119 protein-coding genes, 1 tRNA gene and 1 pseudogene are annotated in these 110,313 nt (G+C 67.5%); 73 read left to right on the forward strand and 48 right to left on the reverse strand.

Going from position 1 to position 110,313, the window contains the following annotated elements:
* Positions 1 to 88: 88 nt before the first annotated feature.
* Together HJ588_RS15475 and HJ588_RS15480 are read right to left on the reverse strand one after the other, a co-directional pair.
* Positions 89 to 547: a site-specific integrase gene (locus HJ588_RS15475; RefSeq protein ID WP_171157320.1), complete on the reverse strand. Its 459-nt coding sequence runs from the start codon at positions 545 to 547 to the stop codon at positions 89 to 91.
* A 586-nt stretch (positions 548 to 1,133) separates the two neighbouring features.
* On the reverse strand, positions 1,134 to 1,433 hold the full coding sequence (locus HJ588_RS15480) for a hypothetical protein (protein WP_171157322.1): 300 nt from the start codon (positions 1,431 to 1,433) through the stop codon (positions 1,134 to 1,136).
* Between the two features lie 410 nt (positions 1,434 to 1,843).
* Between HJ588_RS15480 and HJ588_RS15485 the strand changes: the two genes are divergently transcribed.
* The 14 genes from HJ588_RS15485 to HJ588_RS15550 all read left to right on the forward strand — a co-directional run bounded on the left by HJ588_RS15485 (position 1,844) and on the right by HJ588_RS15550 (position 15,171).
* On the forward strand, positions 1,844 to 2,644 hold the full coding sequence (locus tag HJ588_RS15485; RefSeq protein WP_171157324.1) for a hypothetical protein: 801 nt from the start codon (positions 1,844 to 1,846) through the stop codon (positions 2,642 to 2,644).
* Complete coding sequence (locus tag HJ588_RS15490; RefSeq protein ID WP_171157325.1) at positions 2,641 to 2,940, forward strand: hypothetical protein; 300 nt, start codon at positions 2,641 to 2,643, stop codon at positions 2,938 to 2,940. Before HJ588_RS15485 ends, HJ588_RS15490 begins: the two co-directional genes overlap by 4 nt.
* Positions 2,937 to 3,785, forward strand: a complete 849-nt coding sequence (locus HJ588_RS15495; RefSeq protein WP_171157328.1) for a hypothetical protein — start codon at positions 2,937 to 2,939, stop codon at positions 3,783 to 3,785. The genes HJ588_RS15490 and HJ588_RS15495 overlap by 4 nt, the downstream gene beginning before the upstream one ends.
* On the forward strand, positions 3,785 to 4,081 hold the full coding sequence (locus HJ588_RS15500) for a hypothetical protein (protein ID WP_171158494.1): 297 nt from the start codon (positions 3,785 to 3,787) through the stop codon (positions 4,079 to 4,081). Before HJ588_RS15495 ends, HJ588_RS15500 begins: the two co-directional genes overlap by 1 nt.
* A gap of 1 nt (position 4,082) precedes the next feature.
* The gene (locus tag HJ588_RS15505) at positions 4,083 to 4,916 is read left to right on the forward strand and encodes a hypothetical protein (protein WP_171157329.1); all 834 of its coding nucleotides are present in this window, start codon (positions 4,083 to 4,085) and stop codon (positions 4,914 to 4,916) included.
* A gap of 86 nt (positions 4,917 to 5,002) precedes the next feature.
* Entirely contained in the window at positions 5,003 to 6,556 is a 1,554-nt protein-coding gene (locus tag HJ588_RS15510) for a TrbL/VirB6 family protein (protein ID WP_171157331.1), read from the forward strand.
* A gap of 21 nt (positions 6,557 to 6,577) precedes the next feature.
* Positions 6,578 to 8,083, forward strand: coding sequence for an SCO6880 family protein (locus HJ588_RS15515; RefSeq protein WP_171157333.1), 1,506 nt, complete (start codon positions 6,578 to 6,580; stop codon positions 8,081 to 8,083).
* A gap of 136 nt (positions 8,084 to 8,219) precedes the next feature.
* On the forward strand, positions 8,220 to 9,734 hold the full coding sequence (locus HJ588_RS15520; protein ID WP_171157335.1) for an ATP-binding protein: 1,515 nt from the start codon (positions 8,220 to 8,222) through the stop codon (positions 9,732 to 9,734).
* A 4-nt stretch (positions 9,735 to 9,738) separates the two neighbouring features.
* The gene (locus HJ588_RS19820) at positions 9,739 to 11,316 is read left to right on the forward strand and encodes a peptidoglycan DD-metalloendopeptidase family protein (protein ID WP_171157337.1); all 1,578 of its coding nucleotides are present in this window, start codon (positions 9,739 to 9,741) and stop codon (positions 11,314 to 11,316) included.
* A gap of 159 nt (positions 11,317 to 11,475) precedes the next feature.
* Positions 11,476 to 11,802 carry a histone-like nucleoid-structuring protein Lsr2 gene (locus tag HJ588_RS15530; RefSeq protein ID WP_171157339.1) on the forward strand — a complete coding sequence of 109 codons (327 nt, stop codon included), beginning with the start codon at positions 11,476 to 11,478 and terminating at the stop codon, positions 11,800 to 11,802.
* A gap of 213 nt (positions 11,803 to 12,015) precedes the next feature.
* Entirely contained in the window at positions 12,016 to 12,504 is a 489-nt protein-coding gene (locus HJ588_RS15535; protein ID WP_171157342.1) for a MucR family transcriptional regulator, read from the forward strand.
* Between the two features lie 95 nt (positions 12,505 to 12,599).
* Entirely contained in the window at positions 12,600 to 13,052 is a 453-nt protein-coding gene (locus HJ588_RS15540) for a hypothetical protein (protein ID WP_171157345.1), read from the forward strand.
* Positions 13,049 to 14,503 carry a type IV secretory system conjugative DNA transfer family protein gene (locus HJ588_RS15545; RefSeq protein WP_171157347.1) on the forward strand — a complete coding sequence of 485 codons (1,455 nt, stop codon included), beginning with the start codon at positions 13,049 to 13,051 and terminating at the stop codon, positions 14,501 to 14,503. Before HJ588_RS15540 ends, HJ588_RS15545 begins: the two co-directional genes overlap by 4 nt.
* Positions 14,500 to 15,171 (forward strand): hypothetical protein, encoded by a 672-nt coding sequence (locus HJ588_RS15550; RefSeq protein WP_212756093.1) that lies wholly within the window; start codon positions 14,500 to 14,502, stop codon positions 15,169 to 15,171. Before HJ588_RS15545 ends, HJ588_RS15550 begins: the two co-directional genes overlap by 4 nt.
* Before the next feature lie 7 nt (positions 15,172 to 15,178).
* Here the strand turns inward: HJ588_RS15550 and HJ588_RS15555 are convergent, their stop codons facing one another.
* From HJ588_RS15555 to mobF, 4 genes are all read right to left on the reverse strand, one after another.
* Positions 15,179 to 15,832, reverse strand: coding sequence for a prepilin peptidase (locus HJ588_RS15555; RefSeq protein WP_171157349.1), 654 nt, complete (start codon positions 15,830 to 15,832; stop codon positions 15,179 to 15,181).
* 75 nt (positions 15,833 to 15,907) lie between these two features.
* Positions 15,908 to 16,405 (reverse strand): hypothetical protein, encoded by a 498-nt coding sequence (locus HJ588_RS15560; RefSeq protein WP_171157351.1) that lies wholly within the window; start codon positions 16,403 to 16,405, stop codon positions 15,908 to 15,910.
* Positions 16,402 to 21,042, reverse strand: a complete 4,641-nt coding sequence (locus tag HJ588_RS15565) for an AAA family ATPase (RefSeq protein WP_212756094.1) — start codon at positions 21,040 to 21,042, stop codon at positions 16,402 to 16,404. The genes HJ588_RS15560 and HJ588_RS15565 overlap by 4 nt, the downstream gene beginning before the upstream one ends.
* A 53-nt stretch (positions 21,043 to 21,095) precedes the next feature.
* On the reverse strand, positions 21,096 to 22,403 hold the full coding sequence (gene mobF, locus HJ588_RS19050; RefSeq protein ID WP_212756095.1) for a MobF family relaxase: 1,308 nt from the start codon (positions 22,401 to 22,403) through the stop codon (positions 21,096 to 21,098).
* A 237-nt stretch (positions 22,404 to 22,640) separates the two neighbouring features.
* Here mobF and HJ588_RS15570 point away from each other — a divergent pair, with 237 nt between their 5' ends.
* On the forward strand, positions 22,641 to 23,000 hold the full coding sequence (locus HJ588_RS15570; protein ID WP_171157353.1) for a hypothetical protein: 360 nt from the start codon (positions 22,641 to 22,643) through the stop codon (positions 22,998 to 23,000).
* A 4-nt stretch (positions 23,001 to 23,004) separates the two neighbouring features.
* Entirely contained in the window at positions 23,005 to 23,505 is a 501-nt protein-coding gene (locus HJ588_RS15575) for a hypothetical protein (RefSeq protein ID WP_171157355.1), read from the forward strand.
* Positions 23,506 to 23,563: 58 nt separating this feature from the next.
* Here HJ588_RS15575 and HJ588_RS15580 read toward each other — a convergent pair whose 3' ends face one another.
* The 6 genes from HJ588_RS15580 to HJ588_RS15605 all read right to left on the reverse strand — a co-directional run bounded on the left by HJ588_RS15580 (position 23,564) and on the right by HJ588_RS15605 (position 27,487).
* Complete coding sequence (locus tag HJ588_RS15580; protein WP_171157358.1) at positions 23,564 to 23,824, reverse strand: hypothetical protein; 261 nt, start codon at positions 23,822 to 23,824, stop codon at positions 23,564 to 23,566.
* Positions 23,825 to 23,915: 91 nt separating this feature from the next.
* Complete coding sequence (locus HJ588_RS15585; RefSeq protein WP_171157360.1) at positions 23,916 to 24,920, reverse strand: DUF932 domain-containing protein; 1,005 nt, start codon at positions 24,918 to 24,920, stop codon at positions 23,916 to 23,918.
* Between the two features lie 58 nt (positions 24,921 to 24,978).
* Positions 24,979 to 25,272: a hypothetical protein gene (locus tag HJ588_RS15590; protein WP_171157362.1), complete on the reverse strand. Its 294-nt coding sequence runs from the start codon at positions 25,270 to 25,272 to the stop codon at positions 24,979 to 24,981.
* Entirely contained in the window at positions 25,269 to 25,484 is a 216-nt protein-coding gene (locus HJ588_RS15595; RefSeq protein ID WP_171157364.1) for a hypothetical protein, read from the reverse strand. The genes HJ588_RS15590 and HJ588_RS15595 overlap by 4 nt, the downstream gene beginning before the upstream one ends.
* Positions 25,481 to 25,771 (reverse strand): hypothetical protein, encoded by a 291-nt coding sequence (locus tag HJ588_RS15600; protein WP_171157366.1) that lies wholly within the window; start codon positions 25,769 to 25,771, stop codon positions 25,481 to 25,483. Before HJ588_RS15600 ends, HJ588_RS15595 begins: the two co-directional genes overlap by 4 nt.
* Before the next feature lie 75 nt (positions 25,772 to 25,846).
* On the reverse strand, positions 25,847 to 27,487 hold the full coding sequence (locus HJ588_RS15605) for a ParB N-terminal domain-containing protein (protein WP_171157368.1): 1,641 nt from the start codon (positions 27,485 to 27,487) through the stop codon (positions 25,847 to 25,849).
* Positions 27,488 to 27,706: 219 nt separating this feature from the next.
* Between HJ588_RS15605 and HJ588_RS15610 the strand changes: the two genes are divergently transcribed.
* The 3 genes from HJ588_RS15610 (at position 27,707) to HJ588_RS15620 (ending at position 29,153) form a co-directional block, all read left to right on the forward strand.
* Positions 27,707 to 28,201, forward strand: coding sequence for a ribbon-helix-helix domain-containing protein (locus tag HJ588_RS15610; protein ID WP_171157370.1), 495 nt, complete (start codon positions 27,707 to 27,709; stop codon positions 28,199 to 28,201).
* A 111-nt stretch (positions 28,202 to 28,312) separates the two neighbouring features.
* Positions 28,313 to 28,747 (forward strand): M48 family metalloprotease, encoded by a 435-nt coding sequence (locus tag HJ588_RS15615; protein WP_171157372.1) that lies wholly within the window; start codon positions 28,313 to 28,315, stop codon positions 28,745 to 28,747.
* 46 nt (positions 28,748 to 28,793) lie between these two features.
* Positions 28,794 to 29,153, forward strand: coding sequence for a hypothetical protein (locus tag HJ588_RS15620; protein WP_171157374.1), 360 nt, complete (start codon positions 28,794 to 28,796; stop codon positions 29,151 to 29,153).
* A 92-nt stretch (positions 29,154 to 29,245) separates the two neighbouring features.
* On the opposite strand, the gene HJ588_RS15625 is transcribed toward HJ588_RS15620, so the two are convergent.
* Entirely contained in the window at positions 29,246 to 29,587 is a 342-nt protein-coding gene (locus HJ588_RS15625; protein ID WP_171157376.1) for a hypothetical protein, read from the reverse strand.
* 428 nt (positions 29,588 to 30,015) lie between these two features.
* Here HJ588_RS15625 and HJ588_RS15630 point away from each other — a divergent pair, with 428 nt between their 5' ends.
* From HJ588_RS15630 to HJ588_RS15660, 7 genes are all read left to right on the forward strand, one after another.
* Positions 30,016 to 30,402: a hypothetical protein gene (locus HJ588_RS15630; protein ID WP_171157378.1), complete on the forward strand. Its 387-nt coding sequence runs from the start codon at positions 30,016 to 30,018 to the stop codon at positions 30,400 to 30,402.
* A 40-nt stretch (positions 30,403 to 30,442) separates the two neighbouring features.
* Entirely contained in the window at positions 30,443 to 31,018 is a 576-nt protein-coding gene (locus tag HJ588_RS15635; RefSeq protein ID WP_171157380.1) for a hypothetical protein, read from the forward strand.
* A gap of 77 nt (positions 31,019 to 31,095) precedes the next feature.
* Positions 31,096 to 31,824, forward strand: a complete 729-nt coding sequence (locus HJ588_RS15640) for a helix-turn-helix domain-containing protein (protein ID WP_171157382.1) — start codon at positions 31,096 to 31,098, stop codon at positions 31,822 to 31,824.
* Between the two features lie 104 nt (positions 31,825 to 31,928).
* A complete protein-coding gene (locus tag HJ588_RS15645) occupies positions 31,929 to 32,258 on the forward strand; it encodes a WhiB family transcriptional regulator (protein WP_171158498.1) in 330 nt (109 codons plus the stop codon).
* A 171-nt stretch (positions 32,259 to 32,429) separates the two neighbouring features.
* The gene (locus HJ588_RS15650) at positions 32,430 to 32,975 is read left to right on the forward strand and encodes an Lsr2 family DNA-binding protein (protein ID WP_171157384.1); all 546 of its coding nucleotides are present in this window, start codon (positions 32,430 to 32,432) and stop codon (positions 32,973 to 32,975) included.
* 83 nt (positions 32,976 to 33,058) lie between these two features.
* Positions 33,059 to 33,319 (forward strand): hypothetical protein, encoded by a 261-nt coding sequence (locus tag HJ588_RS15655; RefSeq protein WP_171157386.1) that lies wholly within the window; start codon positions 33,059 to 33,061, stop codon positions 33,317 to 33,319.
* A gap of 365 nt (positions 33,320 to 33,684) precedes the next feature.
* Positions 33,685 to 35,322 carry a hypothetical protein gene (locus HJ588_RS15660; RefSeq protein ID WP_171157388.1) on the forward strand — a complete coding sequence of 546 codons (1,638 nt, stop codon included), beginning with the start codon at positions 33,685 to 33,687 and terminating at the stop codon, positions 35,320 to 35,322.
* Between the two features lie 420 nt (positions 35,323 to 35,742).
* On the opposite strand, the gene HJ588_RS19575 is transcribed toward HJ588_RS15660, so the two are convergent.
* A complete protein-coding gene (locus HJ588_RS19575; protein ID WP_246242943.1) occupies positions 35,743 to 35,943 on the reverse strand; it encodes a hypothetical protein in 201 nt (66 codons plus the stop codon).
* On the opposite strand from HJ588_RS19575, the gene HJ588_RS15665 reads away from it, so the two are divergent.
* The 7 genes from HJ588_RS15665 to HJ588_RS15690 all read left to right on the forward strand — a co-directional run bounded on the left by HJ588_RS15665 (position 35,858) and on the right by HJ588_RS15690 (position 40,059).
* Positions 35,858 to 36,238 carry a class F sortase gene (locus HJ588_RS15665; RefSeq protein WP_246242773.1) on the forward strand — a complete coding sequence of 127 codons (381 nt, stop codon included), beginning with the start codon at positions 35,858 to 35,860 and terminating at the stop codon, positions 36,236 to 36,238. The genes HJ588_RS19575 and HJ588_RS15665 overlap by 86 nt on opposite strands.
* A gap of 407 nt (positions 36,239 to 36,645) precedes the next feature.
* Positions 36,646 to 37,692, forward strand: a complete 1,047-nt coding sequence (locus HJ588_RS15670) for a DUF4192 domain-containing protein (RefSeq protein ID WP_171157391.1) — start codon at positions 36,646 to 36,648, stop codon at positions 37,690 to 37,692.
* A gap of 74 nt (positions 37,693 to 37,766) precedes the next feature.
* Positions 37,767 to 38,075 (forward strand): hypothetical protein, encoded by a 309-nt coding sequence (locus tag HJ588_RS15675; protein WP_171157393.1) that lies wholly within the window; start codon positions 37,767 to 37,769, stop codon positions 38,073 to 38,075.
* A gap of 13 nt (positions 38,076 to 38,088) precedes the next feature.
* Positions 38,089 to 38,250, forward strand: a complete 162-nt coding sequence (locus HJ588_RS15680) for a hypothetical protein (RefSeq protein WP_171157395.1) — start codon at positions 38,089 to 38,091, stop codon at positions 38,248 to 38,250.
* A 90-nt stretch (positions 38,251 to 38,340) separates the two neighbouring features.
* Positions 38,341 to 38,463: a hypothetical protein gene (locus tag HJ588_RS19825; RefSeq protein ID WP_281358927.1), complete on the forward strand. Its 123-nt coding sequence runs from the start codon at positions 38,341 to 38,343 to the stop codon at positions 38,461 to 38,463.
* 43 nt (positions 38,464 to 38,506) lie between these two features.
* A complete protein-coding gene (locus HJ588_RS15685; protein ID WP_171157397.1) occupies positions 38,507 to 38,890 on the forward strand; it encodes a hypothetical protein in 384 nt (127 codons plus the stop codon).
* 488 nt (positions 38,891 to 39,378) lie between these two features.
* Positions 39,379 to 40,059, forward strand: a complete 681-nt coding sequence (locus HJ588_RS15690) for a hypothetical protein (RefSeq protein ID WP_171157400.1) — start codon at positions 39,379 to 39,381, stop codon at positions 40,057 to 40,059.
* A gap of 391 nt (positions 40,060 to 40,450) precedes the next feature.
* Here HJ588_RS15690 and HJ588_RS15695 read toward each other — a convergent pair whose 3' ends face one another.
* Complete coding sequence (locus HJ588_RS15695; protein WP_171157402.1) at positions 40,451 to 40,639, reverse strand: hypothetical protein; 189 nt, start codon at positions 40,637 to 40,639, stop codon at positions 40,451 to 40,453.
* A complete protein-coding gene (locus tag HJ588_RS15700; protein ID WP_171157404.1) occupies positions 40,636 to 41,454 on the reverse strand; it encodes a hypothetical protein in 819 nt (272 codons plus the stop codon). Before HJ588_RS15700 ends, HJ588_RS15695 begins: the two co-directional genes overlap by 4 nt.
* Before the next feature lie 269 nt (positions 41,455 to 41,723).
* Here HJ588_RS15700 and HJ588_RS15705 point away from each other — a divergent pair, with 269 nt between their 5' ends.
* The 4 genes from HJ588_RS15705 (at position 41,724) to HJ588_RS15720 (ending at position 46,860) form a co-directional block, all read left to right on the forward strand.
* Positions 41,724 to 42,071, forward strand: a complete 348-nt coding sequence (locus tag HJ588_RS15705; RefSeq protein ID WP_171157406.1) for a hypothetical protein — start codon at positions 41,724 to 41,726, stop codon at positions 42,069 to 42,071.
* A complete protein-coding gene (locus HJ588_RS15710) occupies positions 42,068 to 43,504 on the forward strand; it encodes a hypothetical protein (protein ID WP_171157409.1) in 1,437 nt (478 codons plus the stop codon). Before HJ588_RS15705 ends, HJ588_RS15710 begins: the two co-directional genes overlap by 4 nt.
* 1,025 nt (positions 43,505 to 44,529) lie before the next feature.
* On the forward strand, positions 44,530 to 45,312 hold the full coding sequence (locus HJ588_RS15715; protein ID WP_171157410.1) for a C40 family peptidase: 783 nt from the start codon (positions 44,530 to 44,532) through the stop codon (positions 45,310 to 45,312).
* A 474-nt stretch (positions 45,313 to 45,786) separates the two neighbouring features.
* Positions 45,787 to 46,860 (forward strand): C40 family peptidase, encoded by a 1,074-nt coding sequence (locus HJ588_RS15720; protein WP_171157412.1) that lies wholly within the window; start codon positions 45,787 to 45,789, stop codon positions 46,858 to 46,860.
* A gap of 347 nt (positions 46,861 to 47,207) precedes the next feature.
* Here the strand turns inward: HJ588_RS15720 and HJ588_RS15725 are convergent, their stop codons facing one another.
* The 3 genes from HJ588_RS15725 to HJ588_RS15735 form a co-directional block, all read right to left on the reverse strand.
* Positions 47,208 to 49,520 (reverse strand): heavy metal translocating P-type ATPase, encoded by a 2,313-nt coding sequence (locus HJ588_RS15725; RefSeq protein ID WP_171157415.1) that lies wholly within the window; start codon positions 49,518 to 49,520, stop codon positions 47,208 to 47,210.
* A 78-nt stretch (positions 49,521 to 49,598) separates the two neighbouring features.
* Positions 49,599 to 49,874 (reverse strand): heavy-metal-associated domain-containing protein, encoded by a 276-nt coding sequence (locus HJ588_RS15730; protein WP_171157417.1) that lies wholly within the window; start codon positions 49,872 to 49,874, stop codon positions 49,599 to 49,601.
* 113 nt (positions 49,875 to 49,987) lie between these two features.
* A complete protein-coding gene (locus HJ588_RS15735; RefSeq protein ID WP_171157418.1) occupies positions 49,988 to 50,326 on the reverse strand; it encodes a metal-sensitive transcriptional regulator in 339 nt (112 codons plus the stop codon).
* 264 nt (positions 50,327 to 50,590) lie between these two features.
* On the opposite strand from HJ588_RS15735, the gene HJ588_RS15740 reads away from it, so the two are divergent.
* The gene (locus HJ588_RS15740) at positions 50,591 to 50,941 is read left to right on the forward strand and encodes an NADH-quinone oxidoreductase subunit A (RefSeq protein ID WP_171157420.1); all 351 of its coding nucleotides are present in this window, start codon (positions 50,591 to 50,593) and stop codon (positions 50,939 to 50,941) included.
* A 17-nt stretch (positions 50,942 to 50,958) separates the two neighbouring features.
* On the opposite strand, the gene HJ588_RS19055 is transcribed toward HJ588_RS15740, so the two are convergent.
* Positions 50,959 to 51,402 carry a hypothetical protein gene (locus tag HJ588_RS19055; RefSeq protein WP_212756096.1) on the reverse strand — a complete coding sequence of 148 codons (444 nt, stop codon included), beginning with the start codon at positions 51,400 to 51,402 and terminating at the stop codon, positions 50,959 to 50,961.
* Between the two features lie 21 nt (positions 51,403 to 51,423).
* On the opposite strand from HJ588_RS19055, the gene HJ588_RS19060 reads away from it, so the two are divergent.
* The 7 genes from HJ588_RS19060 to HJ588_RS15775 are packed head-to-tail and all read left to right on the forward strand — an operon-like array spanning position 51,424 to position 58,863.
* A complete protein-coding gene (locus HJ588_RS19060; protein ID WP_212756097.1) occupies positions 51,424 to 52,269 on the forward strand; it encodes a hypothetical protein in 846 nt (281 codons plus the stop codon).
* Positions 52,266 to 53,207 (forward strand): complex I subunit 1 family protein, encoded by a 942-nt coding sequence (locus HJ588_RS15750; protein WP_171157422.1) that lies wholly within the window; start codon positions 52,266 to 52,268, stop codon positions 53,205 to 53,207. The genes HJ588_RS19060 and HJ588_RS15750 overlap by 4 nt, the downstream gene beginning before the upstream one ends.
* Positions 53,204 to 53,734, forward strand: a complete 531-nt coding sequence (locus tag HJ588_RS15755) for an NADH-quinone oxidoreductase subunit J (protein ID WP_343036757.1) — start codon at positions 53,204 to 53,206, stop codon at positions 53,732 to 53,734. Before HJ588_RS15750 ends, HJ588_RS15755 begins: the two co-directional genes overlap by 4 nt.
* Positions 53,731 to 54,036 (forward strand): NADH-quinone oxidoreductase subunit K, encoded by a 306-nt coding sequence (locus HJ588_RS15760; RefSeq protein WP_171157424.1) that lies wholly within the window; start codon positions 53,731 to 53,733, stop codon positions 54,034 to 54,036. The genes HJ588_RS15755 and HJ588_RS15760 overlap by 4 nt, the downstream gene beginning before the upstream one ends.
* Complete coding sequence (locus HJ588_RS15765) at positions 54,033 to 55,910, forward strand: proton-conducting transporter transmembrane domain-containing protein (RefSeq protein WP_171157427.1); 1,878 nt, start codon at positions 54,033 to 54,035, stop codon at positions 55,908 to 55,910. Before HJ588_RS15760 ends, HJ588_RS15765 begins: the two co-directional genes overlap by 4 nt.
* Before the next feature lie 5 nt (positions 55,911 to 55,915).
* Positions 55,916 to 57,406, forward strand: a complete 1,491-nt coding sequence (locus HJ588_RS15770) for a complex I subunit 4 family protein (protein ID WP_171157434.1) — start codon at positions 55,916 to 55,918, stop codon at positions 57,404 to 57,406.
* Positions 57,403 to 58,863 carry a proton-conducting transporter transmembrane domain-containing protein gene (locus HJ588_RS15775; protein ID WP_171157436.1) on the forward strand — a complete coding sequence of 487 codons (1,461 nt, stop codon included), beginning with the start codon at positions 57,403 to 57,405 and terminating at the stop codon, positions 58,861 to 58,863. The genes HJ588_RS15770 and HJ588_RS15775 overlap by 4 nt, the downstream gene beginning before the upstream one ends.
* A 46-nt stretch (positions 58,864 to 58,909) precedes the next feature.
* Here HJ588_RS15775 and HJ588_RS15780 read toward each other — a convergent pair whose 3' ends face one another.
* The 3 genes from HJ588_RS15780 to HJ588_RS15790 form a co-directional block, all read right to left on the reverse strand.
* The gene (locus HJ588_RS15780; RefSeq protein WP_171157438.1) at positions 58,910 to 59,593 is read right to left on the reverse strand and encodes a Cif family virulence factor; all 684 of its coding nucleotides are present in this window, start codon (positions 59,591 to 59,593) and stop codon (positions 58,910 to 58,912) included.
* 30 nt (positions 59,594 to 59,623) lie between these two features.
* A complete protein-coding gene (locus HJ588_RS15785) occupies positions 59,624 to 61,207 on the reverse strand; it encodes a multicopper oxidase family protein (protein WP_171157440.1) in 1,584 nt (527 codons plus the stop codon).
* Positions 61,208 to 61,362: 155 nt separating this feature from the next.
* Positions 61,363 to 61,983 carry a YdhK family protein gene (locus HJ588_RS15790; protein ID WP_425270241.1) on the reverse strand — a complete coding sequence of 207 codons (621 nt, stop codon included), beginning with the start codon at positions 61,981 to 61,983 and terminating at the stop codon, positions 61,363 to 61,365.
* Positions 61,984 to 62,489: 506 nt separating this feature from the next.
* Between HJ588_RS15790 and HJ588_RS15795 the strand changes: the two genes are divergently transcribed.
* Both HJ588_RS15795 and HJ588_RS15800 read left to right on the forward strand, forming a co-directional pair.
* Positions 62,490 to 63,185, forward strand: a complete 696-nt coding sequence (locus tag HJ588_RS15795) for a response regulator transcription factor (protein WP_171157441.1) — start codon at positions 62,490 to 62,492, stop codon at positions 63,183 to 63,185.
* Entirely contained in the window at positions 63,182 to 64,309 is a 1,128-nt protein-coding gene (locus HJ588_RS15800) for a sensor histidine kinase (protein ID WP_171157443.1), read from the forward strand. Before HJ588_RS15795 ends, HJ588_RS15800 begins: the two co-directional genes overlap by 4 nt.
* A 62-nt stretch (positions 64,310 to 64,371) precedes the next feature.
* On the opposite strand, the gene HJ588_RS15805 is transcribed toward HJ588_RS15800, so the two are convergent.
* On the reverse strand, positions 64,372 to 65,094 hold the full coding sequence (locus HJ588_RS15805; RefSeq protein ID WP_171157445.1) for a methyltransferase domain-containing protein: 723 nt from the start codon (positions 65,092 to 65,094) through the stop codon (positions 64,372 to 64,374).
* On the opposite strand from HJ588_RS15805, the gene HJ588_RS15810 reads away from it, so the two are divergent.
* Positions 65,084 to 65,584 carry a helix-turn-helix domain-containing protein gene (locus HJ588_RS15810; RefSeq protein WP_212756099.1) on the forward strand — a complete coding sequence of 167 codons (501 nt, stop codon included), beginning with the start codon at positions 65,084 to 65,086 and terminating at the stop codon, positions 65,582 to 65,584. The two genes, HJ588_RS15805 and HJ588_RS15810, sit on opposite strands and share 11 nt — an antisense overlap.
* Positions 65,585 to 65,681: 97 nt before the next feature.
* On the opposite strand, the gene HJ588_RS15815 is transcribed toward HJ588_RS15810, so the two are convergent.
* A complete protein-coding gene (locus HJ588_RS15815; protein WP_171157447.1) occupies positions 65,682 to 66,080 on the reverse strand; it encodes a M23 family metallopeptidase in 399 nt (132 codons plus the stop codon).
* A 712-nt stretch (positions 66,081 to 66,792) separates the two neighbouring features.
* Here HJ588_RS15815 and HJ588_RS20065 point away from each other — a divergent pair.
* Positions 66,793 to 67,254 carry a DUF2752 domain-containing protein gene (locus HJ588_RS20065; RefSeq protein WP_171157448.1) on the forward strand — a complete coding sequence of 154 codons (462 nt, stop codon included), beginning with the start codon at positions 66,793 to 66,795 and terminating at the stop codon, positions 67,252 to 67,254.
* A gap of 75 nt (positions 67,255 to 67,329) precedes the next feature.
* On the opposite strand, the gene ccsB is transcribed toward HJ588_RS20065, so the two are convergent.
* The 8 genes from ccsB to HJ588_RS15860 all read right to left on the reverse strand — a co-directional run bounded on the left by ccsB (position 67,330) and on the right by HJ588_RS15860 (position 74,310).
* Positions 67,330 to 68,343: a c-type cytochrome biogenesis protein CcsB gene (gene ccsB / locus HJ588_RS15825; protein ID WP_171157450.1), complete on the reverse strand. Its 1,014-nt coding sequence runs from the start codon at positions 68,341 to 68,343 to the stop codon at positions 67,330 to 67,332.
* On the reverse strand, positions 68,340 to 69,977 hold the full coding sequence (gene resB, locus HJ588_RS15830; RefSeq protein WP_171157452.1) for a cytochrome c biogenesis protein ResB: 1,638 nt from the start codon (positions 69,975 to 69,977) through the stop codon (positions 68,340 to 68,342). Before resB ends, ccsB begins: the two co-directional genes overlap by 4 nt.
* 3 nt (positions 69,978 to 69,980) lie before the next feature.
* Positions 69,981 to 70,724, reverse strand: coding sequence for a cytochrome c biogenesis CcdA family protein (locus HJ588_RS15835; protein ID WP_171157454.1), 744 nt, complete (start codon positions 70,722 to 70,724; stop codon positions 69,981 to 69,983).
* The gene (locus tag HJ588_RS15840) at positions 70,721 to 71,347 is read right to left on the reverse strand and encodes a TlpA family protein disulfide reductase (protein WP_265446234.1); all 627 of its coding nucleotides are present in this window, start codon (positions 71,345 to 71,347) and stop codon (positions 70,721 to 70,723) included. The genes HJ588_RS15835 and HJ588_RS15840 overlap by 4 nt, the downstream gene beginning before the upstream one ends.
* Positions 71,344 to 72,234, reverse strand: a complete 891-nt coding sequence (locus tag HJ588_RS15845) for a prolipoprotein diacylglyceryl transferase (protein ID WP_171157456.1) — start codon at positions 72,232 to 72,234, stop codon at positions 71,344 to 71,346. Before HJ588_RS15845 ends, HJ588_RS15840 begins: the two co-directional genes overlap by 4 nt.
* Positions 72,235 to 72,238: 4 nt before the next feature.
* Positions 72,239 to 72,415, reverse strand: coding sequence for a hypothetical protein (locus HJ588_RS15850; RefSeq protein WP_246242711.1), 177 nt, complete (start codon positions 72,413 to 72,415; stop codon positions 72,239 to 72,241).
* A gap of 519 nt (positions 72,416 to 72,934) precedes the next feature.
* Positions 72,935 to 73,786 carry a M56 family metallopeptidase gene (locus HJ588_RS15855; RefSeq protein WP_171157462.1) on the reverse strand — a complete coding sequence of 284 codons (852 nt, stop codon included), beginning with the start codon at positions 73,784 to 73,786 and terminating at the stop codon, positions 72,935 to 72,937.
* Positions 73,787 to 73,920: 134 nt separating this feature from the next.
* Complete coding sequence (locus HJ588_RS15860; protein ID WP_171157464.1) at positions 73,921 to 74,310, reverse strand: BlaI/MecI/CopY family transcriptional regulator; 390 nt, start codon at positions 74,308 to 74,310, stop codon at positions 73,921 to 73,923.
* Positions 74,311 to 74,419: 109 nt separating this feature from the next.
* Here HJ588_RS15860 and HJ588_RS15865 point away from each other — a divergent pair, with 109 nt between their 5' ends.
* The gene (locus HJ588_RS15865) at positions 74,420 to 75,346 is read left to right on the forward strand and encodes a beta propeller repeat protein (RefSeq protein WP_171157467.1); all 927 of its coding nucleotides are present in this window, start codon (positions 74,420 to 74,422) and stop codon (positions 75,344 to 75,346) included.
* Between the two features lie 193 nt (positions 75,347 to 75,539).
* Positions 75,540 to 76,067 carry a thioredoxin-like domain-containing protein gene (locus HJ588_RS15870; protein ID WP_246242782.1) on the forward strand — a complete coding sequence of 176 codons (528 nt, stop codon included), beginning with the start codon at positions 75,540 to 75,542 and terminating at the stop codon, positions 76,065 to 76,067.
* Positions 76,068 to 76,162: 95 nt separating this feature from the next.
* On the opposite strand, the pseudogene HJ588_RS15880 reads toward HJ588_RS15870, so the two are convergent.
* The 7 genes and pseudogenes from HJ588_RS15880 to HJ588_RS15910 form a co-directional block, all read right to left on the reverse strand.
* Positions 76,163 to 76,911, reverse strand: a pseudogene (locus HJ588_RS15880) (DUF305 domain-containing protein).
* Complete coding sequence (locus tag HJ588_RS15885; RefSeq protein WP_425483559.1) at positions 76,883 to 77,989, reverse strand: cation diffusion facilitator family transporter; 1,107 nt, start codon at positions 77,987 to 77,989, stop codon at positions 76,883 to 76,885. Before HJ588_RS15885 ends, HJ588_RS15880 begins: the two are co-directional and overlap by 29 nt.
* Complete coding sequence (locus HJ588_RS15890; protein WP_171157479.1) at positions 77,902 to 78,651, reverse strand: cation efflux transmembrane domain-containing protein; 750 nt, start codon at positions 78,649 to 78,651, stop codon at positions 77,902 to 77,904. The genes HJ588_RS15885 and HJ588_RS15890 overlap by 88 nt, the downstream gene beginning before the upstream one ends.
* Entirely contained in the window at positions 78,648 to 79,031 is a 384-nt protein-coding gene (locus HJ588_RS15895; RefSeq protein WP_171157481.1) for an ArsR/SmtB family transcription factor, read from the reverse strand. The genes HJ588_RS15890 and HJ588_RS15895 overlap by 4 nt, the downstream gene beginning before the upstream one ends.
* 31 nt (positions 79,032 to 79,062) lie before the next feature.
* Positions 79,063 to 80,100 carry a cation diffusion facilitator family transporter gene (locus tag HJ588_RS15900; protein ID WP_171157485.1) on the reverse strand — a complete coding sequence of 346 codons (1,038 nt, stop codon included), beginning with the start codon at positions 80,098 to 80,100 and terminating at the stop codon, positions 79,063 to 79,065.
* Positions 80,097 to 80,429 (reverse strand): ArsR/SmtB family transcription factor, encoded by a 333-nt coding sequence (locus HJ588_RS15905; protein ID WP_343036758.1) that lies wholly within the window; start codon positions 80,427 to 80,429, stop codon positions 80,097 to 80,099. The genes HJ588_RS15900 and HJ588_RS15905 overlap by 4 nt, the downstream gene beginning before the upstream one ends.
* A 178-nt stretch (positions 80,430 to 80,607) precedes the next feature.
* Positions 80,608 to 80,964 (reverse strand): ArsR/SmtB family transcription factor, encoded by a 357-nt coding sequence (locus HJ588_RS15910; RefSeq protein ID WP_341870601.1) that lies wholly within the window; start codon positions 80,962 to 80,964, stop codon positions 80,608 to 80,610.
* A 92-nt stretch (positions 80,965 to 81,056) separates the two neighbouring features.
* Between HJ588_RS15910 and HJ588_RS15915 the strand changes: the two genes are divergently transcribed.
* The 8 genes from HJ588_RS15915 (at position 81,057) to HJ588_RS15950 (ending at position 86,633) form a co-directional block, all read left to right on the forward strand.
* The gene (locus HJ588_RS15915; protein WP_171157489.1) at positions 81,057 to 82,481 is read left to right on the forward strand and encodes an FAD-dependent oxidoreductase; all 1,425 of its coding nucleotides are present in this window, start codon (positions 81,057 to 81,059) and stop codon (positions 82,479 to 82,481) included.
* Positions 82,481 to 83,572 carry an ACR3 family arsenite efflux transporter gene (gene arsB, locus HJ588_RS15920; protein ID WP_171157491.1) on the forward strand — a complete coding sequence of 364 codons (1,092 nt, stop codon included), beginning with the start codon at positions 82,481 to 82,483 and terminating at the stop codon, positions 83,570 to 83,572. The genes HJ588_RS15915 and arsB overlap by 1 nt, the downstream gene beginning before the upstream one ends.
* Entirely contained in the window at positions 83,565 to 83,993 is a 429-nt protein-coding gene (locus tag HJ588_RS15925) for an arsenate-mycothiol transferase ArsC (RefSeq protein ID WP_171157493.1), read from the forward strand. Before arsB ends, HJ588_RS15925 begins: the two co-directional genes overlap by 8 nt.
* Before the next feature lie 23 nt (positions 83,994 to 84,016).
* Complete coding sequence (locus tag HJ588_RS15930) at positions 84,017 to 84,703, forward strand: cutinase family protein (protein WP_171157495.1); 687 nt, start codon at positions 84,017 to 84,019, stop codon at positions 84,701 to 84,703.
* 87 nt (positions 84,704 to 84,790) lie between these two features.
* Positions 84,791 to 85,108: a thioredoxin domain-containing protein gene (locus HJ588_RS15935; RefSeq protein WP_265446243.1), complete on the forward strand. Its 318-nt coding sequence runs from the start codon at positions 84,791 to 84,793 to the stop codon at positions 85,106 to 85,108.
* A 103-nt stretch (positions 85,109 to 85,211) separates the two neighbouring features.
* Positions 85,212 to 85,493: a hypothetical protein gene (locus HJ588_RS15940; protein ID WP_212756100.1), complete on the forward strand. Its 282-nt coding sequence runs from the start codon at positions 85,212 to 85,214 to the stop codon at positions 85,491 to 85,493.
* 172 nt (positions 85,494 to 85,665) lie between these two features.
* Positions 85,666 to 86,052 (forward strand): MerR family DNA-binding protein, encoded by a 387-nt coding sequence (locus tag HJ588_RS20220; protein WP_425270250.1) that lies wholly within the window; start codon positions 85,666 to 85,668, stop codon positions 86,050 to 86,052.
* A 245-nt stretch (positions 86,053 to 86,297) separates the two neighbouring features.
* Entirely contained in the window at positions 86,298 to 86,633 is a 336-nt protein-coding gene (locus HJ588_RS15950) for a YnfA family protein (RefSeq protein WP_171157497.1), read from the forward strand.
* A gap of 365 nt (positions 86,634 to 86,998) precedes the next feature.
* On the opposite strand, the gene HJ588_RS15955 is transcribed toward HJ588_RS15950, so the two are convergent.
* A complete protein-coding gene (locus HJ588_RS15955; protein ID WP_171157499.1) occupies positions 86,999 to 88,288 on the reverse strand; it encodes a tyrosine-type recombinase/integrase in 1,290 nt (429 codons plus the stop codon).
* A 597-nt stretch (positions 88,289 to 88,885) separates the two neighbouring features.
* Entirely contained in the window at positions 88,886 to 90,370 is a 1,485-nt protein-coding gene (locus HJ588_RS15960) for a hypothetical protein (RefSeq protein WP_171157501.1), read from the reverse strand.
* Between the two features lie 243 nt (positions 90,371 to 90,613).
* Between HJ588_RS15960 and HJ588_RS15965 the strand changes: the two genes are divergently transcribed.
* Complete coding sequence (locus tag HJ588_RS15965; RefSeq protein WP_171157504.1) at positions 90,614 to 91,255, forward strand: TetR/AcrR family transcriptional regulator; 642 nt, start codon at positions 90,614 to 90,616, stop codon at positions 91,253 to 91,255.
* Here HJ588_RS15965 and HJ588_RS15970 read toward each other — a convergent pair.
* The gene (locus HJ588_RS15970) at positions 91,237 to 92,517 is read right to left on the reverse strand and encodes a hypothetical protein (RefSeq protein WP_171157506.1); all 1,281 of its coding nucleotides are present in this window, start codon (positions 92,515 to 92,517) and stop codon (positions 91,237 to 91,239) included. The two genes, HJ588_RS15965 and HJ588_RS15970, sit on opposite strands and share 19 nt — an antisense overlap.
* Positions 92,518 to 92,757: 240 nt before the next feature.
* Between HJ588_RS15970 and HJ588_RS15975 the strand changes: the two genes are divergently transcribed.
* The 6 genes from HJ588_RS15975 to HJ588_RS16000 all read left to right on the forward strand — a co-directional run bounded on the left by HJ588_RS15975 (position 92,758) and on the right by HJ588_RS16000 (position 99,947).
* Positions 92,758 to 93,195, forward strand: coding sequence for an OsmC family protein (locus HJ588_RS15975; protein ID WP_212756101.1), 438 nt, complete (start codon positions 92,758 to 92,760; stop codon positions 93,193 to 93,195).
* Positions 93,192 to 95,153, forward strand: coding sequence for an FAD/NAD(P)-binding protein (locus HJ588_RS15980; RefSeq protein ID WP_171157507.1), 1,962 nt, complete (start codon positions 93,192 to 93,194; stop codon positions 95,151 to 95,153). Before HJ588_RS15975 ends, HJ588_RS15980 begins: the two co-directional genes overlap by 4 nt.
* Positions 95,150 to 96,790: a histidine phosphatase family protein gene (locus HJ588_RS15985; RefSeq protein WP_171157509.1), complete on the forward strand. Its 1,641-nt coding sequence runs from the start codon at positions 95,150 to 95,152 to the stop codon at positions 96,788 to 96,790. Before HJ588_RS15980 ends, HJ588_RS15985 begins: the two co-directional genes overlap by 4 nt.
* On the forward strand, positions 96,787 to 98,100 hold the full coding sequence (locus HJ588_RS15990; protein ID WP_171157512.1) for a cation:proton antiporter: 1,314 nt from the start codon (positions 96,787 to 96,789) through the stop codon (positions 98,098 to 98,100). The genes HJ588_RS15985 and HJ588_RS15990 overlap by 4 nt, the downstream gene beginning before the upstream one ends.
* Positions 98,101 to 98,620: 520 nt before the next feature.
* Positions 98,621 to 99,295, forward strand: a complete 675-nt coding sequence (locus HJ588_RS15995; RefSeq protein WP_171157514.1) for a DUF1345 domain-containing protein — start codon at positions 98,621 to 98,623, stop codon at positions 99,293 to 99,295.
* A gap of 61 nt (positions 99,296 to 99,356) precedes the next feature.
* A complete protein-coding gene (locus tag HJ588_RS16000; RefSeq protein WP_171157517.1) occupies positions 99,357 to 99,947 on the forward strand; it encodes a hemerythrin domain-containing protein in 591 nt (196 codons plus the stop codon).
* Here HJ588_RS16000 and HJ588_RS19065 read toward each other — a convergent pair.
* Together HJ588_RS19065 and HJ588_RS19070 are read right to left on the reverse strand one after the other, a co-directional pair.
* On the reverse strand, positions 99,930 to 100,598 hold the full coding sequence (locus tag HJ588_RS19065) for an NAD(P)/FAD-dependent oxidoreductase (protein WP_212756102.1): 669 nt from the start codon (positions 100,596 to 100,598) through the stop codon (positions 99,930 to 99,932). The genes HJ588_RS16000 and HJ588_RS19065 overlap by 18 nt on opposite strands.
* Positions 100,544 to 101,242 carry a flavin-containing monooxygenase gene (locus HJ588_RS19070; protein WP_212756103.1) on the reverse strand — a complete coding sequence of 233 codons (699 nt, stop codon included), beginning with the start codon at positions 101,240 to 101,242 and terminating at the stop codon, positions 100,544 to 100,546. The genes HJ588_RS19065 and HJ588_RS19070 overlap by 55 nt, the downstream gene beginning before the upstream one ends.
* Positions 101,243 to 101,298: 56 nt before the next feature.
* On the opposite strand from HJ588_RS19070, the gene HJ588_RS16010 reads away from it, so the two are divergent.
* The 5 genes from HJ588_RS16010 to HJ588_RS16030 all read left to right on the forward strand — a co-directional run bounded on the left by HJ588_RS16010 (position 101,299) and on the right by HJ588_RS16030 (position 104,494).
* Positions 101,299 to 101,937: a TetR/AcrR family transcriptional regulator gene (locus HJ588_RS16010; protein WP_171157519.1), complete on the forward strand. Its 639-nt coding sequence runs from the start codon at positions 101,299 to 101,301 to the stop codon at positions 101,935 to 101,937.
* Between the two features lie 21 nt (positions 101,938 to 101,958).
* Positions 101,959 to 103,032, forward strand: coding sequence for a chorismate-binding protein (locus HJ588_RS16015; RefSeq protein WP_343036759.1), 1,074 nt, complete (start codon positions 101,959 to 101,961; stop codon positions 103,030 to 103,032).
* 34 nt (positions 103,033 to 103,066) lie between these two features.
* Positions 103,067 to 103,906: an aminotransferase class IV gene (locus HJ588_RS16020; protein WP_171157521.1), complete on the forward strand. Its 840-nt coding sequence runs from the start codon at positions 103,067 to 103,069 to the stop codon at positions 103,904 to 103,906.
* 31 nt (positions 103,907 to 103,937) lie between these two features.
* A complete protein-coding gene (locus HJ588_RS16025; RefSeq protein ID WP_171157523.1) occupies positions 103,938 to 104,375 on the forward strand; it encodes a TIGR02611 family protein in 438 nt (145 codons plus the stop codon).
* 42 nt (positions 104,376 to 104,417) lie between these two features.
* Positions 104,418 to 104,494: transfer RNA gene (locus HJ588_RS16030), tRNA-Val, on the forward strand.
* A gap of 122 nt (positions 104,495 to 104,616) precedes the next feature.
* Here the strand turns inward: HJ588_RS16030 and HJ588_RS16035 are convergent.
* A complete protein-coding gene (locus HJ588_RS16035) occupies positions 104,617 to 105,270 on the reverse strand; it encodes a TetR/AcrR family transcriptional regulator (RefSeq protein WP_171157525.1) in 654 nt (217 codons plus the stop codon).
* 66 nt (positions 105,271 to 105,336) lie between these two features.
* Here HJ588_RS16035 and HJ588_RS16040 point away from each other — a divergent pair, with 66 nt between their 5' ends.
* Both HJ588_RS16040 and HJ588_RS16045 read left to right on the forward strand, forming a co-directional pair.
* Positions 105,337 to 106,839 (forward strand): flavin-containing monooxygenase, encoded by a 1,503-nt coding sequence (locus HJ588_RS16040; protein ID WP_171157527.1) that lies wholly within the window; start codon positions 105,337 to 105,339, stop codon positions 106,837 to 106,839.
* Positions 106,836 to 107,666 carry an SDR family NAD(P)-dependent oxidoreductase gene (locus tag HJ588_RS16045; protein ID WP_171157529.1) on the forward strand — a complete coding sequence of 277 codons (831 nt, stop codon included), beginning with the start codon at positions 106,836 to 106,838 and terminating at the stop codon, positions 107,664 to 107,666. The genes HJ588_RS16040 and HJ588_RS16045 overlap by 4 nt, the downstream gene beginning before the upstream one ends.
* 8 nt (positions 107,667 to 107,674) lie before the next feature.
* Here HJ588_RS16045 and HJ588_RS16050 read toward each other — a convergent pair whose 3' ends face one another.
* A complete protein-coding gene (locus HJ588_RS16050; protein ID WP_171157531.1) occupies positions 107,675 to 108,802 on the reverse strand; it encodes a glycosyltransferase family 4 protein in 1,128 nt (375 codons plus the stop codon).
* Entirely contained in the window at positions 108,799 to 110,076 is a 1,278-nt protein-coding gene (locus tag HJ588_RS16055) for a cytochrome P450 (protein ID WP_171157533.1), read from the reverse strand. Before HJ588_RS16055 ends, HJ588_RS16050 begins: the two co-directional genes overlap by 4 nt.
* Between the last annotated feature and the right edge of the window lie 237 nt (positions 110,077 to 110,313).

Raw genomic sequence — 110,313 nt, forward strand, 5'->3', positions numbered from 1 at the left:
CGCGTCCCTGCCGGCTCCTCGTTGCTGTTGTTCACGTCCTGCAGTGTCATGCGTTACTACTCCGGTCCCGCCCCAACCATGGGGCGTGTCACGGACCAGAAACACCGAAATTGCGATAGTCCCCCTGAAGGGGAGTCACGATGGGAACCTCACGCTTCGCCACCCGGACACGAACGATGCTTCGACGGCGACCATCACGGCGCGCGATATGTTCCAGGAACGGCAGGTACCCGCGCTGACGAGTCCGGGTGTTCTCGTAGAGGCCGTCCGCGACCGTGACGCCGTCGTGGGCGTGAAACCGGTAGAAACTCAGCACTGACCGCACCCGCAGCGCGACGGTCGATTCGCCCACCGGGGCACGGCCGCGCCCTTGGCGGACCTCTTGAGCGAAGGAACCGACATCGGCCACGCCAACGGTCTCCCAGCTCTGTGCACGGTCTTCGAGGAACGTCCACCACAACGCCAGGCCACGCGCATACGCCTTGATCGTGTTCGGTGAACACCCTGTCGCGCGCAGGAACTCCAGATATCGCTCAACAGGCCTCACCAAGTAATGATCAGAACCGACCACCGTCCACGTCGTGCTGTCCCCAGTCAATATCCTCTGGCTTGTCGCCACGGTGTCTCCCGATCTCAGGCGGCGCTGACACACTCGATGCCAGATAACTCGCCGCTCACAACCCTCGACCCGACCACAGAGCCCTGTCGCGTATGTCACCGACGCGACGCGACAAGTACAGACAACGGATGATGGCATTTGCAGCCTGGACCCAGGATCTGCGGATCCAGGTCGTCGACGACCAGGAGCTTGAGGAACCGGTCACGTGGTCGAGCGTTCGGGGCGAGTACGTGCCCCTCGCCGATTGCCGGCAACTGGGGGAGCGATGGACGCCGGACTTGCTGCGCGTGACGCGGCAGTATCGAGTGCTGTCCGGCCCGCGAGGCGACTGCCCACTGCCGGACCAGTTGCCGCCGCGGACGACGTAAGCGTGAGCGTCCTCAGGTCCAGTTGACGAGAACCATCGGAGGGAAGCCCATCGCGATGGTGTCCTTAGGGTCGCGGCAGCCATGATCGCCTGAGCCGTTGTCCTGATCGGACCGGGTAACCCCAGATGGGGGAGCTCGAGAGTGGATCAGTCCGAGACGCAGTCCTCCTCGCGAAGCTCTCCCGGTGTCCTGGCGTCAGAGAACGCGCGGCTGGCCAGACCGCGTGCGATGTTCGCAGCGCCGTACCCCGGCGCGGGGTCCAGACGGATGCTGAAGCGCACCATGCTGTCGATCAGCTGCACGTCTTCGTAGAGCCTGCCGGAGCCGGTCATGCGCCGCAGATCCCGTGCCGTGGTGACGAGATGCTCCAGTTCCTCGCTACTGGGCACCGCCCCAGCAACGTCGGGTGCGAAGGAATAGGTCAGCCTCACGGCGCAGGAGCTCATGCCGTGGATTGTGTCGCGACGACCTGACACCGGGTCGCGAGCGGTGCAGGCGCGCCTGGCGGGCGCCTTGTTTGACGACCGCCAGTAATCCCGGGACGGCACCCAATGTCATCGGATTCCTTCCGTGCGCTCCGCCGGATGAAGGGGTAGATCCCCGCCGCGGGATCGCTGGCGAAGGGTGCGGGGTCGGGCGACAGCGCCCGCCGGTGCGCGTCCAACCTCTGGCGCAGCCCCTGTCCGGAAAGAAGTTCTGAGAAGAGGGGGAACGCGGTGTTTGTGCAGGTCAACGTGCTGTAGCGGGCAACGTTCCTCCGGCGTTCCCCCTCGCTCGGCCCTCTTGGAGGCACGTAACCGGATACGTCCGCTGGGGACCTTCTGTCTGTCCGATTCGACAGACAGGAACTCAGGCGATGAGCGTTGAAGACTGCCTCGGTCTCTCCTCGAACAGCGAGCTGCTGGCGCAGGCAGACCAGGCGTGGCCGACATGGTGCGAACAACATCCCAGGCTGAGTGCCGCCACCGACACCACGACCATGCGGTCCTGGCTGCGGCAGCACACGACCGAAGAGTGTGACCAGCTACTCCTGTGCCTGGCGGAACTGGCCGCCACCGACGGCGGCAACGACGTCGCGGCGGCCGCCGCCCTCGCCTGGGCGCTGATGCCTGGGGTGTGCTCACTGGCGAACAGGCTGGGCACGCTCGCCCCGGAGATCGATCAAGTCGTCGCCGGACAGCTGTGGCTGGAAGTGCGCACCTTCCCGTGGCGCCGGCTGACCAAGGTCTCCGCCAACATCCTGCTGAACACCCGCGCCGGGGTACTTCGCGAATGCGGCGCCCACTCCCAGCTCGAACGGAGCGACCCGACATGGTCGCGCACCAGCCCGGTCGACCCGTCCCATTGGTTCTGGATGGAGGGACCGGCCGAGCCGAACGACGCGGCCGCCGAGGAACTCCTCCAACTTTTGGAGTGGGCATGCGACCACGACGTCATCACCCCCGCTGACCGGTCGCTGCTGCTGTGCCTGGTCGAGGCGGCCGACCGCACTGCGATCAACCGCACCGGCCGCAGCGGCGCCGGGCTGATGGCCAACGGCCTGAACCAAGAGGTTGCCACCCAGCTGGGGATCTCGGTGCGGACACTGCGCCGCCGCACCCGCCGCAGCATCGACGCCCTGACCGATGCATGCGGACACGGGAAGGCGACGGCATGAGTGACCGCCAGCACCACCATCGGCACCTTAGGTCGGTCGAGGTGATCACAGTGACCGAGACGACGGAAACCCCGGCAGAAGAACCCCAGCACGAGGCTGGACGCAGCACCGCAGACATCGCGGCCTTGTTCGATGTGGCCGGCCGCGAAGAAGAAGCCATCCGCCAGCTCGACGGCTGCATGGCACGCCTGCACGAGGTGCAGCACGCCAAGGCCGCGCTCAAGACCCTGTCGGCGCCGGAACTGCGGGCGGCACTGGAGTTTCGCCGGGCAGCCCTCGGTGGTGAGCCCGCATGACACAGGTACTCACCGAACGGCCCGCCGTCTCCGTCGACGAGCTCAAACGCGCATGGTCGGCGGTGCAGGCCGGAGAATTCCGGGCTAACACCACACGGCCCGCACCGCAGCCCGCCGGCGACCCGCAGCGGGCCCGCACGACCAGCCCGTGGCAGCCCGACCCCACCGAGGTCGTCCTGCCGGTCCTCGGGTGCGGAGGATCCTCCGGGGCCACCACGCTGGCCGTCGCGATCGCCACCGCCGCCGGGGCCGGCTCCCGGGTCGTGGAGTGCGCGTCAGTCACCTCCTCCGGTCTGGCTGCCGCCAGCACCGCGGAACTGGGCGCGTACGAAAGCGCCTGGTGTCGCGGTAGCCGTGACCATGTGCTGCTCGAACGGGTCATCGACGTCCTGACGACCGCCGAAGAGATCCCGCACCCGTCGACCCCCGACCGGCCCGTGACGCTCACCGTGCTGGACATCGGGTGGGAGCTCGGCCAGGTCCTGACCACTCCGGGCTGGATCGGCGACTTCGTCCGTGATGCCAAGCACGTGGTGTTGACCACCACCGCCACTGTGCCCGGCATACGCCGCCTCGAGGGGGCACTCGACCTGCTCGGCAACGACCACTCGTGCGCCGCGGTCCTCGGACCGCGGCGCAAGAAGTGGCCCAAGAGCGTCGAGCACACGGCCGGGCGCGTGACCCGTGACCTGGAACGGCAGGGGCTGCTGTTCGAGATCCCCGAAGAGGCCGCCTTGGCGGTCGACGGGCTCACCGGGGGCCCGCTTCCCAAGCCGCTGCTGTCGGCAGCTGACCAACTCGCCCAGCGCCTGCTGGACGACTCCACGAAAGGAACACCGCAATGATGAGTCAGACGAGTGTGCGCGCGGTCGCTCTGGCGGCCAAGGTCTGCCCGAAGGCGCCGAAAGGCGCCAGTACGGCGATGAACGACATCACCGGCTACGTGATGTGGGGCGTCATCGCTCTCATGGGCTTGGGGATGCTCGTCGGCGTCGGCGGCATCGTCGCCGGTCGCGTCTTCTCGATGCCGCACGCGAGCAAGATGTCGATCATCGGCATCTGTGTCGTGTTCGGCGCGGCGATCGCCTACCTGGTGCTGCCCGGAATGCTGAACGCGGTCATCGGTAAGGGCTGCGTGTGACATGAGTGCACAGCTCGATGGAACCGTTGGCTGGGACCGTCGTCGCCTGGTGTTCGTGCTCGGGGTCGTTGTCGCAGCCGGGGTTGCTCTGATCCTCGGTCTGGGATTTGCGATCTACTTCGCGATCTCCACCGCGATGTCGGGCGGGCAAGGCGACTCCGGGTCGGCCGGGAAACAGTCGCATACCAGCACGCACGCCACCGGCAAGGCTCACCGCGACGCGATCGCGGCCGAGCCGATGCTGACGGTCGACGAGGACGCAGCGCAACCAGCGCCGCCGGCCGCCGTGGCAGCAAAGACGGTCAACATCCCGCAGAGCGCCATACAGGGGCCGGCGGGAGTGCCATCGGGGTTTCCGCACTCTCCGGAGGGTGCGGTCGGCCAGTTGGCCGCCATTGAGCAAGTCGTACTGCAAAGCATGAGCATCCCGCAGGTCGACAGCATCCACGCCAGTTGGGCGATGCCCGGTGCGCCGAGCGTCGCCAAATGGCCACTGACACAGGACGTTCAAACGTTCCTCGGCGACGCTCAAATGGGCGGCACTCTCGACCCCACGAGCACGGTGGTGGTCACTCCTGTCGGTGCCCAAGTCAAGGGCAGCGACGGGCCGGACTGGGTCTTGGCGTGTGTGCTGGTGAAGGTGCACGCCACCATCACTCAGGACGCCCAGATGGGGTACGGCTACTGCGAACGCATGCAGTGGCATAACGGCCGCTGGATGATCGCACCCGGCGCCACGCCTTACCCGGCACCGTCGACCTGGCCAGGTAGTGATGTCAGCAACAAGGCTGGCTGGAAGACCTGGTCTGGCGCAGACGAGGGGTTCGACCAGTGATCCCCGCAATCGGCTGGCCCCATGTCCCCAACCCGTTCAGCTGGCTCGCCGGAGAAGCCGGCAAGGTCGTGACGGGCGGCTGGACGATGGCGATGCTCGGCCTCTGGAACGCCGGACTGTGGATGCTGCGGCTTGTCCTGAACATCATGGACGCGTTCCTGACCCCCGACCTGAGTGAGAACGGAGCCGGATCGCAGGTCTATCAGTACACATTCTGGATCGCCGGATCACTGGTTGTGCTGATGCTGATGATCCAGCTCGGTGTGGCCGCGATCCGTCGCGATGGCAAGAGCATCGCCACCGCCCTCATGGGAACCGGCCAGTTTTCGCTCGTATGGTCCTGCTGGGTCGGCGGCGCCGTCATGGTGCTCGCTGCGGCTGGCGGGCTGGAACGCGCCTTGATGTCAGCACTGCTGAAGGTCAGCTCGTGGTCCGACTGGAGCCCCTTTCAGGACATCAGCACCAAGAGCATCACTGACGGCACGGTCGCCACCGTCCTTGGCGGTATGGGCTGCCTACTCTGGCTGGCCGCGATCGGGCACCTGCTGGTGATGCTGACCCGCGCCGGCGCGCTGCTCGTCCTGTCGACGACCACGCCGATCTCGGCGGCCGGACTGGTCTCTGACGTCGGGCGGCCGTGGTTCTGGAAGTCGTTGCGGTGGTTCATCGCCGCTGCCTTCTCGCCCGTCATCATGGTGCTTGTCCTGGGCCTTGGGGTGCAGTTGACCACCGGCGTAGCTACCGGGTTTACCGACTCCACCCAGAAAGCGATCGGCACCGCCGTGCCCGGGGTGGTCTTGATCCTCATCTCCGCGTTTTGCCCGCTCGCTCTCTTCAAGCTGCTCGCGTTCGTCGACCCGGGCACCACCTCGGGAGCCGCGCTCCGCGCCGGCCTCGACGCCCAGGGCGGACTGCAAGGTCTCCTCAGCGGCGGCGGGGGAGCCGAGGATGCGGGGTCCAGTGCTGCGTCGAGCTCGGACGAGAACGGCACCTCCCAGGGAGAAGCATCCGGCGAAGACGCGACCTCGTCCCGCTTCAACAAGGCCGAGGGCGGCATGCTCCAGTCCGCGGGCGGCATGCTCGGCAGTGTCGGTGGAGCCATCGGCGGAGCAGCGTCCAAGGGCCTTGGCGCGATGCAGACCGTCGGCACCCGGGGCGCCGCGATCGGCGCCGATCTGACGAACCAAATGGGTGTCGGGCACAACAACTACTACCCGGACTTCAGTGGCGGGAAGCAGCAAAAGGGCAGCGGCAACAGCAACGGCGGCAAGGACGAGAACCCGGACCGTCACAAGGACGGCGACGGCGGCGGCGACAACGGGCAGGGTGCGGGTCCCAACGACCCCTCGAGTTCGACCCAGAACGACCCGACCACCGGGCAAGGCGCCGACGGCGAACAGGGCCCGACCAACCCCGGGCAGGCCACGCAGGGACCCGAGATGCCGACACCACCCATGCCACCCAATACGTCCCCGGCGGGCGGCGAAGGCGGCGGCCAACAAGGCGGCCAAGGCGGCGGGTCGAAGGGCGGCGGCCAAGGCGGCGGTGGTCCGAAGGGCGGCGCGCCTGGCGGATCCGGCGGCGCCGGCGGTGGAGCAGCAGGAGGCGGCGCCAGCGAAGCGGCCGTCGTTGCGGTGTGAGCGAAGAAGGAGCGAACTGAAATGGCATCGATCTACAACGACTACTCACGCGATCGGATCGGCTGGTTCTTCGGGCTGTCCGGATGGCAGGCCGGGACTCTCGCCGTCGCGGTGCTGCCACCGTGCTGGGCCCTGTCCAAGGGCGCGTGGGCCTCGCTCGGCCTGTTCACGCTGCTGTGGGTGGTGCTGTTCGTCGTCACCGTGACGCCGGTGCGCGGCCGCTCGGCAGTCGGATGGTTCGGGGCGCTGACGCGGTCGGCGGTCGGCGGGCTCTTGGGCTGGACACGGTTCCGGAGCAAGGCGGTCACCGGAGAGATCGACAACCTCGACGACGCCGACTTGCCCGGAGTCATCCAGGCCGTGCAGATCCACGACGGCCCGCCTTCGGGTCCATCGCTGGCTCGGATCGCCGTGATCCAGGACCACGCCACCAAGACATGGGCAGTCACCGCTTCGGTCGTGCATCCCGGGATCGGCCTGAAAGAGGCGGCCGCACGGCTCCAGCAGGGGACGGGGCTCAGTGACCTGCTGGACACCGCGATGCGGACCGAACTCGTCGAAGAGATCATCTTCCTCATTCGCACGGTGCCCGACGATGGTGCCGAGCGAGACCTGTACGTCGAACGGCACCGCCGCAACGGGCCAACGTTGGCGCGACAGGTCAATGACGAGCTCCAGGCCGGCCTGTCCGCAGCGGGCGTGCGCACCGAGGCGTTCTGCACCATCGTCGTCGCGGAGTCGCGGCTGAAGGGTGAAGCCAAGGAGACCGGCGGCGGGCTGGACGGGCGATGCCGCGTCCTGTACAGCCTGATGGCCGAAATCGAGGCCCAGCTGCGCGGCGGCATGGCGATGACCAACGTGGCCTGGCTGACATCCCCGGAACTGGCGCTGGCATGCCGCACCGGGTTCGCCCCGGGTGATCGGGCAAGCGTCGTCGACGCCCTGGCAGCTCGAGAACGCAACACCGACGTGAACACCGACGTCCCCTGGGCGATGGCGGGGCCCTCTGGCGCCGACGCCGCGATGCGGCACTACAGCCACGACGCGTGGAACTCCGTGTCGAGCACCATCAAGCTGCCGACCAAGGGCGCCGTGATGGGAGCCCTGGCGCCGGTGTTGACGCCCGGCGAACCAGGGGAGCGGCGCAGCTTCATGGTCTGCTACCCGATCGTGCGGCAGGCCAAGGCAGATCGGCAACAAGGAAACTCCGAGTGGAAGGCCGACGTTGCCGACGCGCTGCGGAGCAAAGCCAAGGTGAAAGCGCGCGCCCGACAGCGCAACGAAGCTGCCAAGGTTCGCGGCTTGGACACCAAACTCGCCCGCGGCAACGCGCTGATCCGCCCGTACGCCGTGTGCACCGTGACGGCACCCAAGACCGCACGGATCAGCGAGTACGGGCGTCGGCTGGACGCCTCGGTCCGCCGAGCAGGGTTCGCCCCGCTGCGTCTCGACGTCGCCCAGGACGCGGCCTTCGCCGCCTCGACCGTCCCGCTCGGCATCAGCCTCTCCCGGCAGGGGGACGCATGAGGCCTGCACCGAACACGCGCAGCGGCCCGACTCGACGACACGAGCTGCACGATCAACGCCGCTGCGGCCGAATCAAACACGGCAAGGGAGCAACCCTCAAAACCGTTCTCGCGCAATCGATTCAGGAGCAGAAGCGATGATGAAACCACGCCGCAAAGACGGCCGCGATATGGCCCGCCTGCTCCACGACTTCGGGCACGAACTGCCACGGGTCCCCGCACCGGTGCCGACCCCGAAAGACCCGCGGCTGTTCCACTACGCCTCACGTGGCGGAGCCAAACGTCGCGGCCGAGGCTGGGCGCCAGCCAAGGCACCCGTGACCGCTTGGCGGATGACATCGGACCAGGCGCCGGTCCTGTGGCCCTTCGTGGCAACCCCGGGTCTGCCGCCCACCGGCGCGCAGATGGGTATCGACCAGCTCAGCGGCGGCTCGTTCTTCGCCGACCCACTCGGATGGGTCCTGGACGACGAGGTCCCGGTCACCAACCCCAACATCATGCAGTTCGGCAAACCAGGCCGTGGAAAGTCCGGCAACACCAAGGCCTTCTGCCTGCGGATGATGGACTTCGGCTACCGCACGCTGATCCTGGGCGACCCGAAAGACGAATACGAGAAGCTCTGCCAGGCCCTGGGAGTGGAGCCGTTTGCGATCGGCCCCGGAATGCCCGCACGAATCAATCCGCTGGCATTCGGTCCGCTGGGCCAGGGGTGGGAGAAGCTGTCCGCCGAGGAAGCCCAGCGACGTGCCCCGATCATCTTCGGGCGATGGCTCACCCTGGTCCGCGGGCTCGTCGGCTCCCAACGCATCGGCGAAGACCGCGTGCCCTTCGGCCCGGACGAAGGCAACGTCGTCGAGAACGCATTGCGCGTGCTCACTGGATACAGCGCCGGCGCATCGCGGCTGCGGGAAACCACCATCCCGGAACTGTGGTACCTGCTGCACAACCCGACCGAAGAACTGATCGCTGAATGCCGCTACAGCTCGGAGCGTCACTTCCTCGACGAGACACGGTTGCTGCGCAACGCCCTCGGTCAGCTGGTCTCCGGTGCATTGGCCGGAATGTTCGATGCCCACACCACGATCGACGTCGACTGGAAAGCACCGATCCAGAGCCTGAGCCTGCGTCGGCTCGAACCGCTCGGCGATGACGCGATGGGCATCGCGCTGACCTGCATCGGATCGTGGGGGCGCGGCATGCGCGAAATGGCCGACCCCGGAGACCTGCGAGTTGTGGTCCGCGACGAGATCTGGAAGCAATTCCGCCTCGGCCCTGAGGCCGTCAAGGCGTATGACGCGGATCTACGGCTCTCCCGCACTGACGGCGACATCCAGTGGGCCAACGCCCACAAGCCGTCAGACCCGATGTCGGCGGGCGACCAGGGATCGCAAGCCGTCGCGATCGCCAAAGACCTCATGCACCTGGCAGACATCAAAATCCTGATGGGCCAAGACAACGCGATCGGCGACGAACTCGAACAGCTCCTCGGCCTTGGACCCATCGCCCGCTCCCTGATCACCGGCTGGGGCATGCAAGGCAAGGGTCGAGGCCTGTGGGTGGTCGGCGAGCAGATGTACAAAGTGCAGACGGTGCTGCACCCGCTCGAGCGGGAGTTGACCTTCACCAACGAGGCGATCGAGTCGGCGGCCTGAGCCCATGAAGAAGGTCGTCATCGGTCTCGCGATGGTCTTGGCCCTCATGGTGGCCGCACCCCTCGCGGCAGCCGTGATGATCGTCGTGGTGTCTTCCCCAGCCGCCGGGGAAGAGCTCAAAGCGCAGGAATGCCAGTCGGGTTCGACGGTCGCGACCGGCCCATGGCGTGCGCCGACGGCGCAGAAGTACGTCATCACCTCTGGGTTTGGCCACCGGACGTCACCAGGTGGCGGTATTGGTTCCACCTACCACGAAGGCGTCGACATCGCGATGCTCCCCAAGCCGGGGTCGGTGCTCGCCGCCGCGGCCGGCACAGTCAAAGTCGCGGGCCCCTACAGCGGATTGGGGAACGCCGTCGTACTCGACAACGGCTCCGGGGTCTCGACGACCTACGGCCACATGGCCAAGCTCGACGCGAAGATCAAGGTCGGATCGAAGGTCACCATCGGGCAGCGCCTTGGGCTGGAAGGGTCGACAGGAAACTCGACCGGCAACCACCTGCACTTCGGCGTCACAGAGAACGGCAAGTACATCAACCCCGTGCCGTTCATGAGCCAGCACGGCGCACCCCTGAACGGGCAGCGCGTCGCACCGCCCCCGCCGAAGAAGACTCCTCCGGGCGACCCCGGCGGCGAAGGCGGGATCGGTTTCCCGCTGCCGCCGCCCGGGAAGCCACGGAAGGCGTCGCTGCACAACCCGCCCATCGTCATCCCCAGCGCGATCAAGGCGTTCTACGTGAAGGCCGCCAAGCACTACAAATTGCCGTGGACCCTGCTGGCCGGAATCGGCATGGAAGAGACCTCGCACGGATTCAATCTGGGGGTGAGCTCAGCCGGGGCCCAGGGGCTGATGCAGTTCATGCCCTCGACCTGGGCGACATACGGGGTCGACGGCGACGGCGACGGCAAAGCCGACATCGACAACAACGCCGATTCCATCATGACGGCGGCGAACTATCTGACAAAGCTCGGAGTGACCACCGGCGGAGCAGCAGGCGTCAAAAGGGCAATCTTCGGATACAACCACGCCCAGTGGTACGTCAACGACGTGCTGTACTACGCCGCCAAATACGGTGGCGGCACCGTGCAAGGGGACCCCACCGAGTGCGGTACCGGGAAGGGCAACGGGAACCCAGACCTGCCGCCGCTGAAGAGCAAACGAGTGAAGAAACTGCTCACCTGGGCCAAGAACCACCTAGGTGACAACTACGTGATGGGGGCCAACGGACCACACACCTGGGACTGCTCCAGCTTCGCCTCGGCGGCATACCGACAGATAGGTATCACCATGCCCAGGACCGCCCAAGTGCAGCAGAAGTGGCTGGCGTCCGGGAACGGATTCCGGGTGTCACCCAGCGATGCCAAGCCCGGCGACCTGATCTTCTTCGACAGCTACCTCGGCCCCAACGCCATCGGCCACGTCGAAATGGTCTTTAACCCCGCCACACACCAAGCGATAGGTGCGCAGAACCCGAAAATCGGAGTCGCGATGACCGACTACTCGCATGACATGAAGAACAAGCACATCTTCCAGGTGTGGCGGGTAGGTGACATCGCGGATAGCGGCAAACACACAATGTAAATAGTTGTAGTTAGTTAGTAGTGGGCGGGCCGACGACACGTCGGCCGGTGGAGCCGCCGCACTGATCGGCGGCAGCGTGGCCGTTCAGTTCCGCAGCACCGGCCGGGTTGTGACCTACCGTGAGATCGACCATCACCGATCAGTAGAGAGGCCTTCCCGATGCAGCGGGTGCAGATCATCCTTGAGGACGACATCGACGGATCGCCGGCCGACGAAACCGTGCAGGTCGGGCTCGACGGAAGGCAGTACGAGATCGACTTGAGCGCTGCGCACGCCGCCGAACTGCGCGACAACCTGGCACCGTTCATCCAGGTTGCCCGCCGCTCGCAGACGGGGCGCAAGACCGCTCGACCGACACGGGCAGTGCCGACGGGCGTCGACAACGCCGCAGTGCGTGCGTGGGCGAAGGCCCACAAGATCGAGGTCTCACCTCGTGGCCGCATCGCCCAGCAGGTGATTGACAAATACCTCGCCGCCGGGAACTGATCTACTCCTGGGCTGCCCCGCAGGTGTGTTGGAGCACCTGCGGGTCTGTTCGGGGCAAGCCCCGAACGGAAGGAAGGAATTGAGGTTCATCCTGGACCCGATCGTAGCGGCGAACCACACGCGGAGCTCGTCAGGCAGACAGGCCATCGGGCGGCTCTGCGCGTCATTCCAAGCGCCGTATCGGTGCTGGTGCCAGCTGGCACGATGACGTGCATGAGCGGCGCGCTCGGCGACCCGGACGGGCATGGTCAGTTCGGCATCCTCGACGAGGACGCGGACGGGCTGCTCTGCCATGAATGCGGTCGGCGGCTCACCCACCTCGGCCTGCACGCCTGGAAGAGTCACGGCATCACCGCCGCCGAGTACCGCCAGGCGCACGGCCTCGCGCGCAGCAGAGGTCTCGTCGCCAGCGACACCCTCGCAACGATCCGAGCCAACGGCCGCCGGAACTACGGCACCAACGGCCGCTTCGTTGACGCGCGCGATCCCGCCGCCGCGACGGCAGCACGGCTGGGCGCCGGTGCCGGCATGTCGCCTGCGGGACTCGCGGCCAGCCGCGCCCGCCCGGGCCGTGCCCGGCTCGGCACCGTAGTCGTCTGCCGGTGGTGCGGTGCTCAGTTTTGCCCGCTCACGAGTGCTCGGCGGCGCCGGTTCTGCTCGAAGTCCTGCGCCAGCAAGGCGACACGGGCCAGACGACAGTGATTCAAGCGCTGCCTGACGCCGACTTCATGCGATCCCGGTGACCGCCGGAGGCCCTTGAACGCCCTTCGGGTTGGTGAACCGATCTAGGAGGAGTCATGCAGAAAGCTCGTCGCCGCGACCCCGTCCCGTGGACGTGGGAGATCCCGTTCGCGATCACGGTGGCCATCTTGGTCGTGTTATCGCTCGGCGTGCAGCTGGGTCGAGCGATCGCGAACCTGTTGTCGGGGGACGGTTGGACGTGGGCACCCAGAGCCGAGCTGTTCAGTAGCTTGCCCGGTGTCCTGGGCGGCCACGCCGATAGCGGCCTCACTGGCGCAGGCCACGGCGCCGGCGTGCATCTGTTGTGGGCGTGCGTGATCGTCGTCGAACTGGGCCTGATCGTGGCCGCAGGCTGGGGCGTGAAAGCTGGGATGGACCGCTGGGGACCGAACCGACTACGCGGAATGGCCAGCCGTGGCGAGGCCGAGCAACTACTGGGCCGGTCGCGGCTGCGGGAGGTCGCGCCGGTGATCCGACCGGACCTGTACGGCAAGAGGAGCAGCCGATGAGGGCGTTACGGGTAGACCCGGCCGAGGTCGGCTGGAAGATCGGCACGGCGCACGAGCCACGCGGTGGCGAGCTGTGGCAGCCATGGGACCGTACCGCCGGCGTGATCGGACCCCAGGGCTCCGGTAAAACCCTCGATCTGCTGATCCCAGCGCTACTCGGCGCACCCGGTGGGGCGTTGGTCACACTGACCAAGCTCGACGACCTCCTACTGAGCCTGACCGCCCGGCGGCGGGACGGGCGACCGTGCGTGGTGCTCGACCCCTTCGGGCTGGCCAGCGGACTGGACGAGCTGATCTTCGACCCGATCGCCGGCTGCGTCGACTCGATGATCGCTGAACGCCGAGCCAAAGCGTTCACCGCCGGCACCGTCAAAGGAGCCATCCAGGGAGGACAGGGCGATGACGCCGCCCGGTTCTACGCCGCCGAGGCGGCCAAGGTCCTCCAGGCCTATTTCCACGCTGCCGCACTGAGTGGCAGGACCCTGGAAGACGTGCTGCGGTGGGTGGCGAATCCGCAGAGCACCACCGACCCGACCGAGATCTTGCGCGAGCACCCACACGCAGCGCCGTTCTGGCACGGACTACTGCACGGGGCGTTGAACGGCGACGATCGCACCGCCGGCAACACCATCACCACGGTGCAGCAAGCGATGAGCCTGTTCTTCCAGCAGGACATCCGCCGCCGGTGCGTGCCCGGAGAAGGCCGGCCGGCAACCGACATCGCCAAGGTCATCCAGCAGGGCGGGACGATCTACCTGCTCGGCCGCGAAGACCCGTACGCCAGCGCATCGCCGCTGATGACCGCGGTCGCCGAGCATGTCCTCGATATGTCGCTACTGGCGGCCAACAACACACCGTGGGGCAGGTTGTGCCCACCATTCCTGGCCTGCCTGGACGAGCTGCCGTCAACAGCGCCGCTGCCGACACTGCGGACCCGAATGGCCAACGAACGAGCCCTGGGGTTGTCGTTCATCTACGCGGCGCAGACCTGGCGACAGCTGTCCTCGATCTTCGGTGAGAACGATGCCCGAGCGTTGTTCGGGTTGACCAACACGCTGATCATGTTCGGCGGCTCCAAGGACGTGGCGTTCAACCAAGAGATCTCCGACCTGGTCGGCATGGTCCGGGTCTCACGCACCAGCTGGCAGACCGGGCAGATGGGCGGGCGCACCACCTCGGGGGAGGACATCGCGATCCTGCGGCCGGAGGAGATCCGGCAGTTGGAGGAGCGGCATGCCCTGGTGATCGCCGAGAACGGCAAGCCGATCATCGCCCGCTTGCATCGGTCCATCGACGGAGCCGCAGGTAAGCAACTGCTGGCCGAACAGGACAAGCTGCGGGTCTCTTTGGCGGCCGTCCGCAGCAAGGCCATCACACCCGAAGCCCGCACAACCGCAGCCCTGGTGGAAGCCAAGCGCCGGGGCCTGACCGTTGACAGGAGTCAGCAGTGAATACCGACGCCGCGCGCGAACCCCAGGTCGCCTCGATGGTGCGACCCTTCCCGGAAGGCGGCAGCATGGTGCGGCTGGCCTACCGGGAGCTCAGCATCGCCGCCAACGGCGACAAGGACCAGGTCAAGGCTCTCGGACCGTTGCACATGCTGCCTCGGCCGTGGGATCCGCCGACGTGTCGGCGACCCGAATTGCGCGAACAGCTGTGGGAGTGGCTGGAGGAAGTCGTCAGCTGGCTCAATCGGGAGTACACCTGGGACGTGACCGGGGCGATCCCTCCCTGTTGGCCTCAACACCCTCATCTGGTGCACGAGATCGCGGTGCTGGCGGACCAACGTCGCCGCGCGGGCCTTGCCTTCGACAGCAACGCGATGGAGGAATGGCACCGCTACGCGCTGCCGGCGTTCGCCGACCGGATGCGCAACCGGCTCAAAGATCACTGCGAGGACGGGCACCAAGGCTGGCCGGGCCGCGGCCGGTATGCCCGGTTCACAAGCGACCAGTCGGTGCACGAGCGGCAGGAGACCTACGCCGCCGACGTTCGCACGACCGCACTCGGCCGCAGGATCGAGCACAAGGTCGCGGAGGAGAGCCGCCCCCGGCTGGCGTCGGTCAACCTGGACACCGGCGAGCTGGGCGATTTACCCGAGGGTCCTCAACCGGAGTAGTCGAAGATCAGGGCGCGAAGACCGCCACGGCGATGAGTGAGCCCAGCAGCATCCACGGTCCGAACGCGATCCGAGTGCTGCTGGGTTTGCCGCGCCGTGTGACCGCGACCCACGCCAGGCACAACAACGAGGACAGCAACATCGCCCACCACAGCACACCAAGGCCGACAGCCCCGAGGGCGAGACCCAGGACGGCCGCGAGCTTGACGTCGCCGAGTCCGACCGCGCCACCGCCGACCAGGTGCAACGTGAGGTAGCAGCCGCCGGCCAGGACGAGGCCGACTCCACCCAGGACCGGCACCTGGAGCCGGTGCGTCGTGGCCGAGACAACGACGACCGCGATTAGGGAGGCGACTGCAACCGGTCCGAGCACGCGATCCGGCAGCCGGTGCACGTCCAGGTCGACCGCGGCGAGCCACGGCCCGGTGACGGCCAATGGCGCCAGTAACAGCAACGCCCACGGCCGGTCGGGTGACAACCGCAGGCCCAGGGCCGTGGCAGCTATCACGGCAGTCGGCAGCACCCATGCCGCCGAGGACGGCTGCGGGAGAACAGCTTCGTGGTCGTAGCGGTACCGCAGGGTGCGTAGGTTGCGGACGCTCAGGACCCCGGTGAGTGCGCCGACCAGTGCCGCGGCCACGGTGAAACCTGCGGTGTCCATGGCGCTGACGGTACGGGAATTGGCAGCTCGCGCCGTTGCGTCATCCACAGCCTCCGGCGCGCTACGTGTAGTTCCTCAGCGCCGGGGTGCGCGCAGGCGAACGGTCATGTTCGGTGCCGGATCCGGCCGGGACGGATCTCGACGCCTGCTGACCTGCTGGGCCTCGGCGCGATCCAGGTCAGTCGACGGGCCGCGGTCGCTGCTGGTGGAGGTCGTAGACATCCGCTGGGGTGTGCGTACGAGGCTCTCGGAGATCGTGAAGTCGGCGTGCCGGCCATGGTTGGACGTGAACCCAAACCGCCGATACAGCCGGTCGAGGCCGGCACGGGACGAACCGAATGAGGTGTCCGGGGTGCCCGCGAGAATCCAGCCGTGACGATCGGCGGCCGCCGTCAGTTCGCAAAGAGTCTGAGTCCCAATGCCGTTACGGCGCAACGGCTTCGGAACTTGTAGCAAGGCGATCACGATCAGGTCGTCGCGAAGTGCCGTGATGCGCAGTTGCTGGACGTTGCCTGGCTCGAGCAGCCGGGCCCGCAGCGCCGCAACCTGCTCGACGACGGCAGGGCTGGTCATCGGCGAGGACCGACCGGGCGATCGGTCGGTGCCGTGGTCGGTGCGCGCCGCTCCTGCGCAGCACCCGACTGAGGTGTGCCGGAAACTGGTCCGCCGGTGTCGACCTGGACGTCGAGCGTCGCGACCAGGCGGTAGCGCAGGTCCTGGGCTGGCTGCTCGGCCAACGGACGTTCAGCGACCAGCTGGCGCGCGACTGCCGGCACGTCGTGCCCTTCGGCGGCTGCCTGGTCGAGCATCTGCGCCAACGCCGGCCAGTCGGCCTGCCGGGGGAGTCGAGGGTCGAGTTCGCCGGCGAGACCGGCCCACCGTTCGTGCGGTGGCAGCTGCGCGGCCTGCTTCATGCGATCTCGCACCTCCGCAACCTGGTCGAGCTGGGTGCGCGCCGCCTGGCGGCGATCGCCCACCCAGGAGTCGGCGGCCGGGATCAAGTCGCGCTGTGCCATAGCGGTGCTGATGTGCAGCCGGTCGGAGATACGTGTCGTCCCGTCCTGCCAGTGCCGGGCCGGGCGGGCAGCGATGATCTGTGCCCCGGCCGTGCGGGCCTGGCCCGGAGGCAGGTTGGTCAGCCGCTCTTCCAGCAGCGAATTGGCCAGCGCGTTCGGCTGCTTGAGCGCCTCACGCAGCGCGGCCGGCCCGCGCAGCGTGTACATGTCGGCCGGGTCGAGACCGGACGGGAATGTGGCGTGGCCGGAGTCCAGGTCGTGGGGGGCCAGGAGCCAGTAGTCGCGCTCGGCGGCTACCTGTCCGGACAGGTTCTCGTCGTTGTCCGTGGCGACGATCAGCCACGGGTCGAACTCTGTCGCGGAGGAGTCAAGATCGGAGGCGGTGCCCGCGCCAAAGTGTTCCCGGATCGCAGCGAGCTGCTGGGACTGTTCCTCGGTGAGGGAGGTGCCCAGCGGGGCGACCCCGACCAGCTGCCCCGCCGAGGCGAGGGTGATCGCGATGGCGTCCATCGGACCCTCGACGAGCACGGGCCGCGCGCCGTTCTCGTAGAGATCGTTGCCCGCGACATACAACTGCGCACCCATGGCGAACAGTGAGGTGGTCGGACTGTTGAGGTATTTCGGGCCGCTCTTGTCCTTGTCCGTGAGGTCGGGGTGCCGGCGTCCTACGAAGCCCAGGACGACATCGCCGCCGGCGAAGGGCACGGGCTCGAAGTTCTCCCAGCCGTCGCGACGGTGGACGATCGGCAAGACCAGGCGATTGACGAAGTGGTCGCGGATCCGCCCGGTCGACTCGTTCCGTTTCGCGACACCGGCCGCGACCATTTCCTCGTCGCTGACGCCCAAGGTGCGCAGGTGCTTGACCAGGCGCTCCCACCCCGGCGGGGCGAAGCCGGGCCGGAATCGTTCATCCGCGGCGAGATCGTCGCCGAACCGGTCGACCAGGTGCTGTGCGCCCCACGACCCGGGCAGCTGCTGGCGGTAATACGCGAGGGTGAGCGTGTTGATGTGCGCGATCCGGTCGTTGCTGACCGGGCTGCTCGCGAACCGCATCGCACGGTCGGCGGACCGGTCCATCTGTTCGTCGGAGATCTCCAGCGGTCCGAGGGCATCACGGCGCAGCTCGGCCAGGAGCAGCTGCCGCTCCAGGTCGTCCTCGTCGATCTCGTCCACCAGGTCCGGCGGTGGTTCGTCCTCGAGCGGCGGGTGCTGATCGACGGTGACGTCGGGGGGCAACATCACGACGGCATCGTCGGGCAACGGGACGTGTTCCCACAGGTCCTCGTCCTCGTCGGGGTAGGCGTCGTAATGCTCGTCGGGGACGGGGTCCATCGCAACGGACAACCGCCAGATCAAGGCCTGGCAGGGATCGTCGCCAGGCTCCAGCGGCTGTGCTGCTTCACTGCGGAACAAGTCTTCGACCGACCACCCGCGCTGAAGCGCGCGGTCCACGGTGGTGACCAGGGTGGGCCACCACGGGCTGGCCTGCACTTCGCCTGCGCGGTCCTGACCCAGCAGCTCCGGCAGGCGCGGCGTCCAGCCGGCCTCAACGTGGCGGTCCTTGTCGACCTGTTCGGCGACCGCCGGGGACAGGTGACGACTGATGCGCCACCACAACGCGGCAGCGGAGTGATCGTCGGGCAGGGCGCCCGTCGCGGCAGCACGCCGCAGCATGCCGGCGGCGTCGACCCCGGAGCGGGCCATCGCAGCGAGCCGTTCGGCCAGGATCGGCGCGAACGGGTCGCTGCCGGTGGCACGGGAGGCAGCGGCGATCTGCGGGCCCCATTCCTCCATCGCGGGCGCACGGTCGCCGACGAGCCGCTCATTCAGCTTGCGCTGCCAGATCGCGGCCGCCTTCTGCATCTGCGCCCGACCGGTGGGACGCCGGTCGGCGTCGTCGACGAGCATCGCGGCCCGCCATACCGCCACGTCGCCCAGCACCGCATCGGCGGGCCGGCCGGCACCGGCGGATGCCCAGCTCGGCGTCGTACCGGTGGCTGATTCCTCACGAACAGTGGCTGCCAGGTCGGTGACCTTCGCGGCCCGCTGGACCAGGTAGGAGCCCCACACCGTGTTCTCGGACAGGGACGAAGGCACGCCGGGGATCCACGGCAGCGGTCCTCGGCCGCCGCCACGCAGGCCGGTGTCGTCCAGCCGCCAGTCCAGCACCGCAGCGGTGTCGCCGGCTGTGTCGAGCTCACGAGACTCGGCGGCCGCGCGCAGCTGCACGATCGGGTCGACGCCGTGAGCGCTGGTGAGGATCAGGTGGGCGCGCAACGCCGGCCAGGCGGGCTGCTCGGTGACGTCGGGGACCACACGCTCGACATCCGCTTCCAAAGCGGCGACCTTCTCCGTGCCCAACTGATGCTCGGCCGCGGTGTACAGGGCATCGAGGTAACGCTGCGTTGCCTGACCGAGCAGCGTCGCCGGCTCGCTCTGCTCGCGCAGCATGGTGGTTGCCGACCGGGGTGCGTCGTCGCGCGCCAGGATCTGCTCGAGTAGGTCGGTCGGGGTCAGCGGGTGGGTCATCTCCGGGCGGATAACGCTGTGCGGGTCACCGTCGCCGACGACCTCCAGGTACACGTGGTTGGACTGCTTTCCGCGGGTCAACATCGTGTACAGCTGCTGCCGTGATTCGTCACCGCTGGCGAGCCCGTGCATGGTGTCCACCGACACGCCCTGAGCCGTGTGCACCGTCGTTGCGTAGCCCAGCTCGGTGTTCTTGCTGACGTAGTCCGCCGGCAGGGTCACCAGCCGGCCGCTCTGGGTGTGCTGCACCCGCAGCTGGCCGTCGTCGATCTCGAGCACGCTCCAGCGGTCGCCGTTCTTCACCCAATCGGTCGAGGATGACCGCAGCCGGCGATCGTTGGAGCGGGTGATGATCAGTTCGCCGACGCTGGCCAGGTTGCCGTCCGCCAGGCGCACCGTCGGCCCCTGTTCGCCGGGGTCGTCGACGGCGTCGTCACCGGCGCCCTCGAGTCGGTGCGCGCGGGCGCGTTGGTTGAGTTCGCTGACCAGCTCGCGGGTCGGCGCGAGCATGATGGAGTCCAGACCCTTGCCGCGGTCGGCTTGCCACGCCCCGAACACGTCCTCGGTCATGGTCGCCAGGTCACCGACGTGGACCCGGTCCCGATCCAGATAGAACCCGAGCGACTCGGGCCGACCTTCGCGCAGCGCGAGGGATGCGGCACCCTCGGCGGGGTCGACGAACCGGACGAGTTCGGTCAGTCGGCAGGCGCCGTGGGTGGTTTGGATGTCCCGCAGGACACCGCCGGCGCCGATGGCGGCCAACTGCTGGTCGTCGCCGATCAAGCGCACGCTGCCGCCTCGGTCGAGGACGAACTGGACTGCCAGATCGAGGGAGATTGTGTCGGCCATGCCGGCCTCGTCGAGCACGACCAGCGTCTTAGGCCCGATATCGGTGGCCGACACCCGCCAGGGCGCCAGCGGCGCCCCCTCGGCAACCTGTTTCGCGCCGGCGGGGGCGTACCAGGAGCGGGCCTGCGGATCCCAACGGGCCCCCGCGGCCTTTGCCTCGTTCTTCTCGCTGATCGGGACGTCAAGCCAGGTGCGGGCGTTCGGGTCGCGGCTGGTGAGCTCGTGCACGAGCTTGGCCAGGGTGTCGGTACTGGTGTCGATCTGGGACCGCAGTGCCGCCGCTGCGGCCGCGGACGGGGCGAGCCCCAGCACCTGGCCACCGCCTTCGATCCACGCGCCGGACAAGGCCCGCATGGCGGTCGTCTTGCCGGACCCGGCGGGCGCGATCGCCAGCTGGAGGCGTGCCCCGGAGGTGGCCATCTCACGCACCAGCGATGTCTGGCCGGCATTGAGTGTGACCCCGTTGGCAATGCTCTCCATGAGGGCCATATCGACCGCTGATTCATCGACGGCGAGCCCATCGGTGCGGCTGGCAGCCTCCACCAGCCGCTTCTCGGCCGCGATCACCTTGGTCGATGTAAACAGGTCGGCGCCGGCCACCGTGTAGACCGAGGACCCGTCCCGGCGCCGCTGGGGCTCCGGCTCGATGATGTCGCGCTCAGGGCGGGCCATCGACACCGAGATCTTCAGGGCACGGGCGACCACCTGGTCGACGAGTTCCGGCATGCGCTTGGGTGATGCTCCCGCGCCGCGGATCTGTCGTTCGGCCTCGGCACGCACGTGCCAGACCTGCCAGTTGGACCGCCGGTTTTCCATCTGTGTGATGACCGTCCGGGCCGTCTTGGTGACGTCGACCCGGGCGTACCGGCTTAGCCTTTTGGGAAGCGTGATCCCAACGTTTCCGAGAGCATCGAGGCGATGCCCTTGTCGCCGCCGAGGATCTCGCGCGCCTGCTCCCGCCAGGTTGCGCGCTGCTCGGCGAGGGTGCGTGGCTCGTGCTTCGGGTCGCGAGTTTCCAGGGTGGCCTGCTGGGATAGCTGAACCGCTTCGATGGGTGTCGGCGGCCGGCCGTGCGCGCGCTGAAAGTCGGTGGCGAGTTCGTCACGGCGGACCTCGATCGCCACACGACGAGACGACCACCGTTCCCGCAGGCGCGGATCGACGCCCACCAACTCCCGGACCGGGCGCTTGCGCGGGTCGCCGTCCGGGCGTTCCTCGAACTCGACCCCCAGGTCGGTGGCCAGGTGCCGCTCCAACGAGCTGTTGTAGACCTCCGAGGCTGCCACGGTCGCCTTGAACAAGACCCTGCCGTCGATCGCCAGCCACTTGCCGCCGAGCGTCTGCACCTTGTTCGCGACGGCCACATGTGTGTGCAGCAGCGGCTCGCCGGCGCGCGAATCGCGGTGAGTGAAGGCTGTGGCAACCAAGCCCTTGACGTCGACCTGGCGGACTCCGTTGGTTCCCTCTCTGGAGTACAGCGCGTTCTCCTCGATGAAATCGAGAGCGTCCTTCATGGCTGACTGGTGCGCGCGCTCGACCCGAGCGGCGATCGCCGGATCGGCCAACGCCCACAGCACCGCCACGCTCTTCACCGGCTTGAAGGTCAGGTCGAACCCCGCGACCGCCTTCGTTTTCGGGCGTGAGTGCTGGGCGATGGTGCCGGACAACTCGCGAGCGTCCTGGGGATCACGGCCGTGTTCGGCCCGGAAGAACTCCCGACCGACCTCGGTGCGGATCCGGGCTCGGTCCTCGGCAGGAACCGGCCAATCCCTGGGAAGTCCCTGCTCCTCGTTGAGGTCGGCCAGCCGCTTCGCCACCTCGATCCGGTAGGTGGAGACGTCGTTCTCGTACACCTTGAACGGCACCCCGAGCCGGGTCGCCGCTCGGTAATCCGCGTTCGTCAGGTCTGGGCCCTGGAGAGCTTCCCGCCGTTCATGGGCAAGGGGATGGTGCCCGGAACCGAACAGAGCCTGCATCTGCTCCGCGGTGACGACGTCTCCGGCGGACAGGCCGTCGATCCCGGCCATCCCGGACCCCACCCAGACGCCGGGGGCCTCGCCCTTTTCGCTGTAGTACGACGCGAGGCCGGTGTGGCCCTTGTCGGTGGCGTCCATGGCCGCCACCTGGCGGGTCAGATAGTCGTATCCGGAGCCTGCTGTCAGCTTGTGAATGCTCATCGTCACACCTCCCGAAGGGGCGGGATCCGCCCTGGCGGTCACAAATTGAAAAATCAACAAAAACCGGGAATGCAAGAGCTGTGTAGGGCTTCGACTTCCAAGGTTCAGGAGGGGGAACGGGCGAGGGGTCGTGGCTGGCTGGCTGGACGGGAACTCAGGTGGTCGGCGGTGGCCGCTGACGGAGGTCGGGATGTCTTAGGGGGGTGCGATGGTTCGACACGAGAAAGGTGCACATCGATGGGCAAGCAGACGATCAGGCAGGAAGCTCGGCGAGCGGCGCTGGATGCGCAATCCAAGAGGCGCGAGGAACGCGCGGAGCGAGAGCGCCGGGTGGAGGCCCTCGCGATCAAGGTGCTGGTCGCGATCCGCGAACGCGAGGCGGCCGACCGGCGCGCGGGTGAGGCGCTGACGGAGATGATCGAGACCGAGCGGCTCTCGGCGCGCGAGGCCGTGCAGTGGTGCGGCGATGAGGTGAGCACGCGCGAAGTCGCACGACTACGGCGCGTGGCGGCGGATGCCGCCGACCAGGCCGCACAGGAGGACGACGGCGCTGGCGCGGACACCGGCGCGGACGCGCCCACCTCGGCGGCGTCGTGAGCCGGTGAGCGCGCGGCGGCTCGGGCCGGGCGGCGTGGCCGCGCTGGCTGAGGCACTGGCGGACCCTGAAGTCGTCGCGCGCTATGCGGCCAAGGTGGTGCAGGTTCCGGGCACTGAGTGCGCCTGGTGGACCGGTGCGATCAGCGGGCGCGGGCACGGTCGGTTCTGGTTCGGTCACGACCGCGTGGTCGTTGCCCATCGGTTCGCGTTCGGCCTGGTCCACGGCGCCGACGCACTCGACGCGGTGCGCGTGCTGGGTCACAAGTGCGACAACCCGCTGTGTCAGCGAGTCGCGCCGGGGCATGTCGTCGCGTCGTCGGCGGCCGAGAACCGGCGCGAGTGGGTTGCCCGTCGCGCGTTGACCGGTTCCCCGCTGGGCGACCCGCGCGGGGCACGACGCCGCGCACGCGAATTACGCGATATGGCGCGTCGGGATCCGCGTGAGGTCGCCGACGACTTGGAGCGGCTGCGGGCGCTGTTCGGGGAGCAGCTCGCGCTGTGGTGAGACGCGACAAGGCGACCGGCTCGGGTGAGCCGGTCGCCTTGTCTTGTCAGGGCAGGAACTACACGGGCAGGCACTCGACAATCTCGGCGGTGTTGGCGATGCCGGTCAACGCGGCTGCCAGGGCGCGAGCGGTGCGCGGGGTGACGGTGAGGACATCGCCCTCGACCGCGACGACGACGGTCGCCGGGCCGTCGTCGTCACGGCGTACGGCGGCGGTCAACACGTTGCCGTCGCCGTCGTGGAAAACGACGGACTCGCCCAGCACCAGCTGGATGCCGTCCGGGTGGGCGGTGACGCCGTCGCGTCGGGTTGTGGTCATGAGGGTGACTCCTTGCTGATCGGTTGCGGTGGTGGTGGACGGTGACGCCGCGTCGCGTGGATCGGCGCGGCGTCACCGTTGCTCGGGTGGATCAGGCCGGGACGAGCTCGTCCCACGCGGTGCGCTTGACCCGCGTCAGGTCGTCGCTGGTGAGCAACCGGGTCGCGCGAGCGGACGCCTGGTCGCGGTTGCCGGCCCGCACGGGGGAGAAGTGGTCGATGTACTCCACGACCGCCTGGTAGCCGGCCCACGCGGTGCCCCGGATGCCGGCCTGCGTCTCGGCGTCGTGCCACAGGTGCGACAGCTTCGCGTTGCGCTCTCGGTGCGCGTTGCGCGTGCGCACCGACGCGGACGACGGTTCGGGGAAGCAGCGACGCACCAGCGAGTCGAACTCGGCGTCGGTCATCGTGGTCTGGATCAGCTTCTCGGCCTCGGCCTCGAACTCTTCGCAGTAGGCGAGAGTCAGCCCCAGGGCGTCGCGGGCCTCCTGCACGGCGCTCTTGACGTTGGCCGTGTGCCGAATGCTGAAACTGGACACGTGGTCGCGCAGCGCGGCGGCTTGGGTGTTCGCGCACACCACGCGCACGGGCGTGATCACGATGCGGAACGCCGACGACCCGTCGTGACTGTTCAAGGCGGCAATGTTGAGGTCGACGCGATCAGATCCGCCCACCTTCAGCGACTCCGGTAGCCGCATGGTGACGAACACCTGGCGGCCTCCGCGCAGCGAGCCTGCGGTCTCGAAGACTGCGCCGGATTCGTGCGACAACGTGTTGAGGAACGCGGCGTGCTCCTCGTTCTGCAAGGGCGTATATCCGGAGCCGACGACGCCAAGTGCCTCGGCCTCTTCGGTGAACGGGTTGGTGCGCACGGTCGCGAACCCTGGCGCGGCCATCGTCGTGACGCCGTCCTCGGTGATCTCGGTCGCGGTGAGCGGCACCTTGCGGACGTTCCAATTGCCCAGGTGGCCGAGCGTCATCGCTTCTTCGGCGGTGAACGCGCGGTCGCGCACGACGGTGCCGAGCCGGTGCCACGCGTCCTTGCGCGCGAAGACCGCAGCGGCCTGGTCGCCGTGGGTTTCGATCTGGTGAGCCATGAGTGGTTCCTCTCGGGTGGTTCTCTGTCCTGACAAACTCAATTCTAGTTTTTCTACTCTACTGAGTTGAGTTGTCCACAGGGGCAGACGAATTCGCGGTCGATGTGTCGGCATGCTGTGCGCGGGCTAGCTGGTACTCGGCGCGCGCGGCCGCGTCGCGGGACCGGTAGGTGATGTCGCCCGGTCGCCGGTCGCAGACGATGCGCCATTTGCGGTCCGGGTAGTTGCGACTGACGCAGCCAATCGCGCCGTTGGGGTAGCGCACTTCGAGGACGTACCAGCCGCCGTGCCGCCACCGGGCATAGGTGAACGCGGAAGGCGTGTCGGACGGGGTTGCGGGGGCCGCGCTCATGAGGGGTCACCGGTCGCCGCGCGGACCTGGTCCAGTGCGCGGTTCAGCAGCTCCTGGAGCTCCTCGCCGCTGCCCTCGATGACGGTCACCTCATCGCACGCGAGCAGCAGCGCGAGGGGTGCGTCGACGACCTCCGTGCCGAGTTCGCACCCGGCAGTCACAACCTCGGTGCTGGCCGTGCGGGCGCGCATCCATTCGTAGCGCACGCTCATCGTGTTGCCTCCTTCGCGGTCGCGGCCAGCCGGTGAAACACGCGCCGCCCTCCTTGCATGACCGCGACGGCCTCGATGCCGTACTCCGACGCGTGCTCCAGCTGAGCCTCGGCGGCGGCAATGGCGCGTGCGCGGGTCGGGATCATCGCCGCGTGGAACTTCAAACGTGTGGTGCCGTATGACGGGGTGACGAACACGAATCGTCGCTCCCCGGCGAACCGGACTTTGAGGAAGGCGCACACCTCGTCACGGGTGTCGGCGGCGGTGTCGGGCGTAGTGGTGCTCATGGATGGGTGTCCTTTCGGGAGGGCCGGTGGCGTGCACTGCGCGTGCACGCCACCGGCCATCAAGTGGGGGAGAAGTCAGGCGGCGGGGTGCTCGTCGCTGCTGGCAGCGGTGTTGCCCTCGGGTGCCTTGGTCTCCGGTGGGGGAGTGGTTGCCTTGCGGGCCTTCTTCGCACGCGGCTTGGGCGCGGGCTTGTCGAGTCCGGCGGCGCGCTTCTCGACGTCGGCCAGCTCGTAACCGTTGGCTGCCAGGAACGCCAGATAGCGCGCGGGGCCGGGGGTCACATTGCGCCAGGTGTGCGTGCCCATCTGCGCCTCATAGGCGGCGCAGCACTGGCCGACCGCGAGCATCAGCGCGCGGCCCTCCGTGACGTTCTCGGCGGCCTTGGCGCGGTCGGCCCGCATCCGCGCCTTGCCGCCGTTCAGCAGCTCGTCTGCCTTGGTGGGGGTGCGGTGGTCGCTGAGCCAGTGGCCCTCTTCGGCAATGGTCGCGACGACGAACGCGGCGCTACCCTTCGGCGCGCTCTTGCGCGTCAGGAACTTGACCACGAAGGCGGCGCGAACCGTCTCGGCGGATTTCCACGCCTTGTTGGACTCGATCACGTCACGACGCTCGGCGCGGGCGGCTTCTCGCTCGGCCTCACTCATGTCGGCGGCCTTCTTCTTGGTGCTGCCTCCGTAGCCGCCCGCCCAGCGATCGACGTGGCCGTGCGCCTTGGCGTCGGTGCAGACGTAGGTCGCGACCGTCACCTGCTCCTGCTCGTCGGCGGCGTCTTCGTCGTCCTTGGCGTCGGTCTCGATCCAGCGCCATTCGCGGGTCACGTAGGCGGCGTGTCCGGGGCAGTCGGCGTGCGTCTCGGGGGTGATCCGGTTGCCCTCGGCGTCGTCCAGCTGGTTCAGGCGCAGGATCGTCTTGTGGTCGTGCGGGGGCCGCTCGATCACAGTGACGCCGTCTGCGGTCAGTTGCTCCGCGAACGCCTTGATTGCCTCGCGGTCGTCACGCTTGTCGCGCTGCCGCTGCAACTCGTGGTCGAACCCGCTGCCCCGCTCGGCGGCAACGGTGAGGGCCTGGAGCGCGTCGGCATCCTGGTCGAACTCGGCGAGGGCGGCAGCCTGCTCCAAGGTGAGGAATCCCCAGCGTTCGGTCGCCTTGCTCGCTAGATCCGACCCGGCCACTTTCAGACCGGCATCGACCTCGGGCCGCTTGTAACCGGTCTTCTTGGCGATCTGCGCGGCGGACATACCGAACCCGGCCAGCTGCTCGAAGCCCTTCGCCCGCTCGGCCGCCGTGATGGCCACACGGTGATGGTTGGCCGACATCTGAGCAACGATCCTGTCGGCGTCCTCACGGCGGCGGGTGGCGAATGCCGGGATGGTCGCCTGCTTGGCCTCAATCGCGGCCAAGGTGCGGCGTTGACCGTCCACGACGACGTAATGGGCATCGCCATCGAAGTAGCCGACGACCGGAACAATGACGCCTTCCTCGCGCACGTTCGCGACGAATTCCTTGTCGACGTTTGCGTCCAGGCGCACGTTCGCGCCGATCTGGACCTGGCGCGGGTCAATAGCGACCACGGTCTCGGTGGCGACTTCTTCAGTGGGGGCTGTGCTCATGATTCCTCCTGAGTGGAATAGAAAAAGTGCTAGTGCTATCCTGCCCGCGCGCGCATACGGCCCGGGCTGGCTCTCGGGCGGCTGTGGACAACGCGGCGTGGTCACTGACCCTGTGGGAATCGCCGCTGCCAGCGGCGACGAGCGACTCGGCGCGGGCCTACTCTCGACCTGGCCGGCGCTGGCAGGGCGTGAACCCTCCGGTCGAATACCGGGAGGGTGTTAGGCCTCAGGGCCTGGCGCAGGCGGTCGACGACGACGCCGGCCTGTTCGGCCGCAGTTACCCTTTGGGGCGAAGTAGACAGAGCAGACGAGGGAGGTAGCTGGATGGCGCCTAAGCGCACACCAAGCCTGCCCGCCGGATCGGCGGCGTTCGCGGTGTACTGGGACCGGGCGACCTGGGATCTGTCGCGATCGGCATACATGGCCGACCTAGACGACCTGCCGAAGAGCCCGGACTCATGGATCGGGTGGTTTCAGTACGCCCTCAAGCGGCATGTGCGACGCAGCGCCCGGTCGCGGGCGGCACTCGAGGTGCCACCGCCGGACCGGAACCCGAGCGGTAGCCAGAAGGAACTCAAAGACGCGGGGGCGCCCCTCGATGGGTTCACCAAGACGCACGTCGTGCCCGAGGAGCTGCTGGACCAGGTCGAGCGGGCGATCGTCGACGACCGAGTCAAGGCCGGCCGGATGATCAGCCGCTCTCAGTTCGCCCGCGAGGCGGTCGTGGCGGCGATCGGCGAAACGCGCTCCAGGCGCGGGCGGCGTGGTTTGCCGCCGGCGCCGGACCGGTTGCCGAACCGGCCGCGCAGTCGGGCCTGAACTATGCCGGCGCCGGCCGACGCCGAACGGTGGGCCACCCGGCTGGCGGCCTCGCACGGAGTTGAGCTGGCCGGGATCACATGGGCCGCTGGCGCCGGTGGAGCGGCGCGGATGACGGACGCCGGTGCTGAGCTGACGCTCGCTCCCGAAATCCTCGTCGACGTCGCCACCATGCGCTTCCACGTCGCGCATGAGGTTGGGCACGTCGTGCTGGGGCACGCCCGGGGCCGCCGTCAGCAGCTCCGTGCCGCCGCGCCTTACCTGGCTGTCGGTGGCGCGGTCGAGCTGGCGGCGATCATCGGCGCGGCATTCTGGCGGTGGTCGATCGTGATGTTGCCGATCGCGTTCGTACTCACCCTGGCCGTGCTGGCCCGCCGGGTGGTGCTACCCCAGGAGCGTGCGGCCGACGCGTTCGCGGCCGCCAACAGAGCGCCGGCTTGGCTGGCGAGTCCGCCGGCGAAGGCTCGACTCATGGCGAGGCTGATCAAGACGCACCCGACCTGGGCGGAGCGGTCCGTCTGTGGACAACGATCGGCGGTCGAGTAGAAAGGGTAGTTTCAATCGAAAGCCATTCGTTGGAAGAATTTCGACCATGAACAACACTGCGGAAGCGCACGGCCCGACATCGACACCGATGAGCGTCTCTGATCTCACTCTGGGCGACGTCGGCCCTGATCTGATGCACATCATCGATGGCTCCGATGCTCACGTCGACGGAATCGGTGCCAGCGCCGACATGCACCCCGCCTTCGACCCGGCCGGTGCGATCCACGGCGAGAGCGGCCTGTTGGTGACATTCACCGATGCGCACGGCCGCAATCGCATCGCCGAGGTGAGCATCATCGCTCGGTGGCGTGAGAACGACTGCTGGCACTTGCACACCCAGGCTGGCGAACTCGGCCGAGAATGTCGTGACTGCGGGACTGTCGTGGAGGCCTCAGTGACGGGGTAGTGCTCAGCTCATCGGTGTGAGCTCAGCGCCGGCGGGCCTTGCGGAGGTCGCTGGTCGCCGGCGGCCGCGGGCCATCATGACCAGGCCGAGGATCACCAGCGCGGTCCGAACACTGCCGCCGGCCGGGCTCGCTGAAGCAGCTGCGGAGCGAGCTGCCGAAGGACCACGATCGGCAGCGCCAGGACGACGAACTCCTCGCCGATCGCGCCGAGCCAGATGCCACGCGCGATGTCGTACCAGAGAGCATGCGTCGCCGGATCCTGCGCCGGTTGCGATGGATTGATCCAGACCAACAACCAAAACCCTGCGAGGTCCAGGAGCAGAAGGACGCCGGCCACGAGCAGGCCACAGCCCGGCAACCGGTGTCGGCGGCCAATCAACCACTCGAGCAGTACGGGCCGCCCCAGTGACCAGGCAGCGCCACCGGCCAGCAAGAGCGCGACGAGGAGTGCAGCCTTGCCGGCGATGAGGACCCCGTCGCTGGACGAGCCCGAGCCTGAACCCGACCTTCGGGCGAGCCATATCCGTGGAGGAGGATCTGCACGGACAGCATCACCCCCCAGCCATATCCGACGACATACGCCAACACCGCCATCAGCAGCACCAGCCCGCTCTTGACCTCCCTGGCCACCAGCATGCCTCCCCTCCGAGTCAGTGTCGTGCTCTCACGCTAGAGGGACAGAGCGACAACATCTGTCGTCGCCGCAGATGACCGCCACGAGGCCCGCGAACGCCTTCGGGAAGTAAGACGCCCCGAGCAGCGGGCGGCTTGTCCACAGGGGCGGCGCGCAACCCAGCGAACCGCAGCACCGAAGGAGCACACTCGAAACATCTACTCTTTCTACTCGACTAGGGATATGACGTGAGCATCATCCAGACTCGAAAAACAGAGACAGCGCCACGGATCCGAGTGGGTTTCGCCCATCGAGTGGCCACGCCCTCGACCTCGCCGGCCGCCACGGCGTTGGAGAGCGCGGCGGCCGACTTCCTCCGCGCGAACGCCGCCTACCGCCAGGCGTATGCGACCTGGCGAGCTGAGCGTGAGAGTCGCCAGCCGGGGGAGTGCGTCACCTCAGCCGACGACCAGCGCCGCGACCGGCGACACCAGGCATTGTTCGCGGTTCATCGGCAACTTGACGCCGCGGCCGCGGCAGTCCGCCGTGAAGGCCGCCAGATCGACTACAGCCCGAGTGACGGCGACACCGTCCGCGTCTACGGGCCACGTCGTCAACTTCTCGGTCGCATGTGACGACAGCAGTGAAAGCCCAAGAAACAGAGGAGTATTCAACATGACCACGCTCACGAACGCCCACACGGTTCCCCAGGTGACGGACCGACCGAAAGTCACCTCGTGGATCCTGACCCCGCCGATCGGGCCCGCGGTCCCGGTCAACCTGATCCGGCACAGCGAGACATACCTCGAGCTGCGGCTGGGTACCGGTGAGAGCGCCTTCTCCGTTGCCCGTGGCCACCAGGACCCGCGATCGGGCTCCTGGGTCGTCGACATCCTGCTAATCGGTCACCGATTCGAGGTTGCCACTAGCGATGGCGCCGTTGCGATGATGCTGGGCGAGATGCACTCGCTCGTCAGCGGCGTGCTCAAACCCACGTGTTCGGCCGAACTCTGGTCGGCCGGCTGTTTGGCATGCGGGGTCTTGATCATCGAGAGCGCCAGTCTCGGTGAGGCAGAGTGGCTCGCCCGGACACACAACCGGGAGCACCACCACGGTGAGCCGGCCGCGGCCACCTGCCTACGGATCCTGTGCGCCCAGTGCGGCGATCGGGACGCCACCACGGTGTGCAGCTGCGACGGTATGACGCCGGTCGCCGTCTGCGAACGATGCGCGTCGACCAGGAGCTCGTGATGCCCACCAAGGACCCGCGCTGGGCCAAACACTTCCGCCTCGACCAACACCGCGGGGTCTCCAGGTACGTCGACGCCGTGCCGATCCGGGCGCACATCGAGCAGCTGCGCGCGGCCGGCGCGTCCATGCGAGCGATCGCCGACAAGGCGGGTGTCTCCATCAGCCAGGTGAGCAAAATCGCCGGCGGGCAGGCGCACGTACGGCGGCCATACGCCGTCCGCATCCAGGCAGTCACCCCGGCCGCGGTTCTGGCTCGCAGCGGCGCCGACGACTTCGTGCCAGCGGTCGGGGCGCGCCGCCGGGTTGAGGCGCTCCAGGCTGTCGGGCACTCCTCGACGGCGATCGCCATGGCAATGGCGGACGGGGCCACCGCGGCTGCGGTGCGGAAGATCAGGTCCCACCCCGGCGAGTGGATCTCCCGCACCAATCACGAGCGAGTTGTGCGCGCGTACAACCAACTCTGGGACAAGCCCGGCACATCGCATCAAACCCTCGCCGCCGCACGACGATCCGGCTTCGCGGCACCACTGGCGTGGAACGACGAATCGATCGACGATTCTCGTGCGCAGCCATCGATCGATGACGACGCACACGACCTGGTCGACGAAGTCGCCGTCATGCGTGCAGTGGCCGGCGACCGTGTCGAACTCACCGCAACCGAGCGCGCCGAAGCGGTAGGGAGGCTGGCCGCGGCAGGGCTGTGCAACAACGAGATCGGAGCCCGCATCAGGGTCAGTGGCCGCACCGTGCAACGGATCCGCAAGGCGGCTGGCATCCCGTCCGGTTGGAAAGAGCCGGCGGCATGAGCGGCAAGCGGTTGAGCACGGAGCAGCGCGAGCTGATGCTCGGCCTGATCCGCGACGGGCTGCCCAGCCAGGAGATCGCCGACGCTGTCGGCGTGAGCACCTCGATGGTTCATTACTACGCCGTCCGGCACGGCATTGACCGTTCCCGGAAACCGGCAGCCTCACAGGCGATCGAAGCCGTCGTCCCGGAAGCCGCGGAGCCGCAGCAGTCCCTGGATTGGCAGGCCGACGCGCTCTGCCGGCAGACCGACCCGGAGATCTTCTTCCCGGAGAAAGGCGGATCCACCAAGGACGCCAAACGCATCTGCCACAGCTGCCCTGTCGCGGCCGAATGCCTCGATCAAGCCCTGGCCAATGACGAACGCTTCGGCATCTGGGGCGGCGTCCCAGAACGGCGCCGCCGCAAACTCGCACGCACACTCAAACAGTCCTGAAGAGGAGATACATGTCATGTCCACCAAGCAAGTCACCACCGAGACCACTCTGACCGTCGTCAAGCACCTCATCAACGGCCGCACGGACACCTTCATCGCCGAGGCGACGGGCCTCGCGATCACCCAGTCCAGGACATCAAGGTCACCCACGGCTACCCCGAGCTGGACAAGATGCAGTGGTCCCGCGACGCGCTCGAGAAGCGGATCAACGAACCCGCGGCAGCGACCGCGACACCAGGTCCGACCATCAGAGCCGTCGTGCCGGCGCGACGTCACGACCCTGTGCGTCCGTCCGACCCGCGTCCATCCGACCCGCAACTGGTCACCTCGACCGCACGCGAGGTCAAACCCTCCGCGAACGAGCTCATCGTCGCGGCCGCCAACTCACCGAAAGCGCGCACCCGAGCACTCGGGGTGAAAGTCGCTGGCCTGCTCGGTGACCTTAGCCAGCGCCTCGAGACAGAAGAGCGTGAGCAAGCCGCCCAAGCGGCCGAGAAAACCGCGAACGCCAAGAGGCTCAAGCGGATCGAGGAACTGGAAGCGGAGCTGAAGAAGCTGCGGTCGAAGACCCGAAGCACCAAGACGGCGCCGCCGCTGGGCGCGCCAGCACCAGAGGTACGCAAGTGGGCCAAGGGCCAGGGCATCGAGTGCCCGGACTACGGCAAGATCCCGAACACGGTGCGCGACGCGTACGACGCGGCCCACGTCGCAGCCTGAGCCGAAGAGGGCGAAAACCTATGAACCGCAGAGCAACCAGGATCATCTTGGTCGTCCTCCAACTGGCGTCAGCGGGGATCTTGATGCGAGCACTCACCGCGGTCGGCCTGTGGTGGATGGCCCCAGCTGTCGCCGTTGTGGTGGCGGGCGTGGTCATGCTGGAACTGCGCCCACGCAGGCCGTGGATCGTGCTCGACGACAACGGGCAGCCGGCGACCGGCCGTGACGCGGACCGGTACACCCAGTGGCGGGCCAGCCTGTGCGTGCACCAGAGAGCGGCCTGGGATGAAGCGCTGCGAGACGTCGTCGCGCGGAACCGGGCCGATAGGAAGGACGAACCATGATCTGCACCGGGTGCCGCGAGCCACACCAGCCGGCCGATTGCGAGGACGCCCGCCGCCCCGCCGACGCGCAACGATCGTGCTGCTGCCAGCACAAGCCCTACACGAAGGCGCTGGCCGCGCCAGCCACCGAGCCGGGCCGAGAACAAGCCGAGGCCGGCGGCGAATCCGAGGAGATGGGCCCCAGCAGAAGCCGCAGTCGAGGGTGACCGCCGTCGCTTCCCGGCGGCAGCTCACGGAAAGAGCCGGCGAAATTCTTACAACCCGATCGGTAATCACGACGTGGCCGGTGACCGCCAGGGACCGGCCAGCCGCCTTCTGGGAGATAGCAGCACGAAAGTGCACTGCTCGTCGACCAGGAGGAAGCCTTGAAATCGAACACCAGCGTACGAGTGCTGGCAGCTGCGGGGATGTTCACGCTCACCGTTGCCGGCACGGCATTCACACCGGCACACGCCGACACCGGTGGATCGTCGGTCACCAACCAGGGAGTGTCGCCCAACAGGGCGGCCGGCCAGGCGAAGCTGGCGGCCAGCCCTCGCGTCGCCCCGACCTACGCGGGCTACCAGACGAAACCGGTGACGTCGCCGAAAGGCGGATCACACTCGATCTGGTTCGGCCGCATGAACTATGCCGGGCTGCTGGTGTACTGCATCGACGGTGAGAACCTGGCACCGTCGCAGGCACCCTCCAAACCCGTCACCCGCACCCAGCAAGTGAAGCTGTCCTACCTGCTCAGCCGGTACGCGAACAGCTCCGACAAGCCCACGATCGGGGCACTGTCCTACATCTCGCGCCAGCTGCTGGACCCGGGCTGGTCCTTCGAGCAGAAGGCGTTCGGCACCCTCAGCACGACAGACCAGACGGCGATCAAGGCTCGCGTCGCCCAGCTGAACACCGAAGCAGCCGACTACGCCGGCGGATACAAGCCGGTGGTGACCAACGCGGCGGGCACACCCTCCACCGCCGGCACGGTCCGGACAGGGACAGCGACGGTCGGAATCACCTCAGCCACAGGGAAGTTCGTGCCCGGGGTGGCCTTCCGCGCCACCGCAACGGGCGCCACCTTCACCAGCGGAATCCGCACCCTGAAGACAGGCAAGAGCAGCAGCACAACCACGAACGGCACAACCTCCACCGCCGCGACAAAGCTGCCCTGGACGGCGACGCCGACAGCCAAGAACGGCGACAAGGTCACCCTGACCGGGTCCTTCACGGGCATCCCCGCGTCCACCTACTACGAATACGCGGCCCCGCACGTGGGGGAGCAGCGGGTCATCGGCGCGGCGCCCGCGGGAACAGGAGCGGGCACTGGCACACCGGTGACGATCAAGGTCGCGGCCCCGAAGGCGATCACCCGGGTGTCCACGCAGCAGTGGGTCCCCGGCAAGACCATCACCGACACGGTGATCACATCAGGTCTGGAATCGCAGAAGGTCGACATCACCGCAGCCGCAGCCGTCATGCGCCGCCCAGACGGGGTGGCCTCATGCGAGAACGTCGGCGTCGAGCAGTGGGAGAAGGCCTTCCACTCAAGCAAGGTCTCCACGATCTCGACCGCGAAAGTCACTGGGGTGGTGGCCAACACGGACGTGCAGATCCCGCTGCACCTGACCAGCAAGCTGCCCAGCGATGTCACGGCCGGCGAATGGTGCGGATCGATCAACGAGAACGTGTGGCAGGCGGGAACACAGAAACGACTGGTGGCCACCCAGTTCGGTGAGGTCAACGAGTGGGGCTCGCTGACCGTCGCGGCACCCAAACCGACACCCACGCCGACACCGCCCTCGACGAAGCCGACACCGCCCTCGACGAAGCCAACACCGCCCTCGACGAAGCCAACACCGCCGAGCTCCCAGCCGGTGATCCCGACCGATGGCCTGGTCTCGTTCGGTGGCCCGGACATGGCCGGGCTGCTCGTCGGCGCCGGCTTCCTCGGCGTCGGAGGCACCACAGCCGGTGTGCTGGCACGGCGCGCGATGCGCGGCCGCAACAACCGGCACTGACGTGGCACGTCTCGACACGGTCAAGGAGGTCGTCCAGGGCTACGCGCGGCGAGTGAGCGGCCCCGTGGCGTTGATCCTGGCCGGGGTGTTAGCCGCGGTGGTGGGTGGCGTCGGCATGATCGCTACCAGTTGGTTGAGATCACCGCCCGCCGCGGCGGCCGGAACCCCGGCACACACCTTCCAGACCAAGGACCTCAGCGCGGCGCCGCCGGTGTCACATTCGGACACACCGGCGGCCGCGGGTCCTCGTAGTAGTCGTGCGACGACGAGACGGAACCAGCACGCGGCCGGGTCGTCGTCGCAGGCCGCGCACCGTGCGGCATCGACGCGATCGCCTCGAGCGACGACGCCGGCGAAGGACACCAGCTCCCGGACGAAGCCCGCGCGGTCGACACCGGGCGGGCAGCCGCCGAGCACGTCTCACAGGGCACCGTCGCCGCCGGCGAGGAAGACACCGACGATGAGCCCAGACAGCGTCTGGATCCCGTCGTTGGGTGTCTCGGTCACCTTGCGCTCAGAAGGGCAATCCGGTGGCCTGGCATCCATCCCGGTCGGAAAGACGCGGGTCGGCTGGCTGAACTGGACGCCCTCGTTGACCGGCCGGGCCGGGACGACCGTCATCGCGGGACATGTGACGTACAACAACATCCCCGGCGCGTTCTACAAGCTCCCGCAGATCAAGGCCGGCGCCGTCGTCTACACCACGACGCACACCGGGACGGTCCAGGCGTGGCGAGTGCAGTCGGCGGCCACCTACCCGAAGGGCAAGCTACCGGCGACGGTATGGGCGACCGGGGGAGCGCACCAGCTCGCCCTGGTCACCTGCACCGGCAGCATCGGACGAGTCCCGAAGCAAGGCGGCTACGCCCACTTAGACAACTTGGTGGTGATGGCGAAGGCGGTGGCCACACGCTGACTCAAAAGGACCGCTCTGGCGCTGGCTGCGATGTTGATGACACGGGTGAGTGTCTGCGTTCCCTCCGGGTCCATCCACAGTCGGAGCACCGCGGCGGTTCCCAACTGACCACACCCGACAACGCCTGCGCTTACCGGGCTGTTGTGACGGATCACGCTCCGCATGACAGCACACTGCTGTGGTGGGAAAACGTTGACGGCACAGCCGAATTCGCGTGGGTCGGACATCACGAGGACCCGATGCCGAGCCCGAGGAAGGCGTAGATCAGCAGGCGCCGCAGATGCGGACGAGCACGGTGTAGTTCGTGCACTTGCACTAGTGCAGGTGCCTGAACCTACGAACGTCTGACCGCCAGCGACCGCGGTCGCGCCTTATGGCCTACAGGAACGTCATAGAGAGGAACTCTGATGGATGACCTGCCACTGCTACTCGCCGGGCCAGGCGATGTCGTTGCCGTCATGCCCCACGTTATCGGAGCACGCCCGGACGGCTCGGTCGTCGTGTTCCCCATCGACCCGCAGCGGCCGGTGGCGCGTGCTGACATTCCGGCGACGAGCGAGAAGTACGGCGACGTGGCGCAGGGGTTGGCGAAGTCCTTCGATCGGTTCGCCGGCGGACAGGTCCTCGTCCTCGCCTTCACGGACCAACTGGAGCGTGCCACCTCGGTCTGCGACGCCGTCGCCGCCGCGCTCGAACCTGCAACGTCAGTCGTCGATCGGATCGCGGCGCAGGGCGACTCGTGGCTGCGGCTCGGCGACACCAGGCCCGAAGCGGTCAACCAGGGATCGATCACCCAAGCAGACCGCGATCGCGTCGCCGTGGCCTTCATCGGCAGGGGCCACCGGCAACCTTACGATTCTCTGAGCCAGCTGCGGGCGTCGTTCGACCCTGTCGAAGAGGACCTGTCTGCGGCGGTGACGGCTTCCGCGGAACAAATGGACCTTGTTGGTGTCTGGGCTCCAGCCGCAGCCTTCGAGCAGCGGTGGATGACGCACACGATCGAGGGGTTCGTGGCGCGACCGGCGCCGTTGAGCGCGGACGACGCGGCGCGCTTAATCGGCGACGTACAGAATGTGCCTCGGCGCGATCACGCGCTGGGGCTGATGACCCACCAGGAGTCCGGCGCCCACGCGGCACTCTGGAAAGACCTGCTGACCCGATCCCCGGAAGATGCCCGCACCCCGGTGGCCAACCTGGCGGCATTCGGCGCGTGGCTGCACGGGGACGGGATGGGCGCACGGCTCGCCCTGGAGCGCGTCACCGACCCGACGAACAGCCTGGCCAGCCTGCTCGATACGGCAATCGATCGCGGCGTCGATCCGGCGGGCTGGACGCCACCAGTAATCGAACCTCTAGACGGTCAAGAAAGGCCAGGAGGACCGGCCGAGCGACACGACTCGCGGCGCGAACCGCCCTCTCGGGAGGGTCCTGATCGGAAAGGGCCGCCACGATGAGTCGGCGGGCGACACCCGGCGAGACCTACTGGGCGCTGATCTCCACCGATGGGCACGAGGTCGATAGTCCGTGGGTGACCGTCCTCGGCAGCCATTGGGGCGTAACCGTCGACCCGGGCCGGCACCAAGAGCACGGGGGCAGGGTCTACACGAGCCGGGAGCGGGCCGCAGAATGGCAGGCGAGCCTTCCGGACGGAACGGCAGGTAAGCCGCTGGAGACCGCCCAGGTCGACTATCTGGGTGGGAGCTATTTCAAACGCCACGTCGACGATCTCGAATCGCCTGCCAGCGAACGAGTCACGCCCGTCGCGACCGATCCGCGCCGGGACAGCCCGGTCGCCGGCAGCGACCACCATCCTGTCAGGAACAACCTGAGACGCTGAGCAAGGAGCAACCATGCAGAACCAGAAACAGTGCACCGCCGAAGCACACTTGTGCACGCTCCTCGACGACGGCGACGAGAACAGGTCTCACCCCGAACCGGCGACCGATCAGACCACGGTCACCGGCTACGTGGTCGACCTCATCTTCCCGACCGAAGACGGCCCCAACAGCTGAACGTCCACGCGCAGTTGGCCGCTGGGGGCACCCGGCCTGCCTTAGGGGTGCAAAGAATCTCAGTGTGACAAGCCCCTGGAGGTGGGCTCGGTGACCGAGATCGGTCAACCGGCAATGCACTACCCCGACGTGCTGCACATGCCGCCCTGGGAACCGCTGCTGCTGGGCGTCGACGGCCAAGAACCGGGAAGCCAACCAAGCCCGACTGGTTAGCGCCGAACGCATTGTGCAAGCTCTGGCCGCGCACGGCGGCGACATGGCTCAAGCAGTCCAAGATCCGCGCGTCGTCGAAGGAGTGCGCGATCAGCTCGGGTATCGGCCACGGGGGGGGGAGGACGTCTACGACTATGAGGACGACATGATCCCCTCCGGCCAACACCGGTTCAACCAGCTCGAAGTCGCGATCGCGCACTGGGCGAAGTCCGAACCGCGGTCAACGAGCTACGTGCCGGCGTCGGCGTCGAACCCATCGACGGGAAGCACCTCCTGGCAGCGGCCGGGGGCCGAACCCAGGAACAGTCTCGAGGTCGCCGAGGCTCGCGCGGTGTCTCACGGGAAGGGCGCCGCCGCAGAACGGCAGCACGTCGTGACTGCCGACCCCATCACCGCGCTGCAGCCCGGAGACGCACCATCGTTCTAGATCACCGCTGCCCGTAGAGCCCGTTCAGATCGGTGCGGACTGGTCGCAGCATCGAGCCCGGAACCCAGCGCTGAACGACTACTGGATCGGGTGATTGCTCGATGTCGATCGCCTCGATAATCAGCGCGCGAACCAGCGGTAGGAGTGGCGTCGCCAGGAAAGCACGTACACCTGCCGGGGCATGTCGTGCGGGTGACTGCCCTCCCGCAACCACGCATGGCGGGTGCGAGAAGGCGCTGACCAGGTTCGCTCGTTCCGGGGCTGCCCCACTGGCGCATTATCGAACAAATGTCTGTATGTAGGAAATGGCCGACAGAAAGCCCGCGTCGTCCTTCGGGACTGTGTCGGGCGATACCGACCGCCCACCCGCTGAAGGGAACAGCCGTGGAACGCGCCATGCTGCGACTGGCACTCACGGTCTGTGTGATGGCCCTCTGGATCGTCACGCTCCCGCGGATCGCCCCAGGATCATCGCCTGGTGGCAGAACATGAACCTGGAAGCACATTGGGCTCTCGCAATCCTCGTGCTCGCCGCGCTCATGACGAGGGCTACCGTTCGCCGGGCCTTTCGGGTAACGAACACGCTCGATTACGAGCGAGTGGCCCGATCGGTATCGATGCCCGCGCCAGCCCGAGTCGCCGGCGCCTTCCATGAGTCATCGGACCGCGCCAACTACTCCCCACAGGTGTGGCAGCGGATCTGCCGGCACGAAGCGGCGCACGTTATCACCCTCGTCACGCGAGGGGGCACCTCGCGGTCGGTTCGACTCATGCGCGACGGCCTCGCGGCCGCCGGTGTCTTCGGTGGCTTCGATACCAACCTCACCGCGCAGGACCGCGCCTGGAAACACCTGGTCTGGAGCCTTGCCGGCTCCGTCATCGACGACGTCCACGACGAAGGCAGCAGTAGTGACATCACCAACGCCTTCCAGCATGTCCCGACCATGCTGTCCACCGGCCGACACCCCGAGGGTTACCAGGGCGAACTGACGATGGATCAGCTGATCATCGGTGCACGGGCACAGGCCCGCCTGCGGAGGAGCACCGCGATGTGCTGGAAACGTTGCCGAGCTCATGCACTCCCAGTGTGGCGTACTGCGGGCACGAGACCAGCAGTCCCTCGCCCCCGTGATCGGTCCAGCGATAACTCGGCGGCGGACGCTGTCTGACCTGGGTTGACCGCCGCATCACGCAGCGTCGGCCGACTGGTCACCGGTCAGGATGTGACCGCCAGGCCCCGTCGGTGCGCCTTCGGGAGGTCACACCCAACGAGAGGAACGCGATGAGCAACGAAGCTGCCGAGGGAGAGGCGCGAGACCATGGCCCAGAGATACAGTCCGAACGTCGCTCGGCCGTCATTGGCGCCGCCGAGGATGCCCAGGGTCGCCACCGGGTTGCCGAGGGAGAGGCCAGGGCCAGCGGGCGCAGTGGCGCCGAGCACGAGCGGGCCGCCGCCTGGGCGTACGACGACCCGTCGTCGAGCTACGGTCCGCGGCGCGGAGGCGGAAGTCAATCTCGTTCGTGAGGCAGGACGCGACCACGCGCCTCGCGAAATCCCCATCAGCCCGTTCCCTGAAACTGGGCGACCGTGTAAGGAGGCTGCGAGTGGCCGAAGCGCAACCAGTGCGCAGCAACCACAGCCTCATGCTCGCCGATTGGCGCCACCAGGTTCGACAACACCGTGACCGCCTCGATCGCCGAGCGCACATCGCATTCGGCCACGATCAGTAGTTCGTCCTCCATCGTCATGACGCAAGCACCGCCCGGTCGGGCACCACCGTCGCCGGCACCGACCGCAGCCGGTGCACCCGGTGCAGAACCCGCGGCGATCGCCGCCCTCGCTCCAGGAACCGGCACAGCGCGTCTCCGAGGCCCGCAGCGGCCACGAACTGGTCGGCCTCGTCCTCGCCCGCCAGTGCCACCTGCTGCTCTGCCCACGGCACGGTGTACGACAACGCCACCACGGCGGCGCCGATCAGCCCGAACACGGCCTGGCCATCGGTGAACCCTTGCACCAGGGCGACGGCACCGGTGACGAATCGCACACGCCAGGCGAAGGCAGCCAGCGGGAACCTGCCGAACACCCGGTCGAGGCCGCGGCTGACAACCTGAAGCAGCCGCCAGGGCAGCATCCAGAACTCCAGTGCCACGTCGTAACGGCACTGGGCCAGCCGGATCCGGCCGATCGCATGCGCGAGAAGTGCCGCGGCTTCATCGGGTCGGATCCGGCCACTGGCGATCGCCTCGACCAGACCCTGCGAGATGACCACGGTCCGCCGTCCTGCGGCACCGACGCGGACGCCGGCCGGCCGGTCACGCACCAGCAGTTGCACCGGAGTCGACACCAGGTTGAGTTCCTTGAGCACGGCGACCACCGGACGCAACGCGGCCAGCTCGTAGTCACGCGGTTTGCGCGCCCGTGCCAGCCACTGGACGGACAGGCTCTCGCCACACCCGGAGAGCAGAGCACCGAACGTCGCCAGGCCCACGACGAACAACGCGGCACCCGCCACAGGGTGTGCGAGTGCGCCCACGACGCACGTGACGAGGGTGCTCACCACCATGCCGGCACCGTCGGATACGGCCCGGCACACCTTCCGTCGACTCCTCATCGTCACCACTTCCTTTCTTCAAGCACTAGTGCAGGTGCCTTGATCTGGTGGCTGGTTGCCGCCAGAGCAAGCTGCGCTCCTTAGGGCTTGCAGAACCAAGTCTCGCGTGCACCCCGGACACGGCGCGGAAGTTATCCACAGGCGACCACCGCGTGGAGCGGGAGAAGGCGACTACCTGGCTGGATTACTGGAGACCGAACGAACCGAAGGAGACGCATCCCGTGACGACCCCGCCCCTGTTGCCGCACGACACCCAGGAGACGATCGCTGCTATCGCGAGGCTGCTGCATCATGCGGCCGACCGGACCGCCTGCCAGGCGGCCACCGAAGGCTCGCGCTCAGAGCTGCACGTCCTCGGCCTGGGCATGCACGTCGCGGCGGCGGAGGCCGCGTTGCTGGTGCCGGCGGATCTGGACCCGTACTGGCCGCAGCCGACCCAGGCCGACCCGCTGGAGCTGCTGCGGATTGCCGAACGGCTTGCCCGGGCCGTGCCCGTCAACGACGAGACGGCCGGTTTCTCCCAGGTCGTCGTTAGCCTCACGGATCTATTGCGCGAGGCCGGCTCGTGAGCACGTCGACCACGGTGGATCAACGATCGATCGGCGAGCTGCTGCTGGATGCCGACTACCAGGCCCGGAAGTTGCTGCTCGATGTCGACGGCGCCGATGCCGCCGCGATGCTGCGGACGTGGGGCGAAGTCGTGCAGGCAGCAGGTGACCTGTGGTCCTCCCTGCCGTCCACGCCGTACGTCAGCCCGCTGGACGGGGCCACGATGCAACGCCTGGAGACGATGAGCCAAGCCCAGCACAGGGCACAGCTGGCCCGAGACTGGCCAGGCGACGGACCACCCGATGAGCGACTGCTGGGCATGGCCGAAAACCTTCAGCGGGCCGCCGAGCTGGCCGCCGGCCCAGGGCGTCGCGTCACGCCGCGGTCCCCTGCCGCGTACGACGACCTCGACGCGGCCCGGATGCGGGTGATGCACACCCTGTACGTCGGCGCGCACGCCGTCGGGGTCGCAGTGCACCAGCACGTCAATGAGGTCCGGGCAACCGTGAGTCGGCACGCATCCGACCGGGAAACCCGTGACATCCCTCGAGGGCAGGACGCCGCCACCCGGCTAGCAGCCTTCGAACAACTCGCCGGCGGCTTCGTGGGCAACAGATTCAGCCACGTCATGGCCGGAGAGCACTACACGCCACCGACCGGCACCGGACGGCTGCACCAGGCCCTGGTCAGTTGGGACATCCAGGCGCACCGAACCCTGGCCGTGACTCCGAGCGCACCGAACCTGCACCTGGCCGCCGGCACCCAGGCCATGATCGCGACGGCCAGCACAGCGATTCTCGACGCCGCAGCCACCGCAGGTCGCGTCAACGGCGAGGACTACCAACACCGGCTCGCACCAGCGCTCGCTGCCAACCAGCAGTCGTGGGCCAAGGCAGCCAACCGCTGGGGCACGCTCAGCAGCAGGGGAGAACGCGCCGATCCGGCACTCGTGCACGCGGCCAATGAAGTCCGCGCAGCAGTGCACGAGATCGCCTTCGATCACACACGATGGGCCACGCCGGACGTGATGGCCGGCCGCATCGATCTGGCCGAGGCAGCCGCCACCGTCCAGCAGGCGATGATCGCCGGCGCTGAACTCGCCTGCGTGCACCGAGATATTGCCGAACGGGAACCGGACCTGACCGGATCCGCCCGGACCATCGCGGCATGGAGCCGTGAAGCGGGCATAGACGACGAGATCGCACTCATCTCGCCCGGCGATGTCTACGCCAATCGGGCCGTCAAACTCCCCGACCTCATCCGGCAGGCTCTGGTCGCCGATGCCGAGCAGCTCATCGACGTCAGCGAGGCCACCATGGCAGTGGCGGGAGCTCTGGCAGACGTGTCCCGGCGGGAGTCCGCCCCGGCACCAGGACGCCCGCAGTGCAGATCGGAAGAAAGGGACCCAGTGCGCATCCCAGCACCTGGGCGGCCACCGACCGCAAGTCGGTGACAGGCACCGACGACATCCGCCCGTGCGGTGCTGTACGAGGTATCCATGACCGGCAGGTGCGACGTGAGTCGCCGATTGCTCAACGTATTTCGCGATTGGTCCTGTTGCGGGATCGTCGCGCCAGCACATGGTGAGCAGTCGTGCGGTAGGTACGCAGGATGGGCGGCTTACTCCGACGAGCGGATGCTGGTCGGGCCAATCGCAGGCTGTTTCCGCTGTGCCGGTGGTGCTGGGGTGCACGAACGGGCGTCCGGTTTGTGCTGTTAGCCAGACACGCCAGCTGTAGCTTGTTGAAGAGCGCCGCAATTCGAGGGCGTCGGGTCCGCCGGGGTAGACCCTGGCATGCGACGGCCAGCGGTTGGCCGGGCTCGGCGAACGGGTCGATACCGTTGATCTGGATGGTGGGGGAGCCGGTGAATCCGTACCGGTCGGCGTCGCCTTGGTTGGAGACCACGCGGAGGTCGAACGGCACCGAGGCCAGGCCGGCCTCGTCGAGTGCCTGACGCGGCAAGGGGTTTGGCAGGCTGCTGGTTGGGGCAGTCCGATACAGGTGCACTTGGCACACGGCAGGGCACGTCGTGTCCGGGACCGGCGGTCGGGAACGGGTGAGGCCCCTCCATGTAGGTGCGGACGCGGTCCGCGCGTGGAGCGCTGCGCGTGCACGCCGTCTTGAAATATGAGACAGGTGGTGTCTCATATCCGGCCGGGTTGTGCGGGCTCTTTCGATTTCCGCGTTGTTGGTGCGGATCTTCGCCAACCGGCGGAACGCCGCGGAATTATTACGGAATGGTCACGGCCTCGCGGTAAGCGTTGATCGCGAGAGCCGCCGGGGGCTGCCGACGGCCTATGCACGGATACCTGGGAACAGCTTGGGAAACGGCGTCGCATGCGCCATAGTCGGTGACCGTGCCGCTGGCGCTTCGGGGAGTCGGCTGCGTGAACTGGGTGGGGCACTCGGCCCCAGGGCAACGGCGCCCGAGCCCGCATCGTCATCTATTGCAGTCCACCGGAAGGTCCTTTGCCTCATGGGTTCGTACTCCCCGCGCCACCTCAAGCGTGAGCCGAAAGTTCTGAACAAGGTCGGTCGCCGCAGCGTGGCCGTCGTCGCCGCGGGCGCCGTCGTCGTACCGCTGGCCGGCATGGAGAGCGCCTCTGCCGCTCCGAGCGCCGGTCTGGCGCAGGCAGGTCACGTGCAGGCCGCCGGTCACGTCCAAGCCGCAGCGGGTCACCTCGCCACTTCCGTCCGCGTCGGTCCGACTGTGCAGTACGGCTCCCGCGGCGCCGCTGTGAAGACCGTCCAGCGCAAGGTCGGCGGCCTCGCGGTCGACGGCATCTTCGGCCCGCGCACGAAGGCCAAGGTCAAGTCGTTCCAGCGCTCGCACCGGCTTGTCGTCGACGGCATCGTCGGCCGCCACACCTGGACTGCTCTGGGCGGCTACGGCGGTGCGCCGACGACCAAACCGAAGCCGGCACCGAAGTCCAACTCCTCGATCGTGTCGATCGCGATGGGCCTGCGCGGCACGCCGTACCGTTGGGGCGGTACCACCCCGGCCGGTTTCGACTGCTCGGGCTTCACCCAGTACGTCTATCGCCAGGCGGGCAAGAGCATCCCGCGGACCGCGTCGGCGCAGGCGGCCGCCGCGACGCGCGTGTCCAACCCGCGCCCCGGCGACCTCATCTTCTGGGGCTCGCCGGCGTACCACAACGGGATCTACCTCGGGAACGGCAAGATGATCGCCGCCCGTACCCCCGGCACCGTGGTCAGCGTGCAGAACCTGTGGGGCAGCCACTACTTCGCCCGCATCTGAGCTCGGCGCCTAGGCGCCACACAAGGACGAGAAGCCCCATCGGCCCCGGAGGTCGGCGGGGCTTCTCGCCGCCGTAACGCGCGCGGCAATCGGCACCGCGACTTTGCATGTACAGCCATCTCATATGCTGAGATTTACTGAGACGTGTTCGAGTTCGGCGTGTTGTTCGAACAATTTTCGCGTCGTGGATGTTACAAGCCGGTCACGACCGCCCCTTTCGTTGAAATTGCAACACTGGGCCACTTCCGCTCCGCCAGCCCCCGCCAATTCACTTGAATCACACCAGTCACAACCGCCACCTGGGCCCATCCGTACCCAGGAATCGCGTCTTTCACAGACGTAGTGGCACCGGCATAGTCAGTGCTCGTGCAGCGCCTGCTTCGGGGAAGGAGTAAGGCGACATCGGGGGATGCCACGGCACGCGTGACATCCCCTTTGCGCGTTTCTGGACTGAATGAGCACCGAGAGGGTCACATGACCACGATCACTACTCCGAGACATCGCAAACCACGGCCTGGCCTGTCAGCCAAGGTCGCCCCGGCGATCACCTCCCGCAAGGGGTTGGTGGTGACTGGAACGCTGCTCAGCGTCCCGGCCACCGCTGCCAGCCTCGTGCAGGCCGCTCCGTCGTATGCCGATCCCGGCAGCGGCACGAGCGGTGCGTCAGGGCAGCGCAGCAGCGCATCGACGAGCGGTGTGCGCACCGCCGCGCCGACCACCGTGGTTACCGTGCGCTACGGATCAACAGGCAGCTATGTCAAAACTGTGCAGCAACGGCTGGGCGGACTGGCGGTCGACGGCATCTTCGGGACACGCACGCTGGCGAAGGTCAAAACCTTCCAAAGCGCGCATCGCCTCGTTGCTGACGGCATCGTCGGACCGTTGACCTGGACGGCCCTCGGTGGCTTCCCGGGCTCCACGCCAACGCCGATGCCGACGCCACCCACACCGCCACCGTCGTGCAAGGTCTCCGTGCTTCGGTATGGCGCCACCGGCTCGTACGTCTCCAGCGCCCAGGGCAAGTTGGGCGGGATCGCGGTCGACGGCATCTTCGGCGCCGGCACGCTGTCGCGGGTGAAGTCGTTCCAGCGCAGCAAGGGCCTCGTCGCGGACGGCATCATCGGTCCGATGACGTGGAACGCGCTGGGCGGCTTCCCATGCGGCACCGACCCGACGCCGACTCCGCCACCCCCGCCGTCGACCGGTGAAGGCCTCTCAGCAGTCGTTTCGATCGCCCAGAAGTACCTGGGTATTCCGTACGTCTGGGGCGGCTCCACGCCGTCGCAGGGCTTCGACTGCTCAGGGCTCACGTCATACGTCTACAAGCAGGCCGGCCTCTACATCCCCCGGACGGCCAGCCAGCAGCAGGCGTACATGAAGAGAACCACCAGCCCGCAACCGGGTGACCTGGTCTTCTTCGGCTCACCGGCGACCCACTCGGCCATCTACGCCGGTGGCAACCTGATGATCTCCGCCGACCACCCCGGCACCGTGGTCAAGAAGGAAAACATGTGGACGACGCCCACGAACTACGGCACGTTGCGCTGACGCACCGGCGCGACTCCGGTCCACCCACGCGGCCACGGTCACTCCTTCGAGTGGCCGTGGCCGCGTCTTTGTGGTGAGGACACCCCGAGCCGCGTTGATTGGTATGGCGGGGAGTGCGATTGGAATCGAACCGGACTGCTACCGGTGCGAGCGGGACGGCGAACTGCGCGCCCTCGCTTTGCGACGATGGTGCGCATCGGCGAAGTTGGGTCGTCAGTCTTGACGGCGGTCCGTGAGGGTGCGGATGGCGCAGCGCGCGAGACAGGCCGCTGCCCACCAAGCCACGGCGCTGGCCCCTCGCGCCGCAGTCTGGCGGTGCGAAAGGCCAGCAGGCGAACGTGTGATTCTCATAACGACGACCGGAACCCTTTGAGCCGGAGGCTGTTTGAGACCACGGAGACGGAGGAGAACGCCATGGCGGCTCCGGCGAGCATGGGGTTGAGTAGCCCGACTGCGGCGATCGGGATCGCGATCACGTTGTAGCCGAATGCCCAGAAGAGGTTGCTCTTGATGACGCCGAGGGTGCGCCGGGACAGGCGTATGGCGTCACCGGCCACCCGCAGGTCACCGCGTACGAGGGTGATGTCGCTGGCCTCGATGGCGACGTCGGTGCCGGTGCCCATCGCCAGGCCGAGGTCGGCCTGCGCGAGTGCCGCGGCGTCGTTGACTCCGTCGCCGACCATCGCGACAACGCGTCCGTCTGCCTGCAGTCGCGTGACCACGTCGACCTTGTCGGCCGGCAGCACCTCTGCGTAGACGTCCGCCGCGTCGATGCCGACCTGGCCTGCGACAGTGTGCGCGACGCGTTCGTTGTCGCCGGTCAGCAGGATCGGCCGCAGCCCGAGATCGCGCATCCGGCGGATCGCCTCCGCGGAAGTGTCCTTCACCCGGTCGGCCACAACCAGCACCGCACGAGCCTGCCCGTCCCAACCGACCGCCACCGCGGTCTGCCCACGGCCGGTCGCTTCGTCGAACGCGGCTTGCAACCTCTCATCGAGATACTGCGACCACTGGTCCAGCAGCTGCGGGCGACCGACCAGCACCGCGTGGCCGTCGACGATGCCCTGCACGCCGAGGCCTTCGATGTTGGCGAAGTCCTCGACCTGGCCGAGTGCCCCGGCTTCGCGTGCCGCGTCGGCGATGGCGCGCGCGATCGGGTGCTCGGAGGCGTCCTCCAGTGCGCCCGCCATACGCAATACGAATGCCGGGTCCTCACCGGCGGCTACGTGCGTGTCAGCGAGGGTCATCTCACCGGTTGTGACGGTGCCGGTCTTGTCCAGCACGATGGTGTCGACGGTGCGGGTCTGCTCCAGCACCTCCGGGCCTTTGATGAGTATGCCGAGCTGGGCGCCTCGGCCGGTGCCGACCATCAGCGCGGTCGGGGTGGCCAGGCCGAGGGCGCACGGGCAGGCGACGATCAGCACCGCAACTGCCGCGGTCAGTGCGCCGGCGGCACCGGCACCCGTGATCAGCCATGCTGCGAACGTGCCGACGGCGATGGCGATCACGACGGGCACGAAGATGCCCGAGATGCGGTCGGCGAGCCGCTGGACGGCGGCCTTGCCGGTCTGGGCGTCCTCGACCAGCCGGGCCATCTGCGCCAGCTGGGTGTCGGATCCAACCCGCGTCGCGGCGACCACGAGCCGGCCGGACGTGTTGACGGTTGCCCCGACGACCGCGTCGCCGGCCGCAACCTCGACCGGGAGCGATTCTCCGGTCAGCATGGAGGCGTCCACCGCCGAGCGACCTTCCTCCACGATCCCGTCGGTGGCGATCTTCTCACCCGGCCGGACGACAAATCGATCGCCGACGGCCAACTGTGACACCGGGATTCGCTGCTCGACACCATCGCGAAGTACGGCGACATCACGAGCGCCCAGGTTGAGTAACGCCCGCAGTGCCGCGCCGGCGTTGCGTTTGGACCGGTGCTCCAGGTAGCGGCCGAGCAGGATGAAGGTGATGACGCCCGCGGCAGCTTCGAAGTAGATGTTCGAGGTGCCGTCGCTGCGCTCGATGGTCAGCTCGAAGGGGTGGCGCATGCCCGGCATACCCGCGTCGCCCCAGAAGAGCGCGTAGACCGACCACGCGAAGGCGGCGAGCGTGCCCATCGACACCAGCGTGTCCATCGTGGCGGCACCGTGCTTGAGGTTGGTCCAGGTCGCCCGGTGGAAGGGCAGCGCGCCCCAGACCACCACGGGCGCGGCCAGCGTCAGCGAGAGCCACTGCCAGTTGTCGAACTGCAGCGCCGGGATCATCGCCATCGCGACCACCGGGATCGAGAGTATGGCGGAGACGATCAGCCGGTCGCGCAGGTCGCGCAACGCCGAATTCGCCTCGGAACCATCGGTGTTCGCATCGTCGTCCTGGGCGTCGGACTTCGGTGGTGCGGGGAGCCTGGCGCCATACCCCGCGGACTCGACGGTGGCGACCAGGTCGTCGGTGGTGAGGCCGTCGCCATACGTGACCTTGGCCTTCTCGGTGGCGTAGTTGACCGTGGCGGTCACGCCGTCGAGCTTGTTGAGCTTGCGCTCGATGCGGTTGGCACACGAGGCACAGGTCATCCCGGTCAGGAGCAGCTCGACATCGGTAGCTTGGGAGATTTGGTCAGGGACCGTCGCTTCAGTAGCGGTGGTTGCCGGCGAGTCAGTGGTTGTGCTCATCGGCTCCTCCTTTGTCCTCGATTGCGTTGGGTGTCTGGGCCCGCCGTGTGCGGATAGCTCCGCCTGGCCGGGCGGAGCTCAGGCGAGGGCGTAACCGGCCTCGCGGACGGCAGCTTCGACCGTGTCGTGGGGGACGGGCTTGTCGGATTCGAAGGTCAGCTTGCCGGTGGACAGGTCGACCACCACGTCGCGGACGCCCTCGATCGCGGTGACCTCTTCGGTCACCGATGCCACGCAGTGACCGCACGTCATACCCGTGACGGTGTAGGACGCAGGCGCCGTACCGATCGCGACCGGTTGGGCGGTGTCGGTGGTGTCGGTTGCCTCGGTGCCGCAGTTGCAGGAAGTGCACATGGTGATGGGTGTTCCTCTCGTTGAATTTCTTGGTGGTACGTCTTCAGGTTGGGTAGCTGGACCGCTCGCGAAGGTGGTCCGGGTGTCGCCTGTGGGATGTGGCGTGTTTCGGTTCAGCTGCGGACCAGTCGGGAGATGGCGTCGGAGGCTTCCTTGAGTTTCTCGTCCGCCTCCGGACCGCCCTGGCGTGCCGCGTTGACGACGCAGTGCGCCATGTGCTCATCCAGCAGCCCGAGCGCCAGCCCCTGCAGGGCCTTGGTCATGGCAGAGACCTGGGTGAGGATGTCGATGCAGTACTGCTCTTCCTCGACCATCCGCTGCAGGCCGCGGGCCTGCCCTTCGATGCGTCGCAGCCGCTTCAGATAGGTGTCTTTGGTCTGGTTCGCGATATAGCTGTGCTGGGAGGTGCCGGCCTGTGGTGGGGCGTCGGCGGTCGTATCGGTCTTGGTCATCGTCGGCCCCTTCGGAGGTGGGATAACAGTCTCAACATCATACCCCCTTGGGGTATTCCTGAATGCTGATCATACATTACCCCCCTAAGGTATAAACGAGTTACGCTCTCACCGACGCAATGTGACGTCGGCGTCGCAATCGGGTTGGTGACCGAGAGCCTTGGGTCGCAGCTCACTTTCGACCCGCCGAAGAGTTCGGCGGCCGCGAGAACCGCGAGCTGTTGCTGTGACTGGGACGATCAGTGGACACGAAGGGAGCAGGTGATGGGCGACTTCGTCAGCATCCTGGCCGCGTTGGGGCTCGTGCTGCTCGCCGCGGTCGTGGTCCTGGTCGCCCACCGCCTGCTCACGGTGGGCACGACCAGTGAACCGGTGGCGCCCTACCTGTCTGGTGCCCGGCCGACGGAGCATGCGTTGTCTCGCTACCACGTGCGCTGGTACACCCTGACGTTGCTCTTCCTGGCTTTCGATGTGGAGATGCTTTTCATGTACGCCTGGGCGCTGGTGGTCGCAGAGATGGGCGCGGGCGCGGTGGTCGAGATGTTCGTCTTCCTCGGGTTGCTGATGGCGGGGGTCGTCTACGCGTGGCGGGAGGGTGCTCTGCGATGGGTTTGAGGACCTCGGCCCAGCGACTACTCGCGGGGTGGGCTGCGCGCCGGCCACATGTACTGCTGGTGACAGCGCCCGGCGGAACTGCCGCGCGGCTGGCGGTCGAGGCACAGGCCCGCGCGCTCGGCGGTGTGCTCACCGGTGAGCCTGCTGACGCGGACGTGCTGGTCGTGGCTGGCTCGCCTGACGGTGAGCTGGCCGACGCGGTTGGGGTGCTGTGGAGTCAGATCCCGGCCCCGAAAGTTCGCGTCGACGTGCTCGATTCCGCGCGTGCGGCAGCGTTGCTGTCGGCCGGGATACATCGGCTGGCGAGCACACCCGACGCGGGTGCCGAGTCGACTGAGCAGGTCGAACCCATGGGCGAGCACGTCCACCAACAGGAAGCCGAGATGGGACACGAGCACGGCGGTGATGGTGGGCATGGTCACGGTGGGCACACGGATGCTGAGCAGGGCGGTCACGAGCACGGGGGGCATGACCACGGCGGCATGCAGATGCCCGGGGGGCTGATGATGGCCGACCGGGCACCGGACCGGGACGGGCTGAAATTGGATGTACTGCATGTCGCGCTGGGCCCCGTGCTGCCGGCGTGGCCGTCCGGTCTCGTCATCGACGTCGAACTGCAGGGGGACGTGGTGCAGGGCGCGGAGGTACGGGTGCTGGCCGGGGCCGGAGACGCGATGCGATTCTGGGCCGACGGCACCGGGGTGGCGGCCGGGCGCCGCCGGGCGGCGGCGCATCTGGACTCTGTGGGCCGTCTGCTGGAGGTCGCCGGGTGGTCCGGCGCGGCCGATCGGGCCCGCGGGCAGCGCGACGTGCTGCTCACCGAAACTGGCGAGCCGGTGGGCGAGGCGCGAGAGGAGTTACGCCGCCTGCGCCGCCGGGTGGAGCGCTCGTGGGGTCTGCGCCGATCACTGGCCGGGCTGGGTCGTCTTGGCCATGGTGACGTCAGCCGACTCGGCCTGTCGGGTCCGGCCGCGCGAGCGGCCGAGCGCGGTGGCGACGTGTGGGCAAGGCTGCAGACCTGGCTGGTGGAGGCCGACCTGGCCCTCAGCAGCGGCCCGGTGGCACCGGCCGAGGGCCCACGCGGGAGGCCTGGCCGCGGCTCGGACGCCCTGGTCGCGGCCGCCGCGCACTTGATGCCCGGGCTGGACCTGGGTGACGCACGGCTGGTCGTGGCGAGCCTGGATCCCGACCCCGACGACCTGCACTCCACCGGGGTCGCCGGCGACCGGGATCCGCATTCAGGTCACGGCGAAAACGGCCATCATGACGAGGGCCCCCACGGCATGCCCGGGGGCACCAACCACCAGCACGACGGGCACGTCGCATGACAAGCCTCGTCCAGCAGGCGCCGGCCTGGTCGGTGCTGGTCGCGGTGCCGCTAGTGCTGTGCGCGGCGGTGCTGGCAGGGTCGCTGGACGCGGTGCTCGACCCACGAGGCGAGCTGCCGCTGAGGGCGCGGCTGCTGCGCCCGGTGTATGAGGCATCGCGGTCGCTGCTGGTTCAGCGGCGGTCGACGACGGCTCCGGACCGATTGCTGTGGGCCGTGGGGGTCGTCACCCCGTTGCTGGTCGCGGTGCTGATGGCACAGGTCGTCCCACTCGGCTTCGCCGTGGTGAGCGACCTGGGTGTCGGATTGGTGTGGTTCAACGCCATGGACGTGCTGCTGTGGGCGGGATGGTGGCTGGCCGGGTGGGGCCCGAACAGCGTGTATTCGCTGATTGGTGGCTACCGGTTTCTTGCCCAGGCGCTGGCGTACGAGTTGCCGCTGATGTTCGCCCTGACCGCGCCTGCGGTCGCCGCCAGCAGCCTGTCGGTGCCGCAGATCGTGGCGGCCCAGCAGGGCCGCTGGTTCATCGTGCAGATGCCGTTGGCCGCGGTGGTGTTCGCCGCAGCGGTGGCCGCCTTTGCCGCGTGGGGGCCCTTTGCGCACCCGGTCGGCCAGGACATCGCCGGTGGACTGCTGGTCGAGCAGTCCGGGCCGGCCCGGCTGCTGCTGCGGTGGGGCCAATACGCCCTGCTGGTCGTCGGATCGGCGATGACCGTGGCGCTGTTCCTGGGCGGCGGGGCAGGCCCACTGCTGCCGCCCTGGTTGTGGACGTTGCTCAAGAGCGCCGCGGTGCTCGCCGTGTTGCTGGCGATGCGCCACCGAATGCCGGTATGGCGCCCGGACCGGTTGATGCGCCTGGCGTGGCTGGTGGTGTTGCCGCTGGTACTCGCGCAGCTACTTGTTGTGTCGGTGCTGGCGGCGGCTGGAGGTGGATCGTGACACTCGCGGTGTTCATCGTGCTGGCCGTAATTGCGATCGCCTCCGGCGTCGCGGTCTTCGTGGTCGATTCCATGGCGAGGGCGACCTTCGCGCTGGCCGCATCGTTCGTGGCCGTCGGTGGGGAGCTGATCCTGCTCACCCTCGACTACTTGGGCGTGGTCACCATTTTGATGATGGTGATGGAGATGGCGATCATGGTCGTCTTCATGGTCATGTTCATGATGAACCCGGCCGGGTTGATGCCCATGTCGATGCTGCACAACACGCGCGGGGCGCTGACCATTGCGGCCGGCACGTTCCTGCTGCTGGGCGCCGCCGCGGTGCTAGTGCCGTGGCCGGCGCGGCGGGGAACCGTCCCGGCCGATCCCACCCGGGCTATCGGCGAAGCGATCATGGGTCCCCAGATGCCGGTCATGGTCGGCATCTCGGCGCTGCTGTTCGCCACCATCGTGTCCGCGCTCGTGCTTGCTGTCCCACACGGCCGGTACGACCAACCCGCCCACGACAGCGGGGAGACAGACAGGTGACGCTTCAACTGTTCCTGCTGCTGGCGGCCGCCTTGTTCGCCATCGGCGTGTTCGGCGCGCTCAGCCAGCAGTCGGTTGTCATGGTGATGATGGGGCTGGAGTTGATGGTCAATGCCGTCATCGTCGCAGCCGCCGCGTTCTGGTACTTCCTCGCACCGGCGGCGCCGGACGGGCAGGTGCTGCTGCTGGTCGTCATCTCGGCGATGACGGTCGAGATGGCCATGGGTTTCGCCGTGGCCACCCTGCTGTTCCGGGCCAGCGACGTGGACATGACCGACATGGCTGCGGAGCTGAAACGGTGAGCGCGCTGCTGTGGGCGCTGGTCCTGCTGCCCGCCCTGGCGGGGGTAGGCCTGCTGGCCGCGCCGCTCGGCCCGTCGCCGGTGCGCCGGGCGGTCGAGCGGGCGACACCCACGGTCGGGATTTCGGTTGCGACCGGAGTACTCGCTCTGAGTGCTGCCGCCGCGTCCGTTCGGCCGACCACGTCCGCCCCCTTCCTGGCCGGTGACCCATTCACCTTGGCGGTTGACGGGCTGTCCGCCGTCGTCGTCGTCACCGTGGCCGCAGTCAGCCTGCTGGTGCTGGTCTTCTCGGCCGGCGCGATCCGGCACCACCGGGCCCGCTTCGTCGGGCTCATGCTGGTCTTCGTCGCCGCCGTGCTGGTCACCGCCACCGCCACCACGCTGCTCGGGCTGCTCATGGCCTGGGAGGTGATGGGCGCCACCAGCTACGCGCTGATCGCATTCGACTGGCGACGCGATACCGCGGTCGCCTCAGGTACCACCGCATTCGTGGTCACCAGAGCCGGTGACGTCGGGCTCTACCTCGCCGCCGGAGCCGCCCTGGCCGTGGCCTCCGGCGGCACGCCGGGTCTCTCGCTGGATCGCCTGGCGTTGTTGCCGTCCCCGTGGCTGCACATCGCGGCCGCGGGAATGCTGGCAGCGGCGTTCGGTAAGGCTGCCCAGTTGCCGTTCTCGTTCTGGTTGTCCCGGGCGATGGACGGGCCGAGCCCGGTCTCGGCGCTGCTGCACTCGGCCGCCATGGTGGCCATGGGCGGCTACCTGCTGCTGCGTCTGCACCCGCTGCTGCTCGCCGCCGGGTGGGCGGCGACCACCGCGGCCTGGGTCGGGGCGCTGACCGCCCTACTGCTGGGTGCGGTCGCCATCGCCCAGGACGACCTGAAACAGCTGCTCGCGGCGTCCACCAGCGCCCAGCTCGGCTTCGTGGTGCTCGCGGCGGGCACCACCGGGCCGGGTGCGGTCGGCGCCGGCCTGGCACACCTGGTCGGCCACGCGTCCACCAAGGCGCTGCTGTTCCTGGCCGCCGGGGCCTGGCTGGCCGCTCTGGGCACCAAGTCCCTGCCGGCGCTGCGCGGCGCCGGGCGGGCCTACCCGTGGGTCGGCGTGCCCTTCACCGTCGCGGCACTGGCTCTGGCCGGGGTGCCGCCGCTGACTCTGTGGGCCACCAAGGAGTCCGTCCTCGCGGCCGCCCGCGAGCAGTCGGGTGCGCTGTACGCGGTCGGGCTCGCGGCCGCGGTGGCCTCCAGCGCGTATGCCGGCAAGGCCCTCGCGCTGATCTGGCGCCGCCTGCCGGACCACCCGACCGGCTACGACACCGAGGAGGCCGGCACCCGGCAGGTCGGCTGGATCGAGCGAATCCCGTTGCTACCCCTAGCAGTCGGTGCGGCCGGCCTCGGGGTGCTGGTCGTCCCGGCCGTATGGGCCAAGGTGGACCCGGGCGCGCCGACGCCGACCTCCGCCTCCGCCGGGGAAGTGGCCGTCTCTGTGGTCCTGGCCGTCGTCGTGACCGGCGTGGCGCTGCGCTGGCCGCAGCGCCTGCCGGCGCCGCGGTGGGCCGGCAGCTGGCTGCGCCTGGAGCAGGTTGCCCATGCCGGGGTGCTGCGCCCGACCCTGCGCCTGGCCGCCCTGCTGGCCCGGGGTGACGCCGCACTCGAGGCAGCGGTGACCGGCACCGGCCACGCGGGCCGTCGGCTGGCCGACCACGCCGCGGCGATCGACGCCGTCGGGGTCGGTGGCGCACTGCGCGGCGTCGTGGCTGCGGCCCGCCGGGGTGCGGGCCTGGCGCTGCGCCCGCAGACCGGGCAACTGCACCAGTACTACGCGCAGGCCTCGGTCGGTTTGGCCGTGGCCGTCCTCATCGTCTGGTTGGCGAGGTAAACCCGTTGTTGTCCCTGTTGATATTTCTGCCCGCCGCGGTCGCCGCGGTGCTGCTGCTGGCCCGCGTGCCCGACCGGGTCGCCCTGTGGGCCTGGTTGGTGACCGGTCTGGTGACGGTCGGGCTCAGTGTCGGCATGTGGGCGGCATACCTGCACGGCCACGGGCCGGGGCAGTTCGGGTTCGCCGAGCAGGTGCCGTGGATGCCGGGTATCGGCTCCAGCTATCACGTCGGGGTCGACGGGTTGAGCCTGCCGCTGCTGGCGCTGACCGCGGTCATTTTCACCGCGACGGCGGTCTACTCGCTGCGCGAACGGCAGCAGCCCCGTTCGTACGCGGCGTTGTTCCTGGCGCTGCAGACCACCAGTCTGGGGGTGTTCTCGGCGCTGGACCTCATCGTGTTCTTCGTGTTCTTCGACCTGTCGATCGTCGGGATGTACTTCGTCATCGCCGGCTGGGGGCACGGCCCGGCGCGGCGCCGGTCGGCGCTGCTGTTCTTCCTCTACACCTTCACCGGCTCACTTGCCCTGTTGCTGGGGTTCATCGGCCTGTATGTCGCCTCCGATCCGCACACCTTCGACATCGCCGAGCTCGCCGCGCACCCGCCGTTGACCGGGTCAGGTGCGGCCGGGCCGTTGGTGCTGGCGGCCATCGCACTCGGCCTGGCGATCAAGACCCCGACGGTCCCGTTCCACTCCTGGCTACCGCCGGCGCACACCGACGCGCCGGCGGCTGGGTCGGCGGTGCTGGCCGGGATCCTGCTGAAAATGGGCACCTTCGGTTTCGTGCGGATCGCGATGCCGCTGCTGCCCGAGCAGTGGCGCACCTATGCCTGGGTGTTCGTCGGGGTGGGCGTGGCCTCGGTCCTCTACGGGGCGCTGGTGGCGCTGGCCCAGGACAACTTCAAACGGCTGATCGCGTTCACCAGTGTCAACCACATGGGTTACATCCTGCTCGGTCTCGGCGCCGCCGGCCTGGCCGGTGACGCCCACGCCCGGTCGGTGGCCGTCACCGGTGCCCTGGTGCAGATGGTCAGTCACGGGCTGATCACCGCGGCCTTGTTCCTGCTGGCCGGTGTGCTGCTGGACCGCGGTGGCAGCTACGACCTGACCCGGTATGGCGCCCTGGCCGGGCCTGCGCCACGGTTCGCCGCACTGACGACCGTCGCGGCATTCGCGAGCCTGGGGCTGCCTGGCTTCAGCGGCTTCATCGCCGAGTTCCAGATCCTCGCTGGCAGCCTCGGCCCGGCCACACCGGCAGCCGCGGTCGCCGCGCTGGGCATCGTCCTCACAGCCGGCCTCTTCCTGTGGGCTATCCACCGGCTCTTCCTCGGCACACCACGAACCGGACAGGTCGCGTTCGCGGACCTGTCCGCTCGCGAACTGTGGGCCATCGGGCCGCTGCTGGCCCTGTCCGTGCTCATCGGCGTCTTCCCGCAGTCCCTGCTCGGCGTTGTGACGCCCGCCGCGGATCACCTGATCGCGCTGGTCGGCCGGTGACCGCCCACGAGGACCCGGCCGCGTTCGCACCCGAGCTCATCCTGCTCGTCGGTGCCGTGGTCGCGCTGCTGACCGGCTCGTTCGTCCGCCAGGAGCGGCAGTGGAGCGCGCAGCTGGTAGCCGCCGTCGCGCTGGCCGGGTCGCTGGTGGCCGGCGCCACGGCGGGCGCTTCGGGGCAGACGCTGTATGCCGGCAGTTACGCGATCGACGCCGCCACGTTCGCCGCCCGGCTCATCGTGCCCGCCGCGGCGCTGCTCGTGTTGGGCCTGTCTGCCGGGCGGGTGCGCGGCAGCGCCCGGGAGAGCGAGTTCGCAGTCCTGGTGCTGCTGGCCAGTCTCGGTACCATCCTGCTGGCCGGCAGCACCGACCTGCTGTTGCTCGCGGTGGCCTATCTGCTGGCGTCCATCCCGCTCTACGCCCTCGCCGGCTGGGCCCGTGACCCCGCTGGCGCCGAAGGGGCGCTGAAGACCTACCTGTTCGGTGTACTGCTGGGCATCGTCATGTTCCTCGGGATCGCGGTGCTGTTCGGGCTGGCCGGATCCACCTCGTATGCCGACCTGGCCCAGCGCCTGCCCGGCGCCCCACCCGCGGCCCTCGCCCTGGGAGCGGTGGCCGTGTTTGCCGGACTGCTCTTCAAAGCCGGCGCGGTCCCGGTGCACTTCTGGGTGCCGGACGCCGTACAAGGTGCCACCACCGGTGCCGGGGCCTTCCTGACCACTGTCCCCAAAATCGGGGCGCTGCTCGCCCTGTACCGGTTCGTGCTCGTCCTACCCGACGACGCCATCAACTGGCGACTGCTGCTGGCACTGCTGGCCGCGGCCAGCATGACCCTGGGTAACCTCGCCGCCTTCCGGCAGGACGATCCGGCCCGACTGCTGGCCTACTCCACCATCAGCCAGGTCGGCTACCTGCTCATGGTCGTCGTGGTCGCCGATCCGGTCGCCGGCTCCGCACCGCTGGCCGCGCTAATCCTTTATCTGGCGGCATACGCAGCAGCCAACCTCGGCGCGTTCGCCGTCATCGCCGCACGCCCCGGGCCCTCCACACTGACGGACTACCGCGGGCTCGCTCGCCAGAGCCCAGCCCTGGCCGGCGTCCTCGTGGTCAGCCTGTTGGCCCTGGTCGGTACCCCACCCACTGGCGTGTTCACCGGTAAGCTCACCGTCTTCGCCGCCACCTGGGACGGCGGCTGGGCATGGCTCGTGGTCATCGCCGCCGTCAACACTGTCGCGAGCCTCTACTACTACCTGCGTTGGATCGCTCCCGCGTTCGCCCGCTCCGACCCAGCCACCGGACCGGCCGCCGGCCCGTCGGTGCCGGGTAGTCCGCGGGAGGCGCTGGCCTGGCCCGCGCGGTGCGTGATCGCCGCGGCGGTCACCACCGGATGCCTGGCCCTGCTGATCGGCATCGTGGCCGACGGCGTGCTGGACATCGGATCGGCCGCTATCAAGTGGTGAGGACCCAGGCTCGCCGGCAATCCGGCGCATCTGCGCTCTCGGCGGGCTACTTCACGTAGCTGACCACGGCCATCATGCCGCGGTTCGCGCCGCTGGCCGGCCGGGGCCAATGAGAGGCGCACACGAACCCCGCCGCCTGACGGCTGGACCGCGGCCGCTGCCAGGAAAGGGCGGCGGCCGCGTGGGTCTCGGCTTTGGCTCTCGGTGTCGGTGTCTTGGCCATCGACCAGACGCCCAGCATCGATCTCGTCGATGTGCAGATCGCGGCGCCCTTGCCCGTGTATTTGGTCGGCGCTAGGTCGTCGGCTCGGCGAATCAGCGTGTATTGGAAGTTGCCGTAGCCGGCGGTGTTGCCGTTGAACTGGAACGAAGTCAGCCGGAGCCGTTCCCCGGCCTCGTGGCGGCCAGCGAAATATCGCTCGAGTCCGGCCCTGTCCTGAGCGACGGAGCCGATCCGTTGTCCCGGACCGTCGGTGCTGTACCAGTCGAAGCCGTTTCCCTGCCGCGCCCAGATCCGCTGCAAGGTCGGTTGGTCACCGGCGTTGAATGCCCGCACGAACCCGATTACCAGCTTTCGAACTGTCGTGTCCGTGCATGCACCGTTCGACTCGGATCGGGAGGGGTCGTGCGCCGAGGGCGTGTCGGCCGAGCCGCTGGCTGTACAGGCGGCGAGCAGGAGTGCAACAACGGTCGCGGTGGCGATCGTGGGGCCGCGGCATATCGGCTGCACGAGTTCCAGTATGACCGCCCCTCGACCGGGCTACTTCACGTAACTGAGCACCGCCATCATCCCGCGGTTCGCGTGGTACGCGTTGTGGCAGTGGGTCAGCCACTGACCGGGGTTGTCCGCGTCGAAGAACACCGACACCGTCTGCATCGGCTTGACGATGACCGTGTCCTTGCGCGGACCCGTCGCCCCGACCTGGAAGGTGTGCCCGTGCAGGTGCATCGGATGCCACATCATCGTGTGGTTCGCGTAGTCGATCCGCACCCGTTGCCCCGCTCGGATGTCGTAGGCGGTGGCAAACGGGTTGGCCTCATCGAATTGCCGGCCGTTGATGCCCCAGCCGTACTTGGCCATCCCGCCGGTCAACGCGAGCGTGTGGACCTGGTCGACCGGGCGGTCGGCAAGCTGCACGGACGGGTCAGCAGTCGCCGAGCCGGACTGGATGACCTTGCCGGTCAACGTCTTCGGCACGCTCGACATTGTCGGGCGAGCCCCGTTCCCGGACGCGAGCACCGCGAAGGTGCGGCCAGCCTTGCCTTCGGCCAGCGCCACGAACGGTACCGGGTGGTCGGGCACCGTGATCAGCGCGTCGACCCGTTCGCCCATCCCCAGCACGATCGCATCCACGCGCTGATGCTTGACCGGGAAACCGTCGGTGTGCGTCAGTGTCATCGGCACCCCGGGCAGGCCGACCCGGTAGGCGGTGTCGCCGCCGGCGTTGATCACCCGCAACCGGATGCGCTGCCCGGGCTTGGCCTTCAACGTGTCCGGGCGCATCGGGTCGCGCCCGTTGATCAGATGCACCGGGTAGGTGACGTCGCCGGCGTCGCCGCCGAGGAAGGGACTGGTCGTGCCGTCACCACCGCCCATCCCGGACATACCCGACATGCTGGGCATCGGCATCCCGGACATGCCTGACATGTCGTGGCCCATGGGCATTCCCTTGGCCAGCTGCGCGGCCTGCTTGGCCGGGGTGCGTCCCTTGATGCCGTCCAGCCAGTCATCCACGACCAGGATCCACTCCTGGTCGTAGGACAGCGGCTCGTGGGGGTCGTCGATGATCAGTGCGCCGTACAGGCCCCGATCTCGCTGCAGTTCCACATGCGAGTGATACCAGTACGTGCCCGGGTGCGCGGTCTTGAAGGTGGCTGTGAATGATCCGCCCGGCTTGATCGCCGGCTGGGTCAGCCCGGGTACGCCGTCTGCGTTATTGCGCAGCGCGAGTCCGTGAAAGTGCGTCGTCGTGGCTTGGTCCAACCGGTTGCGCTGGGCGACCGCGAGGGTGTCTCCGACGCGGGACCGCAGCACCGGGCCGGGCAACCGGTCACCGTAACCCCAGGTGCTGACCTGCTGCCCGCCGATGCTCGCACGCATCGGGGCCGAGGTCAGCGAGGCTCGCACGGTGCGGCCGCCTCCAGGCCGGGCGTCCTCGGCGCGCTGCACGGCCCCGTCGGTGGGTGAGACCCGCACGCCCGACGAGGTCGAGGCAGTCGGGCCGCGTCTGGCATCCCGCGACCCGGAGGAGGTGCATCCGGCCAGAACGCTGGCGCCGGCCGCCACGCTGACGCCGAACAGGCCGCGGCGGGACAACCGGGAAGATTTCGATAAGGCGCTCATAACCCGATCCTACATATACCCATGGGGGGTATTGGCATGGGGTTGCCAGCGCTCCGCAGGGCCGTTCTGGTGGCAGTAGCTGCGAGACCCATTCGTGGGGCAGCCCGGGTGCCGTGACCTGCCTGTTGTGGTTCGTGACGCGGCTGGTTCTGCGCTCACTTGGCCGGCTTCATCTCGTCCTCGACGACCCACTTGTGGTTCTTCATGGTCATGCCGCCGGCGGTGTAGTCCACGACGTAAACGGTCTGATCGGTGGAGCTGGCGATGGTTCCGTGCGCGCCCTTCATCCCGGACATGTGGTCGGTGGTGAGGACCACCTTCGTACCGTTGGCGAGACGTTTGCTGCCGGCGTCCTGGAGTTCTTGCTGGACCACCCACTTGTGGTCTTTGACCATCGCCCCGCCGGTGGTCGGGGTGTAGTTCACTGCGTAGGTGAAGGTGGCGTAGGCGCCAACGACGGACGCGCGCGCACCGTCCATGCCTTCCATGTGGTCAGCGGTCAGGATCACTTTGCTACCGACCGGGTACTTGGGGTCGGACGCCGGCTTCATCCCCGCCGGGACGGGACCGCCGTCACCGTGGTCCATCGCCATCGAGGACGCGCTGGTCGGCATGGAGGATGAGCCCATCGGCATCCCGTCCATCGCGGTACTGGAAGCGTGATGACCCCCAGAGGCAGCGGGGGACGACGAGTTCGAGGAGCAGCCAGCCACCACCGTCAGACTGGCGGCAGCGGCAAGGGTCAGCAGGACACGAGCACGGCGGGTAGGGAACAACGAATTTCTCCTTCAAGGAATCTCTTCTTGCTTGTGTTAACCAGGTGGAACCGACTGGCACAGCGGCCGTTTCGGTCGAGGGGGCGTCTGGCATTTTGCTCATGAGGGGACACGCGAACGACTCTCATTCCGGTCTTTCCGTGGGAGATGGTGGTTCAGCGGATGATCCAGTCTCCGGGTGCTTGGCGTACTCCTGTGTCGCACTGTCGCCCGCCGCTGTCCTGCGCCGATCCAGCAGACGCCGGGTCGTGCCGCGGGGACCGTGCGTGCCTCGTACGAGGAGAGCGGCTGCGGAGGCCACCAACGCCCAGAGCGTCAGAACGCAGACCAGCAGTAACGCCCACGTCCAGCCGGACATGCCGGTGTTGCGCAACCCCATCATGTCGTCCAGGGTGCGCCTGCGATGTTGTGATCAGACCGGCTGAACCCTGAAGAAACGATCAAGAAGCCGCCAGCAGCTGACGTCCGGCGGCAGCGTGTGCGGTGTCTGCGGTGATGATGGAGGCATGGTCGATGCTGCTCGAACGGTGTTGGTGGTCGAGGACGAAAAGGACTTGGCGACCATGGTCGGTTCCTACCTGGAACGCGCCGGGTACGTCGCACCGTTGGTGCACACCGGCCCCGATGCGATCGACACCGCTCATGCCGTGCAGCCGGACGTCATCGTGCTGGACCTGGGGTTGCCCGGTCTGGACGGCGTCGAGGTGTGCCGGCGGCTGCGAACCTTCACCGACTGCTACATCCTGATGCTCACCGCCCGCGCCGAAGAAGTCGACACGATCGTCGGACTGTCCGTCGGCGCCGATGACTACCTCACCAAACCGTTCCGCCCCCGAGAACTGGTCGCACGCGTTCAAACCCTCCTACGCCGGCCCCGGGACCAGGCCCCGTCAATTGCGCAGCCGCGAACCTTCGGATCCTTGACCGTCGATGCGGTCGGCCGACGCGTCACCCTGGCCGGCCAGCCCGTCGGGCTGACCCGCACCGAGTTCGACATCCTGGCGCTACTGACCGCCTCACCTGCGGTGGCGTTCGCCCGTCGCCGGATCATCGACGAGGTGTGGGACCCCGCCTGGGTTGGCGACGAGCACGTGGTCGATGTCCACATCGCGCACCTGCGCAACAAGCTGGCCGACGATCCCGCCGAGCCCCGGTACATCGACACTGTGCGCGGTGTCGGATATCGGATGGTCACCTCATGAAGCGGCCAGCTACGCGCGGTAGTGGTCCGGGCATCGCGACTCGGCTCCTGCTCGCACAGGGCCTGGTCGTCACCTGCGGCGCGATCACCGCCGCCGGTGTCGCCGCGATCGTGGGGCCACCGTTGTTCCATCATCATCTGCTGATGGCGGGGGAGAAGCCGAACACCCCCGAGTTGAGGCATATCGAGCGCGCTTACACCAGCGCCAATACGATTGCGCTCGGCATGGCCGTCCTGATCGCGCTGATCGCCGCTATCGCCGTCACCTGGTATCTGTCCCGTCGGCTGACTCGCCCGGTGGTGCAACTGGCCGCCGTGGCCGAACGCATTTCCGACGGGGACTACACCGCCCGAGCGACGCCGGCGACCGCGGGTCCGGAGCTGGCATCCCTGACAGGGGCGTTCAACCAGGTCGCCGAGCGCCTGCAACACACCGAGGCCACCAGGTACCGACTCCTGGCCGATCTCGCCCACGAGTTGCGCACCCCGATCGCGACGCTGGAGGCCTACCTCGACGGTCTCGACGACGGCGTCACCGGGTGGGGCCCGGAGCCGGCACGGGTCTTTCGAGACCAGATCACCCGGCTGCACCGACTTGCCGAAGATCTCAACGACGTATCCCGTGCCGAAGAAGGAGAACTCGGTCTGGTCCTCAAGCGCACGCCCGTTCAGGTGGTCGTCCAGGCGGCAGTCGAAAGCCTGCGCCCTCGGTACGCCGGCAAGGGCGTGCAGTTGCACAGCGCCATCAGTGACCGCCCTGACGCCGAGGTTCTCGTCGACTTCCAGCGGTTCGCCCAGGCACTGACCAATGTGCTGATCAACGCCTTGCGCCATACTCCACCCGGTGGCGACGTGACCCTCCAGACCACCATCGACACGGTGTCAATACGAATTGCCGTGATCGACACCGGCGACGGCATCCCCGCTGACCAGTTGCCGCACATCTTCGAACGCTTCTACCGCGGGAGCCTCGCGCGGGACCGTGACAGCACCGGCAGCGGCATCGGACTCACCATCTCTCGCGCCATTGCCCGAGCCCACCATGGAACGCTCACCGCCGACAGCGACGGTCCCGGCACGGGCGCACGTTTCACCTTCACCATGCCTCGTCTGCTCCGCCATTGATCTCGTCCCTCACGTACACGCGTCCGCCTGATCGCAGGTGACTGGGGTTGCCCGAGGTCACCTCATCGCGTCGCCGCAGCGACCCATACAGGCAGGCCCATCGAGAACCGGTCCTGCGCAGCTCGCTGCTGTTGATCGCGAATGAAGTTCTGCGCTTCGCTGGCCGTTACAGCTCCCGTCGATGCGGCGGCTTGGGCGAAACCGATGGCTATGTCGACCATTGAGGGGTGGATCAATGCGCCGAGGAAGCCCTGGATAGCCACCTCATCGAAACCGCCATCAAGCAACAGACTCCGGTATTGGCGGGCCGCGCGAGGGCTCGGAATGGAGTCCGCTCGCGCCTGGACGACCGCTCGTGACAGGCCGGCATCGGCCGCATCGATCATGACGCCATCCCAGTCCTGACCGACCAATACGATTCTGCCTCCAGGAGCAAGGACGCGATGCGCCTCGGCCACCGCTCGTCCAGGGTCGGCCAGCATGTGGAAAACCTTGTCGGCGCGGTACGCCGTCACCGAGCCCTCGGATAACGGTAGATGCTCCGCTACTCCTCGCCGTACGTCCAACTCCGGCCATCGCGATGAAGCGGTCTGCACCATCAAGTTGTCGGGGTCCAGCGCAATGGTTTGGGAAGCTGTGCGGGACATCTCGGCCGCCGCCAGGCCGATGCCGCAGCCCACGTCGATGGCTCGGGTGCGGTGATCGAGGGCTAGGAGTTCGTAGGTGAGGTGTCGGATGCGGATGGCTTCGGGCATCTCGTCCGCAAGGTCGAGCATGCGGATCATCGACGTTGTCTCGTGTCGCTCGGCTGCTGCCGTTGGTGATGGTCTCGTTGACATGACGATCAGGATCGTTCTGAATGTCGACATGAAGTCAACGGCTGCCGGTTGGACCCTAGGCGAGCTGGCGGCCCGGTCCGGTGTCGCTACGCATGTTCTACGTCATTGGGAGTCCGAGGATCTGCTGTCGCCACAGCAGTCCACCGCTGGCCACCGCCGCTATCGGCCCGATGATGTGTATCGCGTGGCAACGATATTGCTGGCCAAGGAGGCCGGGCTGGGGCTCAGGGAGATCCTAGCGATGACTACCGGATCGGCACAGCAGCGGACCGCCGTCCTCCAAGAGCATCGTACTGAACTGCGAAACCGCATCGCGGCAGCCCAAACCTGCCTCGCCCTGATCGAGTGCGCGCTGGATTGCGACCACGAGGACATCGGGACGTGTCCGCACTTTCGTGCCGCTGTCGCGCACCGAGTCACGGCCCTGCAACGCTGACCATGTCTGTGGTCACCACCGGATGCGTCCACCGGTGACCGTGGTTCGTCCCCGCGCGGACTCATCGAGCGGGACTGTGCGCCGGGTCAGCTCCTTGCTAGAAGATGCCGCGCGTACGCAGCCAGGGCAACGGATCAATCGCCCCGCCGCCGATGTGGATCTCCAGATGAAGGTGCGGTCCGGTGGAGTTCCCAGTGTTGCCCGAGTAGGCAACGATTTGGCCTGCGGACACCCGGGCACCGGGCGCGACCAGTTGCCGGGACAAGTGTGCGTAGATGGCACTAGTGCCGTTACCCACATCGATCGCCACCCGCAGGCCCTCCCCGCCGTTCCATCCGGCGGCAGCCACCACGCCGTCGTGGAGTGCTCGCACCGGCGTACCGATGGGTGCGGCGAAGTCGTCACCTTGGTGATACGTCGAACCGATACCACCGGGTGAGACCCGGGAGCCGAACCCGGAGGTGAATGTTCCGCCGCATCCGGCGATCGCGCACACCCATTCGGGGTGAGGGCGGCCGGTGCTGCGGCTTGTCGTGGGGTGTTCTGCGGGTTGCTTGGTTGCGGTCTCAGGAGCGGGCGTTGGCCTGGCGGCGGAAGGACGCGGCGCGTTCGTGCTGCTGGGCGTGGTCCGAGTCTGGTCCCGGGACGCGGCCCGGTCTCGTGCCGCCGCTGTCATCGGGGCCGTCGTCGACGCGCGCCGATCAGCTGCCGACATGCCCTCTCGCGTTGCTGCGGAATCGACCGACTGTCGTTGAGTCGCGACTGCTGCCGGGCGACCCCCGCTCTGACCAATCAGGCCCAGCGGCGCCGCGCTGGCCGCGACCCCGGCGGCGACCGCGGACGCGGTGGCCGCGGCAACCACCGGTATGGCGACCTTGTGACGAGCGAGCGTGGTGCGTGCGCGGTGACGACCCACCGGGGAGTGCGCGCGGTGTCGCCCTGCGTAGCTTTTCAACGATTTCTACCTCAGCTGATGGACGTGGGCTGCGTAGCCGCATGGGACAGGGTACCGAGCATTGACTGGCCGCACTGCAGCGCCTTGGCGCTCAACCGGATGCGAGAGTCGGCGTGTGTGACCGCGTCGGCCCAGCCATTCTTGACGACATCGGGACAGTTCTACGGGCTATCACGGCTGCTGCCACGTGATCGTGATGATCGGTAGCATCGGCTACGAAGAAACCGAGTCGGATGCTTGACCGTTGGGAGGCGTGGTGCTCAAATCTGTTGCTCCTGAGGGGGTGCCCGCCGTCTCGATGAGGATCGACCGGTCCGACCAGATGCTGTTACTCAGCATCACGGGCGTCGCTGGCCTGGTCGTCGCAATGACGATGGCCATCTTCGGCCTGCCGCCGGTCGACATTCACAGTCCGTTCCACTACGCGGGCATTATGGATCCGCTGTGCGGCGGGACCCGGGCAGCGCGATTGACAGCTCAAGGTCATCTGCAGGCGGCGTGGCGGTATAACCCGCTAGGGATCCTGGCCACGGTAACGGCGGCGTTGGCTCTGGCGCGGTTCCTGGTCGGTCTGGCGACACACCGCTGGATCGCAGTTCGTTGCGCCTGGACCCCGAGACGTCGACGTGTCGCCTACGCCGCCGCGATCGCCGCGATGGTCGTCCTGGAGTTCCGGCAGCAGGGGCGCGCGAGTCTACTGATGCAGCGGCACTGACCCGCCAGGGTGCGGCGTACGACAGGTTGATCAATTTCGAGGCCAGGTGTGTTCGGTAGGTCATTGGGCTTTTCGTTACATGCCGGAGTAGTTGTGCATACCGGCGAAGGTGGACGACAGATTTACCAGGGTGAAGTTGGCCACGACGGCCAGGTATCCAGCTAGAGCGATGTAGGTGGCGCGCCTGGATTGCCAGCCGGCGGTGGCGCGGCCGTGCAGGTGTGCGGCGAACACGATCCAGACGATGAAGGTCCAGACCTCTTTGGGGTCCCACTGCCAGTAGGCGCCCCAGGCTTCCTGCGCCCAGATGGCTCCGGTGATGAGGGTGAAGGTCCACAGGATGAAGCCAACGATGTTCATGCCGTAGGCGGCGCGCTCCAGAGTCTCAGCGTCCGGTACGACGGCGAGCAGCCGGTGTCCGGCCATGGTGGGGTGGGTTTGGCGGCGGCGCTGGGCCAGTTGTAGCAGGCTGAGCGGGAACGCGATGGTGAAGAATCCGACGGCGCAGATGGCGATGGTGACGTGAATGCCGAGCCAGTAGCTTTGCAGCGCCGGCAAGAGTTGGGCGGCGCCGGTGTAGAACAGCAGCACGGCGGCCATCAGGGCGGCCAGGATCAATCCGGTGACGAATGCCCCGAGCCATTCCCAGTGTCGGCGTCTGGCCAGGGCGGCGTAGACGGTGGCGGCTGCCGCGCTGGCGGCGATGGTGAATTCGTACATGTTGCCGTTGGGCGGTCGCATCACGGTGATGCCGCGGAGCACGACCGCTGCCAGGAGGCAGGCGGCGCCCAGGTACGTGAGGTTGACCGCGACGGCCGCGATTTGCCGGGCGTGCCTGGAGTCGCGGGGGTCGCATGCTGCGGCTGCCGGCGGCGACTGCTCGGGGGTCTCAACGTGACTGTCGGCGGCAGCCAGGTGATGGCTTCCGGACACACTGACCGGCGTGCGGGCCTCAGCCACGATCGCGGCTCCCAGGGGCCGGGTGCGGGCGGCCAGGTAGAGCGCGAAGCAGATCAGGGTGACGGTGAACAGGCCCATGGCGGTGTAGACGGCCAGGTTGGCGTACGGGGCAAGCGCGGGATGGATCATCGGGGTCTCCTGTCGGGGGGCGCCTGACTGGTCAGGCGTGCGATGTGGTCGGCGAGCTCGTGCACCACGGCGGTGAGGGTGGGGTCGGTGCCTTTGGCCAATGCCCCGATGGTCACCACGGCGCCTGGCTTGTCCCCGGCGCTCGGGTCGGGTGTGACGCGGATGAAGACGCGGCGCCGCTTGACCAGCAGGGAGGTGATCAGTCCGGCGGCCGCGGCCAGTGCGGCCAGCAGCGTGAGGGTCTTGCCGGGGGTGTGCCGCACCGACAGGCCGGCCCAGCGAACCGTCCGGTCGAAGCTGATCGAGCCGCGCCCGTCGGGCAGCTGGACGGTCTGCCCGGGTGCCAGGCGAATCAGCAGTGGAGCCCCACCAGGTTTGGTCAGCCGTTTCATCTGGCTGGTGTCCAGCGTGTACACGGACTGTGGTGCGTTGCCGGGGAACAGGTTCCCGGTCCACACCGATGCCACCAGGACCGGGTTGCGCAACCCGGGGAACAGGGAGGTGGGTCCACGAGTGAAGTTCTGGTCGGCGGTGGGCAGGAACAACCCGTCCAGCCCCAGCTCCTGGGGTGCGGCGGTGGTGACTTTGACGACGCCGGTGGACAGGTAGTTACCGTCCTGCGGCAGGAACGGGGTGGCGTCCTGGTAGACGACCGCGCCCTTGGCGTCGCGGACGGTCAGGACCGGTGCGTACCCATTGCCCAACAGGAACACTTCCGCGTCGCCGATCCGCAATGGGCTGTTGACCGCGATCTGCGCCGGGTGTGGTCGGCCGGTGCCGGTGTCCACGGTGGTGTCGGCCAGAAACTTGCGCGGCTTGCCGAATTGGCTGCCGCCGACCTTGTCTTCGAAGGTGACGTTCATCTTGGTGACGTTCAGGTTGAACGAGGGCAGGTCCGCCGGGTTGACCAGTGGCCCGGCGCTGAACGTGTCCAGGGAGCCCAGTGCGGTGGAGAAGCCGCTGCCTTCGGGAACGATGACATCGGCGCGCCAGCTCCACAGGTGACCGATGGCCACCCCGACGATGACCAGGCACAGGCCGATGTGGAACGCCAGATTGCCGGTCTCGCGCAGGTAGCCGCTCTCGGCGGACAGTGTTGCCGGGTCGTGGCCGTGAACGCGGAACCTGCCGCGGCTCTTCCCGAGTCGGCCGGGCCGGCCGCGCAACGCCTGGCGGGCCGCCCCCAACGCCTGCTCTGCTGACACGGCGGTGACGATGTGGGTGTGTGCGGGAAGGCGGTCCAGTCGGCGCGGTGGCTTCGGTGGCCGGGACGTCAGCGCGCGCAGGTGGACTCGGGTGCGGGGCAGGATGCAGCCGATCAGTGAGATGAACAGCAGCAGGTAGATCGCGGAGAACCACGGGGAGGCGTACACGTCGAAGAAGCCGAGCCGGTCCATCCATGGCCCGCTGCCTCGGTGCGCGGCCAGGTACCGGGTGACTTTCCCGGCGTCGATGTTGCGCTGTGGAAACACCGATCCGGGGACCGCTGCGACGGCCAGCAGCAGCAGGAGGAACAGCGCGGTGCGCATGCTGGTGAGGTTGCGCCATACCCACCTGCCCCACCCGAGCGGTCCGAGTCGGGGCTGGCGTACGTCACCGGCGCGTGGCTTCGCGCGGGCGGGTGCGGTGGACATGATCTACAGCACCGTCTGGAATTGGGACACCAGGCGGGACTGGAGCCAGGTGATCGCGACTTCCCAGACGCCGGTCACCATCAGGGTCCCGACCAGGGCCAGGGCCAGGCCGCCGGTGACCTGGATCGGCCGATGGTGCACGCGTAGCCAGCCGCTCACGCGTCCGGCGCGCTGGTAGGCGCCGGCCATCACGATGAAGGGGACCCCGAGGCCGGCGCAGTACGCGGCGGCAAGGGCGGCGCCGCGGGTCACGGTGTGGGCCTGCGCCGATAGCGGCGCGGCCATCGCGAGGATCGCGGCCAGCGCCGGTCCCTGGCACGGGCTCCAGCCGAGTCCGAAGACCGCCCCCAGTAGTGGTGCCCCGGCCAGCCCGGCGGCCGGTCGCCAGGACGGTGCCCGGGCGAACCGGTTACCGACCCCCAGGAACAGGACGGCCATCAGCAGGACCAGTGCGCCGCCGATCCGCAGCAGCAGCGGCTGGTGGGCCTGCAGTCGCAGGCTTAGCGCGGAGATCGCCACAGCGGTCAACAAGTACACCGCGGAGAAGCCGGCCACGAACAACACCGCGCCCAGGAGCATCGGGGATCGGCGGCGGTGTTCCAGCGCGACGTCGGACAGCCCGGTGATGTAGCCGAGGAACCCGGGCACAAGTGGCAGCACGCACGGGGAGGCGAACGAGACCAGCCCGGCCAGCACCGCCACCGCCAGCGCCAGCAGGAATGGTCCCGCGGCCAGCTGCTGGATCACCGGGTACCTGCGGCCGGTGTGCTGGGGATGACGTCCTGCACGAGCCCGACCAAGGTCGTCGCGTCAACCGGGCCCAGCACCCGGGCGGCGATCCGCCCTTGCTGGTCCAGCACCAGGGTGGTCGGGGTCGCCGGGGCCATCCCGTGCAATGCCAGCAGTGACTTGCCGCCCTCGTAGGCAAGTGACGGGTAGGGGATACGGTTCTTCACGACGAAGGACTGCGCCGACGCCGCCGATTCCTTGATATCCACGCCGACGAACGCGACTCCCGGTCGGGCGGCCCGCAGACGGGTGTAGGCCTTCTTCAAGTCCGGCGTCTCCTGGATGCACGGTGGGCACCAGGAGCCCCACACGTTGACCACGACGCCTCCGGTGCGGCCGGCCAGCGACCAGGTGGCCCCGTCGATGGTCGCCCCGGACAGCTGGAGCGGCTTGCCTCGGTCAGCCTGTGCGATCTGGGCGACGGTTCCGTCGCCGGCGACGTACCCCTTCTGGTCGCCGCCCTGCGCTTGCGCGGCGACCGAGTCCGGGTTGGTGGTGCCGCAGCCGGCCAGCGCACCGGTTCCGGCAAGGCCCAGCACGGCCAGCAGCATGTGGCGCCGGCGCACAGCGGGCCGATTCACGTCAGGCGCCGGGGTGCGCAGCGCAACGACCGGTCCCGGGTGTACAGCCAGCCGATGCAGGCCACGCCGGCCAACGCGAGCACGAACGCGGCCAGTTGCGTGCCGGTCATACCCCACAGTGGCCGCTCGTCGACGGCGCGGGTGGCGTCGGTCATGAGCCGTTGGGTGGCGTACCCGATGACGAACAGGGCGAACACGGCGCCTTCCGGGTGCGGGCGCCGCACCAACAGCCACCAGAGGAAGGCGGCGAGGATCAGGGCACCGACAAGGTCATATGCCGGTGTCAGGTGGTAGCTGCACCCGGCGAAAAACCGTCCGACGTCGGCGCAGGATTCCCCAACGCCTGGGGGGCGCGCGGGGCTGGGGCCGAACCCGGGTGCCAGGTCGGCGCCGAACGGCACCCGGTATGCCAGCGCGAACGCCGAGGTGGTTGGTTTGCCCAGGTGATCGGTGAGCAGCAGGTCGCCAACGCGACCGATGCCGATGGCCAGCGCGATTGCCGGGGCGGCAAGATCCAGCACGAGACGTAGCGGCAGGTGGTTGTGGTGCAGCACCAAGAGGGCCACCGTGATCGCGACGATCAGCCCGCCAAACAGGGCCAAGCCGCCGTTCCAGATCTGTAGCACGCTGCCGACGGAGTCGAACTGGCCGGGGTGAGACAGCACGAAGTCGGCCCGGGCTCCCACGATTCCCGCGGGTATCGCCCACAGGATCGCCCGCTCGAGAACAGCCCACGGCAGGTCGTTCCGGCGCGTCAGCCGCCGCAGGACCCAGTACCCGACGAAGATGCCCACCGCCGCGAGAAGTCCGTGCGGGGAGATCCCCAAAACTCCCGGCACGGGCCGGTAGCCGATGCCCAGCGCCGGGTTGAGGGATGGCGCGCTCATCGGTTCATGCCTTCGGCTCCGCCCGGCCGGCCAGGATGGCCCCTGCGAACGCAACGACGGCGGCGGTGGGGTAGCCGACGGTCAGGTCGGTCCAACCGGAGGGGTTGCCGCCCATGTGCATCACCGCATGCACCGCCGCGATGACCAGGCCGATGAGCATCAGCGCCTGGCCGATCCGCACGAGCCGTCGGTGCCGTCGCCAGCGGGCAGGCATGGACGGCGGGGCAGGTGGGGTGTCGGGCATTCCGGGATCGCTCCAGTCTGGGTGTGTGTGTGCTGATATCACCGAGGGCACCGGGCGCGCGGAAGCCGGGGCGCGCTGTGGATCCACGTGTTTGCTCGGCTCGGGCTGCGGACCAGGTTGTTGGAGGGCGTCTATCGCTTGTCCAGCAGGACACCGTCTCCATGCGGTGGGTAACCGCCGAATTGGGATTGCTGTAACCGGCTGACCTCGGCGCGCAGCTGTTCGATCTCCTTGCCTGACACTGGGTCGGCACTGGGGCTCTGGGACCGCCCCGGGCGCATCATCAGCCACATCATCAGCCCCATCCCAACGGGACATGCCAGGACTGGTAGGGCGTACAACCAATTCATCGCCTGAGCCTCTCCACGAGTCGTTTACGCAAACACCATACACGAATCAACTAAGGAGATTAGTAGCAGTTTCGACGCAACGCCCCCAGTCAACGGCGCGACGCCCTCAGTCGGCCGAGCTGGGCACCGAGGCGGCAGCTGCGGGAGCGGCAGTTGGGCAGTAGTCCATCCGGGTCGCCGACGCTGCCGGACCTACCGCCACCGCTACCGGTAACAGCAGCATTCCGATGGCCGCCGATGCGACCAGAGCCGCGCCGACGCGGCCTAGCGGTCTGCGCGGGTTGATGAGGCGACGGACCCTCGCCCCGGCGGTCGAGCCGCCCGCAGCCAGTGCCGCCACTGGCGCGGATGCGCTGCTCAGTGTCAGCAGGGCGTCAGCGAGGGCGAGACGGTTCCCGTCCTGACCGATGGCCACGTCGTCGGCCAGCAGTTCAACCAGCCGCGCGCTCTCGGCACGGGCGGTCGCAAACAGTGGCACCCGGGGGAACGCCTTTGCGGTTGTCTGTGACCAAGCGAGAACCAAATCGTGCCGCTGCCGGGCGTGGGCTTGCTCATGGCGAAGCACCAGCGTGAGTTGTTCCTCGGTCAGGAGCTGCAACGCGCCCGAGGTGACGACGATCCGCCGATGGCGCCCGGGCAGGCAGTACACCGCTGGCCGGTCGGCGCTCAGCACAACGGCACCCAGGCCGGGAACCGTCGTGCCGACCAGGTCCAGGGCGGTTCGATGACGGGACCTGCGGCGGCGCGCATCCGCCAGCACGACGGTGAGGCACCAAGCTAGCCGTCCCAGGAAGGTCGTCATCAGGATCGCCCCCGTGGCGGCAGCTGCCGCTCCGCCGGGCGACGAGTACTGGGCGCTCAACGCCATCGCGCATGCGCGCAGTAATTCTGCGAGGCCTCCGCTGACACTGGCGGTGGGGATCAGCAGGGCGACGCCAGCGAGGGCGACCGCTGCCACGACGGACACTGTCAGGCATTGCCACGCAACAATTGCCAGTCGCGGCGCCCGGTCGCTCCAGCCGCCGGCCAAGAGCATCCAAGGGCCTACCAGCGCGACCATGGCGGCGTAACTCAACAGAACTACTGCCGTGGTCACTGTGCGCCCTCGGAATCGGGATCTGAGCGGTCGGAGCGGGCGGCCTCGAGCAGCGTGCGAAGTTCAGCGGACTCGGCGGGGTCCATTTCTTCCACCAGCCGCACCAGTACGGCCGAGCGGTCCTTGGCCTCAGCGAGGGCCTCACCCATCAGCTGTGCGACATAGTCCTCCCTGCTGGCTGCGGCGGCGTACAGGTTGACCCGCCCGCGCTTGCGTCGGGTCAACCATCCCTTGCGAAAAAGGATGTCCATCACCGTCTGCACCGTCGTGTATGCCGGCACCGGGCTGCGCTGGAGTTCCTCCAGCACATCCCGGACTCGGACCGGGTCGCCAAGCGCCCACACCTGGTCCATGATCGCGGCCTCCAGGTCGCCAAAGCGCGGCATCTGCAGGACTCCTTCTCCAGTCGTAGACTTGCGTGCGCACATCCTAAGCGGCTTAGGGAAGAGTGCCGACCCGCCGAGAACTTCCTAAGCAAACTAGTAGAGTGTGCGCGTGCCTCATCTCAAGCGAACTATCCCGACGACCTACGCGGCCACGACCGGCGGCCGGACCCGCAGCTGGATGTGGCTGGCGATCGGTGTAGTACTCGTGATTGTCACCGGCGTGGCAGCCCTGACTTTCGCAGCGCCGAGGTCTCGGTCGGCGACTGACAGCCAGGCGGGCGCACAGATCGGCGGAGACCTGCACACGGTCTTCTTCAACGCCGGCACGCTGTACGTGGGAGGTCATGACGCCGTGGTCACCTCCACCGACAGTGGCCAGCACCTGCGACCGATTACGTCGCTGACCGGCGCTGATGCGATGGGCTGGGCCGCCTCAGGGAGCAGCCTGCTCGTCGGGGGCCACCCGGGTCTGTTCCGCTCGGTGGATCAAGGAACCACGTTCACCAAGGTCACGGCGCCAGTCTCCGACGTGCACGCCCTCGGCGGCGCCGGAACAATGCTCTACCTGGGGTCCCCACAAGCCGGCCTGCTCGCCTCCGAAGACGGCGGCCGCACCTGGGATCTGCGCACGGCACGCCAAGGGCAGGACTTCATGGGCACCATCCTGGTCGACCCGAAGAACCCCTCCCGCGCCCTCGCCCCCGACATGGCAACCGGGCTGATGCGCACCGTCGACGGCGGCCGCACCTGGTATCCCGCTGGCGGCCCTGTCGGCGCGCTGGCGGCCGCCTGGAACCCCGCTGACACCCGCCAACTCGTCGTCGTCGGCATGACAGGTGCCGCTGCCAGCCGCAACGGCGGCGCCACCTGGCAACCGCTCAGCGTTCCAGCGGGAACCTCCGCCGTCACCTTCGGCCCCGGCGGCACGGTGCTTGCTGGAGTCCTGCGGGACCAGCGCGCGGTGATCTACGCCAGCAAGGATCAGGGGAAGTCGTGGTCGGGAACGGCCAAGTCGGCGTCCCACACTGGTGGCTGACTGCGAACCAAGCGCCACGAACCCGCAGTTGTGATCGGCTCCGCACCCAACTGCCGCCCACCGCACCAACCGACCACACGAGAGACCCGACGCGATGACACCACGGAAATCAAAACCGGACCTGAGTGCCCGACAGGTTCGCCTGGACCAGCTGCGGCGGCAACAGAGCAGCCAGTCCCGCCGACGCACAATGATGTGGGTAGGAGCGGTCGTCGCCGCGCTCGTCGTCGTGGGCGGCGGGGCTTCGTGGGCCGTGCTCGCCAACAGGCCCGCGCAGGTATCACTGGGGGCAGTCAAGACCTACCCGGTGTCCCGACCCGGCCATGTCACCACCACAGTGCGGTACCCGCAGACGCCCCCGGTCGGAGGCGACCACGACCCCACTTGGTTGAACTGCGGCATCTACTCTGCGCCGGTGCGAAACGAGAACGCCGTCCACGATCTTGAGCACGGAGCCGTTTGGATCACTTATCAACCGTCGCTGCCCGCCGCCCAGGTCAAGGCGTTGCGGGAACTGGTCGGTGGGCAGACGTACCTGACACTTTCGCCGTACCCAGGCCTACCCGCACCAGTGGTCGCGTCTGCGTGGGGTGTTCAGCTGCGGCTGCCGAACGCGACCGATAAGCGGCTGCAGGCGTTCGTGTCCAAATACAAGCAGGGCCCTCAGACCCCCGAGCCTGGCGCTCCCTGCACCGGCGGCACCGGGTCGCCGGTGAAGTGACCCCTCGGACCGGTTGGGCACGAGGACGGCTCGCGCATTGACTTGCGGCCCGTCGCGCTGGCCTGGCAGTGTCCCTCAGTCGAGCACTGGCCTCGTCACAGCGTCGCGCGCAGACGGGACATCTGAGCAATCTCGGCCCGTTGCGACGTCTCGATCGCGGCAGCGAGAGAGTCTACGGCGGCGTTATGGGTAAGGGGCTGAATGGCCTCGGTCATCGTGACTCCGCCACGGTGGTGGGCGATCATGAGTGTCAGGAAGCGTCGGTCCGCGGGCGCGCCGACGAAAGACCGCAACTGGCTGACTGCGACTCCGACGCCATCCCCGGCATCCTTGCACCCAGATGTGTCGTTGTCTGACGGACGTGAGTCGTCGGCATCCAGGACATCGGTGGCTGTGTTGCCGCCTGAGGTAACCGCCATAGCTCGAGCCATCCGAACATTTGGCCGGCCTGTTGTTGCTGGGTGCTGATGATGTCGTAGGCGATCGTCCTGATCGTTGGATTCTTGCTCTTGTCCCGGATGATGAAGGCCATCTGGGCGGCCTGGGAGTGATGGACCTGCATGTCGCGGGCAAAGCCTGCCTCGGCGCTGTTGTCGTCGGGCACGGCGTGGCCGAGGCGATAACCTATGACGCCTGCCAACAGAGCTGACAGAACAGCTGCCGTGACGCATCCCAGAAGCAGCGCCCGCCAACGAACCGAGGTCGTGCCTGACTGCGTCTCCGCGCCCGTTCGCGCGGGCACCGGGTGCAGCGGTGTGCCTATCGAGCTGCCGGGGTCGTCAATGATCATGCTTTCCGTTCGTGCTGTTGTTTGATCAGTGGAGGCCGTGCTCGTGCGTGGCATGGGTGGCCGGTTCGAGCTGGAAGGTGGAGTGCTCAAGGTCGAAGTGGCCACCGAGGCAGGCTTGGACCTGGTCCAGTAGTTGCGGGGTGTGTCCGTCGGTGAAGCAGGAGTCCTCGGCAAGCAGGTGCGCGGACAGGGCGGGCAGGTCGGTGGTGACGGTCCACACGTGCAGGTCGTGCACGTCGACGACGTGTTCGACTCCGAGCAGGTGGGTGCGGATGTCGTCCAGGTCGATCCCTTCCGGGGCGGCTTCCAGCAGCACCCTCCCCGAGTCGCGCAGCAGCCCCCAGGCGGCGTGCAACATCAGCGCGACTACGATCAGCGACGCGACGGCGTCGGCGCGGGTCCATCCGGTGACCAGGATGACGATCCCGGCGATCACGGTGCCGATGAACCCGTACAGGTCGGTCAGGATGTGCTGGTAGGCGCCCTCGACGTTCAGGCTGGTCCGGTTCGCCCGGGCCAGTAACCACGCGGCGCCGATGTTGACCGCGACACCGACCAGGGCGACGACCAGGACCGGTCCACCCTGCACAGTGGGCGGGTTGATCAGGCGGCGGATCGCCTCGATGCCGACCACACCGGAGACCACCAGCAAGGTGATCCCGTTGCCGGCCGCGGACAGGATCTCGGCGCGTTTCCACCCGAACGTCCACGCCCCGCGTGCGGGGCGGGCGGCCAGTCGCATCGCCCACAGCGCGGCGGCGATGGCACCGACGTCGGACAGCATGTGCCCGGCATCGGACAACAGCGCCAGCGACCCGGACGCGAATGCGACGATGACCTCGCCGACCATGAACAGGGCCAGCAGGATGAGCGCGCCACGCAGGTACCGACGGTCAGCGTTCGCGGCGACCCCGTGTGCGTGACCGTCACCGTGCCCCCCGTCGTGGCCGTGTCCGGGCGGTCCGGTGACCGCTGATGCGGCGTGCCCAGCCGTGTCGTCGGACGGGACGCCGGCGCACCTTCCTTTGTCCGCAGGTGGTGTACTCACGCGGTCCGTCTCCCGACAGACACGTCCGTGACAGCAATCTTGGGCTGGCAGCACGAATCGGCGCACCCGGGCGCGCACTCGCACGCGGTAGCGTCGGCGTTGTCAGTCTGCTCGGTTGGCGCCACACAACCGCAGGACTCGCCGCGCCAGGCCTGCACGCCCTCGCGGACGGCGGCGGCGGCGATGATCAACCCCACGACAGGGTCGGCCCACCACCAGCCCAGCCCGGCGTTCAGCAGCAGCCCCGCCAGCAGCACCGTCGACAGGTAGGTGCACAGCAAGGTTTGCTTGGAATCCGCGACTACCGACCCTGAGCCCAGTGCCCGCCCGGTCCTTCGCTGCGCCCAGGACAGGAACGGCATCACGATCAGGGAGAGGGCAGCCAGGACCACACCGACCGTGGAGGTGTGCGGGGCACCGGATCCGGCGAGTGTGCGGACTGCGTCGACGGTGACGTAGGCCGCCAGGGCGAAGAACGCGAAGGCCATCAGTCGCAGCGCTTGCGCTTCCCGGGACTCGGGGAGGTGGTGGCGGAACTGCCACAAGATGATCAGCCCTGAGGACACCTCGACCACCGAGTCCAGTCCGAACCCGACCAGGGCCGACGATCCGGCGACCCGGCCTGCGGACACAGCCACCACCGCTTCGACCAGGTTGTATCCGACGGTGGCCGCCGCCAGCTGTTGAGCCCGCCGACCGAGCCGCGCCCGGTCTGACTCGGGAGCCACCGCGGCTGACACCGTCACCGCGGCTCCGCTGCGGCCGCGCCGAAGGTCGGGCACAGCGTCACCGCGTCCCGGGTCACTCCCAGCAGCACCTCGGCCTGTCGGAGCAGGTCCAGTAACTCAGGATGTTTCAAGGAGAACATCGAGGCTCGGCCCACGGGCCGGGACGCGACGAGATCACAGTCCTTCAGGCAGGCAAGGTGCGCCGAGACCGTCGACTGCGCCAACCCCAGGTGCGCGGTCATATCCACCACTCGGTGCTCTCCAAGTGCCAAGTGCTGCACGATCGCCAATCGAGTCGGGTCACCCAAGCTTTTGAACATGCACGCCGCGGCTGTCAATGCCTCGACCTCGTCACCAGCTGCGGGGGTGGCCGCGGATGCCTTCGTAATCATCGCCATTGCCCGATGATAGCGCCTGTTGCGGTTTGGTTCAGTTCACCGTTGCGTGTGCTCGCAGCGGGCTGGCGTGGATCAGCGCGGTGGTGAGCCGGGGGATCTGGGTGGTGAGCCGTCGTTCGGTGCGGTGCGCGGTGTCGTGTGCGGTTTCGACGAAGATGTCGTCGGCGATGGTGACGTCAGCTTCGGCGTGCAGGGTGTGACCGATCCACCGCAACCGGATTGCCCGGACGCCGAGAACGCCCGGGGTGTCGAGGATGACGGTGCGGGCTTGGGCGACCAGGTCGGGGTCGACGGCGTCCATCAGGCGGGCGCCGACCTGCTTGACGGCCGACCGCAGGACGCCGAGGATCGCGATCGCGATGAGCAGTCCGATGACCGGGTCGGCCCAGGGCAGCCCGGCCGCGACGCCGACCGCGCCGACGACGACTGCCAGGGAGGTGAACCCGTCGGTGCGAGCGTGCAGCCCGTCGGCGACCAGGGCCGCGGATCCGATCTGGCGGCCGACGCGGATGCGGTACCGGGCGACCAATTCATTGCCTGCGAAGCCGATGACACCGGCGGCCGCGACGGCCCACAGGTGGGACACGTCGTGCGGATTCAGCAGCCGGCTGATGGCTTCCCAGCCGGCCAGCACACTAGACAGGGTGATCATCGCGACGACGAACAGCCCGGCGAGGTCTTCGGCGCGCCCGTACCCGTAGGTGTAGCGGTCGTTCGCGGGGCGTTTGGCCAACCAGAACGCGATCAGCAGCGGGATCGCGGTCGCGGCGTCGGCCACGTTGTGCAGGGTGTCGCCGAGCAAGGCGATGGATCCGGTGAAGACCACCACGACGGCTTGCAGGATGGCGGTGGCCGCCAACGCGACCAGGCTGATCCACAATGCCCGTCGGCCGCGGGCGTCGGCTTCCAGGGCCTCGTCGACCTGGTCGGCGGTGTCGTGTGAGTGCCCGCCGGTCAGGTCGGAGACAGTATGCCGGAAGCGAGCCCACCGGCCACCCGAGTGGCTGTGGTCGTGCCCATCATCGTGGGCATGGTCATGGTGGCGTTCGTGGTCGTGGGGGTGGGTCATGACGCGCCGCCGCCGATGCGGTGGTGGGCCGGGATGTCGTCCAGCAGGTGCTCGACGTGACCGATGGTGTCGATCACCAGCTGCCGGACGTGCCCGTTCTCCACCCGGTACAGCACCGAGGTGCCCTGCTTGCGAGTGGTGACCAATCGGGCCATCCGCATCTTCGCCAGGTGCTGAGAAACCGCCGGACCGGGCTTGCCGAGCGTGGCGGCCAGGTCGGAGACGGATTCCTCGTCATCGAGCAGGAGCCCGGCCAGCTGCAAACGGGTCGGATCGGCCAAGACCCGCAGAACCTCGACCGCGAGGTTCACCACGTCGTCAGCCCACACTGGTGGATGCGTATCTGCGTGCATACGCACATACTAAAGCTTTAGGATCGAAGTCGCCAGTTCGACATGCTGGGTGCCCCGGTGGCGGGCCTGGCAGGACTCACCCGGCGGGACCTGTGGGCGCAATGTCGTGCGGGTCAGTTGATCGCCCCTGATTTGGGGACGCACCCGAACCCGACTACCGGGGACGTGCGCCCACGGCGTTCAGTGGGTCGAGTCCTTCGGCGATGGGCCAGTAGTAGACCCAGGTGCCGCGGCGTTCGCAGTCGATGAGTCCGGCCTCGCGCAGTTTGCGCAGGTGGTGGGACACGGTGGGTTGGGAGACGCCGACGTCCTGGATGTCGCACACGCATGTCTCGCCCGCGCAGGACGCGATCCGGGTGTACAGCCGGAGCCGGACCGGGTCTGAGAGGGCTTTGAAGACGGCCGCGGCGCGCTCGGCGGTTACGGCGTCGAGGCCGTCCCCTGGCACGCATGCGGTGTCGCACGCCGGCGTCGCGGCGGATGGTGTGCGGGTCGTCTTGGTTGCGGTCACCACACCATATTGACAACCATCGATGCAATGCGCAACGCTGACCATATCGACATTCATCTAATCAGTCGTCTAGTCAGAAGGTGTGGTCGCTGATGGTTTCCGTTGTCCCCCAAGAGCTTCCGGTCGCTGTGATCGGTGCCGGACCGATCGGTCTGGCCGCCGCTGCGGAGTTGGTCGGCCGCGACCAGGAGGTCGTGGTGTTCGAGCAAGGCGACGAACCGGCGGCCGGGGTGCGGTCCTGGGGGCATGTGCGGTTGTTCTCCCCGTGGTCCGAACTGACCTCTCCTGCTGCGGAAAGGCTGCTGGCACCGACTGGGTGGGCGGCACCGAACGGGAAGCGGTACCCGACCGGCACCGCGTGGATCACGGACTACCTGGCCCCGTTGGCGGCAGTGTTGGGCGACCGGGTCCGCGTCGGTGCCACCGTGGTCGGTGTGTCGCGACTGGATCGGGACCTGCTGGTGGAGTCCGGCCGCGACGAGCAACCGTTCGTGCTGCACGTGCAGTCCTCTGATGGGTCGATCGAGCGGGTGTTCGTTCGGGCCGTGATCGACGCGACCGGCACGTTGAGTGTGCCGAATCCGCTGGGTTCGGAGGGATACCCGGTCTCCGGTGAGACCGCGCACGCCGACCGGATTCTGTACGGCATGCCGGACGCCACAGCGGATGGCAACCCGTGCGCGGGTAAGGCTGTCGCGGTCGTCGGCTCCGGCGCGTCAGCGCTGACGTCGCTGATCGCGCTCACCAGCGACGAGGTCCACACCCCCGGGTCACGGGTCGTGTGGGTGCTGCGCCGCGGGACGGTCGGTAACTCCTACGGCGGCGGCGACGCCGACGAACTCCCCGCCCGTGGTGCCCTGGGCGCCCGGGTCCGTGAAGCCGTCACCGATGGCCGGATAGAGGTCGTCACCGGGTTCCGCGCCATCGCCGTCGAAGACGCCGACACCACCCACTACAACAACAACGGCAGCGACAGTGACAGTGACAGTGACAGTGACAACGATGCTGATGGCCGGGTTGTCTTGGTCTCCTCTGATGGTCGCCGCATGGAGGGCTTGGATCAGGTGGTGTGCGTGACCGGGTTCCGTCCCGACCTGTCGTTCCTGTCCGAGGTGCGCCTGGACTTGGATCAGCGGTTGCAGGCACCGGCCAAGCTCGCCCCGGAAATCGACCCGAACTGGCACTCCTGCGGGTCGGTGCAACCCCACGGGTATGACGTCCTGGCCCAGCCCGAAGAGGGTTTGTTCCTGGCCGGGATGAAGTCCTACGGGCGTGCGCCGTCGTTCCTGGCGATGACCGGGTACGAGCAGGTCCGTTCCATCGCCGCTGCGTTGGCCGGTGACCTGGACGCCGCCAACGAGGTGGAACTCACGCTGCCCGACACAGGGGTGTGTGGCGGGGCGGGTCTGTTCGACTCCGAGGAAGGCTCCGGCGGCGGTTGCTGCGGCCCGGTCGGTCCGCAACCGGTCAGCCTCGGCGGCCTGTCCACCGCGGGTGGTCTGGGTGGTCTGTCCTGATGACCACAACCCAACAGGCTCCGGCCCATGATGCGGTGGTGGGAAATCTGTCCACCCTGGACCGGTTCCTGCCGGTCTGGATCGGCGCCGCCATGGTCGCCGGGATACTGCTCGGGCGCGCCATCCCCGGCCTGGACAACGCGCTGAGCGCCGTTGACATTCAAGGCGTTTCATTGCCGATCGCGCTCGGGCTGCTGATCATGATGTACCCGGTCCTGGCCAAGGTCCGATACGACAAATTGGACTCCGTCACCGGCGACCGGCGGCTGCTGGTCACCTCGCTGGTGCTGAACTGGGTGATCGGGCCGCTGCTGATGTTCACCCTCGCCTGGGTGTTCCTGCCCGACCTGCCTACCTACCGCACCGGGCTGATCATCGTCGGCCTCGCCCGGTGCATCGCCATGGTGATCATCTGGAACGACCTGGCCTGCGGCGACCGCGAAGCCGCCGCCGTGCTGGTCGCGATCAACTCCGTCTTCCAAGTCATCATGTTCGCCGTCCTGGGCTGGTTCTACCTGTCGGTGCTGCCCGGCTGGCTCGGCCTGCACCAAGAACATCTCAACGTGTCCGCGTGGAAGATCGCCGGGTCCGTCCTGGTGTTCCTCGGCATCCCGTTGCTGGCCGGGTACCTGTCCCGCCGCCTCGGGGAGAAGGCCAAGGGTCGCGCTTGGTACGAGGAGAAGTTCCTGCCCCGGATCGGACCCTGGGCCCTGTACGGCCTGTTGTTCACCATCGTCATCCTCTTCGCGTTGCAGGGCCACCAGATCACCGGCCACCCGCTCGATGTGATCCGGATCGCGGTGCCGTTGCTGGTGTACTTCGCCCTCATGTGGGGCGGCGGGTACGCCCTCGGGCGGGCTGTAGGCCTCGGCTACGAACGCACCACCACGTTGGCGTTCACCGCCGCAGGCAACAACTTCGAATTGGCCATCGCTGTCGCGATCGCCACCTTCGGAGTCACCTCCGGACAAGCCCTCGCCGGTGTCGTCGGCCCCCTCATCGAGGTCCCCGTCCTGGTCGGGCTGGTCTACGTCTCCCTCGCCCTACGCAACAGATTCACCCACACACCGCCGGAGACAATCCATGCCTGAAAAGCCCCGCCCCGCAGTGCTGTTGGTGTGCGTCAAGAACGCCGGGAAGTCACAGATGGCCGCCGCCATCACCCGCCACCTGGCACCTGAGGTCGCGGTGTTCTCTGCGGGCACCCGACCAGGAACCGCAGTGAACGAGGCATCTCGGGCAAGCGTCGAACGCATCGGCGCCACCATGAACGGCGAACACCCAAAACCTGTTGATCCGGCCTTGCTCGGCACCGTAGACCGGGTCGTCCTAATCGGCGCCGAGGCCACACTCGACCAGCCACCGAAGGCACCAATGGAACGTTGGGACACGATCGAGCCCTCCCATGACGGGATCGAGGGAGACGAACGGATGGACCTGATCCGCGACGACATCACCAACCGAGTCCGTGGCCTCCTCACTCGACTCCGCACCGACGACAGCAAGTCCTGACGCGACTCGATCGCCGGGGAGTTATGAACGCCATCGACCGCAAGCCACCGATCCTCGTCATCACCGTCCGGGGCAGTACCGAGCCCGCCAGCGGGTCACGCCTGCTGACACCCATTGCCCGCGCGATCAGCCACCGGTACGCCGGGGAGGTGCAAATCCACAGCCTGCCTTACCCGGCGACGTTCGAAAGCTTCACCGCGACCTACCCGGCACGCATCGACCTCGGACAGAGCCCGACGATCGGCGTGCGCAACCTGGTGTCGCTGCTCAACGACGAAGCGACCTCCCGATCGCAGCGACGCATCGTGCTGCTCGGCTGGTCCCAAGGCGCCCAAGTGATCACCGACGCACTCGTGCCGCATGCGGCGCGGTACGCCGGGACCGACGCACCCGACCTCGACCCCACAGCCGTCGACCAGATCGCCGCAATTGCGTTGTTCGGCAACCCGACCTTCACGGCAGGCGAACCCCACAACGCAGGCAATCCCACCCCCGGCGTCAGTGGAGTCATCCCCCGCCAACCCGGCATGCTTGCAGGACACGCGGACACAATCCGTGACTACTGCGCCCGAGGAGACATCTCGGCGCAAAACGCGCCGGGGTCAGATGTCGAGGGACACGTGGCGTACTTCCACAACGGCATGCCGGACCGGGCAGCCGAATTCGTCCTCAGCCGCCTCTTGAGAACGACGATCATGGGTGGCGCTTGACCGCCCACCGGCGGGCCGGACGTGCACATGGACGCTCGGGCTGCCCGGATACATTGCCACGAGGACCGATCAGGAAGGATCGCTAACGTGACCGTGCAGATCGAGCTGCTCGTCGTGCCGGATTGCCCGAACGAGGCCGCCGCCACGGAACTGATCCAGGCCGCGGTGAGGAGCACGGGCGTGTCAGCGAACATCGCCCGCACAATCATCACCAACGACGAGGAAGCGAACGAGCGCGGTTTCACCGGTTCGCCGACCATCCTGCTCAACGGTGCTGATCCTTTCGCCGAGGCCGACGCGCGCATCGCGCTGGCTTGTCGGCTCTACAGCACCCCCACCGGGCTACGAACAGCGCCTGACCTCACCGAACTATGCCGAGCGCTCCAACGAGCAGCCCATTCCTGAACGGCCGCCACGCAACCCTTGTGCGGACGTCTACACGACCCCGGCACGGCAGCCTTTCTCGTCGCTTGTATCCAGTACCTGAGTACAGGTTTATCGTCGGAGAATGAACGCAGCAGGACAGTTACCGGTGGACCCGGTGTGGGCACCTGCCGATGCGTGCACGTTGCCGACCGCGCAGCGACCACTGCGGGTCGCGGAGTTTGACGACCTGTTCGCGAGATCGCTGCGCGACGTCGAGCAGCTCCGCCCAACGCTGGCCCGGCTCTTCCTGGAAGGCGACCGGGACCTACCCGCGCAGATGCGGGACCTGATCGCCCGCGAGGCGTCCTGCTGCGCGTTCTTCAACTTCACCGCCACGTCGACAACGCCCCTGGCGCGCACATGACACGTGTCGTGCTCGACGTTGAGGTGCCTGCGGAACGGGCCGATGTGCTTTCCGGGTTGGTCGATCGTGCCCGCGCCCGAGCCACCCCAGGACGGGCTTAGGCCTGGCCGGGGCAGGCGCCCACCTTCGCGCCGGGCAGGTTGCACGCCAGGCGGGCGTCAACAGGGAGACGCTGCGGTATTACGAGCGCCGTGGTCTGCTCGCCGGGCCCGACCGTAGCCCCGGCGGACACCGCGTATACACCGACGAGGCCGTCACGACCCTGCGCATCATCAAGGCAGCGCAACGGCTCGGGTTCCGCTTGGAGGAGATCGCCGACCTGATCGACGTAAGCCGTCACCGGCACGGTCACCGACCAGACCCCGGTCTACAGGCCAGGGCGACGGCCAAACTCACCGAGATCGCTGCCCGCATCAACGACCTTCAGGCGATCCGGGCCAACCTCACCGGCGCGGTCAGCGCCGGATGCGACGACCTAACAACGTGCGCACGCACTGACTACTGTCCGATCCCTTTCGTGGACATCACCGCGCCCGCACCAGCCGATGGCGCGCGATAGCCCGACCCTGCGAAACCGTCACCTGCTCGGCGCCGGAGCCGCCGCGACGGTGGCCTCGGTCACCTTCGCCGGCATCGTGTTCGCACTGGTCGTCGGCATCACGGTCGCGTCTCTGCTCATCACCTACAGGCAACGCGCTGGTGCCAGCACGCCATGCGCGTCGGTCTCCCGCATGCAGTCCGTGGAGGTCGAATGCTCGACTGGGCGGACAGGCGCATCCTGACCTCGGTTGAGAAGATGCCCCTATGACCGTCGTTCGTTCCCTGGCCCTGTTCGTGCTGGCCGCCATCGCCGAGATCGGCGGAGCGTGGCTGGTCTGGCAAGGAGTACGTGAGCACCGCGGCTGGATCTGGATCGGCGCTGGCATCGCAGCCCTCGGTGCCTACGGCTTTGTTGCCACCCTCCAACCCGATTCCAACTTCGGACGCATCCTCGCCGCATACGGCGGCATCTTCGTCGCGGGATCACTGGCCTGGGGAATAATCGCCGACGGCTACCGACCCGATCGGTGGAACGTTACAGGTGCTCTCGTCTGCCTCATCGGCGTAGCGCTCATCATGTCCGCCCCGCGAGGCAACTGACACCTCGACTAATCTGGCACAAAACCACCGCGAAGCAACTCCCTCCGCACATCGATCGATGGAACCCGGGGAAGTCGTACGACCCCCTCGCCACTGAAGACCCTGGTGTCCTGCGCTACATCCCCGTGAGGAGCGCGGCGCTTCCAAGGAACATCACTGCCGATGACGAGCCGCCATCTGAAGGAAAACGGCAAGAACTGGCATCTGATGGGATGAAACGGGGTCGCGAACATGTTGAGCTGGCTCCCATCTCATGGTCCACGTGGACGGCCTTGGTGCCTTGAGAGATTGGCCTGCGCGTGGGTGCGAGTTGCGCTATAGATCCTGACCGGCCCATGGCTTCCACCGATCCGGCCACTGCGAGATCACCACACGGAGCCGTCCAGTGCGGCCAATTTGTCGGCCAAGAGCTTCTGACGTCCCTCTGCGGACCGCACGTACCGCAATGCTGCCTGCGCTGTGGAGTCGCCAAGGAACAACTGGACATCTGCCACGGTCCCGCCTTGCTGTGCCAGCAATGTGGCGCCTGTTGCCCGCAGATCATGGAAGCGCAGGGTTGGGCACCCCGCGGCCGACCTAGCTGCATACCAGCCGTTCCGCGCTCGCTGCTTGGCGGCTTGCTCGGGTGTCTCGGCGGGCTTTGGGGGAACGTTGCCGTAGAACGTTACCGGGGCAAGGTGTCCTCCGTTCTTCCCTGGAAATAGGAGTCCGTTCTGCCCGGTGACGGATGCTCTCATGTGCTTTTTGAGCGCCGGCAGAACGTTCGGCGGGATGATCTGGTCGCGGATACCCGCGTCGGACTTGGGAGATTTGACGCCGACGCCCTCGACCTTGCTGCGCGTCACCGAGCGACTGACCTGAATCACCTCCGCGACGAGGTTGATGTCGCCGCGCCGTAACTCCGTTATCTCGCTGTAGCGAAGGCCGGCCCAGCAACCAAGCAGCAGAATCAGCTCCCACTCGGGGCGAATAGTCATCAGCATCACTTTGAATTGCGCGCTGGTGGCCACTTGGGTTCGCTTCCGCACTGGTGAGGTGCCGCCTCCACGCACGGCGAATGGATTGACTCTCCCGACCAATGGGCCATGAGCCGATGTAGCGGTGTTCAGCACAGCACGCGCCAGAGAGTACGCGTGCGCTTTCGTGGTCTCTCCGGTAACTCCATTGAGCTTCTTACGCAGAGGGGTGAAGGCGTCATACCAAATGTTCACTTGTGCCGGGGTGATCTCGTCCAGCAGGAGGTAACCGAACGTAGGCTCCAGGTAGTCGGCCAGCAACTGGTGGTAGTGGTCTCGGGTCCGAGGTGCCAACGACTTGCCCGACTTGTTCTTTCGCGAGTCAATCCATGCGGACGCGTACTCCCCGAAGGTAGGGGAGTGGTTCAAATCTGCTGCCATCTCCTCCTGTCTTCGCTGCGCCGGGCTGGTCCAGGTGCTGGTGCTGATCAGTCTGCGTTCTGCTGCTAGCCAGGCCTCGGCGTCGAGGGTTGTCTCGAAGGTGTGATTGGCACGGTGCCGGACTGGCGTGACCGTGCCGGAGGCAGAAATCTTTGTACGGCCATCAGGGTCGTTGTACCACGCGGTGTAGCGGCCGGAACGCTCCTGGTTGATACGGCCGAACGCGCGCTTGCGAGCCTTCCTGGCAGTCCGTGGCATGGTCCCTCCTGAGTGGATTTTGCACTACTTGTGCACTACTTCGGTGGACAACAGAGGCAACATTCGTCACCACCTGTCCACGTCAGAGTTCTGCATCGCCGCAGGTCAGAAGCATTTTACCCGGTAATTGCACGTGCAGCAGAAATCCGAAGTTGAGTGGTTCGATCCCAGTATCGTCCACCAGCCGAAAACGGCCCCTGATCTGCGGAAACGCAGGCCAGGGGCTTTGCCGTGTGCCCAGCACGGAACCTGTGTGCTACTTCGTCGGCCGGCTTCCTGACGTCTTGATGGGACCCGGCAGCGCGATAACGCTCCGGGTCCTGACGACAGCCGAAGGGGCTGACCCAACTTGCGGAGTACGGCATCAGGACCGCCTGGTGTAGCAGCAACTTCGCAGCGAGGTGTTGTTCGCCGCCCATTCACTGGTCCCGCTCGACTGCGACATCCCACCGGACGAGTCCTTTGAGCGACGCTTGTTGTCGCGGTCGTTCGCTGATGGGGGTCGAACGATTCTGTTGTTTGCGTTGACCGCATGGTGCGACGGGAGCTGGCATGCTCCCCAAGGGGCCTCACTACTTCAGCGAACGGCCCTTCAACTCACGCGCCGGCGCAGGTTCGTTGCCCATCGCGCGCGGTTGTGGTTGTGACGTCGGCACTCTGCACTCGGACTGTGTGGCGCCGGTCTGCGTTCGCGGGGTCCCATATCCACAGGTTGTCGTCTGAAGAGGGGAGAATCAGTACCGGGTGCGAGGTGGGGAGCGGGCCGTTCTGGACAGCTGGTGCCTCGGTGATCGGTGTGACGCAAACTCGGTTCAATTCAAGCCCTAGATACCACTCGGGTTTCGTGTTATGGATCGCGGCTCGCTGAGCGTCTTTTCGGGCCGAATCAACTTCGGTGAGCGATGTCTGCAACACCGTGATTCCGTACACAACGACAACCAATAGCATCATACTCGCGGACAAGGCGACACCGCCAGAGCCGAGGCGGAAATAGTAGGTCCACCCCGTGACTCCGGTGGCAATTGCCAGGATAAGCAGGAGGATACCGAGGGGTTTGGCAATTATGAACATTTTCATCAGTCCGGTCGTCGCCAGGGCACCATCGGGTAGCCCGAACCCATCGGCGTACGCAGACCAGAGGAGGTAGGGCATCCAGGAGACGATAAACACGCTGGGTGCGGCGATCGTGAGGATGCGGCCGAGCCCGCCCCAAAGCCATGGAATCGCTTGGAGGTGCACCGCACCCCAGCAGATCCCCAGCGTTGCAGCCATGACCACGATGTAGCGCAGTTGGCTGCCACCGTTGGGCGGTGGGTTGCTCATCCATTCGAAGCCGAACGCCATCGCGCCGAGGCTTATCGCAAGCCTGCCGACGATGCCCTTACGCCAGCGGTCTCGGCGAACACTGTCAGTCAGTGGGCTGAGAAAGAGCACGCTTGTCGGTAGCGAGGCGATGAGCAGCGAGAGCCTCCAACTCAGGAAGTCGCCGGCGATGAATACACCAGATCCAAAGGCGATGCTGAGGCCGACTATGAGGCTAACCGCGATGGCAACGTCGCGGGCGGTTGGCAGGGGGGCTCGAGCTACGTGGGGCGTCGGGGCAGGGCCTAGCGCGCGGCGGAGGTGTTGGGCATGGTGGTCCCAGTTCACTTGTCCGGCGACAACGGATCCGGCGAGGACATCGCGCGCCCTCTGTTCGAACACCTCCGCATCACGCGCGGCTGGGCCTTCGAGTTCTTCAACACGTATGGTGCGTGCGGGTACGGCAACGCTGTGCCCGGTGGAGAAAAGGCCGATCGATGTCATTGATCGCCAAAGCCACGCTGGGTGGAACCATTGTGGTTTGTTCCAGTCGATGAAGTACTGCGCCCCACGGTGATACGGCGTGTCGACTCGTGCTGCTTCAACAGCCGATGCGCTCACCGCCCCTGCCAGCGCTGATTCGACCATTTGTACGGCGGTCGAACGGGCGACATTCTTCGCGACTGAGACGAGCTCTATATCGACGATGTGGTGATCCGACCTCGCGTCGCTAGCAAGCAGCCAACCATGTCGGTCGGCGATGTGCTTGAAGTGGCTCAAGTCACGCTCTGGGGCCCAAAGTCGGACGACCACCAGGACGCGTCGTGCGCTCATGATGTAAGCAACTTGGCACTGGCGTCGGCCGCGCACGAAGAGCGCACGGTCAGACAATCGTGCCGTGGTGGTCGGCGTATGCGAGGTTCTTGAAGAAGATGCCGATCTTGCGAATCGCGTTCGTGAGAGTGTCCTTGACCATTTTTCAAGCATCCTCGGGGCTACCCGCCCTGGTACGGAACCTGGACGATGCTGGACGAGCTCCACTTGCTGACTGTCGTGCGTCGTGACAGGCTGGTGACTCCTATGGCGGATGTGAAGCACTTCGATGTCGACGGAGTGCTGGCGAAGGCGGAGCTGACGTTCTGGTCAAGAGGCTGGGCGTCTACCGGGGTAGCTGAGCTCGTGAAGCAAACAGGATTGTCAAAGTCCAGCCTGTACTCGACGTTCGGCGGCAAAGGTTCGCTGTACGAGGCTGCGCTCGGCCGTTACGTGGCGCGGCGCTCGAGGTCCAGCTTCGCTCGCCTGCATGAGCCATCAGCGGACCTTGAGTCTGTTGCAGTATTCTTCGACACACTGGTCCGCTCGCGTTGTGAAGGTGACTTCGCACGCTGGGGATGTTTCGTGACAAACGCTCAAGTGGAACCAGGCGTCCCGGCAGGTACATCGGACCTCATCGTCCGGCACAACCGCATGTTGCGCGAAGGTCTACGACACGCACTCCTTCGGGCCCATGCACAAGGGCAACTTCGGGAGGATGCCGCAGTCGATCAGTATGTCGACATGTTTGCACTATTGGCGTACGCAGTGAATGTGCGTTCTCGTGCGGGCGAGTCCAGCAATGCACTGGGGGCCGCCGTAGCGGGGGCGCTTCACGCTGTCGGGTCGTAACGCTCTGAGAGGTGACTGTGACGGAGGGCTGTCGGCGGTTCTCCCACCTTCACCAGTTCCGCCGTATGGGCGCGGACAATAGGGACGAGTTGACCCGTGGCTCCGTTGAAATCGATCAGATGGGCAGCGGCGAGCGCTTCGAGCGACTGGAGGGTCTGTTTGCTGCTCAGGCATGCCGAGAGCGCCAGTCGGCGGGCAGTAATTGGATGGCTTTGACACCACATCATTCGTAGAACGTGCCGGTCTTGACAGCGCAGGTCGGCTATCGCGTCGTCGAGCCGGGAGCGCATGCTGCGTAAGGCAATTGTGCCTGCGCTGATGAGGTAGTCGGCAGCAGACCAAGCCGGGTGAGTCGCCGCATGCGAATTGAGCGCCTGCAACGGTACGGCGAGACCACCCAAGCGTTCAGCGATCGTGGCGGCATCTGTCGCTGACACTTCGATCTTGTTGCAGCGCAGGATGCGTGCGACGTCGACACCGGTGATGGTCGGCGGTGTCAGGGTCACGGCGTGCGAGGAGAGGCGAGTGGTGCTTGTTGTGATGAGCACGCCACCCTTCTGGAGCGCCATGAGTGCGTCGAGCTGCATCTGGTCGGTCAGGCCGTCAACGAGAACAATGGGTGAGGATGACTCCGTGAGGTGCGCCCATCGGGTCGCGGGATCAGTCTGGTTTCCTCCCGGTTCGGCGTCAGCAAGCAGTTTTGCGAGGATGCCTGCGGCGGGCTCGTGCGGCTCTGGCGTCAGAGCCAGGTGCGGCTGGCGAGAGCCCGCTTCGCGAGCAACCGCGTTTGCGAAGGTGGTCAATCCGGAGCCGGGTAGGCCATGGATCAGAATGCTGCGGTTCCCACTGCGTCCTGCTCGTTCGAGGACGCCCCGCGCACCAACCACGGGTGTCACGTGCGTGTGGGTTTCGGCCAGGCGCGCCACCGGCGAGCTGCCGCGCAGGGGGCGCCGCTCACGCCCGAATACCGCTTCCCACTCGCGCAGTTCAGCAGGCCGGTCATCGAGGAGCACCTCGATGAGGAACCACACCACTTCTAGGTTGGGCCGTCGTCGGCTGGGATCGAACAGCGCGGCGACAGTTGAGCGTGCGGGGATCTCTGAGTCCGGGATGCCGGCTGTCCGCATGCGCTGGCGCAACCTCTGGGTGAGCTTGGTGAACGAGGGGGAGCCGCACGCCGCGCGAAGGCGGCAGAGTTCGCCGATGAACTGGCTGACGTCGTCTTGTGCTGCGACTCCCCGCCGCTCTGAAACGTCTTGCATGTCCCACCCCGCATCCAGGACCGATCGGTACAAGTTGACTTCAGTCTGAACCGACAGGCAAGGGCGAGTAGGAAAAGGGCGGTGTGATATAGGCCACAGACGGCGATTCGGGTGTCGGCTACCGCGATACGGACGGCGAATCCGAGATTGTCCAGCGTCGTCCCGGAATGCCACGACGTCCCGATCCGTCTGCTGACCATCAGTCACACGAGATCAACGTGGAGAGGCATCAAGATGGGTATGGATATCGAGGTCGCGGTCGCAACCGTCGGGGAGACATCGGCGATGGCGACGGCCCGGCAGCACACGGTGCGGATCGACAGACCGACAGCAAAGGGTGGCTCCGACAGCGGCGCGATGGGCGGCGAGCTTCTGCTCGCCGCCCTCGGGGGATGCTTCATGAGCAATCTACAAGCGGCGCTCGGGCAAGAGGGCTTCGCGACAGGGCCGGATGACGTCCAGTTGGGCGTGATCGGCACGCTCGCGTCGGCGCCAGCCCGGTTCGAGACGATCAGAGTCGAGGTGCGAGTCCGGCCGGGAATGGACCTCCCGCCCGAGACGCTGGCTAAATGCATCACGAAGGCACGGCGTGGGTGCATCGTGCACAACACACTGGGGTCCGGCGCACGGGTGACTGTCACCGACGCTTCGGAACTCGCTGAATCGAGTTCGCAGTGACTGCGCAAGCGGCCGTCGTGATCGTCGGTGGCGGTTTCTCCGGAACGGTGACAGCGATGCGACTCGCCCGTCATACGACGATTCCGCTGCGCATCACGGTCCTGGAGAAGGAGCCTGGCACGATGTTCGGCGGGCTCGCTTATGGGTGGGACGTCACCACCTGGGATCACATGCTCAACATTCAAGCCGGCCGCATCACCCTCTTTCGGGAGCGGGCCGAAGACTTCCTGATATGGGCGAACGGCGAAGCCGACCGAGCGCACTGGCCAGACCGATGGAGGTATCGCCGATTCGAGATCTCAACAGTCGTCCCGCGGCGGATCTTCAAACAGTATCTGCAGGAACGTCTTGATACTGCCGTTCAAGAAAGCGGCGGCCTGGTTGAGCTCGAGATCCGTTACGGACGTGTCACGGCCCTTGCCGGCCAGCGAGGTCAGCACGTTCTCAACTACATCGACCACGCGAACGGATCGGTGAACACGATCCACGCAGGCAGCGTCGTGTTGGCCACCGGTCACCTCCCACCGCAGACGCCGCCCTTCCTCGAGGTCGCGAATGGGCACCCGGGCTACCTCGCAGACCAGTACGTCCCATCAGCGCAGCAATGGTTCGCCGAGCTGAACCAAGACGCCGAGGTGATCGTGTGGGGAAGTGCGCTATCCGCGTTCGATGCTGTGGTTTCCCTTGTGCACCACGGTTATCGGGGACGCATCACCATCTGCTCCCGGGGCGGAAATATGCACGACACCTACCCGGCCGACCACCAGCACGACATCTGGCAGGTGCGGCGGCCACCGTTCTTGGACAAGCAGGTTCTGACAGCCCAGGACGTAGTGGTCGGTGTCGAGCGTGAATTCCAGCACCTGAAGGACACCATCCCGGGTGCGAGGCGCCTCACCCAAGCCGTATTCGCCGAGCGAGTGATGAAGGCGTGGGAGCCGTATGTCGTTGAACTGGCTGCGCGGCTCGACCCGGCCCAGGTGACGTGGCTACTGGACAGGTACAAGAGCTTGATCGTGACCAACCGGACGAGCACGGTCCCTGAGATCGGCGACGTGGTCCGTGAACGCATGGTCGACTATCCGGGTGCCCCGGCGATGATTCGCCAAGTCGCGACGCCGGTCGACGGTGTCGGGGTCAAGGACGGCCGGTTCGTCGTAACCTTCGGCGACGGCAAGGTGCTATGCGCCGATTACATGGTGAATGCGATGGGCAATCGCGCCGACTATCGCGTTTCACACAACGAACTGTGGTCAAAGCTTGTGGGACACGGTGACGGTCGCCTCGTAGCCGCCCATCCGGTTACGGGGCGAGGAATTGAAGTCACCGAGGATGGCCGGCCCGTCGCGCCGTGCGGCACGCCTGCATCTGGTGTTTTCTGTGTTGGCCCCATGAGGCAGGGAGACGAAATCACCCGGCGCGGTCGGCTGGGCGCCTTCGTGTTCAGTATCGGAACGCTCCGGAATCAGTGCTTCGAGGTCGCCGCGGCTGTCCTTCATCACCTGATGACCGAAGACGGGGCCGGGGTTGAGCAGCTGGAGCCGCGGCACGCACAGCTGTACGCGAAGGCGCAGGCGTGGGTTCAAGAAGATCTCGACGAGACCGTCCGGGACTATCTGACGGGGTCTGACCCGGCCGGTCGCCGGGCAAGCTGGCACGACGCCGAAAGGCGTGTATCTGCCGCCGTCGTGAGCATGTCGATCGAAGCGGATGTCTCAGAACAGACTGTGCGCGCACTGTTCCGGGCAGCGTGGCGTCAGCTCGAGATTGATGTGATCCACGGAATCTGCGACATCCGTAAGCTGTCAACGTGGCAGGGCGAGACTTTCCAGTCGATGGCTCTACGTCAGGGTGACACCGCCGGGGGGGATGCCACGACCCGCCACGCCTCCGGGACGCCCGAGATGCAAGACGACTCGCTGGCGACTCACACCGTGGACATGGCGGCAGCCCAGTGACCACCGTCCTGACCGACGAGCAACTGTCGCGGCTCTACCTAGTCCGCCACGGTGAGTCGACGTGTAACACGGTTCATCGGATTGCAGGCATGAAAGATGCGCCACTCACGCGACTTGGACGTGCTCAGGCTGCGATGGCTGCTCGGAGTTTACGAGGGGTACACATCGATCTCGTTGTGAGTTCACCGCTTTCACGAGCGAGTTCCACGGCTGACGCGGTGTTCGACTCGACAAGAGAGAATGTTGTGCCTCGAAGGGTCCAAGATCCGCGGCTGATGGAACGGGACTTTGGTGCCTGGACCCTTCACAGCAAGGCAATCCTTCAACGGGAATACGGCGTTGCCGCGTACGAGAGCGCGATGAACGGAGACAGCGCGTTGCTTGGTGCCGCCGAGACCTTCGGCGGGTTCACGAAGCGCGTGCTGGACAGCTTCGCCGACATCGTCGTGCCTGCCTTGCAGCAGGGGCAGGCGGTGTGCGTTGTTGCGCACAAGTACGTCATCGAGCTCCTGGCGCGCGAGGTACTCCAACAGGACCACGGCACCGCCTACGATCTTCGGCTACCCAATTCGCAGGCAATACCTGGCGGGAAGGTCGCGAAGTACGTCGCCCGAGAGAGTCGTCGAGCCAACATCGCCCGTGATTGGGTTGTGGTGCAGCACGCGGCGTTGATCGCGGGATCCCTAATCGCCGGTGTTCTGTGCGGAGCCATCACAGGAAACCTTCAGCCGCCATGGTGGGCAATGCTGATAATGCTGGTCGTCGCGACTGTCATCACGATAACCCGGGTCGAAGTCGAAGATGCCGCCAAATACTCGTTTTCGGTCTCAAGCGCGCGTCGACTCGCATTGCGGTTCATCGGATTACCGATCGTGGTGCTCACCGCCCTGGCGATTGCCGGCGCACCCCCCACCGCCCTTGTTGCGGCTTTGGTGAGCTCGATCGCGCCCTGCTCGGTGGTTAGCGCCACCGTCAGTCGCTGCCAAGGAGGGATGGTCACCCCGACGTACGCCGACATCGTTGCTTCGTCCGTGCTAGTCGTTGTGACACTTCCCCTTGGAATCTGGCTGGTGACCGGCACCCCGCAGTGGGGCGCGACAGCAGTGGGCGTCGCAGCGACAACAGGCAGCGTGCTTCTAGCCGATCTGGTCGTCCGTGCGTTACGTAGCCGGAGACCGATTCAGACGGGGCGCTTCTCCGAGCGTCACGGGTACCTGGCAGTGGTCCTACTCGCCGCATTCGCGTTTCTCGCGGGCACCTCGCTTCACCTGGCCGACAGCCTGAGGTTCGGTTTGCTCTCTGTAGGGATTGTCCTGTGTTACCGGATCGTTTCCCGCGGGCTGACAAGGAGTGGGGGAGTGGAGGCTGTGGACGACTACCTGGCGTTCGCCTACCCCAACCTCTTTTTTATGATCCTCGTCTTCCAGCAGCTCGGCTTCGGCTCCGATGCGCAGGTTGCGTCGTGGGCGATTGTTCCGATGTTCCTTGCCGCGCTGTTCGATGCCCGGTACGTGCCGCGTCTGGAACTCTCACCAGAAGATCCTAGATGGTTGTCCGCGCTCGGCATCGTCCAGAACCAAGTGGAGTCGCCGGTCAGCGCGGCCGCAGGAGGTGGACGATGCATAACCCACAAATGACGCTCCTGCTGCAAGTGACGGCTTCCCTCGCTCTCATCGTCGGCGCAGCACAGGTCTGTGGGCGGCTCGCTCCGCGCATCGGTCAGCCGGCGGTTGTCGGCGAAATGGTCGCCGGCGTCTTGCTCGGACCAAGCCTGCTCACTCGCTTTGTTCCGGGCGTGCCGGAGCATGTGTTTACCCCCAGCTGCCGAAGCGCCCTGTACGTCATTGCGATGATCGGTCTTAGCCTGTACATGTTCCTGGTCGGGGCCGAACACGAACCGGCACCCATGAACCGGCGCACGACGCTTCTTCCGCCAGCACTGGCAGCGGGCGGACTGGTAGCTCCCATAGTGCTCGGGGGTGCGGTCGCCTTGACACTGCTCAACGACGAACGGCCCTCGGACGTCTCGCCGCTACTGTTTGCCGTCTTCGTCGGCGGAGCCTTGAGCGTGACCGCCTTCCCAATGCTCGCCAGAGTCTTGCAGGAGCGCCGTATGGTGCATACAACCTTCGGATTGCTGGCAAGCCGCACTGCAGCCATCGACGATGCTGCAGCATGGTGCGTGCTGGCCCTGCTAGGTGCGTTGCGCCTGCGGGGAGGCGCCGAGGTGGCGATCCTGCAAACGATTCTTCCGGCAGCACTTCTGGTCGTCGCCTGCAAGTTCGGACTCCCCAAACTGTTCCGTTCGGCGATGCAGAGGGCTGTTGACAATGCTGATCTCAGTGACGGACTCCTCGCGTCACTTTTGTGTCTTGTCCTGATCGTGGGTTTCGTGACCGACTACATCGGCATCTACTCAGTGTTCGGTGGATTCATTTGCGGGGTGTTCCTGCCTCACGTGGCAGGATTCCAGCGACTACTGCACGCCCGGATTGCCCAGCTGGTGAGAGTCCTACTGTTACCCGTTTTCTTCGCCTACTCCGGTCTCAACACTGACGTTTCGAACGCGCTCGAGCCGACGTACCTCATCATCTTTGGTGTACTGCTCGTCGTGGCGATCATCGCCAAAGGTGCTCCCGGGTTGTTGATCATGCGGGCTTTCGGGTACAGCTGGGGTGAGTCGAAGGCAATGGCGGGCCTGATGAACGCTCGGGGCTTGATGATCCTGATCTTCATCAACCTCGGGTTTTCGATGGGTTTGGTGGACAAGGCGCTCTTCGCAACCCTCGTTCTCATCGCGATCGCCACCACAGCACTTGCGCTTCCCATCTACCGTTCACACTACTCAGCAGAAGCGGAAGAAGAAGCACGCCGCGACTGGGGCGCGCCGACGCACGGGCCTGAATTGGTCAAGTCGACGCCATTTCCAGCAGAGAGTGTTCGCTGATTGAAGGCTCGGCACACGTGGCGGAGGAGAAGGAAGCCAGGCAGGAATCTCGTTCTGGCTCCTGCGAGCTTCCGATGTGCACGTGCGACGAGCGACCTCGATGTGCCTCCGTAGCACCGTGCGGGTGCGGAAACGGAAACAGGCGACGCCGGTCGGATCTGTGCTGCGCACATTCGTGTGCCGCTCGGTGAACCTGTGGTTCGAGGACGGGCGCGGCGCGCACCTCGACGCTGCAGCCGATTGGACCCTCGACTGGTCGGTGACCCGCCGCCCGGCGAGCAGTGGCCGCGGCCAGATCGCTACGAATGCCAGGGGCGTTGGGTGCCACGGGAGGTGAGCCGTCAGAGCCCGTTCGGCGAAGTCGTGGGCCGGCGGCTCAGCGCGGCAACTCGTCGGTGTCGCTCTTTGAGGGGCGGCTGCTGTCTCTGCGGGTGCACGCCGGCGAGGTCGAAACCGCGCCGTGAGCGCACTGCCCTATCGTCTGCGTCGTTCCCCGCACCCAAAAGGAAGTAGACCCACCGTGCCCAAGGCGCAAGAGTGGCTGTCCGAACGTCGTCGGGCCGGATCCGCGCTCACTGCCGCACTCGTCGTCGGAGCCCTGCTGTATGTCGTCAACGAGCAACACGAGCTCATGGCACGAGGGGACGTCGCCGTGTTCGCGCTGTTCGCCTACCTGCTGGTCTACCTCGGCGTCACGGCGTGGGCGTTCGCCAGTGCGACGAACGGGCAGATCCACGCCTGGGCGCACCGGGACAGTCGCGGCACCCTCCTGCAGCGATACCTGCTCGGCACCGCGCCAGGCCCGGGAGCGTCACTCTTCATCGCCACCGTCGCGTTGATCGTCGCCGTCCTCTGGCTGCCCGAGCACGAGCCGCCCGCCCTGCAGGGCCAGACCCGGGTGCTGCTCGCAGTGGCGCTCGTCGCGGTCGCGTGGTTCTGCGTGCTGGTGTCCTTCGCGGTCACCTTCCACGCCGACAACATCGTCGAGGAGTCCAGGGCCCTGGACTTCCCCGACGAGACGCACAAGACCTGGTCGGACTACATGTACTTCGCGATCTCGGTGATGACCACCTTCGGCACCACCGACGTCAACGTGCAGTCGGCGGACATGCGCAAGACCGTGTCGTTCAACGCGATCATCGCGTTCGTCTTCAACACCGTCACCGTCGCCACCCTCGTGTCGGCGATCACCTGACGACGCCGGTCTGATACAAAACTGCTCTACCGTCCCGAACGACGAAAAGCGAGGCGTACCAATGGATATCACCGACATCATCCTGGCGCAGCACGACGAGCAGCGGCGCAGCTTCGCGGCCCTGGAGGAGTGGCCGCGTGACGACGTCGAAGGTCTCGAGGCCGTATGGCGCAGGCTCGCGATCCTGCTGGAGAACCACGCCGAGGCAGAGGAGCGCTACTTCTTCCCCGAGTTGCTCAAGCTGGGCACGGGGGCCGCCGACGCGCCCGACGCCGAGGAGGAGACCGACGACGCGATCGGCGACCACAACAACATCCGCAAGGCGATCCGCGCCGCCGACGACGCCACGGTCGGGTCGGACGAGTGGTGGCAGGCGGTCACCGACTGCAACGTCTACAACAGCCGCCACATGGGCGAGGAGGAGCGCCAGGACCTCGCCGACTTCCGACAGCAGGCGAGCCTGCAGCTGCGCCACGACATCGCCGTGCAGTTCCTGCGGTTCGAGGCGCTGCACGCGTCGGGCGGGATCACCCCGAAGGACAAGGACCCGGAGGAGTACGTCGAGAAGCACGCGAGCGACGGTCCGGTCGACCCGAGCAAGACCTCAGGCGGCACGCAGCGCGACTCGGTGCAGTCAGGCGACGACGTCTGACCTGCGGTCGGCCGTCGCCAGCGCGAAGTCGGCCCAGTCGACCCTGCGTGTACGCCGCCAGTAGTCGACCGTCATACCCGGCCAGTTGTTGGTGTGCCGGCCGCTCGCGGTGCGATACCAACTGGTGCACCCCCGGTCCCACACCGTATGACGGGACCACCGCTGCATCTGCTCCGACGATGCGCGCAGCGCCTCCGCCCGGACGTCGAACGCACGCGCCCCGTCGCGTCGCATGCCCTCGAGAAGGGCCAGCGCGTAACGGAATTGGGCCTCGAGCATGAAGACGATCGAGCTGTGCCCGAGGTTGGTGTTCGGTCCGTAGAGCAGGCAGAGATTGGGGAAGCCTGCGACGGTGATGCCCAGGTGCGCTTCGGCGCCGTCGGCCCACGCGTCGTCCAGGCTGCGACCGCCGGCGCCGGTCACCGCCATCGGGGTCAGGAAGTCGGTCGCGCGGAAACCGGTGGCGAGCACCACCACGTCGGCCGGGTGGTGCTCGCCGTCCGCGGTGATGATGCCGCGCGGCGTCAGCCGTTCGATCGGCGCGGTGACCAGGTCGACGTTGGGTCGGGTGAGCGCCGGGTAGAAGTCGTTCGAGATCAGGATGCGTTGAAGGGCAGCGCCCGCGACTCCAGCTGCAGATAGGTCAACCACCGAGATGCCTTGAGCAGAGCCGGAATTCGCTCGAAGACCCGCTTCGCCGCCTCCGGATAGGCATAGTCGGGCTTGCGTATGACGTGAGCCGCTTCCCGCTGGAACAACCGCAGCCGGCCGACCCGCTCCGCGATCGACGGCACGATCTGGATCGCCGACGCACCCGTGCCGATCACCGCGACGTGCTTGCCCTCGAGTGCGATGTCGTCCGGCCAGTGCGCCGAGTGGAACAACTCACCGGCGAAGTCGTCGAGCCCGGCGATCTCCGGCACCGACGGGGCGCTCAACTGGCCGCAGGCCGGGATCAGCACGTCGGCGCGGTGGGTGCTGCCGTCGGACAACTGCAGCTCCCACTGCGCGGCGCCCTCGTCGTAGGCCGCCGAGAGGACCTCCGTCCGCAGCCGGATCTGTCGACGCACGTCGTACTTGTCGGCGCAGTGCCGCAGGTAGTCGTGGATCTGCTCCTGCTCGGCAAATCGGCGCGACCACCGCGGATTCGGTTCGAACAAAAAGGAATACAGATGTGACGGGACGTCGCACGCGGCACCCGGGTAGCTGTTCTCGCGCCATACGCCGCCGACGTCGCCGCCCTTCTCGAAGACCCGGACATCGTCGCAGCCGGCCTGCTTCAGCCGGATCGCCATGCCGACGCCGCTCCGTGGTGCCGCCGTCGCCGATCGCTTGCCGTTATCGTCTGGCCATGGCGACAGTCGAGCAGTCGGAGCGCGCCGCCTCCGGCAAGAAGGCAAGGGTGCGCAGGCCTTACGCGGCGCGGATGCCGATCGACGAGCGCCGCACCCAGTTGCTCGACGTGACCCTGCAGATCATCGCCGAGCGCGGCATCGGCGGCGTGACGATCGACGCGGTGTCCAAGGCGGCCGACATCTCCCGCAGTGTCATCTACCGCATCTTCGACGACGCCGACGACATCCTCTGGGAGCTGCTCGACCGCGAGGAGGTCTACGCCCGCGGGCGGATCGCGCAGGTCGTGCCGCTCGACTCCACCGATCCGCAGGAATGGCTGGACGCCACCCAGCGGCTCTACGAGGAGATGGCCGCCGAGCCGATCCGCTGGAAGGCATTCCTGCTGCCGCCGGGCGGGAACCCGGGCCCGGCCGAGGAGCGGCTCGAGGCGTGGAACGGCGAGATGGCCGACACGCTGAGCGCCGTTCTGCGCAAAGGACTTCCGGGTAAGGACGTCGACCACGCGCTCATCGCGCAGGCCCTGGTCTCCCTGATGCTCGACAGCGCGCGACGTGTGCTGCGCGACCCGCAGACCTATCCGCCGAAGCGTGTGGTCGACGCCATGCGGCAAGTGCTCACGCGACTCGGCGGTTGAGCCCACGCGTAAAGTGGTGCGGTGCTCGAAACCGCCCGATTCGCCGAGCTGTCCGCGCACGGCGTGCTCGAGATCCGACATGACGCCGGGTGCCTGGACGAGCCGGGAGTCTGGGTCGTGGTCATGCCGTTCACCGGCCGCCCGACGTTCGTGCGGATGGAGCACGTGCGGCCGGCGACCCCGGCGGCCGGTCCCACCGCGGACGGCGCCGTCGTGCCGTCAGCCGTCGCAACGACCCGTAGCGTCGACGGGTCCGCCTGGCGCAGCTCACTCGACGCCGAGGCCTACCAGGCCGGCGTGACCGCGATCAGGGCGCGGATCGCCGCCGGCGAGGTCTATCAGGTCAACCTCTGCCGCGTGCTCTCTCGCCCGATCGGCGACGACGTCTCGCTGGATCGCCTCGACGACCTGCTGCGCCGCAGACACAGCACGCGGTTCTCCGCCCGCATCGACCTGCCGAGCGCGGGTCTGGACATCGTGTGCGCCTCGCCGGAGCTCTACCTGGAGCAGGCCGGCGACGTCATACGGTCCGGGCCGATCAAGGGCACGGCGACGTCGCTGGAGGCGATGCTGCCGAAGGATTTCACCGAAAACGTCATGATCACCGATCTCGTGCGCAACGACCTGTCGACCGTATGCCGGCCCGGCACGGTCGCCGTCGAGCAGCTCTGCCACCCCGAGCGCTACCCGGGCTCGGTGCACCTGGTCTCCACCGTCGTCGGACGGCTGCTGCCGGGCACCCGCTGGCCCCAGATCCTCGAGGTGGGATTCCCGCCCGGGTCGGTCTCCGGTGCACCGAAATCTACTGCGCTGCAAGCGATTAGGGATCTCGAGCCGGTCGGTCGTGGACCCTACTGCGGTGCCATCGGGTATGTCGACGCCGACGCCCGCACGGCACGTCTGGCGGTCGGCATCCGCACCTTCTGGGCGGACGGTGCGGCGGGGGAGCGGCGTCTGCACTTCGGCACCGGGGCCGGCATCACCTGGGCGTCCGACCCTGCGGGGGAGTGGGCCGAGACGCAGCTGAAGGCGCAGCGGCTGTTGCGGCTCGCCGAGCAGGCCGTCGGCGAGCCGGCGGTGGGAATGACAGGATGAAGGTTCCGGCCGAGCAGCAAGCGTGGAGGGTGACATGGGTGACACGGACGTCCGGGTGTGGGTGGACGGCGAGCGCGTCGACGCCAAGCCGAGCGTGAGCGCGCTCGATCACGGGGTGACCGTCGGCGACGGTGTCTTCGAGACCTGCAAGGTCGTCGACGGACAGGTCTTCGCGCTGGGCCGGCATCACGACCGGCTCGACCGTTCGCTGCACGGCCTGGGTCTGCCGTCGGCCGACCGTGACCGGCTGGCCGAGGGCATCGAGGCGGTGCTGGCCGAGCCGCTCGACTTCGGCCGGCTGCGCTACACCGTCACCGGCGGCATCGGCCCGCTCGGCTCGGACCGCAACGACGTGCCGATGACGTATGTCGTCTCGGCGATGCCCGTCCCGCGCGCCGCGGCGACCACCAAGGTCGTCGTCGTGCCGTGGACCCGTAACGAACGCAGCGCGGTCGCGGGGCTGAAGACGACGTCATACGCCGAAAACGTCGTGGCCCTGGCGAAGGCGAAGTCCGAGGGCGGCACCGAGGCGATCTTCGGCAACAACCGCGACGAGCTCTGTGAGGGCACCGGCTCCAACATCTTCGTCGTCGTCGATGGCGAGATCCTCACGCCCCCACTCGAATCCGGCGCGCTGGCCGGCATCACCCGCGCCCTCGTGCTGGAGTGGTGCGCCGACGCGGGCCTGCCGATCCGGGAGCAGACGCTGCCGCTGTCGGTGCTCGACACCGCCGACGAGGTCTTCATCACCTCCTCCACCCGCGACGTGCAGGCCGTGCACGCGGTGGGCGATCGAACTCTCGACGCGCCCGGTCCGTTGACCCTCCGAGCGGCGGAGGCCTTCGCACAGGCGTCCGCGGAGGGACGCGACTGACGCGTACGGGAACGGAAGGGCTTCGAACGCAGTGCCAGAGCACGTCGAGCAGAAGGAAGAAACGGTCGTCGAGGACCGGTTTGCGTGGCGCGCCCGCATCCGGTCCAATCCGACCATCCATCTCATCTACCGCATCGGGGTGGCGGTGCTCGGGCTGGTCATCGTGGTCGTCGGCATCGTGCTCCTGCCGCTGCCCGGCCCCGGCTGGGTGATCATCTTCATCGGCATCGGGGTGTGGGCGACCGAGTTTGACTGGGCGAGCTCGCTGCTGCGCTTCGCCAAGGAGAAGGTGCAGCTGTGGACGCAGTGGATGGGCCGGCAGAACTGGTTCGTCCGTGCCCTCGTCGGCCTCGGCATCGTCCTGCTGGTGGCGGCCTGTTTCTGGCTGGTCTTCCTGGTCAGCGGCGTCCCCGGCTTCCTGCCACAGCAGGTGAAAGACCTGCTCGCGCAGCTGCCCGGACTCGATTAGGTGACCGTCCCCGCGGTCGGCTAAGGTTGGCTCCCGCAGCACGGATGTGTAGCTCAGTTGGTTAGAGCGTTCGCTTCACACGCGAGAGGCCAGGGGTTCGAGTCCCTTCACATCCACCACAGCACGACGAAGGGCCGCACCGACCGAGGTGCGGCCCTTCGTCGTACCTCTGCGTCAGCAACGAAGCTGTCACGGGACGCCTCCTCGGCGATGTCGCCGACGTCTACGTCGACCTCAGCGCTCAGAGCGTCGGCGGCGAGGTGTAGATCGCTGACATCCAGATGTCGACGAGCACGTCGAGCACCGCCTCGCGGGGCAGTGACGGTTGCGACCCGGTGAGCGTGCCGTAGATCGCGCGCTCGTTCATCGCGTTGAGCGCGATCGCGATGTCACGAGCCGGCCGGCCGGTGGGAGCGGCGCCGCGCGCGCGTTCGGCCTCGATGCCGGCGGTGGTGTTGTCCACCCAGAGCGTCGCGGCGCGGTCCCAGCCCTCGCGCACCCGGTCGTTGCGAAAGCGGGCGTCCGCGCACGCCAGCGCGACCCCGCGCTGCGCGGCGAACGTGTCGAGATAGACGCCGAGTGCGTCCCGCCAGCCCTGCCGCACCTGCTCTTCCGACGGCGTCAGGCCGGCGATCGCCTCCTCGCTGCGCTGCACCAGGCGGTCCAGCAGCGAGAGCAGCACGTCGTCCTTGGACCCGAAGTAGAAGTAGAACGTCGGGCGGGAGATGCCCGCACCGCTCGCCAGGTCGTCGATCGAGATATCAGCGAACGGCACTGACTCCAGGAGCTTTTCGGCCGTCGCAAGGATCGCCGCCTCCCGGTCGTCGCCACTCACCCGGGGAGCACGTCGGCCGCGCCCGGCGGCGGCGGTCGGGCCGGAGGAACGTTTCGCCATACCACGAAGATAGCAGTTGTCGACACACCGTTGACTCAATCAACACGGTGTCGATAACGTGTCGGTATGACGAACCCGGAGCACTTCGACGTCGTGATCGTCGGTGCCGGCCTGTCCGGCATCGGGGCGGCGAGCACCCTGCGGCGCGACCACCCCGACAAGTCCCTGCTGATCCTGGAACGCCGCGAGCGGATGGGCGGCACGTGGGATCTGTTCCGTTACCCGGGCGTGCGCTCCGACTCGGACATGTACACCCTCGGTTACCGCTTCCGGCCGTGGACCGACACCAAGTCGCTGGCCGACGGCCCGTCGATCCGGCAGTACATCGTCGACACCGCGCGCGAGTACGGCGTCGACCAGCTGATCCGTTATCAGCAGCAACTCCTCTCCGCGGACTGGTCGTCCCGCGACCAGCAGTGGACCCTGCGGCTGAGCACACCGGAGGGCGAGCGCGTGGTGACCTGCGTGTTCCTCTACATGTGCAGCGGCTACTACAACTACGACGAGGGCTACACCCCGACGTTCGCCGGCAGGGACGACTTCGCCGGCCGCATTGTGCACCCGCAGCACTGGCCGGAGGACCTCGACGTCACCGGCAAGAAGGTCGTGGTGATCGGCAGCGGAGCGACAGCCGTCACCCTCGTGCCCCAGCTGGCGCGCGATGCCGAGCGGGTCACCATGCTCCAGCGGTCGCCGACGTATGTCGCGGCGGTGCCGTCGGTCGACGCGATCGGTGACCGGTTGCAGCGGCGCAAGGTGCCGACCCGCATCGCCTACCCGATCCTGCGCTGGAAGAACGTCGCGCGCGGCGTGGGCATCTACGAGTTCAGCCGCCGCCAGCCGCAACGCATGCGTGCGCTGCTCGACCAGGGCGTCGCCCGCTTCTTCAAGGGCAGCGACTTCGACTACCGCACCCACTTCCGGCCGAGCTACGACCCGTGGGACCAGCGGCTGTGCGCGGTGCCCGGCGGCGACCTTTTCAAGGCGATCAAGCGCGGCACCGCCGACGTGGTCACCGACACCATCGACCGCTTCGACGAGACCGGCATCCTGCTGGGGTCGGGCAAGCACCTCGACGCCGACGTGATCGTCACGGCCACCGGGCTCAACCTGCAACTGCTCGGCGGTGCCGGGCTGTCGGTCGACGGAGCCGAGGTCGAGGCGCCGCAGCACTACGTCTACAAAGGCATGGCCCTCAGCGGCGTCCCCAACTTCGTGATGACGATCGGCTACACCAACGCATCCTGGACGCTCAAGGCCGACCTGGTCGCCGAATACGTCAGCCGGCTGCTTCGCCACCTCGACAAATCCGGTTACGCGGCGTTCGTGCCCGAGGTGCCGGCCGAGTCGGCGCGGTGGAAGTCCGAGCCGCTCATCGACCTGCAGTCCGGCTACGTCACGCGCAGCGTGCACCTGCTCCCGCTGCAGGGTGAGGGCTGGCCGTGGAAACTGCGGCAGAACTACCCCTACGACCTGATGAAGCTGCGGCACGGTTCGCTCACCGACGGTGTCCGTTTCATCACCCGCTCGACCGCGAAAAACCCCGAACGAGAGTTGGTTTCGGCATGAAGTCGTTGAAGGACAAGGTCGTCGTCATCACCGGGGCCGGCTCCGGCATCGGTCGCGCACTCGCGCTGCAGGCGGCCCGCGAGGGTGCCCGTCTGGCGATCAGCGACGTCGACGGCGAAGGACTCGCCGAGACCGCGCGCCTCGCGGAGGCCGCCGGCGCCCGGGAGGTGCTGACCGACAAGGTCGACGTCGCCGACCGCGCGGCGATGGCCGGTTACGCACAGCAGGTCGCCGAACACTTCGGCACGGTGAACGTCGTGGTCAACAACGCCGGCGTCTCCCTCACCGGCACCTTCGACAAGCTGCCCTACGAGGACCTCGACTGGATCATGGGCATCAACTTCTGGGGCGTGGTGCACGGCAGCAAGGAGTTCCTGCCGCACCTGATCGCCTCGGGGGACGGCCACCTGATCAACATCTCCAGCCTCTTCGGTTTGCTGAGTATGCCGGGCCAATCGGCATACAACGCAGCGAAATACGCCGTCCGCGGCTTCAGCGAGTCACTGCGCGAGGAGTTGCTGATCGCCAAGGCGCCGGTCGGTGTCACGGTCGTGCACCCGGGCGGCATCAAGACCGCGATCGCGCGCAACGCCCGCTACGCCGAGGGCGAGGACGGCGAGCGGACCGCGCGGATGTTCGACAAGAAGCTGGCCCGCACCACCCCCGAGAAGGCCGCCGAGGTGATCTTCGACGGCATGCGCTCGGGCAAGGCCCGGGTGCTGGTCGGTGCCGACGCCCACCTGCTGCACACGGTGGCCAAGGTGCTCGGCGCGCGCTACCAGGACCTGGTGGCCCGGCAGTACAAGAAGCTCGGTTCGCGGCGCTGACGCGGGCGTCAGCCGCGCCCGAGCTCCTGGCGGGCGCGGCGGTAGAACGCGTAGGTCGCCTCCATCGCGTCGGCGAACGTCACCGACGGTGAGTGGCTGCGCGTCGAGGTCTTCAGCTGGTCCAGGCCCTCCCGGTCGACCAGCACCTTGGCGAGGGTGTCGACCATGTCGTCCTGGTCCTCGACCAGCAGTCCCTCGACACCGCTGCGGATGAAGTCGGCGAGGCCGGTGAAGCGGTAGCCGAGCACCGGCACGCCGGCGCTGCGGGCCTCCAGGGCCGCGATGCCGAACGCTTCCTTGCGGGAGGGCGCGATGAAGAGGTCGGCCTCGTGCAGCAGGTCGCGGATCTGCTCGGGCGTGCGGTGACCGAGCAGCGTGATCCAGTCGCCGAGATCGAGCTCCTCGATCTGCTTGTTGAGCTCGTCACGCCGCGGCCCGGCGCCGACGATCGACACCGAAACCGGCGTGCCCGCAGCGACTTTCGCCTTCACCCGCGACATGATCTCGATGAACTCGTCGATCTGCTTGCGCTTCTTCAGCCGGCCGACGAGCACGATGCGAAACTCCGGCACGCCGGTCTGGTGCTGCGGCGGCTCGGTCGGCTTCCACCAGTCCGTGTCGACCAGATTGGGCACCACCGACACGGTCTTCTCCCGCGGGTAGGTGCGCTTGATGTGCCCGGCGATCATGCTGCTGACGCCCGAGTAGACCGGACGCAGGGGAGCAGGGCCGAAGAAGACCCAGGTGACGAAGCGGTGCGCGACCGCGACCTTCCACCACACCGAGTGCACGGTGACCGCCACGGGGATGCCGCGCTTGTGCGCGGCCCGGGCGACATACACCGCGATCGGTGAGGCGACGGTGAAGTGCGCGTGCACCACGTCGACCGGCTCGCGGTCGAGCACCTGGGCGACCATCCGCGCGTTGAGGCTCGGAAAGGCGATCGTCAGCCAGCGGACCCGCAGCCCGCGGTGCACGTCGAGGCCACCGGCGTCCCCGTTGGGCGGCTTGTTGACCGCGGTGATCACCGAGACGTCGTGCCCGTCGGCGCGCTGGGCGCCGGCGAGCATCTCGACCTGACGCTCGATGCCCCCGACGTCGGGAGGGAAGGAGTCGGCGACGTGGACGATCCTCATCGGGTGGCTTCGTCCGGGTGCAGGCGCACCGGCAGGGACTCGACGCCGTAGACGATCGACAGGTCACGGAACTGCAGGTCCTCGGGCCGCGCCGCGAGCTGCAGGTGCGGGAAGCGGCCCACCAGCCCGAGGAAGGCGGCGCGCAGCTCCATGCGCGCCAGCTCGGCGCCGACGCACCGGTGGAAGCCGTGCCCGAAGCCGAGGTGGGACGGCCGCTCGACGCTCGGGTCGAGGCGGTCGGCGTGGGCGCCGAGCGCCGGGTCCCGGTTGGCGCCGGACAGCGACACGATCACCACGTCGCCCTTGGCGATCTTCTTGCCGTAGAGCTCGAGGTCGGCCTTGGCGAAGCGGGGGAAGGAGATCTGCACGACCGCCAGGTAGCGCAGCAACTCCGCGACGACGTCGTCGACCCGGTCCGGCCGTCCGGCCTCGGCGTAGCAGTCGGGGTCGCGCAGCAGGGCCAGCGTGCCGAGGGAGAGCATGCTCGCCGAGGTCTCGTAGCCGCCGGTGAAGACGCCGTCGGCGAGCCCGCCGAGCTCCTCGTCGCTGACCTCGTCACCGAGGTCGCGGATGATCTGGCCGATCAGCCCGTCGCCGGGCTCGGCGCGCTGACGGCGCACCGCCTCCTCCAGGAACGTGCGCGACTCCGACATGGCGCCGAACACGCCGGCGCCGCCCTCGGCGATGTCGAAGCGGGCGTGGCCGAGGGCGCGGAAGCGCTCGCGGTCCTCGACCGGCAGTCCCAGCAGCTCGCAGATCACGAGGAAGGGGATCGGGAAGGCGAACTCCTGCACCAGGTCCACGACCGGGCCGGCGGCCTCCATCGCGTCGAGGCGTTCCTGCACGATGCGGTCGATCACCGGCTGCAGGTGCTGCAGTCGCCGCACGGTGAACTCCGGGGTGAGGATCTTGCGCAACCGGGTGTGCTCGGGCGGGTCGGTGAAGCCGAGGCCGCCGATGGTGACGTCGGCGCCCATGCCGAGCATCGGGCGGATGTCGGTGGAGTAGCTGGAGGTGTCGGCGAGCACCGACTTGGCCTCCTCGTAGCCGCTCACCACCCACACGTTGATGCCGAGCACCCGGCGCATCCGGTGCACCGGCTCCTTGGCACGCATGGTCGCGAGTGCGGGCAGCGGGTCGAGGCCGTCGCGGCGCAGCGGCATGGTGAGCTTCTTGGGCAACACGCCCAGGCCGGAAATGCCTGACGATCGTCCAGTGGCGGTGGACAGTAGCCGCTGACCGACCCACTTGCGGATCGTGGCGGTGGCAGTCATGGAAGGCTCTCCTGGCTCAACGAGGCGGCGCAGTCTGCGGGGTCGAAGGCCCGTGAGATGGTCGGGCGGCGGCGTAGCTCGCCACCGGTGTGCCGTTCGCGGCCCCGATCCCACGAACACGGTTCACCCTTAAAGGTAACGGACGCCGAGCGGTAGGTCGTGCACGGCACGCGCGGGCCGCACGGCGTGGCAGTTAATCTTTGCGTCGTGTTCAAGCAGCAGTTGCGTTGGCGTGGC

The organism is Flexivirga aerilata, assembly GCF_013002715.1.
Taxonomy (GTDB): domain Bacteria; phylum Actinomycetota; class Actinomycetes; order Actinomycetales; family Dermatophilaceae; genus Flexivirga; species Flexivirga aerilata.

What these genes read in the sequence shown, in the direction of transcription:
- HJ588_RS15480 (WP_171157322.1), bottom strand. Translation starts at nt 1,433, where the DNA reads ATGAGCTCCTGCGCCGTGAGGCTGACCTATTCCTTCGCACCCGACGTT.
- HJ588_RS15485 (WP_171157324.1), top strand. Translation starts at nt 1,844, where the DNA reads ATGAGCGTTGAAGACTGCCTCGGTCTCTCCTCGAACAGCGAGCTGCTG.
- HJ588_RS15490 (WP_171157325.1), top strand. Translation starts at nt 2,641, where the DNA reads ATGAGTGACCGCCAGCACCACCATCGGCACCTTAGGTCGGTCGAGGTG.
- HJ588_RS15495 (WP_171157328.1), top strand. Translation starts at nt 2,937, where the DNA reads ATGACACAGGTACTCACCGAACGGCCCGCCGTCTCCGTCGACGAGCTC.
- HJ588_RS15500 (WP_171158494.1), top strand. Translation starts at nt 3,785, where the DNA reads ATGAGTCAGACGAGTGTGCGCGCGGTCGCTCTGGCGGCCAAGGTCTGC.
- HJ588_RS15505 (WP_171157329.1), top strand. Translation starts at nt 4,083, where the DNA reads ATGAGTGCACAGCTCGATGGAACCGTTGGCTGGGACCGTCGTCGCCTG.
- HJ588_RS15510 (WP_171157331.1), top strand. Translation starts at nt 5,003, where the DNA reads ATGGCGATGCTCGGCCTCTGGAACGCCGGACTGTGGATGCTGCGGCTT.
- HJ588_RS15515 (WP_171157333.1), top strand. Translation starts at nt 6,578, where the DNA reads ATGGCATCGATCTACAACGACTACTCACGCGATCGGATCGGCTGGTTC.
- HJ588_RS15520 (WP_171157335.1), top strand. Translation starts at nt 8,220, where the DNA reads ATGATGAAACCACGCCGCAAAGACGGCCGCGATATGGCCCGCCTGCTC.
- HJ588_RS19820 (WP_171157337.1), top strand. Translation starts at nt 9,739, where the DNA reads ATGAAGAAGGTCGTCATCGGTCTCGCGATGGTCTTGGCCCTCATGGTG.
- HJ588_RS15530 (WP_171157339.1), top strand. Translation starts at nt 11,476, where the DNA reads ATGCAGCGGGTGCAGATCATCCTTGAGGACGACATCGACGGATCGCCG.
- HJ588_RS15535 (WP_171157342.1), top strand. Translation starts at nt 12,016, where the DNA reads ATGAGCGGCGCGCTCGGCGACCCGGACGGGCATGGTCAGTTCGGCATC.
- HJ588_RS15540 (WP_171157345.1), top strand. Translation starts at nt 12,600, where the DNA reads ATGCAGAAAGCTCGTCGCCGCGACCCCGTCCCGTGGACGTGGGAGATC.
- HJ588_RS15545 (WP_171157347.1), top strand. Translation starts at nt 13,049, where the DNA reads ATGAGGGCGTTACGGGTAGACCCGGCCGAGGTCGGCTGGAAGATCGGC.
- HJ588_RS15555 (WP_171157349.1), bottom strand. Translation starts at nt 15,832, where the DNA reads ATGGACACCGCAGGTTTCACCGTGGCCGCGGCACTGGTCGGCGCACTC.
- HJ588_RS15560 (WP_171157351.1), bottom strand. Translation starts at nt 16,405, where the DNA reads ATGACCAGCCCTGCCGTCGTCGAGCAGGTTGCGGCGCTGCGGGCCCGG.
- HJ588_RS15565 (WP_212756094.1), bottom strand. Translation starts at nt 21,042, where the DNA reads ATGGAAAACCGGCGGTCCAACTGGCAGGTCTGGCACGTGCGTGCCGAG.
- mobF (WP_212756095.1), bottom strand. Translation starts at nt 22,403, where the DNA reads ATGAGCATTCACAAGCTGACAGCAGGCTCCGGATACGACTATCTGACC.
- HJ588_RS15570 (WP_171157353.1), top strand. Translation starts at nt 22,641, where the DNA reads ATGGGCAAGCAGACGATCAGGCAGGAAGCTCGGCGAGCGGCGCTGGAT.
- HJ588_RS15580 (WP_171157358.1), bottom strand. Translation starts at nt 23,824, where the DNA reads ATGACCACAACCCGACGCGACGGCGTCACCGCCCACCCGGACGGCATC.
- HJ588_RS15585 (WP_171157360.1), bottom strand. Translation starts at nt 24,920, where the DNA reads ATGGCTCACCAGATCGAAACCCACGGCGACCAGGCCGCTGCGGTCTTC.
- HJ588_RS15590 (WP_171157362.1), bottom strand. Translation starts at nt 25,272, where the DNA reads ATGAGCGCGGCCCCCGCAACCCCGTCCGACACGCCTTCCGCGTTCACC.
- HJ588_RS15595 (WP_171157364.1), bottom strand. Translation starts at nt 25,484, where the DNA reads ATGAGCGTGCGCTACGAATGGATGCGCGCCCGCACGGCCAGCACCGAG.
- HJ588_RS15600 (WP_171157366.1), bottom strand. Translation starts at nt 25,771, where the DNA reads ATGAGCACCACTACGCCCGACACCGCCGCCGACACCCGTGACGAGGTG.
- HJ588_RS15610 (WP_171157370.1), top strand. Translation starts at nt 27,707, where the DNA reads ATGGCGCCTAAGCGCACACCAAGCCTGCCCGCCGGATCGGCGGCGTTC.
- HJ588_RS15615 (WP_171157372.1), top strand. Translation starts at nt 28,313, where the DNA reads ATGACGGACGCCGGTGCTGAGCTGACGCTCGCTCCCGAAATCCTCGTC.
- HJ588_RS15620 (WP_171157374.1), top strand. Translation starts at nt 28,794, where the DNA reads ATGAACAACACTGCGGAAGCGCACGGCCCGACATCGACACCGATGAGC.
- HJ588_RS15635 (WP_171157380.1), top strand. Translation starts at nt 30,443, where the DNA reads ATGACCACGCTCACGAACGCCCACACGGTTCCCCAGGTGACGGACCGA.
- HJ588_RS15645 (WP_171158498.1), top strand. Translation starts at nt 31,929, where the DNA reads ATGGTTCATTACTACGCCGTCCGGCACGGCATTGACCGTTCCCGGAAA.
- HJ588_RS15650 (WP_171157384.1), top strand. Translation starts at nt 32,430, where the DNA reads ATGCAGTGGTCCCGCGACGCGCTCGAGAAGCGGATCAACGAACCCGCG.
- HJ588_RS15655 (WP_171157386.1), top strand. Translation starts at nt 33,059, where the DNA reads ATGCGAGCACTCACCGCGGTCGGCCTGTGGTGGATGGCCCCAGCTGTC.
- HJ588_RS19575 (WP_246242943.1), bottom strand. Translation starts at nt 35,943, where the DNA reads ATGACGGTCGTCCCGGCCCGGCCGGTCAACGAGGGCGTCCAGTTCAGC.
- HJ588_RS15670 (WP_171157391.1), top strand. Translation starts at nt 36,646, where the DNA reads ATGGATGACCTGCCACTGCTACTCGCCGGGCCAGGCGATGTCGTTGCC.
- HJ588_RS15680 (WP_171157395.1), top strand. Translation starts at nt 38,089, where the DNA reads ATGCAGAACCAGAAACAGTGCACCGCCGAAGCACACTTGTGCACGCTC.
- HJ588_RS15685 (WP_171157397.1), top strand. Translation starts at nt 38,507, where the DNA reads ATGGCTCAAGCAGTCCAAGATCCGCGCGTCGTCGAAGGAGTGCGCGAT.
- HJ588_RS15690 (WP_171157400.1), top strand. Translation starts at nt 39,379, where the DNA reads ATGAACCTGGAAGCACATTGGGCTCTCGCAATCCTCGTGCTCGCCGCG.
- HJ588_RS15695 (WP_171157402.1), bottom strand. Translation starts at nt 40,639, where the DNA reads ATGACGATGGAGGACGAACTACTGATCGTGGCCGAATGCGATGTGCGC.
- HJ588_RS15700 (WP_171157404.1), bottom strand. Translation starts at nt 41,454, where the DNA reads ATGGTGGTGAGCACCCTCGTCACGTGCGTCGTGGGCGCACTCGCACAC.
- HJ588_RS15715 (WP_171157410.1), top strand. Translation starts at nt 44,530, where the DNA reads ATGGGTTCGTACTCCCCGCGCCACCTCAAGCGTGAGCCGAAAGTTCTG.
- HJ588_RS15720 (WP_171157412.1), top strand. Translation starts at nt 45,787, where the DNA reads ATGACCACGATCACTACTCCGAGACATCGCAAACCACGGCCTGGCCTG.
- HJ588_RS15725 (WP_171157415.1), bottom strand. Translation starts at nt 49,520, where the DNA reads ATGAGCACAACCACTGACTCGCCGGCAACCACCGCTACTGAAGCGACG.
- HJ588_RS15730 (WP_171157417.1), bottom strand. Translation starts at nt 49,874, where the DNA reads ATGTGCACTTCCTGCAACTGCGGCACCGAGGCAACCGACACCACCGAC.
- HJ588_RS15735 (WP_171157418.1), bottom strand. Translation starts at nt 50,326, where the DNA reads ATGACCAAGACCGATACGACCGCCGACGCCCCACCACAGGCCGGCACC.
- HJ588_RS15740 (WP_171157420.1), top strand. Translation starts at nt 50,591, where the DNA reads ATGGGCGACTTCGTCAGCATCCTGGCCGCGTTGGGGCTCGTGCTGCTC.
- HJ588_RS19060 (WP_212756097.1), top strand. Translation starts at nt 51,424, where the DNA reads ATGCAGATGCCCGGGGGGCTGATGATGGCCGACCGGGCACCGGACCGG.
- HJ588_RS15750 (WP_171157422.1), top strand. Translation starts at nt 52,266, where the DNA reads ATGACAAGCCTCGTCCAGCAGGCGCCGGCCTGGTCGGTGCTGGTCGCG.
- HJ588_RS15785 (WP_171157440.1), bottom strand. Translation starts at nt 61,207, where the DNA reads ATGAGCGCCTTATCGAAATCTTCCCGGTTGTCCCGCCGCGGCCTGTTC.
- HJ588_RS15795 (WP_171157441.1), top strand. Translation starts at nt 62,490, where the DNA reads ATGGTCGATGCTGCTCGAACGGTGTTGGTGGTCGAGGACGAAAAGGAC.
- HJ588_RS15800 (WP_171157443.1), top strand. Translation starts at nt 63,182, where the DNA reads ATGAAGCGGCCAGCTACGCGCGGTAGTGGTCCGGGCATCGCGACTCGG.
- HJ588_RS15810 (WP_212756099.1), top strand. Translation starts at nt 65,084, where the DNA reads ATGCGGATCATCGACGTTGTCTCGTGTCGCTCGGCTGCTGCCGTTGGT.
- HJ588_RS15805 (WP_171157445.1), bottom strand. Translation starts at nt 65,094, where the DNA reads ATGATCCGCATGCTCGACCTTGCGGACGAGATGCCCGAAGCCATCCGC.
- ccsB (WP_171157450.1), bottom strand. Translation starts at nt 68,343, where the DNA reads ATGATCCATCCCGCGCTTGCCCCGTACGCCAACCTGGCCGTCTACACC.
- resB (WP_171157452.1), bottom strand. Translation starts at nt 69,977, where the DNA reads ATGTCCACCGCACCCGCCCGCGCGAAGCCACGCGCCGGTGACGTACGC.
- HJ588_RS15845 (WP_171157456.1), bottom strand. Translation starts at nt 72,234, where the DNA reads ATGAGCGCGCCATCCCTCAACCCGGCGCTGGGCATCGGCTACCGGCCC.
- HJ588_RS15860 (WP_171157464.1), bottom strand. Translation starts at nt 74,310, where the DNA reads ATGCCGCGCTTTGGCGACCTGGAGGCCGCGATCATGGACCAGGTGTGG.
- HJ588_RS15870 (WP_246242782.1), top strand. Translation starts at nt 75,540, where the DNA reads ATGTGGGTAGGAGCGGTCGTCGCCGCGCTCGTCGTCGTGGGCGGCGGG.
- HJ588_RS15895 (WP_171157481.1), bottom strand. Translation starts at nt 79,031, where the DNA reads ATGGCGATGATTACGAAGGCATCCGCGGCCACCCCCGCAGCTGGTGAC.
- HJ588_RS15900 (WP_171157485.1), bottom strand. Translation starts at nt 80,100, where the DNA reads ATGACCCACCCCCACGACCACGAACGCCACCATGACCATGCCCACGAT.
- HJ588_RS15915 (WP_171157489.1), top strand. Translation starts at nt 81,057, where the DNA reads ATGGTTTCCGTTGTCCCCCAAGAGCTTCCGGTCGCTGTGATCGGTGCC.
- arsB (WP_171157491.1), top strand. Translation starts at nt 82,481, where the DNA reads ATGACCACAACCCAACAGGCTCCGGCCCATGATGCGGTGGTGGGAAAT.
- HJ588_RS15925 (WP_171157493.1), top strand. Translation starts at nt 83,565, where the DNA reads ATGCCTGAAAAGCCCCGCCCCGCAGTGCTGTTGGTGTGCGTCAAGAAC.
- HJ588_RS15930 (WP_171157495.1), top strand. Translation starts at nt 84,017, where the DNA reads ATGAACGCCATCGACCGCAAGCCACCGATCCTCGTCATCACCGTCCGG.
- HJ588_RS15940 (WP_212756100.1), top strand. Translation starts at nt 85,212, where the DNA reads ATGAACGCAGCAGGACAGTTACCGGTGGACCCGGTGTGGGCACCTGCC.
- HJ588_RS15950 (WP_171157497.1), top strand. Translation starts at nt 86,298, where the DNA reads ATGACCGTCGTTCGTTCCCTGGCCCTGTTCGTGCTGGCCGCCATCGCC.
- HJ588_RS15955 (WP_171157499.1), bottom strand. Translation starts at nt 88,288, where the DNA reads ATGCCACGGACTGCCAGGAAGGCTCGCAAGCGCGCGTTCGGCCGTATC.
- HJ588_RS15965 (WP_171157504.1), top strand. Translation starts at nt 90,614, where the DNA reads ATGCTGGACGAGCTCCACTTGCTGACTGTCGTGCGTCGTGACAGGCTG.
- HJ588_RS15970 (WP_171157506.1), bottom strand. Translation starts at nt 92,517, where the DNA reads ATGCAAGACGTTTCAGAGCGGCGGGGAGTCGCAGCACAAGACGACGTC.
- HJ588_RS15975 (WP_212756101.1), top strand. Translation starts at nt 92,758, where the DNA reads ATGGATATCGAGGTCGCGGTCGCAACCGTCGGGGAGACATCGGCGATG.
- HJ588_RS15990 (WP_171157512.1), top strand. Translation starts at nt 96,787, where the DNA reads ATGACGCTCCTGCTGCAAGTGACGGCTTCCCTCGCTCTCATCGTCGGC.
- HJ588_RS16000 (WP_171157517.1), top strand. Translation starts at nt 99,357, where the DNA reads ATGGATATCACCGACATCATCCTGGCGCAGCACGACGAGCAGCGGCGC.
- HJ588_RS19070 (WP_212756103.1), bottom strand. Translation starts at nt 101,242, where the DNA reads ATGGCGATCCGGCTGAAGCAGGCCGGCTGCGACGATGTCCGGGTCTTC.
- HJ588_RS16010 (WP_171157519.1), top strand. Translation starts at nt 101,299, where the DNA reads ATGGCGACAGTCGAGCAGTCGGAGCGCGCCGCCTCCGGCAAGAAGGCA.
- HJ588_RS16020 (WP_171157521.1), top strand. Translation starts at nt 103,067, where the DNA reads ATGGGTGACACGGACGTCCGGGTGTGGGTGGACGGCGAGCGCGTCGAC.
- HJ588_RS16035 (WP_171157525.1), bottom strand. Translation starts at nt 105,270, where the DNA reads ATGGCGAAACGTTCCTCCGGCCCGACCGCCGCCGCCGGGCGCGGCCGA.
- HJ588_RS16040 (WP_171157527.1), top strand. Translation starts at nt 105,337, where the DNA reads ATGACGAACCCGGAGCACTTCGACGTCGTGATCGTCGGTGCCGGCCTG.
- HJ588_RS16045 (WP_171157529.1), top strand. Translation starts at nt 106,836, where the DNA reads ATGAAGTCGTTGAAGGACAAGGTCGTCGTCATCACCGGGGCCGGCTCC.
- HJ588_RS16050 (WP_171157531.1), bottom strand. Translation starts at nt 108,802, where the DNA reads ATGAGGATCGTCCACGTCGCCGACTCCTTCCCTCCCGACGTCGGGGGC.
- HJ588_RS16055 (WP_171157533.1), bottom strand. Translation starts at nt 110,076, where the DNA reads ATGACTGCCACCGCCACGATCCGCAAGTGGGTCGGTCAGCGGCTACTG.